Annotated in this window: 107 protein-coding genes and 5 pseudogenes (1 of these 112 running past the window's edge); 51 read left to right on the top strand and 61 right to left on the bottom strand. The window is 70.6% G+C overall.

The features are described from left to right. Positions 1-203 precede the first annotated feature (203 nt). Positions 204-2,042, bottom strand: a complete 1,839-nt coding sequence (locus O1Q96_RS17515; protein ID WP_269249072.1) for a glycoside hydrolase family 15 protein — start codon at positions 2,040-2,042, stop codon at positions 204-206. Between the two features lie 463 nt (positions 2,043-2,505). Here O1Q96_RS17515 and O1Q96_RS17510 point away from each other — a divergent pair, with 463 nt between their 5' ends. Together O1Q96_RS17510 and O1Q96_RS17505 are read left to right on the top strand one after the other, a co-directional pair. Beyond that, positions 2,506-2,721, top strand: coding sequence for a DUF2180 family protein (locus tag O1Q96_RS17510; protein WP_269249071.1), 216 nt, complete (start codon positions 2,506-2,508; stop codon positions 2,719-2,721). 269 nt (positions 2,722-2,990) lie between these two features. Next, a pseudogene (locus tag O1Q96_RS17505) lies at positions 2,991-3,221 on the top strand (IS5/IS1182 family transposase); the annotation flags it as partial. 7 nt (positions 3,222-3,228) lie between these two features. On the opposite strand, the gene O1Q96_RS17500 reads toward O1Q96_RS17505, so the two are convergent. Then, positions 3,229-3,444: an e9imm peptide gene (locus O1Q96_RS17500; protein ID WP_269253623.1), complete on the bottom strand. Its 216-nt coding sequence runs from the start codon at positions 3,442-3,444 to the stop codon at positions 3,229-3,231. Positions 3,445-3,534: 90 nt separating this feature from the next. On the opposite strand from O1Q96_RS17500, the gene O1Q96_RS17495 reads away from it, so the two are divergent. The 3 genes from O1Q96_RS17495 to O1Q96_RS17485 all read left to right on the top strand — a co-directional run bounded on the left by O1Q96_RS17495 (position 3,535) and on the right by O1Q96_RS17485 (position 7,274). After that, complete coding sequence (locus tag O1Q96_RS17495) at positions 3,535-4,044, top strand: hypothetical protein (RefSeq protein ID WP_269249070.1); 510 nt, start codon at positions 3,535-3,537, stop codon at positions 4,042-4,044. A gap of 194 nt (positions 4,045-4,238) precedes the next feature. Continuing rightward, a complete protein-coding gene (locus tag O1Q96_RS17490) occupies positions 4,239-4,694 on the top strand; it encodes a hypothetical protein (protein ID WP_269249069.1) in 456 nt (151 codons plus the stop codon). Between the two features lie 1,050 nt (positions 4,695-5,744). Continuing rightward, positions 5,745-7,274 (top strand): alanine/glycine:cation symporter family protein, encoded by a 1,530-nt coding sequence (locus O1Q96_RS17485; protein ID WP_269249068.1) that lies wholly within the window; start codon positions 5,745-5,747, stop codon positions 7,272-7,274. A gap of 193 nt (positions 7,275-7,467) precedes the next feature. Here O1Q96_RS17485 and O1Q96_RS17480 read toward each other — a convergent pair whose 3' ends face one another. From O1Q96_RS17480 to O1Q96_RS17470, 3 genes are all read right to left on the bottom strand, one after another. Next, positions 7,468-7,698 (bottom strand): hypothetical protein, encoded by a 231-nt coding sequence (locus tag O1Q96_RS17480; RefSeq protein WP_269253968.1) that lies wholly within the window; start codon positions 7,696-7,698, stop codon positions 7,468-7,470. 596 nt (positions 7,699-8,294) lie between these two features. After that, positions 8,295-9,317, bottom strand: coding sequence for a hemolysin family protein (locus O1Q96_RS17475; protein ID WP_269249067.1), 1,023 nt, complete (start codon positions 9,315-9,317; stop codon positions 8,295-8,297). Beyond that, complete coding sequence (locus tag O1Q96_RS17470) at positions 9,314-10,648, bottom strand: hemolysin family protein (protein ID WP_269249066.1); 1,335 nt, start codon at positions 10,646-10,648, stop codon at positions 9,314-9,316. The genes O1Q96_RS17475 and O1Q96_RS17470 overlap by 4 nt, the downstream gene beginning before the upstream one ends. Positions 10,649-11,040: 392 nt before the next feature. On the opposite strand from O1Q96_RS17470, the gene O1Q96_RS17465 reads away from it, so the two are divergent. Then, on the top strand, positions 11,041-12,033 hold the full coding sequence (locus O1Q96_RS17465; RefSeq protein ID WP_269249065.1) for a sporulation protein: 993 nt from the start codon (positions 11,041-11,043) through the stop codon (positions 12,031-12,033). 34 nt (positions 12,034-12,067) lie between these two features. Here the strand turns inward: O1Q96_RS17465 and O1Q96_RS17460 are convergent, their stop codons facing one another. The 3 genes and pseudogenes from O1Q96_RS17460 to O1Q96_RS44770 form a co-directional block, all read right to left on the bottom strand. Next, a complete protein-coding gene (locus O1Q96_RS17460) occupies positions 12,068-13,288 on the bottom strand; it encodes an RNA-guided endonuclease InsQ/TnpB family protein (protein WP_269249064.1) in 1,221 nt (406 codons plus the stop codon). 311 nt (positions 13,289-13,599) lie between these two features. After that, complete coding sequence (locus O1Q96_RS17455) at positions 13,600-14,538, bottom strand: LCP family protein (RefSeq protein WP_483409977.1); 939 nt, start codon at positions 14,536-14,538, stop codon at positions 13,600-13,602. Between the two features lie 70 nt (positions 14,539-14,608). Further along, positions 14,609-14,662: pseudogene (locus tag O1Q96_RS44770) on the bottom strand (hypothetical protein); the annotation flags it as partial. A 725-nt stretch (positions 14,663-15,387) separates the two neighbouring features. Here O1Q96_RS44770 and O1Q96_RS17450 point away from each other — a divergent pair. Continuing rightward, positions 15,388-15,597, top strand: coding sequence for a DUF1707 SHOCT-like domain-containing protein (locus O1Q96_RS17450; protein ID WP_269249063.1), 210 nt, complete (start codon positions 15,388-15,390; stop codon positions 15,595-15,597). 339 nt (positions 15,598-15,936) lie between these two features. Further along, positions 15,937-16,149: a hypothetical protein gene (locus O1Q96_RS17445; protein WP_269249062.1), complete on the top strand. Its 213-nt coding sequence runs from the start codon at positions 15,937-15,939 to the stop codon at positions 16,147-16,149. Here the strand turns inward: O1Q96_RS17445 and O1Q96_RS17440 are convergent. From O1Q96_RS17440 to O1Q96_RS17430, 3 genes are all read right to left on the bottom strand, one after another. After that, positions 16,139-16,291 (bottom strand): hypothetical protein, encoded by a 153-nt coding sequence (locus tag O1Q96_RS17440; protein ID WP_269249061.1) that lies wholly within the window; start codon positions 16,289-16,291, stop codon positions 16,139-16,141. The genes O1Q96_RS17445 and O1Q96_RS17440 overlap by 11 nt on opposite strands. Positions 16,292-16,456: 165 nt before the next feature. Then, a complete protein-coding gene (locus O1Q96_RS17435; protein ID WP_269249060.1) occupies positions 16,457-17,389 on the bottom strand; it encodes a M56 family metallopeptidase in 933 nt (310 codons plus the stop codon). 6 nt (positions 17,390-17,395) lie between these two features. Beyond that, on the bottom strand, positions 17,396-17,785 hold the full coding sequence (locus tag O1Q96_RS17430; protein ID WP_269249059.1) for a BlaI/MecI/CopY family transcriptional regulator: 390 nt from the start codon (positions 17,783-17,785) through the stop codon (positions 17,396-17,398). 202 nt (positions 17,786-17,987) lie between these two features. On the opposite strand from O1Q96_RS17430, the pseudogene O1Q96_RS17425 reads away from it, so the two are divergent. The 4 genes and pseudogenes from O1Q96_RS17425 to O1Q96_RS17410 form a co-directional block, all read left to right on the top strand. Continuing rightward, positions 17,988-18,241, top strand: a pseudogene (locus O1Q96_RS17425) (GlsB/YeaQ/YmgE family stress response membrane protein); the annotation flags it as partial. A gap of 155 nt (positions 18,242-18,396) precedes the next feature. Continuing rightward, complete coding sequence (locus O1Q96_RS17420) at positions 18,397-18,972, top strand: TerD family protein (protein ID WP_269249058.1); 576 nt, start codon at positions 18,397-18,399, stop codon at positions 18,970-18,972. A gap of 858 nt (positions 18,973-19,830) precedes the next feature. Next, the gene (locus O1Q96_RS17415) at positions 19,831-20,415 is read left to right on the top strand and encodes a TerD family protein (protein WP_269249057.1); all 585 of its coding nucleotides are present in this window, start codon (positions 19,831-19,833) and stop codon (positions 20,413-20,415) included. A 72-nt stretch (positions 20,416-20,487) separates the two neighbouring features. After that, complete coding sequence (locus O1Q96_RS17410) at positions 20,488-20,763, top strand: twin-arginine translocase TatA/TatE family subunit (protein WP_269249056.1); 276 nt, start codon at positions 20,488-20,490, stop codon at positions 20,761-20,763. A gap of 12 nt (positions 20,764-20,775) precedes the next feature. Here O1Q96_RS17410 and O1Q96_RS17405 read toward each other — a convergent pair whose 3' ends face one another. From O1Q96_RS17405 to O1Q96_RS17380, 6 genes and pseudogenes are all read right to left on the bottom strand, one after another. Continuing rightward, positions 20,776-21,540: an alpha/beta hydrolase-fold protein gene (locus O1Q96_RS17405; protein WP_269249055.1), complete on the bottom strand. Its 765-nt coding sequence runs from the start codon at positions 21,538-21,540 to the stop codon at positions 20,776-20,778. Positions 21,541-21,785: 245 nt separating this feature from the next. Beyond that, positions 21,786-22,790 (bottom strand): annotated as a pseudogene (locus tag O1Q96_RS17400) (TerC family protein); the annotation flags it as partial. Between the two features lie 275 nt (positions 22,791-23,065). Continuing rightward, the gene (locus O1Q96_RS17395; RefSeq protein ID WP_269249054.1) at positions 23,066-23,992 is read right to left on the bottom strand and encodes a CBASS cGAMP-activated phospholipase; all 927 of its coding nucleotides are present in this window, start codon (positions 23,990-23,992) and stop codon (positions 23,066-23,068) included. 240 nt (positions 23,993-24,232) lie between these two features. Beyond that, positions 24,233-25,393, bottom strand: a complete 1,161-nt coding sequence (locus O1Q96_RS17390) for an SAVED domain-containing protein (RefSeq protein WP_269249053.1) — start codon at positions 25,391-25,393, stop codon at positions 24,233-24,235. 102 nt (positions 25,394-25,495) lie between these two features. Continuing rightward, a complete protein-coding gene (locus O1Q96_RS17385) occupies positions 25,496-27,232 on the bottom strand; it encodes a ThiF family adenylyltransferase (protein WP_269249052.1) in 1,737 nt (578 codons plus the stop codon). After that, entirely contained in the window at positions 27,229-28,239 is a 1,011-nt protein-coding gene (locus O1Q96_RS17380; RefSeq protein WP_269249051.1) for an SMODS domain-containing nucleotidyltransferase, read from the bottom strand. The genes O1Q96_RS17385 and O1Q96_RS17380 overlap by 4 nt, the downstream gene beginning before the upstream one ends. Positions 28,240-28,333: 94 nt before the next feature. Between O1Q96_RS17380 and O1Q96_RS17375 the strand changes: the two genes are divergently transcribed. The 8 genes and pseudogenes from O1Q96_RS17375 (at position 28,334) to O1Q96_RS17340 (ending at position 35,710) form a co-directional block, all read left to right on the top strand. Then, complete coding sequence (locus O1Q96_RS17375; protein ID WP_269249050.1) at positions 28,334-29,182, top strand: hypothetical protein; 849 nt, start codon at positions 28,334-28,336, stop codon at positions 29,180-29,182. A 24-nt stretch (positions 29,183-29,206) separates the two neighbouring features. Continuing rightward, on the top strand, positions 29,207-29,755 hold the full coding sequence (locus O1Q96_RS17370) for a winged helix-turn-helix transcriptional regulator (protein WP_269249049.1): 549 nt from the start codon (positions 29,207-29,209) through the stop codon (positions 29,753-29,755). A 337-nt stretch (positions 29,756-30,092) separates the two neighbouring features. Further along, on the top strand, positions 30,093-30,356 hold the full coding sequence (locus O1Q96_RS17365) for a hypothetical protein (protein ID WP_269249048.1): 264 nt from the start codon (positions 30,093-30,095) through the stop codon (positions 30,354-30,356). 430 nt (positions 30,357-30,786) lie between these two features. Next, on the top strand, positions 30,787-31,329 hold the full coding sequence (locus O1Q96_RS17360) for a HEAT repeat domain-containing protein (RefSeq protein WP_269249047.1): 543 nt from the start codon (positions 30,787-30,789) through the stop codon (positions 31,327-31,329). 372 nt (positions 31,330-31,701) lie between these two features. Beyond that, entirely contained in the window at positions 31,702-32,673 is a 972-nt protein-coding gene (locus O1Q96_RS17355) for a HEAT repeat domain-containing protein (RefSeq protein WP_269249046.1), read from the top strand. Positions 32,674-33,001: 328 nt separating this feature from the next. Further along, complete coding sequence (locus tag O1Q96_RS17350; RefSeq protein ID WP_269249045.1) at positions 33,002-34,441, top strand: hypothetical protein; 1,440 nt, start codon at positions 33,002-33,004, stop codon at positions 34,439-34,441. A 739-nt stretch (positions 34,442-35,180) separates the two neighbouring features. After that, a pseudogene (locus O1Q96_RS17345) lies at positions 35,181-35,408 on the top strand (AlbA family DNA-binding domain-containing protein); the annotation flags it as partial. A gap of 20 nt (positions 35,409-35,428) precedes the next feature. After that, positions 35,429-35,710: a hypothetical protein gene (locus tag O1Q96_RS17340; RefSeq protein WP_269249044.1), complete on the top strand. Its 282-nt coding sequence runs from the start codon at positions 35,429-35,431 to the stop codon at positions 35,708-35,710. A 608-nt stretch (positions 35,711-36,318) separates the two neighbouring features. Here the strand turns inward: O1Q96_RS17340 and O1Q96_RS17335 are convergent. After that, on the bottom strand, positions 36,319-36,513 hold the full coding sequence (locus O1Q96_RS17335) for a hypothetical protein (protein WP_269249043.1): 195 nt from the start codon (positions 36,511-36,513) through the stop codon (positions 36,319-36,321). 186 nt (positions 36,514-36,699) lie between these two features. Next, on the bottom strand, positions 36,700-37,659 hold the full coding sequence (locus tag O1Q96_RS17330; RefSeq protein WP_269249042.1) for an ROK family protein: 960 nt from the start codon (positions 37,657-37,659) through the stop codon (positions 36,700-36,702). A 192-nt stretch (positions 37,660-37,851) separates the two neighbouring features. On the opposite strand from O1Q96_RS17330, the gene O1Q96_RS17325 reads away from it, so the two are divergent. Beyond that, positions 37,852-38,916, top strand: a complete 1,065-nt coding sequence (locus O1Q96_RS17325; RefSeq protein WP_269249041.1) for a LacI family DNA-binding transcriptional regulator — start codon at positions 37,852-37,854, stop codon at positions 38,914-38,916. A 305-nt stretch (positions 38,917-39,221) separates the two neighbouring features. On the opposite strand, the gene O1Q96_RS17320 is transcribed toward O1Q96_RS17325, so the two are convergent. Together O1Q96_RS17320 and O1Q96_RS17315 are read right to left on the bottom strand one after the other, a co-directional pair. Further along, on the bottom strand, positions 39,222-41,126 hold the full coding sequence (locus O1Q96_RS17320; protein ID WP_419586905.1) for a serine/threonine-protein kinase: 1,905 nt from the start codon (positions 41,124-41,126) through the stop codon (positions 39,222-39,224). A 97-nt stretch (positions 41,127-41,223) separates the two neighbouring features. Next, positions 41,224-42,528: a DUF6986 family protein gene (locus tag O1Q96_RS17315; RefSeq protein WP_269249040.1), complete on the bottom strand. Its 1,305-nt coding sequence runs from the start codon at positions 42,526-42,528 to the stop codon at positions 41,224-41,226. Between the two features lie 358 nt (positions 42,529-42,886). On the opposite strand from O1Q96_RS17315, the gene O1Q96_RS17310 reads away from it, so the two are divergent. Next, positions 42,887-43,789, top strand: coding sequence for an endonuclease/exonuclease/phosphatase family protein (locus tag O1Q96_RS17310; RefSeq protein WP_269249039.1), 903 nt, complete (start codon positions 42,887-42,889; stop codon positions 43,787-43,789). 86 nt (positions 43,790-43,875) lie between these two features. On the opposite strand, the gene O1Q96_RS17305 is transcribed toward O1Q96_RS17310, so the two are convergent. From O1Q96_RS17305 to O1Q96_RS17290, 4 genes are all read right to left on the bottom strand, one after another. Beyond that, positions 43,876-44,838: an electron transfer flavoprotein subunit alpha/FixB family protein gene (locus O1Q96_RS17305; protein ID WP_269249038.1), complete on the bottom strand. Its 963-nt coding sequence runs from the start codon at positions 44,836-44,838 to the stop codon at positions 43,876-43,878. 104 nt (positions 44,839-44,942) lie between these two features. Beyond that, positions 44,943-45,728, bottom strand: a complete 786-nt coding sequence (locus tag O1Q96_RS17300) for an electron transfer flavoprotein subunit beta/FixA family protein (protein WP_269249037.1) — start codon at positions 45,726-45,728, stop codon at positions 44,943-44,945. 252 nt (positions 45,729-45,980) lie between these two features. Further along, a complete protein-coding gene (locus tag O1Q96_RS17295) occupies positions 45,981-46,490 on the bottom strand; it encodes a flavin reductase family protein (RefSeq protein WP_269249036.1) in 510 nt (169 codons plus the stop codon). Between the two features lie 222 nt (positions 46,491-46,712). Continuing rightward, positions 46,713-47,135 carry a TlpA family protein disulfide reductase gene (locus tag O1Q96_RS17290; RefSeq protein ID WP_269249035.1) on the bottom strand — a complete coding sequence of 141 codons (423 nt, stop codon included), beginning with the start codon at positions 47,133-47,135 and terminating at the stop codon, positions 46,713-46,715. A 75-nt stretch (positions 47,136-47,210) separates the two neighbouring features. On the opposite strand from O1Q96_RS17290, the gene O1Q96_RS17285 reads away from it, so the two are divergent. Both O1Q96_RS17285 and O1Q96_RS17280 read left to right on the top strand, forming a co-directional pair. Continuing rightward, the gene (locus tag O1Q96_RS17285; RefSeq protein ID WP_269249034.1) at positions 47,211-47,627 is read left to right on the top strand and encodes a DUF4395 domain-containing protein; all 417 of its coding nucleotides are present in this window, start codon (positions 47,211-47,213) and stop codon (positions 47,625-47,627) included. Positions 47,628-47,814: 187 nt separating this feature from the next. Beyond that, positions 47,815-48,543 (top strand): lysophospholipid acyltransferase family protein, encoded by a 729-nt coding sequence (locus O1Q96_RS17280; protein WP_269249033.1) that lies wholly within the window; start codon positions 47,815-47,817, stop codon positions 48,541-48,543. Positions 48,544-48,579: 36 nt separating this feature from the next. On the opposite strand, the gene O1Q96_RS17275 is transcribed toward O1Q96_RS17280, so the two are convergent. The 5 genes from O1Q96_RS17275 to O1Q96_RS17255 form a co-directional block, all read right to left on the bottom strand. Next, positions 48,580-49,284, bottom strand: coding sequence for a B3/B4 domain-containing protein (locus O1Q96_RS17275; RefSeq protein ID WP_269249032.1), 705 nt, complete (start codon positions 49,282-49,284; stop codon positions 48,580-48,582). A 21-nt stretch (positions 49,285-49,305) separates the two neighbouring features. Then, a complete protein-coding gene (locus O1Q96_RS17270; protein ID WP_269249031.1) occupies positions 49,306-49,878 on the bottom strand; it encodes a transglutaminase domain-containing protein in 573 nt (190 codons plus the stop codon). Positions 49,879-49,960: 82 nt separating this feature from the next. Continuing rightward, positions 49,961-51,031 (bottom strand): threonine aldolase family protein, encoded by a 1,071-nt coding sequence (locus tag O1Q96_RS17265; protein ID WP_217457622.1) that lies wholly within the window; start codon positions 51,029-51,031, stop codon positions 49,961-49,963. Continuing rightward, on the bottom strand, positions 51,028-51,789 hold the full coding sequence (locus tag O1Q96_RS17260) for an SDR family NAD(P)-dependent oxidoreductase (RefSeq protein ID WP_269249030.1): 762 nt from the start codon (positions 51,787-51,789) through the stop codon (positions 51,028-51,030). Before O1Q96_RS17260 ends, O1Q96_RS17265 begins: the two co-directional genes overlap by 4 nt. A 38-nt stretch (positions 51,790-51,827) precedes the next feature. Continuing rightward, positions 51,828-53,225 carry a DUF6421 family protein gene (locus O1Q96_RS17255; RefSeq protein WP_269249029.1) on the bottom strand — a complete coding sequence of 466 codons (1,398 nt, stop codon included), beginning with the start codon at positions 53,223-53,225 and terminating at the stop codon, positions 51,828-51,830. A 380-nt stretch (positions 53,226-53,605) separates the two neighbouring features. Between O1Q96_RS17255 and O1Q96_RS17250 the strand changes: the two genes are divergently transcribed. Further along, positions 53,606-54,289 carry a glycerophosphodiester phosphodiesterase gene (locus O1Q96_RS17250; protein ID WP_269249028.1) on the top strand — a complete coding sequence of 228 codons (684 nt, stop codon included), beginning with the start codon at positions 53,606-53,608 and terminating at the stop codon, positions 54,287-54,289. Between the two features lie 3 nt (positions 54,290-54,292). Here O1Q96_RS17250 and O1Q96_RS17245 read toward each other — a convergent pair whose 3' ends face one another. Then, complete coding sequence (locus O1Q96_RS17245; protein WP_269253621.1) at positions 54,293-54,832, bottom strand: GNAT family N-acetyltransferase; 540 nt, start codon at positions 54,830-54,832, stop codon at positions 54,293-54,295. Between the two features lie 71 nt (positions 54,833-54,903). Between O1Q96_RS17245 and O1Q96_RS17240 the strand changes: the two genes are divergently transcribed. After that, positions 54,904-55,290, top strand: coding sequence for a VOC family protein (locus O1Q96_RS17240; RefSeq protein WP_269249027.1), 387 nt, complete (start codon positions 54,904-54,906; stop codon positions 55,288-55,290). 18 nt (positions 55,291-55,308) lie between these two features. On the opposite strand, the gene O1Q96_RS17235 is transcribed toward O1Q96_RS17240, so the two are convergent. Further along, complete coding sequence (locus tag O1Q96_RS17235) at positions 55,309-56,208, bottom strand: helix-turn-helix domain-containing protein (RefSeq protein ID WP_269249026.1); 900 nt, start codon at positions 56,206-56,208, stop codon at positions 55,309-55,311. A 66-nt stretch (positions 56,209-56,274) separates the two neighbouring features. Here O1Q96_RS17235 and O1Q96_RS17230 point away from each other — a divergent pair, with 66 nt between their 5' ends. Further along, the gene (locus O1Q96_RS17230; protein WP_269249025.1) at positions 56,275-57,768 is read left to right on the top strand and encodes an alpha/beta hydrolase; all 1,494 of its coding nucleotides are present in this window, start codon (positions 56,275-56,277) and stop codon (positions 57,766-57,768) included. Positions 57,769-57,913: 145 nt separating this feature from the next. Here the strand turns inward: O1Q96_RS17230 and O1Q96_RS17225 are convergent, their stop codons facing one another. From O1Q96_RS17225 to O1Q96_RS17215, 3 genes are all read right to left on the bottom strand, one after another. Further along, positions 57,914-58,285 carry a VOC family protein gene (locus O1Q96_RS17225; RefSeq protein ID WP_269249024.1) on the bottom strand — a complete coding sequence of 124 codons (372 nt, stop codon included), beginning with the start codon at positions 58,283-58,285 and terminating at the stop codon, positions 57,914-57,916. 22 nt (positions 58,286-58,307) lie between these two features. Beyond that, positions 58,308-59,273 carry an LLM class F420-dependent oxidoreductase gene (locus tag O1Q96_RS17220; RefSeq protein WP_269249023.1) on the bottom strand — a complete coding sequence of 322 codons (966 nt, stop codon included), beginning with the start codon at positions 59,271-59,273 and terminating at the stop codon, positions 58,308-58,310. A 130-nt stretch (positions 59,274-59,403) separates the two neighbouring features. Then, positions 59,404-59,934: a flavin reductase family protein gene (locus O1Q96_RS17215; RefSeq protein ID WP_269249022.1), complete on the bottom strand. Its 531-nt coding sequence runs from the start codon at positions 59,932-59,934 to the stop codon at positions 59,404-59,406. A gap of 37 nt (positions 59,935-59,971) precedes the next feature. Here O1Q96_RS17215 and O1Q96_RS17210 point away from each other — a divergent pair, with 37 nt between their 5' ends. Further along, positions 59,972-60,517, top strand: coding sequence for a cysteine hydrolase family protein (locus tag O1Q96_RS17210; protein WP_269249021.1), 546 nt, complete (start codon positions 59,972-59,974; stop codon positions 60,515-60,517). 37 nt (positions 60,518-60,554) lie between these two features. Here O1Q96_RS17210 and O1Q96_RS17205 read toward each other — a convergent pair whose 3' ends face one another. Further along, positions 60,555-60,938: a DUF6479 family protein gene (locus O1Q96_RS17205; RefSeq protein ID WP_269249020.1), complete on the bottom strand. Its 384-nt coding sequence runs from the start codon at positions 60,936-60,938 to the stop codon at positions 60,555-60,557. 118 nt (positions 60,939-61,056) lie between these two features. Here O1Q96_RS17205 and O1Q96_RS17200 point away from each other — a divergent pair, with 118 nt between their 5' ends. Further along, complete coding sequence (locus tag O1Q96_RS17200) at positions 61,057-62,106, top strand: Ppx/GppA family phosphatase (protein ID WP_269249019.1); 1,050 nt, start codon at positions 61,057-61,059, stop codon at positions 62,104-62,106. A gap of 67 nt (positions 62,107-62,173) precedes the next feature. Here O1Q96_RS17200 and O1Q96_RS17195 read toward each other — a convergent pair whose 3' ends face one another. Continuing rightward, entirely contained in the window at positions 62,174-63,595 is a 1,422-nt protein-coding gene (locus O1Q96_RS17195) for an endo-1,4-beta-xylanase (protein ID WP_269249018.1), read from the bottom strand. Between the two features lie 123 nt (positions 63,596-63,718). Here O1Q96_RS17195 and O1Q96_RS17190 point away from each other — a divergent pair, with 123 nt between their 5' ends. Then, entirely contained in the window at positions 63,719-64,771 is a 1,053-nt protein-coding gene (locus O1Q96_RS17190) for a LacI family DNA-binding transcriptional regulator (protein ID WP_269249017.1), read from the top strand. A gap of 104 nt (positions 64,772-64,875) precedes the next feature. Here the strand turns inward: O1Q96_RS17190 and O1Q96_RS17185 are convergent, their stop codons facing one another. Both O1Q96_RS17185 and O1Q96_RS17180 read right to left on the bottom strand, forming a co-directional pair. Next, positions 64,876-65,463 carry a MarR family winged helix-turn-helix transcriptional regulator gene (locus O1Q96_RS17185; RefSeq protein ID WP_269249016.1) on the bottom strand — a complete coding sequence of 196 codons (588 nt, stop codon included), beginning with the start codon at positions 65,461-65,463 and terminating at the stop codon, positions 64,876-64,878. Next, positions 65,460-67,115, bottom strand: a complete 1,656-nt coding sequence (locus tag O1Q96_RS17180) for an FUSC family protein (protein WP_269249015.1) — start codon at positions 67,113-67,115, stop codon at positions 65,460-65,462. The genes O1Q96_RS17185 and O1Q96_RS17180 overlap by 4 nt, the downstream gene beginning before the upstream one ends. A gap of 175 nt (positions 67,116-67,290) precedes the next feature. Between O1Q96_RS17180 and O1Q96_RS17175 the strand changes: the two genes are divergently transcribed. The 5 genes from O1Q96_RS17175 (at position 67,291) to O1Q96_RS17155 (ending at position 71,453) form a co-directional block, all read left to right on the top strand. Continuing rightward, complete coding sequence (locus O1Q96_RS17175; RefSeq protein WP_269249014.1) at positions 67,291-67,824, top strand: DUF5134 domain-containing protein; 534 nt, start codon at positions 67,291-67,293, stop codon at positions 67,822-67,824. Between the two features lie 127 nt (positions 67,825-67,951). Then, positions 67,952-68,884: a M56 family metallopeptidase gene (locus tag O1Q96_RS17170; RefSeq protein WP_269249013.1), complete on the top strand. Its 933-nt coding sequence runs from the start codon at positions 67,952-67,954 to the stop codon at positions 68,882-68,884. A gap of 67 nt (positions 68,885-68,951) precedes the next feature. Continuing rightward, a complete protein-coding gene (locus tag O1Q96_RS17165; protein ID WP_269249012.1) occupies positions 68,952-69,635 on the top strand; it encodes a phosphatase PAP2 family protein in 684 nt (227 codons plus the stop codon). Between the two features lie 74 nt (positions 69,636-69,709). Continuing rightward, positions 69,710-70,408, top strand: coding sequence for an HAD family hydrolase (locus O1Q96_RS17160; protein WP_269249011.1), 699 nt, complete (start codon positions 69,710-69,712; stop codon positions 70,406-70,408). A gap of 325 nt (positions 70,409-70,733) precedes the next feature. Beyond that, a complete protein-coding gene (locus O1Q96_RS17155) occupies positions 70,734-71,453 on the top strand; it encodes a TetR/AcrR family transcriptional regulator (protein WP_269249010.1) in 720 nt (239 codons plus the stop codon). Here the strand turns inward: O1Q96_RS17155 and O1Q96_RS17150 are convergent. After that, positions 71,441-72,943, bottom strand: coding sequence for an LVIVD repeat-containing protein (locus O1Q96_RS17150; protein ID WP_269249009.1), 1,503 nt, complete (start codon positions 72,941-72,943; stop codon positions 71,441-71,443). The genes O1Q96_RS17155 and O1Q96_RS17150 overlap by 13 nt on opposite strands. Positions 72,944-73,136: 193 nt before the next feature. Between O1Q96_RS17150 and O1Q96_RS17145 the strand changes: the two genes are divergently transcribed. Beyond that, positions 73,137-73,784 (top strand): DUF305 domain-containing protein, encoded by a 648-nt coding sequence (locus O1Q96_RS17145; protein ID WP_269249008.1) that lies wholly within the window; start codon positions 73,137-73,139, stop codon positions 73,782-73,784. 12 nt (positions 73,785-73,796) lie between these two features. On the opposite strand, the gene O1Q96_RS17140 is transcribed toward O1Q96_RS17145, so the two are convergent. Beyond that, complete coding sequence (locus tag O1Q96_RS17140) at positions 73,797-74,273, bottom strand: DUF6214 family protein (protein WP_269249007.1); 477 nt, start codon at positions 74,271-74,273, stop codon at positions 73,797-73,799. A gap of 225 nt (positions 74,274-74,498) precedes the next feature. Here O1Q96_RS17140 and O1Q96_RS17135 point away from each other — a divergent pair, with 225 nt between their 5' ends. Then, positions 74,499-75,848, top strand: a complete 1,350-nt coding sequence (locus tag O1Q96_RS17135) for an FAD-dependent oxidoreductase (RefSeq protein ID WP_269249006.1) — start codon at positions 74,499-74,501, stop codon at positions 75,846-75,848. 49 nt (positions 75,849-75,897) lie between these two features. Here O1Q96_RS17135 and O1Q96_RS17130 read toward each other — a convergent pair whose 3' ends face one another. Beyond that, complete coding sequence (locus tag O1Q96_RS17130) at positions 75,898-76,257, bottom strand: ArsR/SmtB family transcription factor (protein WP_269249005.1); 360 nt, start codon at positions 76,255-76,257, stop codon at positions 75,898-75,900. 137 nt (positions 76,258-76,394) lie between these two features. Between O1Q96_RS17130 and O1Q96_RS17125 the strand changes: the two genes are divergently transcribed. After that, complete coding sequence (locus O1Q96_RS17125) at positions 76,395-77,474, top strand: NADH:flavin oxidoreductase/NADH oxidase (protein ID WP_269249004.1); 1,080 nt, start codon at positions 76,395-76,397, stop codon at positions 77,472-77,474. An 18-nt stretch (positions 77,475-77,492) separates the two neighbouring features. Here the strand turns inward: O1Q96_RS17125 and O1Q96_RS17120 are convergent, their stop codons facing one another. From O1Q96_RS17120 to O1Q96_RS17110, 3 genes are all read right to left on the bottom strand, one after another. Beyond that, a complete protein-coding gene (locus tag O1Q96_RS17120; protein ID WP_269249003.1) occupies positions 77,493-78,236 on the bottom strand; it encodes an SDR family oxidoreductase in 744 nt (247 codons plus the stop codon). Positions 78,237-78,344: 108 nt separating this feature from the next. Continuing rightward, on the bottom strand, positions 78,345-79,259 hold the full coding sequence (locus O1Q96_RS17115; protein WP_269249002.1) for an RNA polymerase sigma-70 factor: 915 nt from the start codon (positions 79,257-79,259) through the stop codon (positions 78,345-78,347). 159 nt (positions 79,260-79,418) lie between these two features. After that, entirely contained in the window at positions 79,419-79,985 is a 567-nt protein-coding gene (locus O1Q96_RS17110; RefSeq protein ID WP_269249001.1) for an Rv1733c family protein, read from the bottom strand. Positions 79,986-80,186: 201 nt separating this feature from the next. Between O1Q96_RS17110 and O1Q96_RS17105 the strand changes: the two genes are divergently transcribed. From O1Q96_RS17105 to O1Q96_RS17090, 4 genes are all read left to right on the top strand, one after another. Beyond that, on the top strand, positions 80,187-81,272 hold the full coding sequence (locus O1Q96_RS17105) for a WD40/YVTN/BNR-like repeat-containing protein (protein WP_269249000.1): 1,086 nt from the start codon (positions 80,187-80,189) through the stop codon (positions 81,270-81,272). Positions 81,273-81,440: 168 nt separating this feature from the next. After that, positions 81,441-82,118: a uracil-DNA glycosylase gene (locus tag O1Q96_RS17100; RefSeq protein WP_269248999.1), complete on the top strand. Its 678-nt coding sequence runs from the start codon at positions 81,441-81,443 to the stop codon at positions 82,116-82,118. Next, positions 82,115-83,173: an N-acetylglucosamine kinase gene (locus O1Q96_RS17095; protein WP_269248998.1), complete on the top strand. Its 1,059-nt coding sequence runs from the start codon at positions 82,115-82,117 to the stop codon at positions 83,171-83,173. The genes O1Q96_RS17100 and O1Q96_RS17095 overlap by 4 nt, the downstream gene beginning before the upstream one ends. A 119-nt stretch (positions 83,174-83,292) precedes the next feature. Beyond that, positions 83,293-84,216, top strand: coding sequence for a sirohydrochlorin chelatase (locus O1Q96_RS17090; protein WP_269248997.1), 924 nt, complete (start codon positions 83,293-83,295; stop codon positions 84,214-84,216). Between the two features lie 118 nt (positions 84,217-84,334). Here the strand turns inward: O1Q96_RS17090 and O1Q96_RS17085 are convergent, their stop codons facing one another. Both O1Q96_RS17085 and O1Q96_RS17080 read right to left on the bottom strand, forming a co-directional pair. After that, positions 84,335-85,384, bottom strand: coding sequence for a lactonase family protein (locus tag O1Q96_RS17085; RefSeq protein ID WP_269248996.1), 1,050 nt, complete (start codon positions 85,382-85,384; stop codon positions 84,335-84,337). 366 nt (positions 85,385-85,750) lie between these two features. After that, positions 85,751-87,238: an FUSC family protein gene (locus O1Q96_RS17080; protein ID WP_269248995.1), complete on the bottom strand. Its 1,488-nt coding sequence runs from the start codon at positions 87,236-87,238 to the stop codon at positions 85,751-85,753. Between the two features lie 257 nt (positions 87,239-87,495). On the opposite strand from O1Q96_RS17080, the gene O1Q96_RS17075 reads away from it, so the two are divergent. Further along, positions 87,496-87,972 carry an Lrp/AsnC family transcriptional regulator gene (locus O1Q96_RS17075; RefSeq protein WP_269248994.1) on the top strand — a complete coding sequence of 159 codons (477 nt, stop codon included), beginning with the start codon at positions 87,496-87,498 and terminating at the stop codon, positions 87,970-87,972. A 44-nt stretch (positions 87,973-88,016) separates the two neighbouring features. After that, positions 88,017-88,721 (top strand): HAD family hydrolase, encoded by a 705-nt coding sequence (locus O1Q96_RS17070; protein ID WP_269248993.1) that lies wholly within the window; start codon positions 88,017-88,019, stop codon positions 88,719-88,721. Positions 88,722-88,874: 153 nt separating this feature from the next. Here the strand turns inward: O1Q96_RS17070 and O1Q96_RS17065 are convergent, their stop codons facing one another. From O1Q96_RS17065 to O1Q96_RS17035, 7 genes are all read right to left on the bottom strand, one after another. Further along, positions 88,875-90,239 (bottom strand): FAD-dependent oxidoreductase, encoded by a 1,365-nt coding sequence (locus tag O1Q96_RS17065; RefSeq protein ID WP_269248992.1) that lies wholly within the window; start codon positions 90,237-90,239, stop codon positions 88,875-88,877. Positions 90,240-90,416: 177 nt separating this feature from the next. After that, positions 90,417-91,592 (bottom strand): 1,2-phenylacetyl-CoA epoxidase subunit PaaE, encoded by a 1,176-nt coding sequence (gene paaE / locus O1Q96_RS17060; RefSeq protein ID WP_269248991.1) that lies wholly within the window; start codon positions 91,590-91,592, stop codon positions 90,417-90,419. Beyond that, positions 91,592-92,107 (bottom strand): 1,2-phenylacetyl-CoA epoxidase subunit PaaD, encoded by a 516-nt coding sequence (gene paaD / locus O1Q96_RS17055; RefSeq protein WP_269248990.1) that lies wholly within the window; start codon positions 92,105-92,107, stop codon positions 91,592-91,594. The genes paaE and paaD overlap by 1 nt, the downstream gene beginning before the upstream one ends. Further along, entirely contained in the window at positions 92,101-92,928 is an 828-nt protein-coding gene (gene paaC, locus O1Q96_RS17050) for a 1,2-phenylacetyl-CoA epoxidase subunit PaaC (protein ID WP_269248989.1), read from the bottom strand. The genes paaD and paaC overlap by 7 nt, the downstream gene beginning before the upstream one ends. A 10-nt stretch (positions 92,929-92,938) precedes the next feature. Beyond that, positions 92,939-93,283, bottom strand: coding sequence for a 1,2-phenylacetyl-CoA epoxidase subunit PaaB (paaB, locus tag O1Q96_RS17045; RefSeq protein ID WP_269248988.1), 345 nt, complete (start codon positions 93,281-93,283; stop codon positions 92,939-92,941). Next, positions 93,280-94,266 carry a 1,2-phenylacetyl-CoA epoxidase subunit PaaA gene (gene paaA, locus O1Q96_RS17040; protein ID WP_269248987.1) on the bottom strand — a complete coding sequence of 329 codons (987 nt, stop codon included), beginning with the start codon at positions 94,264-94,266 and terminating at the stop codon, positions 93,280-93,282. The genes paaB and paaA overlap by 4 nt, the downstream gene beginning before the upstream one ends. Before the next feature lie 123 nt (positions 94,267-94,389). Beyond that, positions 94,390-95,376, bottom strand: coding sequence for a hypothetical protein (locus O1Q96_RS17035; protein ID WP_269248986.1), 987 nt, complete (start codon positions 95,374-95,376; stop codon positions 94,390-94,392). 255 nt (positions 95,377-95,631) lie between these two features. On the opposite strand from O1Q96_RS17035, the gene O1Q96_RS17030 reads away from it, so the two are divergent. Further along, a complete protein-coding gene (locus O1Q96_RS17030; RefSeq protein WP_269248985.1) occupies positions 95,632-97,905 on the top strand; it encodes a heavy metal translocating P-type ATPase in 2,274 nt (757 codons plus the stop codon). A 195-nt stretch (positions 97,906-98,100) separates the two neighbouring features. Here O1Q96_RS17030 and O1Q96_RS17025 read toward each other — a convergent pair whose 3' ends face one another. The 4 genes from O1Q96_RS17025 to O1Q96_RS17010 are packed head-to-tail and all read right to left on the bottom strand — an operon-like array spanning position 98,101 to position 102,980. After that, on the bottom strand, positions 98,101-99,270 hold the full coding sequence (locus O1Q96_RS17025) for an XdhC family protein (RefSeq protein WP_269248984.1): 1,170 nt from the start codon (positions 99,268-99,270) through the stop codon (positions 98,101-98,103). Then, positions 99,263-101,395, bottom strand: a complete 2,133-nt coding sequence (locus tag O1Q96_RS17020) for a xanthine dehydrogenase family protein molybdopterin-binding subunit (RefSeq protein WP_269248983.1) — start codon at positions 101,393-101,395, stop codon at positions 99,263-99,265. The genes O1Q96_RS17025 and O1Q96_RS17020 overlap by 8 nt, the downstream gene beginning before the upstream one ends. Beyond that, positions 101,392-102,384 (bottom strand): FAD binding domain-containing protein, encoded by a 993-nt coding sequence (locus tag O1Q96_RS17015; protein WP_269248982.1) that lies wholly within the window; start codon positions 102,382-102,384, stop codon positions 101,392-101,394. Before O1Q96_RS17015 ends, O1Q96_RS17020 begins: the two co-directional genes overlap by 4 nt. Beyond that, positions 102,381-102,980 (bottom strand): 2Fe-2S iron-sulfur cluster-binding protein, encoded by a 600-nt coding sequence (locus O1Q96_RS17010; RefSeq protein WP_269248981.1) that lies wholly within the window; start codon positions 102,978-102,980, stop codon positions 102,381-102,383. The genes O1Q96_RS17015 and O1Q96_RS17010 overlap by 4 nt, the downstream gene beginning before the upstream one ends. Before the next feature lie 345 nt (positions 102,981-103,325). On the opposite strand from O1Q96_RS17010, the gene O1Q96_RS17005 reads away from it, so the two are divergent. Then, positions 103,326-103,904 carry a TetR/AcrR family transcriptional regulator gene (locus O1Q96_RS17005; protein WP_269248980.1) on the top strand — a complete coding sequence of 193 codons (579 nt, stop codon included), beginning with the start codon at positions 103,326-103,328 and terminating at the stop codon, positions 103,902-103,904. A gap of 129 nt (positions 103,905-104,033) precedes the next feature. Here the strand turns inward: O1Q96_RS17005 and O1Q96_RS17000 are convergent, their stop codons facing one another. Beyond that, on the bottom strand, positions 104,034-104,456 hold the full coding sequence (locus O1Q96_RS17000; RefSeq protein WP_217456541.1) for a secondary thiamine-phosphate synthase enzyme YjbQ: 423 nt from the start codon (positions 104,454-104,456) through the stop codon (positions 104,034-104,036). Positions 104,457-104,795: 339 nt separating this feature from the next. On the opposite strand from O1Q96_RS17000, the gene O1Q96_RS44460 reads away from it, so the two are divergent. The 5 genes from O1Q96_RS44460 to O1Q96_RS16980 all read left to right on the top strand — a co-directional run bounded on the left by O1Q96_RS44460 (position 104,796) and on the right by O1Q96_RS16980 (position 109,086). Continuing rightward, entirely contained in the window at positions 104,796-104,879 is an 84-nt protein-coding gene (locus tag O1Q96_RS44460) for a putative leader peptide (protein ID WP_383210601.1), read from the top strand. 139 nt (positions 104,880-105,018) lie between these two features. Further along, positions 105,019-105,906, top strand: a complete 888-nt coding sequence (locus tag O1Q96_RS16995) for an ABC transporter permease (protein WP_269248979.1) — start codon at positions 105,019-105,021, stop codon at positions 105,904-105,906. Next, positions 105,879-106,682, top strand: a complete 804-nt coding sequence (locus O1Q96_RS16990; protein ID WP_269248978.1) for an ABC transporter ATP-binding protein — start codon at positions 105,879-105,881, stop codon at positions 106,680-106,682. Before O1Q96_RS16995 ends, O1Q96_RS16990 begins: the two co-directional genes overlap by 28 nt. 185 nt (positions 106,683-106,867) lie before the next feature. Further along, positions 106,868-107,899 (top strand): ABC transporter substrate-binding protein, encoded by a 1,032-nt coding sequence (locus O1Q96_RS16985; RefSeq protein WP_269248977.1) that lies wholly within the window; start codon positions 106,868-106,870, stop codon positions 107,897-107,899. A gap of 65 nt (positions 107,900-107,964) precedes the next feature. Beyond that, the gene (locus tag O1Q96_RS16980; RefSeq protein WP_269248976.1) at positions 107,965-109,086 is read left to right on the top strand and encodes an NAD(P)-binding domain-containing protein; all 1,122 of its coding nucleotides are present in this window, start codon (positions 107,965-107,967) and stop codon (positions 109,084-109,086) included. 120 nt (positions 109,087-109,206) lie between these two features. Here O1Q96_RS16980 and mltG read toward each other — a convergent pair whose 3' ends face one another. Together mltG and O1Q96_RS16970 are read right to left on the bottom strand one after the other, a co-directional pair. Next, positions 109,207-110,052, bottom strand: a complete 846-nt coding sequence (mltG, locus tag O1Q96_RS16975; RefSeq protein WP_269248975.1) for an endolytic transglycosylase MltG — start codon at positions 110,050-110,052, stop codon at positions 109,207-109,209. A 43-nt stretch (positions 110,053-110,095) separates the two neighbouring features. Next, positions 110,096-111,086, bottom strand: the 3' portion of a protein-coding gene (locus tag O1Q96_RS16970) for an ABC transporter ATP-binding protein (RefSeq protein ID WP_269248974.1). It continues 809 nt past the right edge of the window; only the last 991 of its 1,800 coding nucleotides appear in the window; its start codon lies beyond the right edge, outside the window; it ends in the stop codon at positions 110,096-110,098.

The following is a 111,086-nucleotide window of genomic DNA, read 5'->3' as shown; positions in this document are numbered from 1 at the left end:
CAGCTGCGTAATACCCACGGGACAGTTGGCGTACGAAACGAAGGAGCACAGCAGGTCCGCGCCCGGGACGCCCCTCGGGTGGCGGTGATTGTGTCGCCATTCGGAAGAGCACCGCCCCTGCGCGAGCGCAGAGTCCTCACACCAGCGGTCGTCGGGCGAACCATGTCAATGCGTACCGGCCGGTTCCGTAACACAGCCGGGATTCAGGGTTGGCGGCGGTGTGGTCCGGAGTGCAGGGCCGGGGTCTGCCTTTTGTTGTGTCCTGCGGTCTCCGTAGGTACGCCGCTCAGGAAACGGGCGGTGTTGACCAGTCCGACCAGGCTGAATGCCTGGGGCGTGTTCCCCAACTGGCGACGGGCCCTGGGGTCGTATTCCTCGCTGAGGAGGCCGACGTCGTTACGCAGGGATAGTAGTTGCTCAAAGAGGGCGCGCGCCTCGTCTGGACGGCCGGTGCCGTGGAGTGCGTCGGCGAGCCAAAATGTACAGGCCAGGAAAGCGCCTTCGGTTCCCGGCAGGGCATCGACGCCACCGTCGGCGCCGGGCTGATATCGCAGAAGAAGGCCGTCTTCGCACAGCTCCCGTCGCACGGCCTCCACTGTTCCCCGTATCCGAGGGTCCCGCCAGGGCAGGAAGCCGACCCTGGGCAGAAGCAGCAGGGCGGCGTCCAGCCCGCGGGAGCCGTAGAACTGAGTGAAGGTGTTGCGCTCGGCGTTGTAGCCCTCGGCGCACACCTCGGCGTGGATTCGGTCGCGTAGATCTCGCCAGCGGGCCACTGGTCCGGACAGACCGTGACGGCGCACGGTGTCCACGGCGCGGTCGGCAGCGACCCAGGCCATGACTTTGGAGTGGACGAAATGGCGCTGCTGCCCGCGTACCTCCCACAGTCCACTGTCCGGCTCCGTCCATCGGCCTTCGAGGTGGTCCAACAGAGCACGCTGCAGGTCCCAGGCTGTGTCGTGCGGGGTGAGACCGGTTTCGCGGGCCAGGTGCAGTGTGTCGAGCACTGATCCCCAGACGTCCAGTTGGAGTTGGCCGGCGGCGGCGTTGCCGATGCGTACCGGGGCGGATCCCTCGTAGCCGGACAGCCAGCCGAGCGTGTGCTCGGGTAGTCGGCGTGCGCCGTCCACCGCGTACATGATCTGCAGCTTCCCCGGGTCACCGGCGACCGCGCGCAGCAGCCACTCGCGCCAGGCTGCGGCCTCGTCAACATAGCCGGTGCCGAGCAGCGCTTGCAGGGTGAACGCGGCATCACGCAGCCAGCAGTATCGGTAGTCCCAGTTGCGTACACCGCCGATCTGCTCGGGTAGGGAGGTGGTGGCCGCGGCCAGGACTCCGCCCGTGGGCTCGTAGGTAAGAGCCTTGAGCAGAAGCAGGGAGCGACGTACCTCCTGCTGCCAAGGGCCGTCGTACCGGCACCGTGACATCCATGACGTCCAGAAATTCTCGGTGTCCACGAGGGCCTTCTCGACGTCCACGGGCTCCGGGCGGGGCAGGTGGGAGGGCTTGTGGGTCAACACGAACGGCACACGTTGCCCGGCATGCACGGTGAATTCAGCGACGGTGGTCATCTCCTCCCCGCGCAGTTCGACAGGGGTGTGCAACCAGAATGCGTCGGGTCCGGCGACCGCGCTCAGGTCAGGCCCTACGCGGCGCACCCAGGGCACTGTCTGGCCGTAGTCGAGTCGCAGTGCCAGCTCCATGCGCATGTCCACCCGGCCGGACAGTCCCTCGACAAGACGCACCACGTCCGCAGCGTCACCGCGCAGGGGCATGCAGTCCACCACCCTCACGTCGCCGTCGGCGGTGTGCCACTCGCTTTCCAGAATCAGGGTGTCGTCGCGATATCGGCGGCGGGTGACCGGGCCGCCGGAGGCGGGAGCCAACAGCCACCGTCCGGCGTCCTTGTTGTGCAGCAGTGCGGCGAAACACGCCGGTGAGTCGAACCTCGGCAGACAGAGCCAATCAATGGAGCCATCGCGGCCCACCAGGGCCGCGGTCTGCAGATCGCCCAGCAGGGCGTAGTCCTCGATGGCTGCGGCCATGGGCACACTCCCAGTCGCTTCAGAACCCCTCGGCGCCGAAATCCACCGCAACGACAGCACCGGAAACAGATGAGCGCCACCCGAGTGCCCACAGCCACTTCCCTCATACACGGGGTCTTGGGCGGACGGGTACCGCACGGGGTCGCAGCGCCACCGTTCCGGGCACGGTGACGCAAGCCGAACGACACGGGGTTCCACGCGTAGAAGCCGGAGACCCGCCGCGGATTCCGGCTACCGGTTGCGGACCGGGTCCGAGTGCTGGTGCCGCAGCACGCAGCCTCCGGTACAGCTCGCCGTCCCCTCGGTCCGACTGGCCTGCCGTTCCAGGTCTCCACGTCCGTCCGGCCTGTCCACACCTGCACGGACGGCGCTCGGCTGCCGAGAACATGAGCCAGTTTCCCGGCCCCTGTTCGTGGAACTCGCCAGGCAGGATAGGTCAAGCGGAGAGCGAGAAGGGGCGAAAATGCACTGCTACGACTGCCTTGAGCTGGGCCGCACGACCGTGGCGAGCGGCGGCTGCGTGGTGTGCGGCGCTGCCCTCTGTCGCGAGCACACCACGGAAGAGACCAAGCAGATACAGCAGATCCAGGGCATGGGCCAGCAAGTGCATCCCACACGTGCCCGTCGCCTGCTCTGCGGCAGATGTTCCAAGGCCGAACACGACCGTTCTCTGACCTAGCATGCGGAGGCAGACCAAGAGACAGGCAACAGCAGCCAGGACAGCGGGCCGACGGGTTGATCCACTCATACGCGATCCATCCGGGCATCGCAGCTGTTCACTTGAGTTTCCCGGCGTAGTCTTTGGATGAATCTGTCGAGCTGCCCTTTCCCGCTCGCGGTACGACCGCCGTCATCGCCGCAGCCGGAGATGAAATTGGACAGGCACCGTCGCGGTCGTCAGCATCCCGCTGCCCCGTAGATCATAGTTAGCGCTGTTCCAGCTGAGCGCACACGATCCCGGAGACGACCGACAGCCAGGCCGCCCGACTGCGCAAAGGTTCGCGAGGTGGGCGGCCAACCGGCTGCGACGAAGAGCGGTACAAGAAGCGCAACACCGTGGAACGAGCGATCAACAGGCTGAAGCAGTCCCGGGCCGTCGCCACCCGTTATGACAAGCGCGGCTACGTCTTCCTCGGCACCGCAACCACCGCAGCCCTGCTCATCTGGCTTCGCACCTGAGTCCCAGTCACAGAACGATCGGCCGATACGCCAGGGCCTGCTCGACTACCTCATCAGCCGAAAGGTCCCGCTCCGGCGGCCAGAAGATCAAGTCACTGACGTGGCCCGACGGGCATGCCAGGGCCCTGTCGAGCCTGTCCAGCCAGCCGGCCACCTTGTCGTCGGAGGCGCAGCCCGCATCCATGACGCGCTGCACGAGCGCGGCTGCCTCCGCGCGGCTCATCTCCACTGCACTCACCAGGCCCTTCCACCACAGCCACCGTAATGGGACCTGTGATCGCCCGGACAGGTCCTAGATGCACAGAGAACTGCCATGACACAGCTGGACCTCTTCGGCGAAATGCAAGCCGCCCTCAACCGCAACTCCGCCCGCGAAGCAGAACGCACCACCCGAGCCACCCGCGACGCCGCCTACCGCGAATCCCTAAAGATCGACTGCTGCACCGGCGAACCCATCCAGTCCGACAAGCACGGCTGCCCTCAGTACCGCTGCGGACTCTGCGGCGCCCTCGGCTTCGCCGGCACCTTCGCCTTCACCCACGACCGCGGCTGGGGCGGCTGCTACGCCGACACCGAACCCACCCTCGGCACCGGCAAGACGATCCACCAGGTCGGCCTCTCCGCCTACCGCCACGACAACCAGCACTACCCACCCTGCGCCCGCACGGGCTGCGGCCATGCGCGCGGCGTCCACCAAAGCGTGCCGCCCGCGGCGCCCGAAGACTCCCGCTGTTATGAGTACTGCGACTGCCTCGGCTACGCCGTCCCACCTACCTCCGACACCCAGGCCCTCGGCCTGCCGAATTCGCTTACGAGACCGTGACGCGTGCGAGAGCGAACTGGATTCCGTGACGATTGAGGTGGCACCATCAGCGTCGCCGGAAATCCGCGAGTCCGAGTCCGTGTCCTCAGGCCCGTCCGTCCTCAAGCCGGTGCAGGAGGCTGAAGCAAAGGCCACGGCGGGACGAAGAGGCGGAACCAACGACCCAAAGCAGCAACTCCTCGAAGGACGTGTCGATGCGGCTGGCCCTGAAGACATCGGACCCTGTGCGAGCCCAGTCCCTGCGCAGGATGCTCATCGCACTCCTGGTTGCCACTGTCGCCACCGCTCTGACGATCGGCGGCATTGCAGTGTCCAATGCAGTGAACCAGCCGGAGCTCCGGATACGCGGCATCCCCAGCAACGGCGTGCTGAACGCCGCCGCGCTCTCCGAGGCCACGCTAACGGTGGACACTGTAGAAACGGTCGGTAGCAGCGACGACCAGGAGCTGCACAGCGAGGCGCTGCGCAACGTCGAGGCCAGGCTGAACGGCGAGATCGTTCCCACCCTGTGGGTCGGAAACCACCGGGTTGTCGATTTGGGGGCGTTGCGGGACGGGGAGTACGAAGTGACGGTGACCACCGACCTGGGCCTGCTCTGGAACGAGATCAGTCTCAGTCGCCGCTTCATCGTGGACACCACCGAGTCTTGACCTCAAGGTCCCAGATGCGGAGTCCGACAGCCCTTCAAGGCCGTTCACGATCACGGGGACGGCGACGGACGCTCAAAAGATTGGCCGGATCCATGCGCTAGCGAAATCTTCACGAAACGGGATGCACCAGACAGACGCTAACTCGCCCCAGCGAAGGCAGTCGGCGGCCGCCTCCCAGGCCCACCTCCAGGCACCGTTCTCGCCGTGGCCACCAAGTCAGGTGCGCCCGCCGGGGATGGCGGACGACCCCGCGCAGCCGAGGAAGCGAATCCGCCCGCGAAGGTGGAGCGGTGCTCATCAAAATGCCGGACGCAAGGTGTAGAAGTGGCAGGCATCCGGGAGTGGGCACCTGTGGTCGGATGATGAGCTGACTGACTGGGCCGTCCGGCGGTCGCCTTTGTAGGCGCCCCTGCGTGGACGATTCGTGGCGGGGCCGCTGGTCAGGATGCCGCGGTAGAGGTCGCAGGCGCAGTCGAGGGCTTCTCATGGGGAGCCGAAGGGGAGTCCGGTGGGCAGGAAGTGGTCCTGGTAGCTGTCGCGGCTGGCGAGGTAGAGGGCGAAGCCCCGGGTGAAGTTTCCCCGGATCTTGACCCAAGTCCAGCATTCAACGACAGCGGGTGCACGCCCCGGGCGGATACCCGCGCGTTCGCACCCCCTACCGCCTACACCACTCGGCGAGACACCATCCGAGCGGATCCTGATGGTCATGGCCTATCCGCAGCTCGACGACTGCAAGAGACGTTGATTGAGGCCCGATGTCATGACCGTCCAGGCAATTGTGTCCTGACTTGTTCGCTGGATTTCCGAGCGCGTTCGCTCATGGGACTCTCAAATCCGGATAACGATCCAGTCACCACCGCAGGCGATTGCACCCCAGAAGCGGGACTGCGTGACCTGAGTCACTAAAGGATCGGTAAAGAATGTGGTAAGACTTCCCAACTCCGTCACGGCGGCACCCCTGCCGTGGTTGAGGCGCCGGTCACTGCCGGTGCGCACGACGCCCGCTCCGCTGTAGTTCGCCAGCACGTCCCCGCGCCCTGAGGTAGTCAGATGTCACTCGACTCCATCACGCAAACCATCGACGACGCCGTCAGCGATTTCTTCGAACCAGTAGCTAAGAGAGTCAGCGAGGTCGTCTTCTACGCCGTCCCTGTCGGTGACACCGAACTCCCGCTCATCGTCGCCTGGCTCGTCGTCGCGGGCCTGATCTTCACCACCTGGTTCGGACTCGTCCAGATACGCAAGTTCGCGCTCGCCACCAAGGTGGTGCGCGGCAAATACGACGAAGAGGATTCGCCCGGCGAGGTCAACCACTTCCAGGCGCTGACCGCCGCCGTCTCCGGCACCGTCGGCCTCGGCAACATCGCCGGCGTCGCCGTCGCCGTCTCCATCGGCGGCCCCGGGGCCACCTTCTGGATGATCCTGTGCGGCCTGCTCGGCATGGCAACCAAGTTCGTCGAGGTCACCCTCGGCGTGAAGTACCGCGAACACCACGCGGACGGCACCGTGTCCGGCGGTCCGATGCACTACCTGCCCAAGGGTCTCGCCGAGCGCTTCGGCAACGGCGGCGCCAAGCTCGGCAAGGTGCTCGCCGTCCTCGCCTCCATCATGATCCTCTTCTTCGGCTTGTTCGGCGGCAACCTGCTCCAGGCCAACCAGAGTTACGCGCAGATCGCCTCGACCGTCGGCGGCGAGGACGGCTTCATGGCCTCCTCCGCCGGTGCCGTCCTCTTCGGTCTGGTAGTCGCCGCACTGGTCGGCCTCGTGCTGCTCGGCGGCATCCGCTCCATCGCTTCGGTCACCAGCCGGCTGGTCCCGGCGATGGCCGGTATGTACATCGTGGCCTGTCTGGTCGTCATCCTGACGAACGTCACCGCGGTGCCCGACGCGATCCAGGCCATCTTCAAGGGCGCGTTCGAGGCCGACGGCGTCACGGGGGGTGTGATCGGTGCCCTGATCGTCGGCTTCCAGCGTGCCGCCTTCTCCAACGAGGCCGGTCTGGGCTCAGCCCCGATCGCCCACTCCGCGGTCAAGACCAAGCACCCGGCGAGCGAGGGTCTGGTCGCCCTGCTGGAGCCGTTTATCGACACAGTCGTCATCTGCACCATGACCGCGCTGACCATCATCATCGCCAACCCGGCCAGCTGGGCCGAGGCCCGTGCGGGCGAAAGCATCGGCGGAGTGACCATCACCTCCGACGCGTTCGGGACGGTGCTGCCCTGGTTCCCGGACGTGCTGACTGTCGCCGTGCTGCTCTTCGCCTTCTCCACGATCCTGACCTGGGGTTACTACGGCCTCAAGGCCTGGACGTACCTCTTCGGCAAGAGCAGGACCAGCGAGATCATCTTCAAGACCATCTGGAGCGTGTTCGTCATCCTGGGCTCCCTGCTCTCCCTCGACTCGCTGATCAGCCTGGCCGACTCGGCCCTCTTCCTGCTGTCGGTGTTCAACATCATCGGCCTCTACCTGCTGGCCCCCGTCGTCAAGCGGGAGCTCGCCTCCTTCACGGACTTCGTCCGGAGCCGGAGCGTCCGGAACTCCGCCGACCCCGGGGACAAGAGGGGCGTCACGACCGCCTGACTCCTCTGCCCTGCACGCTCAACATGATCGCCTGTGCGGATCGGTGCAGGTCCGGGAAACCTCAGCGGCCTCGCTCGATTCCCGGACCAGCACGCAGGCAGCCCGTACCGCTCTTCGGTACGGGCTGCGCGTCCATCTCCCACCGCCACCCTGCCCGAGGCGCTACACGCTCCCCTTTTAATTACTGCTTGGTTCAGACCGCATCATCCGCCAGGACAAAACCCTGCAAAACCGCGCCCGGATTGCGGCACGATCGCCAGAACGACCGAGATCCCGGGGATTGCGCCATCGGGGATGCCGAGGGCGCGGGCGCGTCGTCGAGGAGCAGGTCGCTGACCGGGAAGGACGCGTCGAAGCGGCCGCCGGCGACCGGGGCCGGGTAGCGAACAACCTGTCCGTCGAGTGCCAGGCGGAAACGCAGCACGGCGACGCGCGGACGACATCATGAGAATCCGATACCTGCTGCTGCACGCCTACGGCGCCGGCGGCACCATCCGTACCGTCTTCAACCAGGCCAACTCGAAGCGGGCGGCCTGTCAGGGATGGCAGACCTGATAGTCGAGTCGACCTGGCGTCCGGCACCGTCCAGCACACGTACTGGTGTACACGGTGATGTACAGCGCGGTCGCCGCCCGGCGGCGCCCAGGCATGGCCCATCGCCACCAGCACGATGGCCAGGTATTTGGCGTTGTCGAAGAACGCGTCGCGCTGCTTGACCGGCTTCACCGCCACCGCGGCGGCGGTGTCGCTCGCAGGGGGTCTCGTGCGTGGGGGCGGCAGTTGTGCCTGCTGTTCCCGGGCCGGGGCTCGGTCGGCCGAGCGCGTGACGCCATTCACGGGCCCTCCCGGGGCAACCCGAGCCCGTGATCTCGCGCCTTACGACAAATGCGGGTCCTGCGTCAGCGCAAAGCGTCCCCAGCACCCTAGCCACACGGCTTAACCCCCGTACAACCCTGCTGGATACGGGACTGCGTAGACCGGGCCGTCCTGTGCGGGGGCGCGCACGGGACGGCCCGGCGGTCACACGGCGGCCGGTGTCGGGCCGACCAGTTCGGTCAGGACGTCCTCCATGGTGACGAAGCCGAGCACGGTGCCCGTCTCGCCGGTGACCGCGGCCAGGTGGCTGCCGTCGGCCCGCAGTGCGGTGAGGGTGTCGTCCAGCGGTGTGTCGATGCGGACCTTGGTGACGGGGTGCAGGGCCGTGCGCGGGAAGGGCTCGTCACGGTCGGTGACACCGAGGGTGTCCTTGATGTGGAGGTAGCCGAGCAGCGCCTTGTCCGGGCCGGTGACGGGGAAGCGGGAGTACCCGGCCCGGGCGGCCGCCCGCTCCAGTTCGGCCGGAGTGACCGTGTGCTCGACGGTGTGCATCTGCTGGGCCGGGACGAGGATCTCGCCGACCGGGCGGGTGCCCAGTTCCAGCGCGTCGCGCAGCCGCTCGCCGTCGGCCGGTGAGAGCAGTCCGGCCTGGCTGGAGTCGAGCACCATGCGGGCGAGCTGGTCGTCGGTGAAGACCGATTCGACCTCGTCCTTCGGTTGGACCTTCAAGAGCTTCAGCAGGGTGTTGGCGAAGGCGTTGATGCCGAAGATGACCGGCTTGAGGGCGCGGGTGAGGGCGACCAGCGGCGGTCCCAGAACCAGCGCGGTCTGCGCGGGCGCGGCGAGCGCGATGTTCTTCGGGACCATCTCGCCGACCAGCATGTGCAGGTACGTCGCCACGGTGAGCGCGATCACGAAGGCGATCGGGTGCACCAGGGCGTGCGGGATGTGCGCCGCCTCGAAGGCGGGCTCCAGCAGGTGTGCGATGGCCGGTTCCGCGACCGCGCCGAGGACCAGCGAGGAGACGGTGATACCGAGCTGGGCGGTCGCCATCATCGCGGAGATGTGCTCCAGGCCCCACACGGTCATCTGGGCCCGCTTGTTGCCCTCCTGGGCGTGCGGTTCGATCTGGCCGCGCCGTACGGAGATCAGGGCGAACTCCGCGCCGACGAAGAACGCGTTGGTCAGCAGCGTCAGTGCGCCAATGGCCAGTTGCAGAGTGGTCATCGGGACTCCTCCAGGACCTGCTGTGGAACCTTCACCGGTTCTGTGATGCGGACGCGGTCCGCGCGGTGGTGCTCCACGTCGAGGACGTCGAGACGCCAGCCGTCCAGGTCGAGCACGTCGCCCTTGGCCGGGATCCGGGCGAGGCGGGTGGCGACCATGCCGGCGACCGTCTCGTACGGTCCGTCCGGCGCCCGGAGACCTATCTTGGCGAGCTCGTCGATCCGCACACTGCCGTCCGCCTCCCACGCGGCCCGGCCGTCCTCGCCCACGGGGGCGGGCAGCAGATCGGGCGCCTCGATCGGGTCGTGCTCGTCCCGCACCTGCCCCACCACCTCCTCGACGATGTCCTCCACCGTCGCCACGCCCGCCGTGCCGCCGTACTCGTCGATGACGACGGCCATCGTGCGACTCGCCCGCATCCGCTCCAGCAGGCGGTCGGCGGGCAGGCTGTCGGGCACCAGCAGGGGAGCCGTCGCCAGCTCGGTGACCGGCGTGACGGCCCGCTTGCCGGGCTCCAGGGCCAGTACGTCGCGGATGTGGACCGTGCCGACGACCTCGTCCAGGCTGTCGCGGTAGACCGGGAAACGGGACAGCCCCGTCGCGTGCGTGAGGTTGGCCGCGTCGGCGGCCGTGGCATGCGTCTCCAGCGCCTTCACGTCCACCCGCGGCGTCATCACGTTCTCCGCGGTCAGGTCTCCCAGGTGCAGCGTGCGGACGAACAGCTCGGCGGAGTCCGCCTCCAGCGCACCCTGGGCGGCCGAGTGCCGGGCCAGCGCGACCAGCTCCTCCGGGCCGCGTGCGGACGCCAGCTCCTCGGCGGGCTCCAGACCGAAGCGGCGCACGAAACGGTTCGCGGTGTTGTTGAGGTGCCGGATGAACGGGCCGAACGCCGCCGTGAAACCGCGCTGCGGGCCGGCCACCACCTTGGCGACGGCCAGCGGACGGGAGATCGCCCAGTTCTTCGGCACCAGCTCACCGACCACCATCAGGGCGACGGTGGAGACCACCACGCCCAGCACGGTCGCCACGGTCGAGGCTGCGCCGCCAAGACCGGCCGCCTGAAGCGGGCCGCGCAGCAGCACGGCCAGGGACGGCTCGGCGAGCATTCCGATCACCAGCGAGGTGACGGTGATACCGAGCTGAGCGCCGGACAGCTGGACCGTCAGCCGCCGCACTGCCTTCAGGGCGCCGTCGGCGCCCCGCTCGCCCGCCTCGGCGGCCCGCTCCAGATCACCGCGCTCGACGGTGGTCAGGGAGAACTCGGCCGCGACGAACACCGCGCAGGCCAGCGTGAGGAGCAGGGCGAGCAGGAGCAGCAGGATCTCGGTCACCGTGCCACCCCCGCTTCCTCACGCGCATACGGCGGGCGGGTCATGGCACGGCTGGTACTGGGAGGCTCACCCATTGCGGAACGTCGCTCCTTTTCGGCTCGGAGGGTCGGGCAGACCCTCAAGGGTCGGGAGGGGGAAATGCCATCCCGTTCATCGTAAAAGACGGGCAAAGCCGCCTGGTCAAGTCTCCTGCCGACCCGGCGGGCGACTCTTTTCGGACTTCCCCGCCACGGGCCGCGGGAAACGGCCTGGACGAGCTCCGGCAACCCTATGCTTCTACGTGCTTGTAGAGGGAGAACGTGAGGACTTTCCGGCTTGTTCCCGGGCGCCTGCCTGCTCACCCTCGCCTTTCGTCACGAGTTACACACGCACATGAAGGAGTGGACGCCGCGATGGTGTTCAAACGACTGCTCGGCTCGCTCGGCGTGGGCGGGCCCACGGTGGACACGGTCCTCGAGCCCGGCGCGGCCCTGCCCGGCGCTCCCCTGTCCGGGCAGGTCTATCTCCAGGGCGGTGACGCCGACTTCGACATCGAGCACATCACCCTGGAGCTGGTGGCGCGGGTCGAGGCCGAGCACGAGGGCGGGGAGAGCGAAGGCGTTCTCGTCTTCGACCGGTTCACCGTCGGAGGCGGCTTCCGGCTCGCCGCGGGCGAGCGGCACAGCGTGCCGTTCAGCGTGGCACTGCCCTGGGAGACCCCGGTCACCGAGTTGTACGGGCAGTCGCTGGGCGTCGTGCTCGGCGTACGCACCGAACTGGCGGTGGCCGGCGCGAAGGACAAGTGCGACCTCGACCAGCTCACGGTGCGCCCGCTGCCCGTACAGGAGGCGGTCCTCGAAGCCCTCGGCCAGCTCGGCTTCGGCTTCAAGTCCGCCGATCTGGAGTACGGGCGCATCGGCGGCACGGGGCAGCGACTGCCGTTCTACCAGGAGATCGAGCTCGCCCCGGCGCCGCCGTACGCGCACCAGGTGCACGAGATCGAGCTGACCTTCCTCGCCGCGCCGGGCGGCATGGAGGTCGTTTTGGAGGCCGCCAAGCGCGGCGGCTTCTTCTCCGAGGGGCACGACGCGGTCACCCGCTTCACGGTCGGCCACCACGATGTCGAGCACCGGGACTGGAACACCGAAGTCGACGGCTGGATCAGGCAGTTGCTCGAACACCGGACGTCGCACGGATCGCACGCCGCGTACGGCCACGGAGGCCACCACGGGCACGACGAGCACCACCACGCCAGCCACCGCTCCGGTCCCGGCATGGGCACCGCCGTTGCCGCCGGCGCGGCCGGACTCGCGGTCGGTGTCGTCGGGGGCATGGTCGCGGCCGAAGTCGTCGACGAGGTCGGCGACTTCTTCGAGGGCGAGGGCGACGAGGAAGAGGAAGATTGAATCCTCCCCTCCCTGAAGGGAGGGGATTCCTGGCTCAGGCTGCCTCCTGGAGCAGCGCTCCAGGAGGTCTTGTGCCATCAGTACCAGCCGGGTTGAGACCAGCCCGGACGAGCATGACGCGTGCGGAGTTCTTGTCCCGTGGGGACACAATTCCGCATGCGGTGCAGGTGTAGGTGCGCTCACCCAGCGGCAGGCGATGCTTGGCTCTCGCATCGCAGTTGGCGCAGTCCATCGTGGTGTGCGCGGGGTGGACGAGGCGGATGTCCCGCCCGTGCTTGTGGCCCATCGCGTTCAGGGCCTGCTTGGTGGCGCCGATGGCGGCGTCAGCGGCCTTACGGGCCATGGTGGTCCTGGCCAGGAACTTCGGGCGGAAGTCCTCGACCGCGATGGCGTCGTGGTCGCGGACTACCTTCTTGGCCCACTTGCGGCCGGTGTCCTCACGCTGCCTGGCGACCTTCTTGTGGGCCTTGGCCCGCAGGTGCTTCGCTTCGCGGTAGCCCTTCGACCCTCGCCGGCCCTTCTTCGGCTTGCGGCGGGCCATCATCCGGTCGTACCGGGTCAGCTTCGCTTCGGCTTTCCTGCCGTGCTGGGCGTGCGGCAGGTCGTGCACGTCGGATGTGGTGGTCGCGGTCTCCCTCACGCCCCAGTCGACACCGAGTGCGCGGCCGGTCTTCGGCAGCGGCTCAAACTGGGCGGGGACGACGAAGGAGGCGTACCAGTGTCCGAGGCTGTCCTGGTAGACGCGCACCGAGGACGGCTGCGCCGGCAGTTCCCGTGACCACACCACCCCCAGGACGATGCCGCCGGCCAGGTGCAGTCGGCCGTCCTTCAGCCGGAAGCCGCGCTGGGTGTAGTTGAGGGTGGGCAGTGCCTCGCGTCTGGTCTTCCACTTCGGCATCCCGGCCCGGCGTGCCAGGGGCAGGCGTTCGCCGATGTCCTTGTGCGCTTTGGCGCGGGAGCGGCCGAAGTCGCGGATGACCTGCTGCTGGACAACCGATGAGCCCTCACGCAGCCACGGCGTACGGGCGCGGGCTTCGGTCAGCATCTTGTCGAGCTGAGCCGGCCCGCACGTAATCTTTTGGCCGGTGGTCTTGTTGTGCAGGTGTACGGCCTTGGACTTGGCGACGCATTCGTTCCACAACCAGCGGCACCGGTCCCACTCCGCCGCCAGGGCAGTACGGGCAGTGGACGACACGCGCAGCCGGTAGGTGTAGCGAGCATGGCCGCCCTCCGCAGCCGCGCTCACCTGCGCCATCTCGCCCCCTCACGGTCCCCGGCCGGGACACTGTGCCGTCCCGGACCCTGCGAAGGGCCATACGTACGACAGCCGCACACACTCACCCCGATCCCGCAGCCACCATCCTGACCAGCGATCACAGGCATACGCGTTCGTATCAACTCGGCGATGCCGGCAGCGGTATGGGCGCTCCGCGCCCTGAACCGGATGCGGCGCTCCGCGTCGCGACCCCCGGATGCGATGCCTCCCCGGCGTGAACGCCGGGGCCTCCTCGCAAGAAACAGGTGAACTGCGAAGGGACTACGTAGAACTGCTCCGTCCCAGCCGCATCACCGGATGTCGTCGGGGTCGAGGTCGGTTCCGATGACAAGGGTCACCACGCCCGCGACGGCGTCCGCCTGCTGCGTGGCCCGGGCGTTGGGCAGCCGCGAAGCGAGTACCTGCGCCTGCTCGTCCATCTCCTGCGGGTAGGTGGCGGTGGTGGTGCGGGTGGTCTCCGGGGCGTTGCCCGTGCCGAGGACGCTGAAGCCGGCCTCGCGTAGTTTCTCGGCGACGGCGGTGGCGCGCCCCGTGACGCCGGTGCCGTTGAGGACCTGGACGCGCACGCTGGATGCGTAGATCAGGTCCTTGGCGTCGGCTTGCAGTTCTTTCTTGTCGACCTCCTCATCCTTGGCGAGGGAGGTGAACAGGTCGGCGGCCTGCGGGTACTGCCACACGACGTTGGCCTTGTCGGTGGCCACATCCGCCTCGCATGGATAGTTGGGCACGGTGAGGAAGGTCAGCTTCTCGCTCGGGATGCCCTTCACCTCGGAGGCGAGGCTGTAGAGCGGCTTGATGCCGGCCAGGTCCTCGTCCGTGGTCAGGGACTTCGTGGCCGACTGCAGGAAGTCGTACAGCGCGTTCGGGCTGGTCAGTTTGGACTGCGCCTTCTCGGCGAGGGTTTCCATGAACTCCTGCTGGCGGCCGATGCATCCGAGGTCGGAGCCGTCGCCGACGCTGTAGCGGGCGCGTACATAGCCGAGCGCCTTTTCGTCCTTGATGGTCTGGCAGCCGGCTTCCAGGTCCAGGCGGGCCTTCTCGTCGCGGATGGCCTGCTCGGGGCAGACCTCGATGCCGTCCAGGGCATTGACCATGCCTTTGAAGCCCTGGAAGTCGACGGACATGAAGTGGTCGATGCGCAGGCCCGTGTTGGCCTCGACCGTCTTGATGGTGCAGGCGGCGGCTCCGGCGACCCTTGCCGCTGGTGCCGCCGATCGCGAACGCCTCATTGATCTTGGATTGGTGCGGGGCGGAGGTGGTGCTGTTGCCCTTGTCGCACGCGGGTATCGGCACCCATGAGTCGCGTGGGAAGGAGAGCACGGTCGCCCATTTCCGGTTCGCTGGGACGTGCATGACCATCAGGGTGTCCGACTGCATGGTGGTCAGGTTCTGGCCGCACTTCGCGTTGGCCCCGTCGCGGCTGTCCGAGCCGACGACCAGGATGTTCTTCGAGCCCGGGCTGAGGTTGGCGGGACGGTCCCCGCCGAGTTTGTTGTCGAGGTCGGCAGTTTGGATGGTGTCGTCCAGGTCCTGGTATATCCAGGCGCCGACCCCGGCCACGCCGAGGATGAGGGCGGCGAGCGCCCCTGCTGTCCTTGCGAAGATCCGGCCCCGCCGTGTCAGCCGCGCCGGCCTGCTCCCGGCCCGAGTGCGCCGCCGCTCTCCCCTGCCGCCCACAGGCGCCCCCTGCATACCGAACGTCGGATTCTACATTCTTGTAGAGATACGGACGGGGGGCGGGTGCGTCTCACCGCTCCCGGAACCGGGAACCGGGAACCCCGCAGCATCTGCCTCCGAATGTGTCGGCAGGCACGGAATGCGGGAGGGCACACGTGAGCAGCACCGGCGGCGTGCGGCCGGCGGTCGGGCATGGTCCGGCTGGCAGGGCTGCGCGCTCCAGGCTGCTCGACCGGGCTCAGCCAGGATCTATGTCGCGATATAGCGCCGGTTTCCCGGTCGCTCAGGACGGAGGCATGCCGGGAGAGATCTCGCCCACCGGACAGCGCTCCGGCTCCGGCTAGGCGCCCGGGCGGAAGGCCTCTCGTGTAGACCGTGACCGGGCTTGGCGGACGTGCTGCGTGTCGCGGCGAGGGGACGGTCGACTGACCGCAGCCGAGCTGGACGAGCGCCTGGAGGCTGCCCTGTCGGCGCGGACCGTCGGCGAGCCGATGCCGCTCGCCGCTGACCTGCCACCCGTGTCGGCCTCGGCCGGCGGGGCCACAGCGGAGGTCGAGGATGTGCTCCGGATCGGGCAGAGGTTCAGTGCGGTCGAGCGTGTGGGGCGCTGACGGCTATGGGACGTCGCCACTGCCACCGAACGTCTCTGCCGTACTGCCCAGAGACTCACGTTGTTGAGACCATGCGCCATGCAGTCCAATGGGCCGCGAGCTCCGCTGGGGCATACCGGAGATGAAAGGCTGTAATGCACACTAGAGGTCGCTCAACTCGAGCAGCCCATCCCCCCACCGGCTGTCGGGGAAGGTACGCCCCGCCATCCCATCAGCCGTACGGCTGATGGCCCCTCAGGGCGTACGGGACTTCCGGCGCGAGAGGACGGCATGCCGCAACAGGACGCCGGACCCCGAGGGGCCGAGCCCCGCAACCGAGCGGGAGACACTTCCCTCACCATGGGCATTGTCGCCCTCGTGGGTTCCTTCATCCCCGTCATCGGCGACTTCGTCGCCGCGCCCCTCGGGCTCGTCGCTCTCCTCCTGGGAGGGCTGGGAGTCTGGAACAACGAGCGGGGCCTCGCCACGAACTTCGGCCCGTCCCTCATCGGCGCCACCCTCGGCGCCCTGGCCCTCTTCATCGTCCTGCTCATGTTCGCCGTCACCCGTTGAACGGCGCCCCGAGTACGCGCGCACAGCCCCGGAAGGAGCCGGTCCGGGACTGGTACAGGATCGCGTTGGCGATCTCCCGCACCGCGCACTTGCCCTGATGGCCGCTGACCGAAGGACGCGCGGCCTGCCAAGTCGTGATCACGGGCTCCGCCAACGTCTACCGTTTGCCGGACAGTCGCTGCGGTACGACGGGCGTTCACTCACCCCGCCACCCAAGTCCGCCGAACAGCCCCATCACCCCAGACACACACGTTCGGGCAGCAACAGAACGGTCAACCCCTCACGAAAGCGTCCGCTCAGAGGCACCTCACAGAGGTGTCGCAGCGTGCAGGATGAGGACCATCGTCACTGCGGAGTTCGCGGACGACAGCGCGGACACCGCGGTCCCCGCCGCCGCGCCCCAGGCAGCAAGTCCCACCGAGGTGAACACCGGCGGCCAGCTGCGCATCACGGGCGCCGGGCCGAGCAGCGCGGCGACCCGGCGCGGCACCGGGCCCGGCGCGGCGAGGCCCGCAAGCGTGGACACCGGGGTGCCGCGGGAGACCAGGGCCGCTTTGCCGATCGCACGCGCCACGGCTTTGCGGCTGCCGACCACCCGCGCCGCCTCCTCGTCCGCCCACCGCTCCGCCGTGTAGGACACGGCCGTGCGCAGCGGCCGAAGGAACGGGTTGGCGCGCGCGGCCAGCTGGACGGCGAGCAGGAATCGGTGGTGGTGGGCGGCGAGGTGGGCGCGCTCGTGGGCGAACAGGGCGCGCCGCTCGGCCGGGTCGAGGCAGGACAGCAGGGCGGTGGTCACCACCACCCGGTCTCGTCGCCCTCCGGGGAGAGCATATGCGTACGGCACCTCGTCGGGCAGGACGGCCACCTCCACACCGGGCAGGCCGGCGAGTGCCCGGTGGGCGCGGCGACGGACCCGCCCGTGCCGCCACAGGGTGCGGCCACCAACCAGCAGCACCGCGAGCAGCGCCGGAATGGCCAGCCTCCCGGCAATCTCGTCGTACGGCACCGCCTCGCGCACCTCGGGGTCCGACCAGGCATCGGGCAGCGGGTTGCCGGGCAACTGCGCCGTGCCGACCACCATCAGCAGCCCCAGGCACACGGTGCTGCACACCGCCATCACCACGGCCAGCCCGGTCAGCAGCCGGGTGGCCGTGCGCGGATGCAGCCGCTGCTCGGCCAGGCGCGCGATCGGCCACGCCGTCAACGGCAGGACCAGCGGCAGAAAGACGAACAACCCCATGAGGCTTCAGTCTTCCCCTTCACCCGTGACTCGACCCAGCAGTTCGCGCAGCAGCCGCTCGTCGTCCAGTCCGAGGCCGGTGACGAAGCTGGCCAGCACCGCCTCGCGGTCGCTTTCGGCGTCGAGCACCTTGCGCATCTTGTGCGCGGCCAGGCCCGCCTGGTCCGAGGCCGGGGTCCACGCGAAGGACCGGCCGGCGCGCTCGCGGGTCACCGCACCCTTGGCCAGCAGCCGGGTCAGGATCGTGATCACCGTCGTATAGGCGAGGTCTCCGCCGAGGCGCTCCTGCACCCAGCCCGCGCTCGCCGGGCCGTCCGCCTCGCGCAGGGCCGACAGGACGAGCGCCTCCAGTTCACCCTGCCCCCGTCGCTGGGGGCGCTGCCGTTGATCCGTCACGCCCTGTCTCCCTTCCGCTGACCCCGAAGTTTGCGGGCGGTCCATCGTATCGACGCTCATAGCCGACCACTGTGCCGCGACCAGTGCTCCGCTGCCCCTCACGGCCGCATCTACATAATTGTAGAAGCTGGACTGCCCAGAAAGGCCCTTCCGTGCCGCACCGACGGCGTCGACACAAGAAGAGGCGGCAGACAAGGGCGGCATCTCATGGCTGACCCTGGGGCTTCTCGCTGGGGCCATCACCAAAACCGCCCTGCCCGGGCGCGATCCGGGCGGACTGATCGGCACGACGGCCATCGGCATCGCGAGGCCTTCCCGGGCGGCTGCCTCTCAGCGAAGCTCCTCGACCGGCCGGTGCAGGGGGAGTTCTTCGGCGCCACCACCTGAGGCTCGGCCATCGCAGGCGCACTGGTCCAGCCGATCGGCTACCACATCCTCTTCGGCAACTCCCGTGACCGACCAGCCACTTCACGACACCCAGCGCTTCCCGGCCATACGCGACACGGGCAGCCACGAGGAACACTCAAACCCCTCCTCGTTTTCTACAGTGTTGTAGTTTTAAATCCCGGGCCTGCCGGGCCCTGACCTGACGCATCGAGAAGGAGTTCACAGTGGGAGTTTCCCTGGCCAAGGGTGGCAATGTCTCGCTCAGCAAGGAGGCACCGGGCCTGACCGCCGTCCTGGTCGGCCTGGGCTGGGACGTACGCACCACCACCGGCACCGACTACGACCTTGACGCCTCTGCCCTGCTCCTTGACGCCTCCGGCAAGGTGCTCTCCGACCAGCACTTCATCTTCTACAACAACCTGAAGAGCCCGGACGGTTCGGTGGAACACACCGGCGACAACCTCACTGGTGAGGGCGAGGGCGACGACGAGGTGGTCAAGGTGAACCTGGCGGGTGTGCCCGCCGAGATCGACCGGATCGTCTTCCCCGTCTCCATCCACGACGCCGAGAACCGCGGCCAGAGTTTCGGCCAGGTCCGGGGTGCCTTCATCCGCGTCGTCAACCAGGCCGGCGGCGCCGAGATCGCCCGCTACGACCTCTCCGAGGACGCCGCCACCGAGACCGCCATGGTCTTCGGCGAGCTCTACCGCAACGGCGCCGAGTGGAAGTTCCGCGCCGTGGGCCAGGGCTATGCCTCGGGACTGTCCGGGATCGCCTCCGACTTCGGCGTCGGCGTCTGACACGGGCAGCCCGCCCCCGGGCCTGATCCCCGGGGGCGGGCCCGCCACACCGGCCCGCACGCCCTCGTCCAGCACCCAGGCACCTCCAGCCGTCAGGAGACCACGTGGCCGACCCCTCTGGTCTCCGTCCCGAGGACCGGGCGGACTTCGAAGCTGTACTGCACCTGGCGCTGGCCACCCCGGACATCCTGGGAACCCTGCGCGCCGACCCGACCGGCCGGGCCGCCACGCGCCTGCGCCCGCGGGCCCTCGCCGACGCCGAGGAGATCACGGCCGCGGCCCGCGGCGAGTACCACACCTACCTCACATGTTCCGCCTCGAACGCGTCCGCCGAGGAGACCGCACCGCACCGACCCGTCGGCACCGGCCTGGTGGCCGGCCTCGCGGTCCTCACGCCGCCCGTGGCCGCCTCGTCCGCCGCGGTCCTGCTCGTCCTCGGCTGCCTGCTCCAGCTGACCGGCATTCGGGGCACAGTGCCCGGCTCACTCATAGCCGTCGGCTGGATCCTCTCCATCGTCGCGGCCGTGAGCGCTCTCATCGCCTTTGCGACGCTGCTGGGCACGGCGATACGCGGGCGCGGCGGCTCCGTGACCCCCGCCCGGCTGGAGCGAGCACGGCTGGACTGGCAGCAGGCCCTACTCAAGCGCGGCATGCTGCCCCACCTGCGCCGGCCCATCAGCGAGGATCCGTCCCTTCACCCCGCTCCGCCCGCGACACCGTCCCCTGCCGCCCCCGCCAACGACGCCACGAGCGGCCCCCAGCTCACCGGCCAGCAGCCGTGCCGGCCCGGACGGGCGAGCGAGCAGCCGGTCCCGGGCAGTTCCATCAACAGCACCAAAGCCGAAGGAGAAGCACCCCATGTCCGTCAACATGACCAAGGGTCAGCAGATCAGCCTGAGCAAGGCCGACGGCAGCGCCCTGAGCTCCGTCCGGATGGGCCTGGGCTGGCAGGCCGCGCCCCGCAAAGGCTTCCTCGCCAAGCTCACCGGAGGCGGAGAAATCGACCTCGACGCCTCAGCCGTACTCTTCGCCGCCGGACAGCAGGTCGACGTTGTCTACTTCCAGCACCTGGTCAGCAATGACGGCTCCGTCCGGCACACCGGCGACAACCTCACCGGCGGGGCTGGCGCCGGAGGCGACGACGAAGCCGTCCTCGTCGACCTGTCCCGCGTCCCCACACAGGTCGACCAGATCGTCTTCACGGTCAATTCATTCACCGGCCAGACCTTCACAGAAGTACAGAACGCGTTCTGCCGTCTGGTCGACGAGACCACCGGAGCCGAACTGGCCCGCTACACCCTCACCGGCGGCGGCAAGCACACCGCCCAGATCATGGCCAAGGTCCAGCGCACCGGCGGCGGCTGGCAGATGAAGGCCATCGGTGAACCCGCCACCGGCCGCACCTTCCAGGACCTGCTGCCGTCCATCACACCTCACTTGTAAACCAGGAAGCCCGGCCTGCCTCCCCCGATGCGCTCGGCCGTACCCAACCGGGCCCCAGCAGACAGGACCCGCATGTTCGGACTCAGCGAGCTCGCGATCATCCTCATCGTCGTCATAGCCGTCCTCGCCGCCAAGAAACTCCCCGAACTCGCCCGCTCGGCGGGCAAGTCGGCACGCATCCTCAAAGCGGAGGCCAGAGAGATGAAGGAGGAGCAGGGTACGGCCGGGGAGCAGACGGCCCCTCGCGTGATCCCGGGCGAGACCAGCACACCCGGCACCCCGCCCACCGATGCGCCCCAGTCCACCACGCGACCGGGCGGCGAAGCGCCTCCGCGCGCCCAGAGCTGACGCGCGCGGTGTTCACACACCCATAGCGCGCAGCAGCGTCGGCAAGGAATGGTGCAACTCCCGCTCCCCGTAGCCTGGATGGCGCGTGCCGGAGTGGAAGTGGCCTGTCACCGGGGCGCCGAGCCGCCGCAGCCGGGCATCCAGGGAGCGGGTCAGGTCCTGGATGACGGCTTCCGCCGGGTCGTACCCACTGCCCGGCGGATCGAGCGCTCCCGGATTGCCGTCACCGGCCGAGAGGTAGACGTGAGTGCGGCGCAGGCGCTCGGCCAAGCGGTGCGGGTCGGGCGCCTGCCAGATGGCCCTCTGCTCGACCCGGTCTCCCCACAGGGCGTCCAGGTCGCCGCCGTACGCCTCCTCCATCTGCGGCCATACCTCGCGCATCCGAGGGTGGAGGAGGTGGACAGGTCCGCTGTAGCTCGCGGCGGCGCGGAACAGGTCCGGGCGGCGGGCGGCGTAGGAGACCGCGCCGAAAGCGCCCATCGACAACCCGGGCGCGCGCGGTGCCGCCCGGGGCTCGGCGCGAGCTGCGGCCCGGGCCGTCGCCGATGCCGCAACCCGGGGACGGCCAGGGACAGCCCGCGGCCTGTCGCCGGGTGGACCTTGTCGAGGTGCGTCATGGAGGGGCAGCTCCAGCTCCCCGGCGGCTTGACGTGCGGGCCAGCTCGGGTTGCCCGACCCACCGGCAGTGCATCGTCGTGCTGTCGGTTTCGTCACCGGTCCGCGGAGTGCTTGTGGCTGGGGTCCAACCGGAAGTCGGGACACTCGCGGTTTTGACATGCGCCCGGGCCCCACACGGGAACGAACACGCCGAGGGTCTTGTGGCGGTGGGCTGCAGGCGGCACGGACCGCCTGCAGGTCGGACACGCGTACGCTTCAGGCTTGCGCTTCATTTTGACCATATTTTTACGATATGCCCGTATTGGCCCGTCGGGAAGTGCACTGCTTCCTCGCCGCCCCGAGCGCGAGCGGGATTCAGCGTCCCGGCGTGCTGAACCGGTTGAGGACTCAGGGCCATCCATCACAGGTGGTGAGCCGGGCTGCTCATTGGTCTCGGAGGCGTCTGCCTGTTCGTCGGCCTGTTCCTGGGCGTCTGCCGGAGCGGGCCTTCTGAGGCTGAGCACCACGGAGCCCGCCAGGACGCAGACAATGACTGCGAGGCTGATCGGCGAGGGGATTTCCGGGATGCCGGGGCTGATCAACTTGTGGGATGCCTGGAAGATGAGCTTGACGCCGATGAACGCCAGGATGATCGCGAGCCCCCTGTTCAGGTAGTGGAAGCGGTCCAGGAGGCCGGCGAGCATGAAGTAGAGGGCCCGCAGGCCGAGGATGGCGAACGCGTTGCTGGTGTAGACGATGAAGGCGTCGTCGCTGACCGCGAGGACGGCCGGGACACTGTCGACGGCGAAGATCAGGTCGGCGGCCTCGATCGCAGCGACCACCGCGAGCAGCGGGGTCGCCATCCGTTTGCCGGCCTCTTTGACGAAGAACTTCGCCCCGGCATACTCGTCCCGCACCGGGATGATCTTACGGAGCATCCGTACGGCGAAGCTCTTGCCCGGGTCGAAGCTCTCCTGCTCGTCCTTGAGGAGCTTGTAGGTGCTGTAGAAGAGGACCGCCGCGAAGGCGAACAGCACCGCGGTGAATCGGCTGACCACGGCCACGCCGAGGGAGAGGAAGATCCCGCGGAAGACAAGCGCGCCGATGACGCCGAAGAACAGCACGCGGTGCTGGTAGGCCCGGGGCACCTTGAAGTACGCGAAGATCACCGCGAAGACGAAGAGGTTGTCCACCGACAGGCTCTTCTCCAGCAGCCAGGCTGTCGTGTACTCGGTGCCGGCCGTCGTGCCGAGAACGAGGAAGACGACCGCGCCGAAGATCAGGGCGAGGCTCACCCACAGCCCGCTCCAGGCGGCTGCCTCCTTGAAGCCGATGACGTGCGCGGTGCGGTGGGACAGCAGGTCCACCGCCAGCGACACGACGACCGTCGCGGCGAACGCCCCCCACAGCCAGAGCGGCACCTCAAGCACGCCGAACACCTCACCATGGCCCGCGCGAAATACGCCGGCCCCTATACAGGAGTGTCCGGCATTGCGCCGCCGCGAGCATGCGGAGCGGGTGAGGCCGGACGGTACGGAGACGCAGAGGTTCCCACGTGCCTTCTGAAGCGGGGATGCGACAGGCAATGAGCTCGCCGGGATGGCGCCCGGGGCTTGCACCGCATCCTGCGTCGGTCGGCGGGTGAGGACTGCCCGGCCCGAGGGAGTCTGTGTAAGCCTCCCGTATCGGGTGGAGCGTGTTCACGTCATTCCTCGCGGGTGGGGTGGCAGGGGGTGTAGGCGGGGGCGCGGTGGTCGCAGAAGGTTCGGTGGATGGCCGGGGAGACGTCGCGGCTGACGTGGCCTGCCAGTCCGGAGAGGGTCTGGGTGTCGACGTTGTCGAGCGCGACGGCTCCGGTAGGGACGGTCGGGTTGAGGCGCAGGACGTTGTCCTTGCCTATGAAGTGGCGCACCTGTTTGGCGGCACTTTCACTCTGGGCTCGCATGAGGACCTCGACGGCGTCGTTGGCCCAGGGCAGCAGGCCGCCGCGGTCGAGGCGGCGGTGACGGCTTCGGACGTCGGTGGTGGTGCCGAGGCTGAAGACCTTGATGGCTTCGAGGGGGACGGACAGAGGTCCGACGGCCTCGGTGAGCGCGACCATGGTGGGGTTGTTGGCCCAGACGCCGCCGTCGACGAGGCGGGCTCCGTCCAGGGGCATGCCGGGCAGGTAGGTGGGTGCGGCGGAGGTAGCGAGCGCGACGTTGACAGCCTTTTCCCGCCAGTCCCGTTTGAGGGTGGGCAGGTGCGGGGTCCGAAAGAGGTAGACGTCGTCGGCGGCGATGTTGTAGGAGGTGATCACCAGGCGTTTAGTGCTCTCACCGAAGGTCCGCTCGCCGAAGACGTCGGTGAGCGCCGCCCGCAGAGGCTCGGTGCTGTACTTCGCGCGCAGGAGGTGGCGCAGGCCGCGCATCCTGGAGCGGTCGCGAAAGATCCTCGGGCCGTGCTCGGTGTAGAAGGTGAGGATCTCGCGGGGTGTGAGGCCCAGGCCGAGGCCGAGCGCGATGATGCCGCCGGTCGAGGTGCCGGCGATCAGGTCGAAGTGGTCGGTGATGCGGATGTCGAGGTCTTCCTCGAGGCGGGCGAGGACCGCCGCGGAGAACATGCCACGGAAGCCGCCGCCGTCCAGGGCCAAAATCTGGAAACGCTCGGTCAGTTGAACCGCCCCCGTTGTGCTGCTCGTTGTAGGACTGGCCCGGCTGGGCCAGATCTTCGCCGTCGAGACTACGTCCCCTGGTGATCAGAAGGTCAGCTCATCGATGGCCTCGCGTGGTGGATAGATGAAGGCCGCGTAGAGCCCTTTGATGACGCTGGCGGAAAACGGTCTGTGCCGGGGTATCGACGCTCCCTTCGAGAGCACCCCTTGCCGGCGCCATCAGGAGATCTCCAAGGCCGTCGTGTACTGGTTGTCGGTACGGTCGTAGATGACCAAGGTGGGGTGGACGTTGGCATCGTGTACGCGGCCGAGTGTCACCGCGGCCGAAACGGGCACTGCGGCCAGCACATGCAGTCGTTGCATGCCCTTGTGGCTGACCTCCAGCTCAGACAGCAGTTGTCGAAGGACGGACGTGAACTCTTCGAGCGTGGAAGCCGAATTGATCACATCGACGGATGGTGTGATGCCCTGGGGACGGATCGTCCAGCGCGGAAGGCGGCCAAGTTGTTCGGGTAGCTCTGCTGCATGAATCGATCCGGAGATGTTCAAGAGCAGCGCGCCCTCCCGCGCATCGGGGTGAGAAGTGCGGGGCACCTCGGTGACAAATCGCCTCGGCGCGTCGCCGGGGTCGGGCCAGCACCATGATTCGGTGCTGCGGTGCCGCTGGTAGATGGAGACGGTGAAGGTGTCGTCCAGACGGGAGCCGAAGTAGACAAGCAGAGGCAGGCGGGCGAAGGCGAAGACGCTCACGTGGTGCACTGAATCTTCGCGCAGTGCTTCTCCCAGCTTGTGTTCGAGGACCCGGTCGATCTGCTGCTTGCACTGTTCCCAGTAGGCGGGGCCGGCCGTCTTTTCATTGAGGAAACGGCGCAGGTCCACCTCGAAGCCGTCGCCGTGGAGGCTGAGGGGGAACTCGGGGAATCGCTCTTCGGAGCGAATGACCGCATCCGCGGCAGTCGGTTTGGTGAGTTCGACTTCCTGGCCGCGGACTTGTCCGATGAGCCGGATCACCACGGTGCCGGCCTCGGGCCTGAGGGCGGTCAGTCGTCGGATCCATTCCTCTCGGTCGCGTTTGATGCGTCGCAGCCGTTCGACTGTCATTACATCGAGCGATCCCTTGCGGTCGATTTCGTTGTGCTCACCGCGGCACAGCAGCATGAGATTGTCGGCGAGGTCGCGTTCGTCCTTCGGCAGGGGGTCCATGCCCCGCGGTGACTTGGGAGTGGCCTCCTGTCCGACGATGTGGGCGAGTTCTCCCAGGGTGAAGTCCTGATAGGTCAGTCTTCCCTCGAGAAGGTAGGTCCCGCACAGTTCGCACCGTCCGCCGGCGCGGACCCACACCTTGAGTCGCTCGACTTCGGGGATGGACTTGCGTGCCACGGGGGCGGCTCCTTTCGGCTGCCTGGTGCAGGCGTGGGTTGACCGTCTGCTGTCGTTGGGGCTTGTGGCTCGGTCGGGTGCGTGGCGCCGCGCTCCAGCGGTCTAGGGGGTAGGGGGGACGTAGTGATGATGGGGTCCGCTGTGGGCGTGTGGAAGGGCGATCAGGTGGGTTCCTGACGTCGATACCGCCATCTGCATGCCAAGGAACGTGGTGAGCGTGGCGGCGACAGCGGCGAGGTCGGCTGAGGACCCGTGGAAGGTGGGGACGGAGCAGCCACGGGTTGGTACGAGTTCGTCGCCGTGTTCTGATTCTTGCCACAGAGGGTGGTACAGCTCCAGTAGGTGGTCGCCGAGGACGGAGAGGCCGACCTGGGAGTCCAGCGTGTGGGGTCCTTGGAGGGTGTCCGGGGCGCAGGCGGTGAGGATGCCCAGGGTCCCGGTGCGGGTGTCTGTGGCGATCTGGGCGAGGGTGGCCTTGCGGTCGGGTGTGCGCGCGAGGACGTCCAGGGCTTGCCCGATGGCCAGGCTGATGGTGGCGTCGATGACGAGGTCGGCCTGGTGCATGACCTGTTCGGCGTCGTCGGGGAGGATGCCCTTGGCGATGTCGACGGTCAGGTTGTCGTCGATGTTGCGCAGGCGGTCGGCGAGTGCGGCGGCCTTGGTCTCGCCGATGTCGATCTCGAGGAAGTTCTGGCGGACGAGCAGTCCGCCGGTGACGACGCCGGGGTCGCACAGCGTGATATGTGCGGCTCCGGCCCGTGCGATGAACTCCGCAGTCCAAGATCCGATGCCCCCGCAGCCCCAGATGTGGACGTGTTTGTCCTGGTAGTTATTGACGGGGCGGCTTGCGTCGCGGCGGGTGGTGACGGCTTGGCGTTCGTCGGACACGCGGCACCATTCGATCGGGACGGTCGGGTTGACCGCGCTGGGCGTGATCTTGTTCAGAGAACCGGGATGGCGCCGTGCGAGGTCGCGTAGTTCGTCGGCGGCGGTTGCGGGGATCCGGCCCGCGATCAGGTGAGGGGGTCCTCCGGCGGGGTGGGGCACGGCCAGGAGGAAGTACTGCGGTGTGCCGTCGGCGTTTCTGACCACGCTGGTCACCAGGGAGGTCAGCACGGCCGGTGCGAACGGAGCGGCGGCGCTGCCGGGCGATGCGTCGATCTGCTGCAGGAGTTGGACCAGTGTGGTGCCGGCTCCCATCGGCAGAGGTGCCGGGGCGGTGATGACCGGTAGGCGTGCCGCGGGAGGCTCTCGAGGGATGAAGGTGAGGTCCAGGCGCTGAACGGTCCTGGGGATCAGGTATCCGGCCTGCACGTTCTTTGGGGGCACGGGTTCGCGCACGACGATGGTGGGAGCTGCCGCGGACTGGTGCAGGACGCCGCCGACCGCGTGATAGAGGGCGGTCGAGGCGTCGAACCGGTTGCCCGCGGCATCGCTGAGCCAGCCCCACAGGCGGTCGAGGCTGGAGCGGATACCGTCGGCCGGGTTCCACTCCCGGGCGGGGTCCAGGTACAGGCACAGCCGGTGGCCCTGCAGGACGTGGGGGTGTCCGAGGAACCGCGTATGGGTGACGTCCACCTGCGGGGGCAGCAGCGCGTGGGGCGGGATGCGCATGACGAACTGCTCGCGCGGCTGGAGCAGAAGCCCGCCCTCCAGCCAGACGGTTCCCTTCGTGTCGATCTCGATCGTGACCGCCACAGCGCCGTCGTCCGTACGCTCCGGCGCTCCCACCACGCGCAGGATGTCCGGCTGCTCAGCGGCGATCGTGCGGAGATCTGCGAGTGCCTTCTTCTGCCACGAAGTGGGGGCGCCAGGCCGCCCGGAGTTGCGCCTGCTCATCCAGCGCGCCCCGACCGTCCCGTCGTCGTCACGGCGGCCACGGACGTGGTCGCGGCGGGGAACTTCGCGCTGCTCTGCTGCGACTCGGGCTCCTTGAAGCCGCTGCCGAACAGGTCCTGCCACAGCTCGATGCTGGTCTCCTTGTCCGGCTCGTGGTACGCGTCCTCGATCTCTGCGGCGTGCACGCGGATCCGCTCGCGGAAGTAGGTGTAGGTGGCCTGGGTCCACCGGTGGTCGAAGGTGACCCCCGACCCGGAGGGGTCGGCGATCGATGGCTTGGTGGTGTTGGCCTGCAGGTAGGTGTTCAGGTCCTGGACGAGGTGGAGCAGGGTCGTGGGCACGTTGGCGTAGTAGCCGGGGTCCAGCAGCTTCTTCGTCGCGCTGACCTGGTTTCCGAGCAGGGTCGTCAGGATGATCGACCGTGTCCCGGTGAAGGAGTTCTTGTGGTCGCGCAGGTACTTCATCAGCCGGATGACCTTGCGCAGGTTCCCACCGGTGATGCCATCCTGCTGGCGCATCCAGGTCGTGAAGCCCTCGGGGTCCGTCGCCTCCCAGCAGTTGTCGTCCCGGTTGACAATGACGCTGCGGCCGTCGCTGAGCTGCACGTAGGGAACGATGTCCACATGCATCGAGTTCTTGTAGACCAGACGCACGCAACGGCACTTGCGCGAGTGCGGCATCTCGCCGTAGCGACTGTGCCGGTGCAGCGCGGCGTAGACCTTGTCGATGTAGGTCTTGGGGCTGTCGTGCCAGTCCGGGTTCTCCTCCATCAGAAGGAGGAAGTCGGCGTCGAACTCGTTGTCACCGACCGGGTCGATGATGGTCCTCTGCGCCCACGACCCCTGAGGGATCTTGTCGAGGACGAGATGCCCGATCTCCTCGTCCTCCTTCAAGGCCCGGTAGACGTTACCCACTCGCTCGTCGAGCAGCTCGAGCTTGAACCGGCTCAGGTTGACCGTGTCCGTGAGGAGCGTGTTGAAACAGGCGGTGAGCTGCACTGGCACCATCCGTACATCGTCTTCATTGAAGGTCGTGAAACCGTAGCACGGGGGCACCACAGACGGCCGCGGCACGGCCGACCGGAGGGCATACTGGTGTGTCGTGTTACTTGAGCTGCCCGGCCGCCACCCCTTGCTGCGCGGCACCCTGCGCCTGCAGGAAACCGCCCGACCCGGATTGACCATCGATGCCCGCCACCTGGAGTTCGCCAGTCCGCTGGATCTCGCCGCCGTGGCCGCGCTCACCCACACTCACGCGGCCAGCGACACGGAGATCGCCCTGCTCCTGCCCGAACGCCGTGGCGTGGCCTCATATCTGCAGCGCATGGACCTGTTGAAGCACTTGCCAGAGGGATCTCGCATCGTGGGCTCCCTCTCCGAGGGCGAGCGCAACGATCACTCGGCCAGCTTGCTGGAGGTCACCCGCCTTACGGGTGCGGGGGTCCGTGACGTGAACCAACGGATCGGGTTCGTCGCAACCAACCACCTGGGAAAGCGCTTCGGAAGACAGGCGTTCACCGGGCTGGGTGAGCTCATCGACAACGCGGTGAGTCACGGAACCAGCGAGTTGGGCGCCTTCATTACCGCGCAGGCCTACAGCGGCAGGACCACCGGCCGCAGGCGACTGGAGGTCTCGGTCTGCGACACCGGAGTGGGAGTACTCAGTCACCTGCGCCGCAACCAGCAGCACTCCGACGTAACCGACAGTATCCACGCGCTGGAACGTGCGCTGAGTCCCCGCGCCAGCGGAACAGACGAGGACCGCGGCTACGGTCTTCCTGATGTCCTGGACGGGGTCAGAGAGACTGCGATCACGAGCCTGATCCTGCGCAGCGGCGACGGCGCCGTGACGGCCAGCCACTACCGGGAGCACGCCTTTACCTCCTATCGGCGCACCCCAGAGCGAGTGGCGGGCACCTGGGCCTGGCTGAGAGTCTCGTTCCCCGGTTAACCGCGCTGTGCTTCAATGCGTTCAATGAAGGCGAAAAAGCAAATGCTCACCTTCCCCGTCAGTAAACCGGGTACGTTCCTGTCCACCCGCGGCACGGGGGCGCACAAGCGTAGTGAGCTGGAGACCGTACTCAATGTGTCCGGTCCGGCCCCCGTGCTGGAAATCGACTTCACCGGCACCGAAGCCATGACCCACAGTTTCGTGGACGAGTTCCTCGGCAAGCTCTACGTGTCCCTGGCGGCTGGCGACGTGCAGGCTGCCGCGGTCCGGCTGATCGGGCTGAACGAGGAGACCCGTGAGTCCGTCACCGTCTGCCTCGAGCGTCGCAAGCAGTTCGCCGTGCAGGGCGAGGACCACACGTTGCTGGGCGACACCACTGTCATGCCGGACACCTACACCCACGCCCGCCGCCTCGGCACCTTCCGTGCCCAGGAGCTGGCCGAAGCACTCGGTATTTCCGTCACCAACGCCAACAACCGGCTTAAACGCCTTGTCCAAGCGGGAGCCTTGAGCCGCAACCGCGCACCCGGACCGGAGCGGGGCGGCAAGGAGTTCATGTACACCCTGCCGTAGTGCTCGTAACACGATCTTGTTGAGATGTGCTGGCCGGACGTGACCGATGTGACGATTCGGCCGTTCGGGAGGGGAGGCGAAAACACTCGTTTACCCCGCCCCCCCCCCAAGGACTTCACCGTCGTGCCAAGGTCCGCGAGCTTGCAGGGTGGGGCATTCTTCAACTGCACTGGATCGCGCCATCATTTGGCTGCAACAACCCTGGCGTATCCCGGACGCCAACCGATGTACCGTGCGGGCAGCCGCCGCAGAAGGCCGCAAGACGGAGACCGTCGAGGTCAATCCGTCCGTTCCGCCCGCGCACTGACCCGGAGACGCCGGAGAAGAAGGACACCGTATGAGCAGGTTGCTGGAAGCGGTGTGTGCGCTGACCGTGGGCGTCCTCGCTGCGCTCCTTGTATGGGGTGCTAACCCTGGCGCCGTGCAGGTGGCGTGGCGGGAGGGCGAGCTGAGCGGTGTGACGGTCGTGTTCGTGGCGGCGTGTGCGCTGTGGCTGGTGCTGTGGCGCAGGCGTACCGAGCGCGGCCGGCTGGCATGGCCGCTTGTAGTGCTGCTGTGCGGTACTGCTGTTGCGCTGGTCGTGGCGGCCATGGCCGGTTGACCGACGCAGGCAGGCAAGTGGGGCTTCCCGTTCTTCGGCGGGGAGCCCCGCAACGACAACGGCCGCCGCATCGACGACCAGTCCTGGGGCCGCCACCACGCCGGCGGCAACCACCGCCGCTGACCCCACCAATACCGGGCCGAGACCATAGAGGCTCACGGCACGCTCTGACTCGCAGCGGCGTCCCAGGCGGCTCCACCCAGCGCCCCGGGACGCCGCTCGCCTGCGCCGGTGCGTTGCGCAATGATGCGGACTCAGCCCGCTGAACGCGGTTATGCAGGACGGCTCCGACGCCGTAATCACACCAGCCACGCAGAGACGGTCTCACTGCAAGATCACACACTGCGCAGTTCCGAGGCCCAGGCCGCCTTAGGTCGTGAGAGCGGAAATCCCTTTGCCGGGATCGGCCACCTGACTCCAGACTGAGGACATGCTCGGGTTCATCAAGACCGACGACGAAGCCCTCGTTTCGTGCTTGGGCGATCCTCAGCGCACCGTGGCGGCATACCGCGAGCTGCTGCGACGCGGAGAGAACGCACTGAGCGCCATCCGCACCGGCCTGCAGGACACGAATCCGGCCGTCCGTGAGGGCTGCTGCCGCCTTCTCGATCACCTGGTCGACACCGAGTCGATGGGCGAACTCATCAGCATGGCCGACGACCCCGACGCCCGGGTCAGGACCGCCGCATTCCATGCTCTGGCCTGTGACCGGTGCAAGGGCGACGCCTGCGCACCGGGCCCGGACCGGGTCCTCGGCCCCGCGCTGCACCACCTGATCTCAGACCCCGACCCGCACGTCCGGGCGATGGCAGCCGAACTCGTCGGCAAGTTCACCCACTCCGATGCACGCGCCCTCGCAGCCTTGAAGGCGTCTCACGCCAACGACCCGAGCCCCGCAGTGCGGAAGAAAGCGGGTTGGTTCACACCCGGCGGGACCATCTACGAACGGGCCCTCCGGGCAGCGGCGAGATGAGCAGCCCACCGGTCGGCTTGCGCCCGCCGTGCCGGCTGGGCCGCCGCTTCTTCACCGGCCGGGCGCGGCCACCGGAGGCCTGAGGTCACCCTCAGGGAACTGGCCGTAGAGAACGAGCCGCAGTCCGCGTGTACGACGGCAGGAGCGCCGTCTTCCCAGCGCTTTCCCAAGTGGCTTCGTTCACGTGACGTAGCAGCGTTTGATCAGCAGTTTGGGCAGCAGTTGGCGATCTTGAGTGCAGCAGATGCTCACGAGAAATGACGTCGCCATGGTGCGGTGCCACCGGAGTGCGGCAGAAGCGGTCCGTCTCTTGATCACCGGTCGCTAAACTCCCGGCATTCGGATGCTGTCGATGGACTGGAAGGCCAAGCCATGGACGATGACCGTTGGGACGACTGGCCGGAACGGTGGGTCGGCACGGACTGCGACGTGCGGGCGGCCGTCAGCGCGATCCCGCGGGAGGTCAAGGACGGGTTCAGGTACGACGAGGTCCCCTGGCAGCGGTTCCGGCACTACTACGGCCCCGGTGAGGAGATCCCCCGCCTGCTCGCCACGCTCGCGTCCGGGGACACCGAAGCTGCCGACAGGGCCCTGCGGCAGCTCTGGACGAGTCTTCACCACCAGGGCGGCACGATCGCGGTGGGAGCACTGGCGGTGCCGTTCCTGCTCAGGATCGCGGCGACCGCGCGCCCCGAACTCCGTGCCCAAACCCTTCGCCTGATCGCCGAGATCGGCCGGTGCCAGCACATGGGGGACGGATCACGGGAAGGCCTGCTCCAGATCGCCGAGGATCCCCTGATGATCGAGGGCAGCACGATGTGCCCGGTGGACTGGACAATCCAGGCCGCCCGTCAGGCAGTCACAAACGACCTGCACCTACTGCTCCCGCTTCTCTCCGACCCCGACCCCGAGGTCCGCTCCATGACCGCCTACGTCCTGGCGGCGACCAGCGAGCTTTCACACGTCTCCTCTGCTCTGCAGTCCAGGCTGGCGAAGGAAGACGATGCGGTAGTCCGGGTGAGCCTGATCCTGGCGATCGCCCAACTCGCCCGCGAACACCAGGATGAACACGCTCCCAGTTGGGCCCGGGGCCTATGGTCGGATCCCGGACGACCGCCCGAGGTCCGCATCGGCGCCGGCCTGGCCTGGCTGTGCCTGGTCACCCACCCCGCCCCCGACGAGCTCCGCGCCCTCCTCACCGACCCCGGCACCCGTCCATACGACGGCCTGCTCCAGCCGGTGCCATGGCTCACCTGGATCGACCCCACCGGCGTCGGGCTGCGCAGCTGCATCGACGAAATGCTCACGGCGAACATCCCCGAAACAATGCTTGACGATCCTTGAGGTGGAGGACCATCACATCCACCAACCCTCCCCCAGCCCCGGCGTGCTCTGCCCCTCTTGGATACCGCCCCGCCTTCACAAATCCTGAAGCATCCCAAGAAGTCTCAACCGACCGAGTGAACCCCCAACACCCCAAGCCAGAACCCACATCGGCCTGTGCTACCACCCCACGAACCCAAGCCCCTTGCCACAGTTGCCGGTGTCGCCAGGACGTGACTCGCGGGGGTGAAATCTTCCCATTCCGGCTACAGGCCCAGTGGAGGTTGCGTCTTACTGCCTTCAGTCGAGGCCCAGCGCACACGGCGGGCGGGGAGTGGGGGAAGGGACTGTGAAGTATTCGCTGAGTGGCAAACAGTTGGAGCTGCTGAAGCAGGTGGCGGCAGCGTCGAAGGCGTTCGATGTACAGGGCGTACACAGCGGTGTGCTGTGGGCGCTAGAGCAGCGGACGCTGGTGAAGACCGGCTACGGAGCCGCAGGCCGCCGGACCGCGGTCGTCACGGCTGATGGCCGTTTCTATCTCAAGCACGGGAAGCATCCCAAGGAGGCGGAAGCGCAGAAGCAGCGGCTGAAGGACGACCCGGCCCAGGCTGCTCTCGCACCGGCGGACGGACCTGCGCTCCTGGTCCGGATCCGAGAAGCCGGCGGAACACTTACCGTGCCGGATTGCGGGCCCAAGACCCGCGCCCGCTGGCGCGCGGCCTACTATCACGCACTGCATCACGGACATGTCCCCAACGGCTGCAAGCTGCAGATCAAGGGCCGGGACAAAGGCGACATGGTCTTGAAGGTCGTGGACGAAGCCGCTCGCAAGGCTGCTGAACCGCCTGCCGTTCCCACGGTGGAGGTACCTGACGAACTCCCGCGTAAACCGCATCCGCTGGTCGCCCGCACGCTCAAGAAACTGGGGCGTTCGAAGACCACCGCGGACACGCGGGATGTGCCCGACGTCGTACCGATGAACATCTCCCGCCACCTCACCGACCGGGCCCTGCGCATCGCCCATGCACTGATCACCGAGGCCGAACGGCGCGGCTGGGAGGTCACCACCGACAGCAGCCTGCACCGCGGGGAAGCGACCCACCAGCTGGTCATCCGCATCGGCGCCCACGACTACCCCTGGCAGATCACCGAACTCACGAGCAAAGCACCCCATGAGCCCACACCCCAGGAACTGCGCAACCTCGAGAAGAATCCCTGGGCGCGGAAACCTCCGAAGTACGACCACCACCCCGACGGCCGCCTCAGGATCGCGTCCCCCCACCTGAACAGCTACTACACCCCGGCCTACAGCTGCGCGGACGGCGCACGGTGGAAACTGGAAGACCGGCTCGGCCACCTCCTGCGCGACCTGGACCAGCTTGCCGTACACGCCGAACAGCAACGCATCGCGAAGGAACAGGAAGAGGCCGCACGCAAGCGGAACTGGTACAAGGCGCTGCGCCAGGCCCGTGCAGCCCAGATCACACAGCACCGCGGGGCGATTCTCACCGGTCAGGTGGAACGCTGGCGCCTGGCGGAGGACATCCGGGCGTTCTGCTCCGCAGCCCGCCAGGCGGACGCCGCGGCGGACTGGACGCAGTGGGCTGAGCAGTACGCGGCGTCCATCGACCCGCTCGCCGACGCCCTCGCCGTTCCTGCCGATCCTCCGGCCACACCACACGACCTGCGCGACTGCTTCAGAGGCAACACCTACGCCTATCCGTGGCCGTTCGGCAAAGACGGTCAGTGGAATCCGGCCGACGATGTCCTGGGAACCACCAGCGACTGACACCCCGGATGTGTAGGTGCCAGCCCGCCACGGGACAGCCGCAGGTGAGTGACTGCCCCATCAGCTCCGGCATGCCGCTTTTAAAGCACAGCGGCATACTTGACTCGAACACGTCACTACCATGCCGAAGCCCCCGCCAGGGGGGGGGCCTGGACCGCCTCGCCCGCAGCCCCCGCATCGACTGGGTAGCAGTGCTCGCGACCTCCGCGGGCCGCCGGTCCCCGCTCGCGGCCCTGCCCATCCGGCCGGCGGCCGGACGGTGACCGCGGCCGAGCCGGGCACCGACTGGCACGGCGACCTCGCTGCCCCATGGGCAGCACAGCAGCGCGCCGAGGTTGAGAAGTGGCGCATCCCCGACGGCTCGGCGTTCGTCACTCACTGCGCACGGTGGGTCGACGGCGCCGGACGGCACTCGCCCATACCTGGGGCAGCCACCCCACTTCACACGCCCAAGCCATCTGGTTCACCCTCCGCCACAACCCCGCCCCCACTCGGCCCTCATGACTGTCCGACCCACCCTGCGCGGCCGGCTGATGCGGATATTCGCTGTGGGGCCTCAGGCTGTCGGCGGAATATGAGGGGATGAACAACTCCTTGTTCGCCGTGTCCGCGGCGGACCTGACGATCGAGCGCATCCGTGCCCTCGCCGCGCAACCGGATCAGATGGAAAGCCTGACGCTGGAGTTCAAGCGCGAGTACTCCTCCAGTCTGGTGACGACCATCGCGGGCCAACACCTACGGCGGCATGATCCTGGTGGGCGTCAACGACAAGGACGAGCCGGGCACCGAGCGCGTCATCGGCGTCAACGCCCAGCAGACGATCGACCAGATCGTCAGCGGCTGCAGCACGACACTCGACCCGCCCTGGGAACCGGCCTTCTTGAACGTCCCCTTCGACGACGGCTCCGGGCGCAGCGTAGTGATCATCCGCGTGGACGCCAACGTCGCGCCCGGCCTGTCCTGGTGAAGCTGAAAGCTCCGATCCGTTTGAGCGGACGGAACGCCACCGCCGACCGCGCCCGGCTCCTCCAACTGGCCCGCGAGGAACCGTCCGCGGGAGTGCTGCCCATGGGGCAGAACGTCATGTCCCCGAACCTGGCGTGGGACAACGAGGGCAACCCCATCGCCGACTTCATCTTCCGCACCGGTATCAACCTGCCCATGGGAGACCACATCGTCAGCGGCTGCAGCACGACACTCGACCCGCCCGACGGCCGCCTCAGGATCGCTCCGCCCCACTCCTGCGCGACCTGGACCAGCTTGCCGTAAACGCCGAACAGCAACGCATCGCTCTGCCTGCGCTTCGCAACGACACAGTATGTGTCGAGCGAGAGGCCGGCCCGGATGGCGGCGGTCTCCCGGGTGCAGCCCGGCGGGCTCGAGCGGCGCGGATCTGATCGGCGATCTGCAGACGCCGGGCCCGAGTGCCCTCCGCAGCGACAGCTCACAGCGAGCCCACCGACTTGAACACACCAGACGACCAGGGCGGGGCGCGATGCGCATCCCCAGACGGACGCCCCGACCTGGTCTCACGCGAACAGCCCCCGGCGAGTGGGCCGTTCCCGGTCTCCCCATGGGAGACGGATGGGAGAAAGATCTTCTTCATCAAGGCTAGCCAGGGCATGTGGAGGCTAAGTGAGGCTAGGTATTGGGACTGGATAGACGCAGGTAGGGACGCTGACCGGGCTTTACGTCGGCGCAGCCCTTGATCCAGACAATCACGGTTCCCCCTCTGCTGTTGGCCCCCTGAGGCTTGCCCGCTCCACCCTGCCACGGAAACCAGCTCCTGATGAGGTCGCGTCCGGCGGGCCGAACAGACGCCAAAGCCCGGCCCTCGACGGGCCGGGCTGATGGTCGCGACGGGTCGGCCGGGCGGGTCAGCCGTCCTGCCCCAGGGGGTTGTCCTCCGTGGCCAGACTGCCGTCGCTGACCGTCTGGTCGACACTGCTGAGAGTGTTCTGCAGGTCGAGACTGCTGAGGGCGTCACCGTCGAGCGAGTGGGACGGGGTGACGGCCGCCACCACGAAACCGGCGGCGAGGGACGCGATGGCGAGCATGCTGCGCTTCTTCATGCCCGGTTCAACTGCCGAGCCGCCCATGGGTCACGGTCGCGCCGCCCGGAAGCCGTGAAGTTCCACCGTCGTGGCGCCCCGGGGGCGCCGCGAGCCCCCTCGACGACGTTCCCGCCCCGGCGCCGCAGCGGGAGCAGACCGGGCCGTGCCCCCGGAGCCACGGGCGCCCGCCCGCAGCTCCGCGCGTCAGCCGGCCACACCCGCCGTGGACGTGCTCGGCCTGCGGCTGAGCGCGGCGGCCGCGGCACCCACCAGACCCGCGTCCGTACCCATCTGGGCGGGCGTCACGGTGAGCCTCTGCACGAACGACAGGGTGGCGTAGTCGCGCAGGGCGGCGCGCAGGGGCGCGAAGAGGACCTCGCCGGCCTTGCCCACTCCTCCGCCGATCACCGCGATGTCGATCTCCACCAAAGTCGCCGTCGCCGCGATGCCCGCCGCCAGGGCCTGCGCGGCACGCTCGAACGAGGCTGTCGCCACCGGGTCACCGGCACGCGCGGCGGCGGCCACGGCGGCCGCCGAGGTGTCCCCGTCGGAACCCGGCCGCCAGCCGCCCTCGACGGCACGGCGCGCGATGTTCGGGCCGCTCGCGATGCGCTCGACGCACCCGCGTGACCCGCACGGACACAGGTCACCGTCGAGCTCCACGCTGATGTGGCCGATGTGACCGGCGTTGCCCGTGGGCCCCGGGTGCAGCTGTCCGCCGAGGACCAGGCCGCCGCCGACCCCCGTCGAGACGACCATGCAGAGCGCGTTGTCGTGGCCGCGGGCCGCTCCCTGCCAGTGCTCGGCCGCCGTGATCGCCACTCCGTCGCCGATCAGCTCGACGGGCAGCCCCGCCGTCACGGCACGGACCCGCTCGACGAGGGGGTAGTCGCGCCAGCCGGGCACGTTCACGGGACTCACCGTGCCCGCCGAGGCATCCACGGGACCGGCACTGCCGATGCCGACCGCCGTGGCCCGGTTCCACAGCGGAGAGCCGGTCAGTTCGCCGAGCACGGCCTCGACGGCCCGCATGACGATGTCGCCGTGCTCCTGCGCGGGCGTCGGCCGCTGGGCGCGCAGCAGGATCCGGCCATGGCCGTCCACCAGCGCTCCGGCGATCTTGGTGCCGCCGATGTCGAGCGCGGCCACGAGGTCGGTGTGCATCAGTGTCAGTTCTCCTGTGTGGATCCCGATTGGACCATGAGGAAAGGGCAGGCCGGGCGCGCGGTCGGGGAGGCCGGGCCGGAGAATGCGATGGACAGTCTCTCCCGCATCTGACAACGTTGTCCAGGCTCTATGCTCGACGCCACACCCCGATACGGCGACCTACGAGCCCGTCAGGACCGACGCAGCCCCATGGACTACAGGACAGGACAGCGCATCGTGGCCGAGATCGCCCGCCGAACCGAGAGCCGCTACGGCAACCGTCCGACGATGAAGGACGTCGCGGCGCGTGCCGGGGTCGGCCTGAAGACGGTATCGCGTGTAGTCAACGGCGAGCCCGGGGTCACCCCGGACACCGAGCGCCGGGTGCAGGAGGCGATCGACGCGCTGGGCTTCCGGCGCAACGACAGCGCGCGGGTGCTCCGCAAGGGCCGTACCGCGAGCATCGGGCTCGTCCTGGAGGACCTGGCGGACCCCTTCTACGGTCCGCTGAGCCGGGCGGTGGAAGAGGTGGCCCGCGCCCACGGCGCCCTGTTGATCAACGGATCGAGCGCCGAGGACCCGGACCGCGAGCAGGAGCTGGTCCTCGCGCTGTGCGCGCGCCGCGTGGACGGGCTCGTCATCATCCCGGCCGGTGACGACCACCGCTATCTGGAGCCCGAGATAAAGGCGGGCGTCGCCACGGTGTTCGTGGACCGCCCCGCCGGGCAGATCGACGCGGACGTCGTGCTGTCGGACAGCTTCGGCGGCGCACGTGACGGTGTCGCCCATCTCATCGCCCACGGCCACCGCAGGATCGGGTTCATCGGCGACATGCCCCGTATCCACACCGCCGCCGAGCGTCTGCGCGGTTACCGCGCCGCCATGGAGGACGCCGGCATTGCGGTGGAGGACGCCTGGATGTCGCTGGGCGTCACCGATCCCGAGCGGGTCCGCCGGGCGGCCGAGGGCATGCTCTCGGGCTCCTCCCCCGTGACCGCCGTCTTCGCGGGCAACAACCGCGTGACGGTCACGGTCGTACGTGTCATCGCCGAGCGCTCCCGTCCCGTGGCCCTCGTCGGATTCGACGACATCGAGCTCGCCGACCTCCTGCAGCCCGGGGTCACCGTCGTCGCCCAGGACGCCGCTCAGCTCGGCCGCACCGCCGCCGAGCGTCTCTTCCGTCAGCTCGACGGCTCACTCGTCCTGCCCGAACGCATCGAGCTGCGGACCCGTCTGATCACCCGAGGCTCGGGCGAACTGCCGCCCGCCCACTGATACATGGAGCCCCGGGACGACTTTTCCGGTCGCGTTCCCGAAGCCCTCGGTTCGGCCGCCCGAACCGCGCCGGCCCCTCCGGTCCGTCCCGGGAGCCGGCGGCCTCTCGCGGAACTCCTCACGGAGTGCCGAACCGAGCCCCCGCGGTTGCGGAAGTTGTTCGGCTCCGCGCCCGGGGAGTCCTTGACCGGGCGCGCGGCGATCTGCGGTTCCATGCCGAAGGGACTCTTCGCCCAGGAGGGCCGGACGACGGCTTCCGGCCGCGAGGAGTGCGTCCAGGGCGGAAGGAGGACGTATGTACGCGGTCAGCAGACGGGCAGTCCCGGCAGCGGTGAGTCGTTGTCCCCGCCCTTGATGTAGACGTCGCTGACGAAGACACCGGTGTTGCCGCTGTCGTCGTCGGTCCTCGCCCACCAGGTGTTCGTCCACTCCCCGTAGGTCTCGCGGCGGCCCAGGTTCTGCTGACAGTAGAAGTAGTTGGTGCCGGCGTTGAGTGTGCCCGCCTCGGCTCCCGCGGCGGTGTAGGACGTGGCTGTCCTCCAGACCACGCAGTTGTACTTGCCGCCGCCGATGGCGTGGCAGACCGGTTCGGGGCCGGGGTCCTCGCCGCCGCCCGTACCGCCGCCGGAACCTCCTCCCGTCGTGCCGCCGTCGGTGGTCGTGGGCGAGGGGGCGGGAGCCTTGCCCGTGGGCTCGGCGTCCTCGGTGCGGTCCGGCTTCTCGCTCGGGGGCGCCGGCTTCTTCTTGTCGGCCTGCTTCGTCGGCCTGCTGTCGTCCGTCAGGTCGACCGAGCCGCGGGTGGCGCCGGGGGAGGCGGTTTCGCCGGCGCCACGGGAGTTGGTGGACCGACCCGCCGAACCGGACTCGTCGGTGCCCTTCAGAAGGGCGAGGGTGACGCCCGTCGCGGCCAGCACGACGGTGACGGCCGCGGCCGCGAGCAGGACGCGCCCCCTGCGACGGCGGGGAGCCGCAGTCGCGGCCTGCGGGGCCGTGGCGGACGTGGCCGTTCCTGGTGGCGGCTGCGGCGGACCGAAGCCTCCGGGGCCGGAAGGCCCGGTCGGCGTCGGACCCGCCGGAGTGCCGACTGCCGGAGTGCCGACCGCGCCCGGGTGCGCTGCGCCGTGTCCCTGGCGGTCCGGGTCGGGGCCTCCGGGCCGGGATCCGCTCCCGTCCGAAGCGCTGCCGGCCGGCCCGAATCCCGCGGCGCCGGACTGCGGGGGCCCGAAGCCGGGCGGTACCACCGGCACGCTCCGTTCGGTCTCGTTCCGAACGGGGGGCGCGGGAGCCCGCAGCCCACGCGTGGCCGAGTCCTGGTCGGGAGTCCGTGCTGCCGTCTCCAGCAGCTCACGGGCCCGGCCGGCGTCCGGGCGGGCGTCGGGCTGCTTGTGCATCAGCTCCCGCAGCACGGGGCCGAGAGGCCCGGCGCGCTGCGGTTCCGGCAGCGGTTCGACGACGATCGCCGTGAGAGTGGACCAGGTGGAGGTGCGGCGGAACGGCGAGGCACCCTCGACGGCCGCGTACAGCGTGGCGCCCAGGGCCCAGATGTCGGAGGCGGGGCCCGGCTCGTGTCCCTGGGCGCGCTCGGGCGCCAAGTAGTCCAGGGAGCCGACCAGTTCGCCACTGCGCGTGAGGTGCGTGGCGGAGCCGTCGCCGGGGTCGTCCATCGTGGCGATACCGAAGTCCGTGAGGACGACGCGGCCGGAGCGGTCGAGCAGGATGTTTCCGGGCTTCACGTCACGGTGGAGGACTCCGGCACGGTGGGCCGCGGCGAGCGCGTCCATGACCTTGGCACCGATCCCGGCGGCCTCGCGGGCGTCGAGGGTGCCGCGCTCGCGCAGGACGTCGTCCAGGGACGGCCCGTCCACCAGCTCCATCACGATCAGCGGGCGGCCGTCGACCTCGGCCACGTCGTGCACGGCGACGACACCGGGGTGGCGGACCCTGGCCGCCGCGCGCGCCTCGCGCTGCATGCGCAGCCCCAGGTCGGCCAGTTCGGGCGCGGCGGCGTCCGAGAAGGTGCGCAGTTCCTTGACGGCGACCTCACGGCCGAGCACCTCGTCGAGAGCCCGCCACACGACGCCCATACCGCCGCGCCCCAATTGCGCCACGACGCGGTAGCGCCCGGCAAGGAGCCGCCCGATCCCGTCCGGCTGTTCCGACGCCCCGGGCCGGGCGTGCTCCCCCGGCTGCTGGTTCTCCCCCGCCGACACCGCTGCCCCGTTCCTGTGAACACGTCAATCAAGTGCCGACCAGACTACGGGGCGGATGTGACGGCGCGGGCCGATGGTGCGGGCTGTGACAGGTCCGCTACGTGGCCGAGACCGTCAGGTCCGCCCGCCGCGGCGTCGCGAAGCCCTCCAGGTCCGCGCGCGTGAGGCCCGTCGCCCGGGCCACCTCCGCGATGTCGAGGGCCCCGCAGTCCAGGCCGCGCAGCAGGTAGCCGCTCAGCGCCTTGGCGGTGGCGGGCTCGTCCATCACGTCGCCGCCGGCCCGGTTGGCGTACGCGACGAGGCGTGCCGCGGCCTGCTCGAATCCCTCGCGGTAGAAGGCGAACACGGCCGCGTAGCGGGTGGGAATGTGTGCGGGGTGCATGTCCCAGCCCTGGTAGTAGGCGCGGGCGAGCGCGCGGCGCGTGAGGCCGTAGTGGAGGCGCCAGGCGTCGTGGACCTTCGATGTGGGGCCGACCGGCAGGACGTTCGTGGAGCCGTCCGAGACGCGGACGCCGGTACCCGCGGCCGCGACCTGCATGATCGCCTTGGCGTGGTCGGCGGCCGGGTGGTCGCTCGCCTGGTGGGCAGCGGAGACGCCGAGACAGGCGCTGTAGTCGAACGTGCCGTAGTGCAGGCCCGTGGCACGGCCCTCGGCGGCCTGGATCATGCGGGCCACGGCCGCCGTGCCGTCGGCGGCGAGGATGGACTGGCTGGTCTCGATCTGGATCTCGAACCCGATCCGGCCCTGTGCGAGTCCGCGTGCCTTCTCGAACTCCTCCAGGAGCCGCACCATCGCGGTGACCTGCTCCGCGTACGTCACCTTCGGCAAGGTCAGCACCAGCCCGTCGGGCAGCCCGCCTGCCTCCATCAGCCCGGTGAGGAAGATGTCGAGCGTGCGGATGCCCCGGTCGCGGACGGGCGCCTCCATGCACTTCATCCGGATGCCCATGTAGGGGGCCGCCGTCCCGTCGTCGTACGCCTGCGCGATCAGCCGAGCCGCGCGGGCGGCCGCCTCGTCCTCCTCGGCGCCCGGGCGCGAGCCGTAGCCATCCTCGAAGTCGACGCGCAGGTCCTCTACCGGCTCGCGCTCCAGCTTGGCGCGCACACGGTCGTACACCGGCTCCGCGAGGCCGTCGGGGAGGCCGAGGACAGCGGCGAAGGAGGCGGCGTCCGGGGCGTGTTCGTCGAGAGCGGCGAGGGCCCGGTCGCCCCAGGAGCGGATGGTGTCGGCGGCGAAGACATCACCGGGGACGTACACGGTGTGGACGGGCTGGCGGTTACCGGGGTCTCCGGGGTAGCGGCGCTCCAACTCGGCGTCGACCGGGGCGAGGGAGGCACTGATCTCCTCGCTGACGGCGCCGGCGAGGCTCGTCGCCACCTTTTCCTGCTGACCCTGACCCATTCCCGCACCTTCCAGTTTTCCGCCAGACGGAATCAACAATCCGTAGAGCGAAGTTATCTGCGACCTTCCAGCCAGGTCAACACCCTCATCCTCGCCGGACCGCTCCTGAAATGCCGCTTCCTCCGCCCCCGAGGCCTCACTCCTTGCGCCCCGGGTCCCGCTCCCCTGAGTCGATCCGCTCGCGAGATGTCCTGGATGCCCTCCATGTCCGCGGATGCCCTCTCCCCGGCCCGCGCGGACTTCCCCCGGGATCCACCCCGGGATCTCGACATGTTCACGGCCGGCTCGGAGACTGCGAGGCGGACGACCCGCCCGGCATCAGCCGCAGAACCGGCATCCGCCACAGAAGGAGCATCCCGTGCCCCATCGCAGCCGAGTCACGCGCCGCCTGGGACTCAAGACGGCGCTCATCGCCGCCGCCGCTCTGCCGCTGTCCAGCACGGCGCTCTCCAGGTCGCCCGCCTCGGCGGCGGACCGCCACGGCCGTCTCGAGGTCATGTCGTTCAATCTGCGGTACGCGAGCACCGCCGCACCCAACAGCTGGGCCGTCCGCCGCCCCGTCACCCGCGAACTGCTGCGCCGCGAACGCCCTCACGTCATAGGCACCCAGGAGGGCCTCTACCAGCAGGTGCGCGACATCGCGGCGGATCTCGGCGGCCGCTACGACTGGATCGGCACGGGCCGTGCGGGCGGCAGCCGGAACGAGTTCATGGCGGTCTTCTACGACACCCGAAGACTCGCCCCGGTCGAGTACGACCACTTCTGGCTCTCCGACACACCCGACGTGATCGGCTCGAACACCTGGGGCGGCGGGTCCATACGCATGGTGACCTGGGTCCGCTTCCGCGATCTGCGCCACGGCCAGCGGGAGTTCTACGTCCTCAACACCCACCTGGACAACGCCCGCCAGAAGGCACGCGCGCGTGCCGTGGCCCTGATCGCCGCGCGGATCGCGGGGCTCGACCCCTCACTGCCGCTGATGGTGACCGGTGACTTCAACGTCGCCGCCCACAAGAACCCGGTCTACGACGCGATGCTCGGCGCCGGGCTCGTCGACACCTGGGAGACGGCGGCCGAGCGGGGCAAGCAGTACGGCACGTTCCACGGGTACCGGCCCCTGACCCCGGACGGCGACCGTATCGACTGGATCCTCGTCTCGCCCGGCGTCACCACGCACCGGGCGTCGATCAACACCTTCTCCGTGGACGGACAGCTCCCCAGCGACCATCTGCCCGTCCAGGCGTCCCTGACCCTGCCATGAGATGGGGCCCCGGTGACCGAGACGGTCACCGGGGCCCCATGGACGCGAAGCACCTGCCGGGCACGTGCCCGGCACTCGGGGGACGCTCAGCCCTTGCGGGTCTTGATCTCCTCGGTGAGCTGCGGGACGACCTCGAAGAGGTCGCCGACCACGCCGTAGTCCACCAGGTCGAAGATCGGGGCCTCGGCGTCCTTGTTGACCGCCACGATCGTCTTCGAGGTCTGCATGCCGGCACGGTGCTGGATCGCGCCGGAGATGCCCGAGGCGATGTACAGCTGCGGGGAGACGGACTTGCCGGTCTGGCCGACCTGGTTGGTGTGCGGGTACCAGCCCGCGTCCACCGCGGCACGCGAGGCGCCGACGGCCGCGCCGAGGGAGTCGGCGAGCGCCTCGATGACCGAGAAGTTCTCGGCGCCGTTGACACCACGGCCACCGGAGACCACGATCGCGGCCTCGGTCAGCTCCGGGCGGCCGGTCGACTCGCGCGGGGTACGGGCGGTGACCTTGGTGCCGGTCGCCTTGTCCGAGAACGTGACGGACAGCGCCTCGACCGCGCCGGCGGCCGGGGCGGCCTCCACGGCGGCCGAGTTCGGCTTGACCGTGATGACCGGGGTGCCCTTGGACACGCGGGTCTTGGTGGTGAAGGAGGCGGCGAACGCGGACTGCGTGGCCACCGGGCCCTCGTCACCGGCCTCCAGGTCGACGGCGTCGGTGATGATGCCCGAGCCGATACGGACCGCGAGACGGGCGGCGATCTCCTTGCCCTCGGCGGAGGACGGGACGAGCACGGCGGCCGGGGAGACGGCCTCGTACGCGGCCTGGAGGGCCTCCACCTTCGGTACGACGAGGTAGTCGGCGTACTCGGCGGCTTCGTGGGTGAGGACCTTGACCGCACCGTGCTCGGCGAGCGCGGCGGCGGTGTCGGCGGCGCCGTTGCCCAGCGCGACGGCGACGGGCTCGCCGATGCGGCGGGCCAGCGTCAGCAGCTCCAGGGTGGGCTTGCGGACGGCGCCGTCCACGTGGTCGACGTAGACGAGAACTTCAGCCATGGGACTTCTTCTCTCCTGCTTGCGAAAGATGAGGGGCGGTCAGCGAGTGCCGGACCTGCGTGCCGTGCCGTGTGGGGCCGGGGCGGGCCCCGGGCCCGCGGCCGCTAGATGAACTTCTGGCCCGCGAGGAACTCGGCGAGCTGCTTGCCGCCCTCGCCCTCGTCCTTGACGATCGTGCCGGCGGTGCGCGCCGGGCGCTCGGTCGCGGCGTCGACCCTGGTCCAGGAACCCTCGAGACCGACCTCGTCCGCGTCGATCTCCAGGTCCTCCAGGTCCCAGGACTGAACCGGCTTCTTCTTGGCGGCCATGATGCCCTTGAAGGACGGGTAACGGGCCTCACCGGACTGGTCGGTGACGGACACGACCGCCGGCAGGGAGGCCTCCAGCTGCTCGGAGGCGGAGTCGCCGTCACGGCGGCCCTTGACGACACCGTCCTCGACGGAGACCTCGGAGAGCAGGGTGACCTGCGGAACACCCAGGCGCTCGGCCAGCAGGGCCGGGACGACGCCCATGGTGCCGTCGGTGGAGGCCATGCCGGAGATCACCAGGTCGTAGCCGGCCTTCTCGATCGCCTTGGCCAGCACCAGGGAGGTACCGATGGCGTCGGTGCCGTGCAGGTCGTCGTCCTCGACGTGGATGGCCTTGTCGGCACCCATGGACAGCGCCTTGCGCAGGGCGTCCTTGGCGTCCTCGGGGCCGACGGTCAGCACGGTGATCTCCGCGTCGTCCGCCTCGTCGGCGATCTGCAGGGCCTGCTCGACCGCGTACTCGTCGAGCTCCGACAGCAGGCCGTCCACATCGTCACGGTCGACGGTCAGGTCCTCGGCGAAGTGCCGGTCGCCGGTGGCGTCGGGCACGTACTTAACAGTGACAACGATCCTCAAGCTCACGCCGGCTCTCCTACTGCATCGTCTTTTCTGGGCTGCCTGCCTACGGGCAGCATAGGCGCCTGAAGCGGCCGTTCCCGGTGGGGGCGACCCGCGCTCCGGGCGAAATATTACTCACCAGTACGCACATCTACGCTCCCGCAGGTGGTTCCCTCTAAGCAAGCGCTTTGAACTGTGACCTTCGCAACGCAGCGTAATCGGAACTCGACGCTCTCGCAGGCGGGGCGGGCCGGACGGCTCGGCGGACCATTGCCTTCATTCCCGCAGTCCGCCGAAACTCCCCTGGTGGTACAGGAGGGGGCGTCCGGCACCGGCGGGGTCCCCGAGAACCACCTCGGCCAGCACGATGCGGTGGTCCCCCGCGGGCACCCGGGTGACGATCCGGCACACGAGCCAGGCGAGGACGCCGTCGAGCACCGGAACGCCTTCGGGGCCCTCGCGCCAGGTGGTTGGCTCGCCGAAACGGTCGGCCCCGCTGCGGGCGAAGGTGGTGGCCAGCTCCCGCTGGTGCTCACCGAGTATGTGGACGCCCACGTGGTCCGTCCGGGAGATCGTCGGCCAGCTGGAGGCGCCGGTACCGATGCCGAAGGAGATCATCGGCGGCTCGGCGGACACGGAGGCGAGCGAGGTGGCGGTGAAGCCCACCGGGCCCTCGTCGCCCTGTGCGGTGATCACGGCGACACCGGCCGCATGCCGCCTGAAGACGGAACGCAGGAGGTCGGGAGAGGCGAGTCGGGGGGTGCTGAGATCGGGCGTGGCCGTCATGGAGTTGTCCTTCTGCGTGGGACGAATCGCTGGTCCTTGGCTGCTCAGCAGCCCGGACAGCGCCCGCTCACACCGCGAACGAGGGTCGCGGTCCGATGGCGTTCGCGCTCGACGAGAAGGAGTTCCGGCACCATACGGTCAGGCTGACGATAGGTGGCGGGTGCAGTCAAGTGCGTCCCGTCATGTGGGAGATGCGTCACCGAGGGCCTCCAGCCTCGCGGATCAGGGGGTTTCGACCGCCTCGCCGAGCGCGGCGATGACGTCCGCCCGGCGCGGCTGTCCGGTCGCGCGCCGTACGACATTGCCGTCGGCGTCGAGGACGAGCACGGTCGGCGTCTTGAGGATGTCGAGTTCGCGTACGAGGTCGAGACGGTCCTCGGCGTCGATCTCGACGTGGCTCACGCCCGGGACCATGGCGGCCACCTCGCCGAGCACCCTGCGGGTCGCCCGGCAGGGCGCGCAGAAGGCGCTGGAGAACTGGACGAGCGTGGCGCGCTCGCCGAGGTCCTCACCCAGTTCGGTCGCGCTCAGCCGCTTTCCGCCGTCCCGCCCGCGCACTCTGACTCTCCCGCTCCGTCGTCGGTTCAGCACTCCGTAGGCGCTCGCCGCCGCGAGCACCACCACGCACACCACAAGTCCGGTCATCCCCGGCTTCAGCGTTCACGCGACTGCAAAGATTCCCGCGGTCCCGGAAGGTTCCTCATGCGGAATGCTTGATTCATGGACATTGACGTGAGGGGGCCGCGCTTCGGAGCGGCCGTGACGACCGTGGTGCTGGCGGTCGTGCTGATCACCGGCAGCGCCTGGCTGCTGGCCTGGCAGACGCTGGCGTTCGCACTCGGTGCGGCAGGGGGCGTCGGCCGCTCCCCGTACGGCCTGCTGTTCCGGCGGCTCGTACGTCCGCGGATCGGACCGCCGACGGGCTTCGAGTCGCCCGAACCGCCGCGGTTCGCACAGGGGGTCGGACTCGCCTTCGCGGTGGTGGGACTCCTCGGGTACACGGTGGGCCCCGAGTGGCTGGGGCTCGCGGCGACCGGGGCGGCGCTGGCGGCCGCGTTTCTCAACGCGGTGTTCGGGTACTGCCTCGGATGCGAGATGTACCTGCTCGTACGCCGCGTGACGGTTCGAGCGGAGTAAAGGCCACGTAAAACGCCGAGGTGGATCAAGGGGGTGACGTGACGAGGATCTCGCCGATCTACGGCACCAGGACTGGTCACTCGTCCGTTCTTCGGGCACGATCTGCGCAATGCCGTAAACCTACGGCAGCGTAAGTTTCCCGCCGGAGCCTCTCCCCGGGCATAACAGAGAAGGGTCCCCGCCGTTCATGGCTGAGCTTGCCTACCGTCCCGCCATCGGTCTCGCCCAGACATTGTTCAAGGCCTGGGACCTGAAGATCGACCTCAAGGGATCGGAGAACATCCCGCGCACGGGCGGCGCCGTGCTGGTGAGCAATCACATCGGCTATCTCGACTTCATCTTCGACGGGCTCGCCGCCCTGCCGCAGAAGCGCCTGGTCCGCTTCATGGCGAAGGAGTCGGTGTTCCGGCACAAGATCTCCGGCCCTCTGATGCGCAACATGAAGCACATCCCCGTGGACCGCAAGCAGGGCGAGACGGCTTATGCGCACGCGCTGGAGTCGCTGCGCTCCGGTGAGATCGTCGGCGTCTTCCCCGAGGCCACGATCTCCCAGTCGTTCACGCTGAAGAGCTTCAAGTCGGGTGCCGCGCGCATGGCCCAGGAGGCCGGCGTCCCGCTGATCCCGATGGCCGTGTGGGGCACTCAGCGCCTGTGGACCAAGGGACACCCGCGCAACTTCAAGCGCAACCACATCCCGATCACCATCCGCGTCGGCGAGGCCATGGAAGCGTCTCGCGACAAGTACGCGGGTGCGATCACCCGGCAGCTGCGCGAGCGCGTGCAGGAGCTTCTGGAAGCCGCCCAGCGCGCCTACCCCGTGCGCCCCAAGGGGCCGGACGACACCTGGTGGATGCCGGCGCACCTCGGCGGCACCGCTCCGACGCCCGAAGAGGTGAAGGCCGCCGAGGCCCGCTGACCGGCGGCAGCCGCAGCACGGGCAGGGCCCCGGTCGTCAGCGGGACGTCGGCTCCGGAGCCCGGACGGTGATCCGCGCCCCCGGGCTGAACTTCTCCAGCAGCTCGGCGAGTTCAGCCCCTGCCGCCTCCACGGCGGCCACCGGCATCGGGGGCAGGCTCTCCAGGAGGAAGACCGCCGAGGTCGACTCCTCGGTGAGCCGGGTACGCGGTCCCTGCCGCCAGTTCCAGCGGCGGCAGGTCACACCCGTTTCGTCGCACCACACCACCTCGCCGGCGTCGGGGTGCTCGACGGTCTCCTCGCCGCCCGCGACGGTCACGAATTCCTCGTCGCCCGTGGCGCGCACGAGGCGCATTCCGCCCCGCACCCGGCCTAGGTCCTCGCCGCCGACCGGGATCAGGTGGGCGACGCTGATCGCGTTGTAGAGGTCGACGAGGACGTTGATGCGGGGCAGCCCGGCGTCCGAGAGGGCCCGCCTGGCCAGCGCTTCCGCCGAGTTGCGCGTCCGCGACGGCTTGGAGCCGAACGCCGTGTAGACGCTCCGCCAGGCGGCCATGTGCGGATCCTCGTGCGGCGCGCCCCCCTCCAGCCGTACGACGAGACGGCGGGCCGCGTCGTCCAGGAGGTGCGCGCTGCCCTCCGTGCTGGGGCCGTTGACGAGTCCGTGGGCCTCCACGGCGACGTGCGTGAAGCCGGGCGCGAGGGCGCGCACCTCGTCGGACACGGTGAGCGAGAGAGTCATTGTCCGCCTTGCCTGCCTGGGTCAGAGTGCGGTGGGAAGAAGCTCCCACAGGTGCGGCCGGTCGCGGGCAGCCCTGAGGGCACTCAGAACGGCCGGGTGTGGTTCAGCATACAGCACCGGATAGTCCATCTCATTGGACTTCGGATCGAGGGCGAAAGCCAGCCGCTCACCGTCGAGGGAGAAGCGGGCGTCCACGCCCGGCTTGTTGCCGCGCGGGTCCTGCCGGTGCCAGGCACCGCCGAACCGGACGGCGACGAGGCCGTGCACCACCTCGAACCTCTGATAGCAGAACGCCGTCGGGATGTCCTCGGCCCTCAGCAGGGCGGCCAGGGCGTGGGCCTTGGCGTGGCAGATGCCGGTGCGCCGCGTGAGCACGTCGGAGGCGCGCCAGGTGACGCGGGGGTCGCCGGAGTCCTGGGAGTGCGGAATGGTGTCACGCACGAATTCGAAGGCGGCCTGCGCATAGGCATACGAGTCGGCGACCTGCCTCGCGAGGCGGCCGGCCACCTCGCGAACCGCCGGATGGTGGTGGTCGACGACCTCGTCGGCGGCCAGATACGCGGAAAGGTCAGGCGTGTCCTGAGTCAGCTGCATGCCGGCAGAGCATAGGAATACGATCACTCGAGCGTCAATTCTTTTTCGGGTGATCGCATATCTATGCACGAAGACCGGTGCGCTAGCGGGCCATCTCCTCCTTGAGCGCCGCCAGGAAGCCGTCGACGTCGTCCTCGGTCGTGTCGAAGGCGCACATCCAGCGCACGTCTCCGGCGGCCTCGTCCCAGAAGTAGAAGCGGTAGCGCTTCTGCAGGCGCTCGCTCACGTCGTGGGGCAGCCGGGCGAAGACCGCGTTGGCCTGCACCGGGTACAGGATCTCGACCCCGTGGACCGCGCGTACGCCCTCGGCGAGCCGCTGGGCCATGTCGTTGGCGTGGCGGGCGTTGCGCAGCCACAGGTCCTTGGCGAGCAGGGCCTCCAGCTGCACCGACACGAAGCGCATCTTGGAGGCGAGCTGCATCGACAGCTTGCGCAGATGCTTCATGTGGCTGACGGCGTCCCGGTTGAGGACGACCACGGCCTCGCCGAACAGGGCGCCGTTCTTGGTGCCGCCGAAGGACAGGACGTCCACGCCGACCGCGTTGGTGAAGGCCCGCATCGGCACGTCCAGTGAGGCCGCCGCGTTGGCTATCCGGGCGCCGTCGAGGTGCACCTTCATGCCGTGCTGGTGGGCGTGGTCACAGATCGCGCGGACCTCGTCGGGCGTGTAGACGGTGCCCAGCTCGGTGTTCTGCGTGATCGACACGACCTGCGGCATCGCCCGGTGCTCGTCGTCCCAGCCGTACGCCTGCCGGTCGATCAGCTCGGGCGTCAGCTTCCCGTCGGGTGTGGGCACCGTGAGCAGCTTGAGCCCGCCCATGCGTTCGGGGGCACCGCCCTCGTCGACGTTGATGTGCGCGCTCTCCGCACAGATCACCGCGCCCCAGCGGTCGGTCAGCGCCTGGAGTGCCACGACGTTGGCGCCCGTGCCGTTGAACACGGGGAACGCCTCCGCGCCAGCGCCGAAGTGCCCCCGTATCACCTGCTGGAGGTGGTCGGTGTAGTCGTCCTCGCCGTACGCGACCTGGTGCCCGCCGTTGGCCAGGGCCAGAGCGGCGAGCACCTCGGGGTGGGCCCCCGCGTAGTTGTCGCTGGCGAAGCCGCGCACCTGGGGGTCGTGGCGCCGCCGGGCATCCGTCTTCGGTGGGTTCACGGCTTCTCGGTCAGCCACAGACGCTTTCCGTTCACTTCGGCGGCGGGCTGCTCCCAGACACCGGCGATGGCCTCGGCCAGATCCCTGACGTCCGTGAACCCCGCGAACTTCGCGTTCGGGCGCTCGGCGCGCATCGCGTCGTGCACCAGGGCCTTCACGATCAGGATGGCGGCCGCGGACGTCGGACCGTCGGCGCCTCCTGAGATCCCCGCCTTGCGGAAGAAGTCGGCCATGGCCAGCGTCCAGGCCTCGGCGGCTGCCTTGGCGGCGGCGTACGCGGCGTTGCCCGCGGTGGGCTTGCCGGCGCCCGCGGCGCTGATCAGCACGTACCGGCCGCGGTCGCTGCGCTGCAACGCCTCGTGGAAGGCGAGAGAGGTGTGCTGCACGGTGCGGATGAGCAGCATCTCCAGCAGGTCCCAGTCATCGAGACTTGTCTTGGTGAAGGTCTCGCTGCCGCGCCAGCCGCCGACGAGGTGGACCAGGCCGTCGACCCGCCCGAAGTCCTTCTCGATACGGGCGGCCCAGTCCCTGGACGACTCGCGGTCGAGCAGGTCGACCGTGTCACCGACGACGGTGGCGCCGCCGTGGGCGTAGCGGGCCGCGTCCACGGCCTCGGCCAGTCGCTCCGGGTCGTTGTCGGAGCCGACGACCACGGCCCCCGCTTCGGCCAGCCGCAGCAGGGTCGCGCGGCCCACCGGCCCGCCCGCGCCGGCCACCGCGATCACCGCTCCGCTCAGTGCCCCGTTCCCGTTCCCCATGGTCTTCGCCTCCTGAGCAGTGTTCCGGACGCGGTCGCTCACGCGGCCACCCGCTCGGCACTCGCCGCGGTGATGCCCCTGGTGGAAGCGATCACGTTCTTCAGCTTCTTGGAGAGCGCCTCATAGAACATGCTCAGGGGAAACTCGTCCGGAAGCACGTCGTCCACGAGTTTCCTCGGCGGCAGCGTCAGGTCGAGGGCGTCGGGACCCTTGGCCCAGCGGGACCCCGGGTGCGGGGCGAGGTACTGGGAGACCAGGTCGTACGCGGCGAACCAGTGGACCAGTTTCGGACGGTCGATGCCGGCCCGGTAGAGGTCCTCGATCTCGGCGCAGAGCTGGTTGGTGACCTGGGGGGCGCGGTCCCAGTCGATGTGCAGCTTGTTGTCCGTCCAGCGCACGACGCCGTGCTTGTGCAGGTAGGCGAAGAGCAGCTGCCCGCCGAGACCGTCGTAGTTGCGGACGCGGTCACCGGTCACGGGGAAGCGGAACATCCGGTCGAACAGGACCGCGTACTGCACGTCACGACCCTGCGGGAAACCGTCGGCCTCCAGCTTCACGGCCTCCTTGAAGGCGGTGAGGTCGCAGCGCAGCTCCTCCAGGCCGTACATCCAGAATGGCTGGCGCTGCTTGATCATGAAGGGGTCGAAGGGCAGGTCGCCATGGCTGTGGGTGCGGTCGTGAACCATGTCCCACAGGACGAAGGCCTGCTCACAGCGCGCCTGGTCGCCGACCATCTCGCGGATGCCGTCGGGCAGTTCGAGGCCGAGCGTGTCGACGGCGGCCTCGGTGACCTTGCGGAAGCGGGCGGCCTCGCGGTCGCAGAAGATGCCGCCCCAGCTGAAGCGCTCCGGTGCCTCGCGCACGGCGATGGTCTCCGGGAAGAGGACCGCCGAGTTGGTGTCGTAGCCGGCCGTGAAGTCCTCGAACTTGATGCCGCAGAACAGCGGGTTGTCGTAGCGGGTGCGCTCCAGCTCGGCCAGCCAGTCGGGCCAGACCATGCGCAGGACGACCGCTTCGAAGTTGCGGTCCGGGTTGCCGTTCTGCGTGTACATCGGGAAGACGACCAGGTGCTCGAGGCCGTCCTCGCGTCGCGCCGCGGGCTGGAAGGCCAGCAGCGAGTCGAGGAAGTCGGGCACCCGGAAGCCGCTGTCCGCCCAGCGGTGCAGGTCCTTCACGAGCGCCGCGTGGTACTCGGAGTCGTGCGGCACCAGCGGCGACAGGTCCTGGACGGCGTCCACGACACGGCGCACGGCCAGATCGGCGTCGGCCGGATCCGGCGCGGTCTCGGCGTCGAAGTCGATCGACCCGTCCTTGGACTGCCATGGCCGGATCCGCTCCACGGCATCCTTGAGCACGGGCCAGGCCGGGTGGCTCACCACCCTGCTCCGGGGAGGAACCTGCTCCTCCGCACCCACCTGCACAAGAATTTCCGTCATGACCCATCCTCCACGGGAGAACCTCGCGTATGGACACCGTATGCGGGAGGACCACTCCGCCACAAGTGAAGATCTCGGGAGATTGTTCTGCCTACTCGCATCTTCACCGCTGTTTTTCCTGCATTCCACCGTGGCGGCGAATACTTCCGCCGTCGACTGGGTAGCCGTCGAAGTTCGGTCAACCCGTGGGGGACTCGCCCACGCAGGGGTGAGCCGGACGGTCCCGCCGCGGCCCGTTCACGCGGCTGGGAGGGCTCATATCCGGCCACCGGGGCGGGTCCGACGCCGGGCGGGGCCACTAGGCTGCGGCCTTGCCGCGTGGCCACGGGACCACAGCACGCGGCAACCGAGCCGCCGTCGACGGAAGCGGAGTCACCCCCTTGAACTTCCTCACCATCGGTCATCGCGGAATCATGGGTGTCGAACCCGAGAACACCCTCCGTTCCTTCATCGCCGCCCAGCAGGCGGGCCTCGACCTGATCGAGCTGGATCTGCACCTGAGCAAGGACGGCGCGCTCGTCGTCATGCACGACGCCGACGTGGACCGGACGACCGACGGTTCGGGACCGATCGCCGAGAAGACCCTCGCCGAGCTCCGCGCGCTGGACGCGGGCCGCGGTGAGCGCATCCCCGTGTTCGAGGAGGTCCTGGACGCCGTCACGGCCCCGCTCCAGGCCGAGATCAAGGACGTCGCCGCGGCCCGGGCGCTGGCCGAGGTCATGAACCGGCGCGACCTCGTCGGCAGGGTCGAGGTCCTGTCGTTCCACGACGAGGCCGTCGCCGAGATCGCGCGGCTCGTCCCCGGCGTCCGTACGGCGCTGGTCGCCAGCCGCTATGGCATCGATGTCGTCGAGCGGGCGACCGCGGTCGGCGCCACGAGTCTCGTACTGAACATCCGTCGGCTGACCCTGGAGATCGTCGAGCGCGCGCGCAAGGCGGACCTGCGGATCATCGGCTGGGTCGTGAACACCCAGGACCAGCTGCGTCTGGTGCGTGCGCTGGAGCTGGACGGCGCCACCACCGACTACCCGGAGATCAAGCGCACCGGCCGCTTCACGGCGTAACGATTATGCGAGCGGCTTCACCAGGAGCTCGAACCGCAGGTCGTCGCGCTGCGGCACGCCGAACCGCTCGTCGCCGTACGGGAAGGGAGTCATCTCTCCCGTACGGCGGTAGCCGCGCCTCTCGTACCAGGCGATGAGGTCCTCGCGTACGGAGATCACGGTCATGTGCATCTCCTCTGCTCCCCAGACCTCGCCGGCGAAGCGCTCGGCCTCGGCGATGATCGTTTTACCGAAGCCCGCTCCCTGCAGCGCGGGGCTGACCGCGAACATCCCGAAGTAGGCGTGCGTGCCACGGTGTTCGAGCTGGCAGCACGCGACCACCCTGCCGTCGCGCTCGACGGCCAGCAGGCGGCTGTCCGGCGACTTGATGACCGCGAGGACGCCCTCCGCGTCCGTCCGCTGCCCCTCCAGGATGTCCGCCTCGGTGGTCCAGCCGGTGCGGCTGGAGTCCCCCCGGTACGCCGACTCGATCAGCGAGACGAGGGCGTCCACGTCGGCGTCGACAGCGTCACGGAAGGTCAGTCCGTCGTGGGCGGTGTCCATGGAGCGGTTCTCCGATCTCGGGCGCGGCTCGGGCATGGACGAGGGTAACGCTCCCACTAGGGTCGGGACACATGGTGCATGTACTGAGCAGCCGGACCTTGCTCCGCCCGGCCGACCCCGAACGTTCCCGCGTCTTCTACGGCGAGAAGCTGGGGCTGCCCGTCTACCGCGAGTTCGGTACGGGGCCCGAGCGCGGCACCGTCTACTTCCTCGGCGGCGGCTTCCTGGAGATCTCCGGGCGCGGCGGGGAACCGCCCTCCCCCGCTGTGAAGCTGTGGCTCCAGGTCGCCGACGTGGCGGCGGCGTTCGAGGAGCTCGTGGCCGCCGGTGTCGAGGTGCTCCGGCCGCCGGTGAAGGAGCCGTGGGGGCTCGTCGAGATGTGGTTCGCGGACCCGGACGGGACGCAGATCGTCATGTGCGAGGTACCGGAGGACCACCCCCTGCGGTACCGCCCATGACGCTCCGGGCCGCGGGGTTCAGCCCGCGGCCGTGCTCGCGGTCAGCGCCTCGCGGAGCCAGGAGTCCGCGCCTCCGAGGGTGAGGCCGGGCGTCAGCTCCCCTGCCAGCTGCCAGTAGCGGGACATGACCGGGTGGTCCTCCGCGGCGAGACGGACGGTGAGGGTACGGCGGAAGTCGGGACTGTCGCGGGTGCCGCAGGCGCGGGCGTGGGCGGCCACGTAGCAGTCCAGTGCCTCGCCCGGGCCGGGGTCGCGGTCGGCCCGCAGAGCGGCTTCCACCAGCCGGTGAGCCTCGTACAGGCCGCCGTAGAGCAGGTCCGGCTGGGCGACCGCGGCCGGCCGGTGGGACACGAGGCAGTGGTCGGTGGCGGCCTTCGCCAGCGCATGGATGCGGGCGAAGGCGAGGACCTGGCCCGGAGTCGGGTCGGCGGAGGGCTGCGGGACGGCCGCATCGGTGACGGCCGCACGGAGGCGGGCGGAGAGACGCACCGGCAGCAGGCGGCGCCAGTAGTGCGCGAGGGCGGCGGTGCTGGGCGGGACGCTGACCGCCCCGATCAGTTCCAGGCGCTCCGCGAGCTGCTCCGGGGCGCCGTCCTGGAGTGCCCGCAGCGCGGCCTCCCGCCAGCGCAGGGCGGCGAGTTCGGTGCCGAGGTCCTCCAGCCTGCGCGCGACGACGTCCTCCAGGGTGTCCCCGCGGTCGAGGACCCGCCCGATCTCGGGGACGGGCACACCGAGCGAGCGCAGTGCGCGGATCGTGCGCAGCCGGGCCGGCGCCCCGGGGCCGTATCGGCGGTGCCCGCCGCCGCTGCGCGAGGCTTCCGGCAGGAGGCCCTGGTCGGAATAGAAGCGGACGGTCTTGACCGTCGTCCCCGCCCGCGCGGCGAGTTCGCCGATGCTCAGGGTGCTGTCCGGTGGCAAGGGTTGAACCTCCCTCAGGGGGAGTTCCTAGGTTACCCACGACCGACCCTTCCCCTGGAGGTACTCATGTCCACGTTCGTCCTGGTCTCCGGCCCGTTCACCGACGGGCGGCTCTGGAGCGAGGTGACCGTACGGCTGCGGGAATCGGGCGCCGAAGCGCACCCGGTGACGCTCAGCCGGCACCCCGAGGCCGATCTGGAGACGCACGTCGAGGACGTGGTCCGGCTGATCGACTCCCTGGAGCCGCGCGGCGGCCTGGTCCTGGTGGGCCACGACTACGCGATCCATCCCGTGCTGGGCGCGGCGGACCGCCGCCCGGAGCGGGTCGCGCGGATCGTGCACCTGGACGCCGGGATGCCGCAGGACGGCGACACGGCGCTGGCCCTCGTACCGGACCAGACCGTGCACGAACTCCTGCGTACGGAGGACGGTTCGGCGCTGGTGCCGCCGCCGGGGCCCGACCAGTGGCAGCGGTGGGGCAGCACGGAGGGGCTGTCGGCTCAGCAGCTGGAACTGCTGAGCGGGCTGGCCGCCCCGCAGCCGCCCCGCACGCTGACTCGGCCCCTGCGGCTGACCGGCGCCGGCGCGGCCGTCCCGACCAGCGGAGTCCTGTGCACGGCAGGAGGGATGACCGTGGACCTGGTCGAGGCGCTGGTGCGCACCGGTCCGCCGCAGTTCCGGAAGCTGGCCGATCCGCGGGTGGGCTTCTTCGAACTGGCCACCGGGCACTGGCCGATGCTGTCGTGCCCGGACGAACTGGCCGAGGTGCTGCTGCGCGCGGCCGCGGGCGAGGGGCGGCGGCTGACCGTACCCGAGGACGAGTCGCCGTTCCTCGGGACCTTCCTGCTCGACGCCCCGGAGCGGCGGCGGGTGCGCAACGGGCGGGTGGACCTGCACCTGCCGGAATCGGGAGAGGCTCAAGGGCCCTGGCCCGCGGTGCTGTTCGTACACGGGGGCCCGGTGCCGCCCGACCTCCTCCCGACGCCCCGCGACTCGCCGTTCTACCTCGGCTACGCCCGCTGCACCGCGGGCCTCGGCGCGGTGGGCGCCGTCGTGGACCACCGCCTGCACGGCCTCACCGACTACGCGCAGGCCGCGGACGACGTCGCCGAAGCGCTCGAACTGCTGCGGGCCGACCCTCGCGTGGACGCGCAGCGCATCGCCCTGTGGATCTTCTCCGGCGCCGGACCGCTCGCCGCGGACTGGATCGCCGCCCCGCCCCCGTGGCTGCGCTGCCTGGCCCTCACCTACCCGATCCTCTCCCCGCTCCCGGGCTGGGGCGCCATCGGCCCCCGCTTCCGCCCGGTCCCCGCGCTGCGGGCGGACGGCGGAACACCGCCGCCGATCGTGCTCACCCGGGCGGGCCTGGAGACGCCGCAGATCGCCGCCACGGTGGAGGAGTTCACGACCGCGGCGCAGGAGACGAAGACCCCTGTCGAGATCATCGACGTCCCGCGCGGCCGGCACGGCTTCGAGATCCACGATCCGACGGACGAGTCCCGCGACGCCGTGTCCCGGGCCATGCGCACGGTCCTCGCGCACCTGGGGCGACCGGCGTGACGCACTCGCACCCGCCCGGCCGGTGCTGCGGCACCTGTCTCCCGTCTCCCGGGAGCGGAGCGGCGCGAGAGACCTGACGCACGCCCAGCGCGCTCCGCCGTCGGCCGCCCGGTTGTTCAACCGCCTGCGCCGGGCCTCCGGCGGGTCAGTCCTTGCACAGGCAGAACGGGTGACCGGCCGGGTCGGCGTACACGCGGAAGCCGCGGCTTCCACCGTCGTCGTCGAGGTCGAGCGGGGTGGCGCCCAGGGCCAGCACCTGGGCCTCGGCCGTGTCGATGTCCGGCACGGTGAAGTCCAGGTGGAGTTGCTGGGAGTTGCCGTCGGCGCGCGGCCAGTCGGGCGGGCGGTGGCCGGACGCCCGCTGGAAGGAGATGCGGTGGCCGCCGGGTGCGTAGAGGTCGTACCAGTCGTCGTTGTACTGCTTGACCTCGCCTCCGAGCACGCCGGCGTAGAACTCCGCGAGGGCGGGCGGGTCCGGGCAGTCCAGGGCTACGAGGCAGTACGTGGCGATGGGCATGATCGTCCTTTCGGCAGGCCGCTCAGAGGTCCTTCAGCGCGGGCAGCAGCTTCTTCTCGGCCCAGTCCAGGAAGGGGAACTGGTGGTCTCCGCCGACCTGGACGAGCGCGACCTCGGTGAAGCCCGCGGTGACGTAGGGGCGAACGGCCTCGACGAAGGCGTCGACGTCGTCGCCGCACGGGACGGTCTGCGCGACGTCCTCGGGGCGGACGTGCTGGGTGGCCGTGTCGAAGCTCGCCGGTCCGGGCAGCTCGGAGTTCACCGGCCAGCCGCCGAGCGCCCAGCGGAACTGCTCGTGCGCCCGCGCCACCGCCGCGTCCTTGTCGGGGTCGTAACAGACGGGCAGTTGGCCCACCTTGGGCTTGCCGCTGCCGCCGTGCCGGTCGAACGAGCCGATCAGTTCGGCCTTCGGTTCGGTGGCGATGACCAGATCGGCCAGCCGGCCCGCGAGGGCGCAGGAGCGCTCTCCGGAGACGGCGACACCGATGGGGGGCGGCTCGTCCGGCAGGTCGAAGAGCCGGGCGTTCTCCACGTCGAAGTGAGGGCCGTGATGGTTGACGTTCTTGCCCTCGAACAGCGCGCGGATGATCTCGATGGCCTCTTCCAGCATTTCGAGGCGTACGTGGGCGGCGGGCCAGCCGCCGCCCACCACGTGCTCGTTGAGGTTCTCCCCGGAACCGAGTCCGAGCCGGAAACGCCCTTCGGCGAGCAGCTGGGTGGTGGCGGCCTTCTGCGCGACGACAGCCGGGTGGTAGCGGGTCGTCGGGCAGGTCACGTACGTCATCAGGGGGATCGTGGAGGTGGCCTGCGCGGCGGCGCCGAGGACGCTCCACGCGTACGGCGCGTGTCCCTGCTCCTCGAGCCAGGGGAAGTAGTGGTCGGACGTGACAGAGAAGTCGAATCCGGCCTGTTCGGCGGCCACCACGTGCTGTACGAGGTCACGGGGGCCGGCCTGTTCGGTCATCATCGTGTATCCGATTTGCACCATGTGTTCCTAGTAGCCGGTCGGTGGTACCCGAAACGTTTCCCCCGCGAGCGGCACCCGAGTGCCCAGCCCTCGGCGGTCCAGTCACCGGAACGGGCGCGGTTCGGCGGCCGGATCGACGTGGCCGGCGGATTCAGGCGGGGTGGCCGGCGTCGATGTGGAGCACGTCGCTCAGGCGCAGCGGTTCCCCCACGTGCGCACCGCCCCCGGACGCGACCGGGCTCAGCAGGAAGCCCACATGGTCACCGGCGTCCGTGAGCCCTTCCACCCGTCCCACGAACCAGGCCGGCACCCCGTCCAGCACGGGGACACCGCCCGGACCGGGAGCCCAGGGCGCGCGGGTGAACTTGTCGAAGCGGCGCCCGCTCTCGTCGACACTGTCGCCCGTCTCGCCTCCGAACAGCTCCGCCAGCGCGTACTGGTCGCGGCCGAGGAGATGCACGGCGAGCTGCTGGGCAGCCGCCGCCACGCTGAAGGTGCGGTTGGCCTTGGACAGCCACACCATGAATCGGGTGGGTCCGATCGAGCACTGCGAGGCGAAGCCCACCAGACAGCCCGCCCGCTCCCCGCCAGCCTCCACGGTCACCACGTACACCGGGTGGTCGAGCCGGTCCAGGAACGGTTCCATGGATCCCGCCGCTCCCGTCACCTCTTCGGGTCCCATTGATTTCCTCCCGCTCCCTGGTGGAACTACGAACCACATGCACGAGACCGAGAAGACGGCACTGATCGTCATCGACATGATCAACACATACGACCACAAGGACGCCGAACGCCTGCTCCCCTCGGTCCGTGAGGCCCTGCCCCGGGTCGTACACCTTCTGGAGCGGGCCCGGGAGCGGGACGTTCCGGTGATCTACGTCAACGACAACTTCGGCGAGTGGCGTTCCCATCACGGCGAGATCGTGGAGACCGCGCTCGCGGGCCCGCACGCCGACCTGGTGGAACCGATCCGTCCCGACGACAGGTCGCTCTTCGTCGTGAAGGCACGCCATTCCATCTTCTTCGAGACGCCGCTCGGCTACCTGCTGAGCCAGCTCGGGGTCGGCCATGTCGTGATGTGCGGCCAGGTGACGGAACAGTGCGTGCTGTACTCGGCGCTCGACGCGCACATCCGGCACCTCAGGGTCACCGTCCCCGCCGACGCGGTCGCCCATATCCACGCGGAACTCGCGGAGGCCGCGCTGCGGATGATGGAACGGAACATGGCGGCGGAGATCCGTACGGCCGCGACCGCGCGACTCTGACCCGTCCCGCGCGACCGCGGCCGCCGACCCGCCGGCCTCAGTGACGGCCAAGACCGCCGCTGCCGAAGCCCCCGCTGCTGTTCCGGCTCCACAGGCGCCGATTCTGGTTCCGGGCGCGCCGCGTGGACACGTTGCCCGAGGAGTGCAGTTCGTGCGGGGTGAGGGCCTTGCCCCCGTGCGGCATCTCGTCGGGTTCGCGCATCTCACTGATCTCGTGGACCGCGCCCGTCTCGGGCAGCCGGGGCTGGTCCTCGGGTCGCGGCGGACCGGGTTCCCCGCGGCGCATTCTCACGCCCCACCACACCGCGACGACCAGCATCGCCGTGATCAGAAGTCCCACCACGAGGGGCCCCACCACGAAGGGCTCCGAATCGGCCAGGACTTCGCGCGGGATCACTGCGTCGCTGCCAGAGATCTGCATAAAAAGCGAGTACCCCAACAGAACGACCCAAACAGGGCATCTTCGGCGTTCGGGCCGATTCACCCCGGAGACCCAGGGCCCCCGGCATGCCGGGGGCCCCCGAGGGTACGGAGAGGGGATGCGAATGGGAGTACTCGACGTCGGGTCCAACACGGTACGGCTGGTCATCGCGGAGACGGACGGAGCCGTTCCGCTCCCGGTGCACACTGCCAAGCGCCGGCTGAGGCTCTCGGCCCACGTCGAGCCGGGGGGCCGGCTGCCGGACGAACAGGTGGACCGGCTGGTGGAGGCGGTGAAGGACGCCCGCGAAGAGGGGCGACGCTGGGGGGTGACCCGGCCCTTCGCCTTCGCCACCGCCATCGTGCGGGACGCCCCGAACCGCCCCGAGGTCCTCGAACGGGTCACCGCGGAGGCAGGAGTACCGCTGCACGTGCTGCCCGGTGAGGTGGAGGCGGAGCTGACGTTCCTGGCTGCCCGGCGCTGGATGGGCTGGCGCGCGGGGCCACTGGCCCTGCTGGACATCGGGGGCGGCACGCTGGAGGTGGCCTTCGGCCGGAGCAAGCTGCCCGACTTCGCGATCTCGCTGCCGCTGGGGGCCAACCGGCTGACCCGTGAGTTCTTCCGCGGCCAGGACCCGCCGTCGCCGCACCGGACCAGGCTGCTGCGTCGGCATGTGCGCCACCAGCTGCGGGATGTCGCGGCCCGCATCCGGTGGGAGGCTCCCCGGACGACGGTCGTGTCCTCGCGGATGTTCCAGCAGCTGGGCCGGCTGTGCGGGGCGGCGCCCGGGCGGTCCGGCCCCTTCACCCCCCGGGGCATGGCCCGCTCCGACCTCGGCAGGGCCGTGGAGCAGCTGGCGGCGTTGCCTGCCACCGAACGAGCCCTGCTGCCGGGTGTCTCCCTCGCGCGTTCCGGTCAGTCCCTGGCCGGAGCGATCGTCGCGCACACCACGATGAAGCTGATGGGCATCGACGAGGTGACCATCTGTCCCTGGGCCCTGCGCGAAGGGGTGCTGCTGCGCTGCATCGAGGACGGCAGCTCCGACTGGTGGGACGAGTACGGCGTGCGGGCGCAGGAGACCATGGCGCTGCCGGTGCTCCGTCCCCTGCGCGCGGCCGAGGCGGCGACGGCTGCCGCCACCGCGTCCTCGGCCCACCGCCCGGGCTGACGTTCGTGGTGCCCCTCACCGGACACGGATGCCGACGGGGGCACCCCGTCGGCATCCGGAGCCCTGCCTACGGTGAGGTGCAGGCCGTCCCGTTGAGGGTGAAGGCCGCGGGTGCGGTGTTGCCGCCGGACCAGGAGCCGTTGAAGCCGAACGTGGCGCTCGCGCCCGGTGCGATCGCCGCGTTGTAGCCGGCGTCGGCGGCGGTGACAGCCGCGCCGGACTGGGTGACCGTCGCGTTCCAGGCCTGGGTGACGCGCTGCCCCGCGGGCCAGTTCCATGCCAGTTTCCAGCCGTTGACGGCGGCGGTGCTGGTGTTCTTGACCGTCACCTGCGCGGTGAAGCCGGTGTTCCACTGGTTCTGCACGGCGTACGTGACCGCGCAGGCGCCGGTCGGCGGGTTCGTACCGCCGTCGGTCCAGCCGAGGGCTTCCGCGATGCCGTAGTAGGCGGGCTTCGGGCGGAAGTTCTCGTCGTACGGGGTCGCCGCTCCGTAGCCGGTGAACACGTCCGGGATCCATGAGTCGGAGTCGGTGAAGCCCCAGACGGTGATGCCCTCGCAGCGCGCCACGGCGAGGCAGGCGCTGGTGACGGCCTTGTACTCGGCCTTCTGCTGGGCGAGTTGGGCGCTGGTGGGCGGAGTCGTCATCCGGATGTCGAGCTCGGTGATGGCCACGTCCACGCCGAGGTCGGCGAAGCGCTGGATGTTGGCCTGCAGCGTGGAGGGCACCTGTCCGAGGATCAGGTGGGCCTGCAGACCCACGCCGTCGATCGGGACGCCCTGCTCCTTGAGGGACTTGACGAGGTTGTAGAGGGCGGTGCTCTTCGCGTTGACGCCCTCGACGTTGTAGTCGTTCACGTACAGCTTCGCCGCCGGGTCGGCGGCGCGGGCCGCCCGCAGGGACTCGGCGATGTACGAGTCGCCGATCGCCGTCTGGAACACGGACTGGCGGCGCGTCCCGTCCTCGTTGAACGGCTCGTTGACGACGTCCCAGTGGTCGATGCGTCCCTTGTAGCGGCCGGCCTCGGCGGCGATGTGGTCGGTCATCACGGTCCGCAGACTGCCGGCGGTCCAGCTGCCGTTGCTGACCCAGTCGGGCAACTGGCTGTGCCAGACGAGGGTGTGGCCGCGGACCTTCTGGCCGTGGGCCTCGGCGTAGTCGACGACGGCGTCGGCGCCGGACCAGTTGTAGGTGCCGCGGGTCGGTTCGACCGAGCCCCACTTCATCTCGTTGCCGGGGGTGATGGAGTCGAACTGCTCGCCGACGACGGCTCCGTAGGCGCCGACCAGCTTGGAGGCCGTGACGGCCGTTCCGTAGTAGATGCCCTTGGCGGCGGCGAGGTCCCGCAGCACGGGGTCGGCGGCGGCCTGTCGGCCCGGGCCTGCCTGTCCCGGGCCGGCGGCGGCGTGACCGGAGGTGGCTCCCCCGATCAGGAGCGAGGCCGCGGCCAGGATCACGGACGCGGCTCTGCGTAAGCTCTGGGGCTTCATGGACGTCCCTCTCATGATGGCTTCACGTCGCTCCCGGAATTTCCGGAAGACCTCTGCAAAGTTTCGAGAGTGCGTCCGGAACGGTAGAGGCGCACGTGGTAACCGTCAACGGAGGTGGGGCAGTTGACCGTGGGGGAAGCCGGAGACAGCGGGACGCGGACGGGCCGGGGGAAGGTCACGATCACGGAGATCGCGCGGGAGGCCGGGGTCTCCGTACCCACCGTGTCGCGGGTGGTGAACGGCAGGTCGGACGTGGCCCCGCGGACGCGCGCCCGAGTGGAGGACCTGCTGCACCGGCACGGCTACCGCAGGCGGCCGGCCGGATCGCGGGACCGCGCCGCACTGATCGACCTTGTCTTCAACGACCTCGACAGCCCCTGGGCGGTGGAGATCATCCGGGGTGTGGAGGAGGTGGCGCACGCGGCGGGTGTCGGGACGGTCGTGTCCGCGATCCACGGGCGCTCGGGGGACGCCCGCCAGTGGATGACGAATCTGCGGGCGCGCGCCTCGGACGGCGTCGTCCTGGTCACGTCCGTACTGGAACCCGTCCTTCACGACGAGTTGCGCCGTCTGGGTGTACCGCTCGTGGTGGTCGATCCGGCGGGCTCCCCCGCCCTGGACGCGCCCACGGTGGGCGCCACGAACTGGGCGGGCGGCATGGCCGCCACCGAACATCTGCTGCGGCTCGGCCACCGCAGGATCGGGTTCGTCGCGGGCCCGCCCCGGCTGCTCTGCTCGCGGGCCCGCCTGGACGGCTACCGGGCGGCACTGGACCGGGCCGGGATCGCCGTCGACGAGTCGCTGATCGTGCCCGGGGACTTCTACCAGGAGTCCGGGTTCACCGGCTGCACCACCCTCCTCGGTCTCGCCGAACCGCCGACCGCTCTCTTCGCCGCGAGCGACCAGATGGCGATGGGCGCCGTCGAGGCGCTGCGACGGCGCGGGGCGCGCGTCCCGGAGGACATGAGCGTGGTGGGTTTCGACGACCTTCCGGAAGTCCGCTGGTCCGCTCCGCCGCTCACGACGGTCCGCCAGCCCCTCGCCGAGATGGGCAAGCTCGCAGCCCGTACGGTCCTGCGGCTCACCCGGGGCGAGAAGCTCGACTCGCCCCGGGTGGAGCTGGCCACCGAACTGGTCGTACGGTCCAGCACGGCGCCGGCGCGCACCGGACCGTAGGACGGGCCGGGACCCGGCCGTCCGGCGGGCGCGGGGCGGGCGATTCCTGGGCAGGGGCCCAGGGGCCGGCGTGCCGGTGTGCGGCGGATGGGGCCCCTCGCAGGTCAGACGCGCGGCCCGCGCAGCCGGCCCTCGAGCTGGACGAGCAGGTCGCCGAGCAGAGCGGCCAGTTCGCTCTGTCTGGTGCGGTCGACTCCGGACAGGACCGCTGTCTCGTACGAGAGCTGCGCGGGGAGGATGCCGTCGACGAGGGCGCGTCCGGTGTCCGTGAGGCGGACATGGGCGACGCGCCGGTCACGGGTGTCGCCGCGGCGCTCGACGAGCCCACGTTCGGTCAGCTGCTTGAGCCGTTTGGTGACGGCGGCCCCGGAGGAGAAGGTCTCACGGGCCAGCTCACCGGGTGTCAGTTCGAGACCCGTGCGGCGCAGGGCGCCGAGGAGGTCGAACTCGGGGCGCGTGAGTCCGGCGTGTCGCAGGGGCGCGTCCTCGGCCTGCTGGAGGAGCGCGGCGCAGCGGTTGATGCGGCCGATGATCTCCATGGGGCCGGTGTCGAGGTCGGGGTGGACCGCCTGCCACTGCCGGACCACCGCCGCGAGCGTGTCGCCCGCGGCCGGGTCCCCGGCGGCCTCCCCCTGTGTCCCGCCACCGGCGGCGCCGACACCGGCCGCCCTTCCCCCGTTCGCTGCCGTCATGCCCGTGTGCCCTCCAGAAGGTGCGGTCCCTGCCGTCGTACCGTCGCCGCGAGCGTACGGTGTCCGGCCTGCTCGGCCAGCATCACCCGTTCCTCCGGCAGGGCGCGCTGCCACCATTCGCCTGCCGCCGCGTCGGCGGTGGCACGCAGTTCGACGAGCGCGGCGGCCAAACGACGGCGGGCGGACTCCAGTGCGGCGGGGCCGGGGCGCTCGGCGGCGATCAGCCGCTCCGCGTGCGCGCGAGCGTGGTCCGCGGTGTCGAGAGCGTCCTCGATACGGTCCCCTGCCCGCCGGTTGGTGACGGCGACCGCAGCGGCGAATCCGACGAACGCGCCGACCAGCGTGTCCACGAGCCGGTCCGTCATCAGCCCGCCGGGCTCCTGGAAGCCCGTGAACTCGGTGATCAGCAGCGCCATCGGGGTCACGCAGATACTGCCGAGCCAGTAGTTGCGGCTGATCAGTGCCTCCGCGCCGAAGTTGAAGGCGAGGCAGCACAGGACCAGCGCCGCGGGGCCGAGGTGGGCGAGCGGGGCGACGGCCGCGAAGAGGAGGACGCCCACCAGGTTGCCGACGACGCGCTGCACTCCCCGGCTCCAGGTCAGGGTGATGTTCGTCTGATAGAGGGAGGCGGCGGTGACCAGGGCCCAGTACGGACGGCCGACGCCGAGCGCCAGCGACACGTGACCGGCGAGGGCACAGCCGAGCGCGGTGCGCAGGGCTAGCGGCAGGAGGGGGCGCAGCCTGCTGGTCGGCCGGGCCTGTCCGGCGGCCAGTTCGATCTCCACGCCGAGCAGTTCGTCGGCGGCAGGTCCCGGTGCGAGGCGGGGTACGGGCTTCGTGCCACGCAGGTCGCGCGCCCAGGAACGCAGGCGGGCGGGGTCCGTGTCGCCCGGGGCGGCGAGTGCGATCTCGGCCCGCACGACGAGCCGTTCGAGGGAGCGGCGGGGTTCCGGACGCGAACCGGCGGCGAGGAGCGGCTGCCAGGCGGCGTGCACGGCGGCCGCCGCGGCGGCCCGGGCCCTCTCGTGGCCGTCGGCCGGGCCGGTGGGGGAGGCCTCTACGTACGCGGCGGCCGCGTACAGAGCGCGGGCCGTGGCCCGGCGTTCCGGCCCGTGCGGGCGCACGAGGCCCGGCGCCATGCCGACGAGCCAGGCCCAGGCGCCCGCCGCGGCACCGAGAGCGAGGTGGCCGGGGACCTGGCCGAGCGTCTGCGGAGCGAAGAGGGAGGCCGAACTGATGAAGGTGAAGATCACCGGTCCGGGCGGACCGATGCGCGTCGCGTCGCACAGCGCCTTCTGCGCGGCGGCCAGCAGTGCGCCGACACAGACCAGGATCACGGCGGAGGACGTGAGCGACGCCGTGACCAGCGCGGTCGCGACCGAGGCGAGCATGCCGAGCACCACCCAGGCCAGAGCACGGCCGCGCGCCGCGTACGGGAGGTGGTGGGCGTAGAGCGCGCAGAGGGATCCGGCCATGGTGTAGAGGGCGAGGTCCAGTCGGCCGAGCGCCAGCAGCGTCAGGTTCGGCACCCCGACCGCGACGACCACGCTCAGCGCGGGCTTGAACCAGATGTCGGAGGGCCGGCCGATACGCAGGACCCCGGTGAGGGGCAGTCGGCGCACGCGGACGGGGCTCGGTTCGGCACTGCTCATGGCCAAAAGGTTAGCAGGTATTTTACTAGTAAAACACTGCCGCCTCGCGTCCCGGATCGTGGTGCACCCCCCCCCGCACGCTCCCCGCGTACCCCATTGCGCTCGCTTGCGCTCCGCCCGGCCCGGGCATCTCTTCGACCGGACTGTCCGACACCGTCGAGCGGGGAGGTACGCGGTGCACGGTCCGGCGTCGTCCGGCTGGCTGCTCGTCGCGCTGTGCGCGGCGACCGGGGCCTACTGTCTGCTGCGCATGCGCAGCACCGTCGAGGAGCAGCGCCGCACCGCGGGCGGTGAGGCACTGATGGGGTTCGGCATGGCCGCGATGGCCGTGCCCGCCGTGGCGCTGGCGCCGCCGCGCTGGGCCTGGGCCGCCTACGCTGCCGTGTTCGGGGCGGCCGCCCTGCGCGCCCTGTGGGCGGCGCGGAGCGGCACCCACCATCTGCACCACCTGGTGGGCGCGTTCGCCATGGTCTACATGGCCGCGGTGATGGCGAGCGGGGCGCACTCCGGAGTTCCCGCCCTCACCGGGGCACTGCTCATGTACTTCACGGCGTACGTGCTCTGGACCGGTACGCGGCTCGTCCCGCTCGCCGTCGCCGGGCACCCGGGAGGTGTCCGCGCGGCCGGCTGGGGGGACCGGCTGGAGCTGGCGCGGGCCTGCCGGCTCTCCATGGGCATCGGGATGCTCGCGATGCTTCTCACACTCTGAGCAAGCCCTTCTCACGCTCTGGACCGGCGTTTTCCGCGCCCCGGACCGGCCGGACGCGATCGTGGTCTGCGTCACTTGCCGCGAGCGGTCGTATCCGGGGGCGCCGCCGCGCTCATAGGCTGCACCCATGATGGTCCCCGCGGCACTGCTGCTGCTCGGCGCCCTGGCCGCCGTCCTCGCTCCGAGGCTGCTCGCCCGGACGGACTGGCAGGACCGCGAACCGGTGGTCGCCCTGTGGGTGTGGCAGTGCGTGGTGGTGGCCGTACTGCTGTGCTGTGCGCTGTCGATGACGCTCAGCGCGGCCGCCGCCTGGCAGGGGGTCCGCGGCCATGTCTTCGCCCCCGCCCCGCACGCCGTGGTGGAGGCCTACGCGCTCACCGGAGGCCCCTGGGCGGCGGCGACGGCGGTGACGCTCGCACTCGGCGCCGCGTGGAGCGCGACCATGCTGGCCCGCGAGATCACCCGGGCCAGAACCGGACGCCGTCAGCAGAGCGGCGAACTCCTCCTGCGTGCACCGCTGTTGCCCGGCGAGCAGGCGGGCAGCGAGCGCCTCGTGGTCCTGGAGGGCGAGCGTCCCGACGCCTGGTGGCTGCCGGGAGCCGCACCCCGGCTCGTCATCACCACGGCCGCACTGCGACGGCTCAAGGGGCAGCAGCTGGACGCCGTACTGGCCCATGAACAGGGGCACGCGCGCGCCCGGCACGACTGGCTGCTGCACTCCTCGGCCGCGCTGGCCACCGGCTTTCCGCGGGTTCCGGTGTTCGCGGCGTTCCGTGACGAGATGCACCGGCTGGTGGAACTCGCGGCCGACGACATGGCGTCGCGCCGTTTCGGCCGGCTGACGATCGCCCTCGCGCTGGTGGAACTCAACGAGGACCGCGGGGTGTTCGGCCCCTGCCCCACCCCGCAGGCCCACGTCCCGCTGCGCGTCCACCGGCTGCTCACTCCCCCGGACCGCCTCCCGGCCGTCCGTCGGCTGAGGCTCACCGCGGCCGCGGCGCTGGTGCCGGTGGTCCCCGTCCTGGTGACCTTCGTACCGGGCCTGCGGGCGCTCGGGTAGCCGGATTCGCCACGCTCCGGGCACCCCGGGTTCGCCTCCGGCCCCACCGGTCGGCGAGGATCGATGCATGCACTCTCCCGTCGACTCGCCGCCCCACGCGTCAGGCACCGGGATCGCCATGCGCATTGCCGCGGCTCTCGCCCTGCCCACCGTGCTGCTGCTCGTTCTCGTCACGCTCTCCTGGGATCCGCTCATGACCCTCGACGGCGACATCGCCCGCACCACCCACCGCTGGGCGGTCGACGACCCTGATGTGACCCAGGCGTTCCGCATCCTCACGGACTGGGTGTGGGACCCGTGGACGATGCGCGCCATCGTCACCGTCGCCGTGCTCTGGCTGGTGCTGCACCACGGTGCGTGGTGGCTCGGCCTGTGGGTGGCCGCCACCTGCCTTCTCGGCACCCTGCTCCAGCAGGGGCTCAAGGCGGCGGTCGACCGGAAGCGGCCCGTCTGGTCCGACCCCGTGGACTCCGCCCACTTCGCGGCCTTTCCCTCCGGGCACGCCATGACGGCCACGGTGGTGTGCGGCCTGCTGCTGTGGCTCCTCCACCTGTACGGCGCCGGGCGCGTCCTGTGGCGTGTCGCGCTGACCGTGTCGGTGGTGTCCGTCGTCGGCGTGGGGCTCACTCGTGTCTGGCTGGGTGTGCACTGGCCCTCGGACGTGCTCGGAGGCTGGCTCCTGGGCGCGCTGGCGGTGGCACTCGCCGTGGCCACGTACGCGCGGTTCCGGGGCACCGCCGAACCGCGCTGACGGCACGCGCCGGCTCTGCCCGATGGCCCGGCAGCACACACTCGCCGGACGGACCCGCCGGTAAAATCCACCGCATGACTGCCGTGCTGTTCGACTTCTCCGGGACGCTCTTCCGGATCGAATCCACCGAGTCCTGGCTGCGCGCCGTACTGGCCGATGCCGAAGTGTCCCTGTCCGAGCAGGAGTTGCTCCGGACGGCGAAGGAGCTGGAGGCGGCGGGTGCGCTGCCCGGCGGGGCCTGTTCGTCGGATTCGGTTCCGGCTCCGGACGAGTTGACCGCCCTGTGGGCCGTCCGGGACCAGAGCGCCGAACTGCACCGGGCCGCGTACACCGGGGCCTCCCGTCAGGTGGCGCTTCCCCTTCCGGGGCTCCACGACGCGCTGTACGACCGCCACATGACGCCGGCGGCCTGGCGCCCGTACTCCGACGCGGCCGAGGTGCTGCACACACTCCGTGAGCGCGGCGTGGCCGTCGGCGTGGTCAGCAACATCGGCTGGGACCCTCGGCCCGTGTTCCGCGAGTACGGCCTCGACCCGTACGTCGGCGCCTACGTCCTGTCGTACGAGTACGGCATCCAGAAGCCCGACGCCCGGCTCTTCGCGACCGCGTGCGACGCGCTCGGGGCCGATCCGCGCGAGACGCTCATGGTGGGCGACGACCGGCACGCCGACGGCGGGGCGGCGGCCCTGGGGTGCGGGGTGCACTTCGTCGACCATCTGCCGGTGACGGAGCGTCCGGACGCCCTGCGGGCCGTGCTGGAGCTGATCCGCTGAGGACGCGTCCGTCCCTCAGGTCCAGCAGGTCGAGGTAGCCGGCCCTCGACAGGTCGGCGCCGGCCCCCGAGAGCGGCTGCGTGCGGCGAGCGGCGCCGGGGCGGTACAGAAGCGCCGGTTCCGGCATCCGGCGCACGTGGCGTCTGCCGTCCGCCCCGCTCGACCGGCACCCGGTCACAGGACGGGACACGTCCTTCCCGCCCGCCCGGGACGATCCCCCGCGTCGCCCCGAGCGGACGGCAGCCCGGACAAGACCCCTGAAGGAGTCGGTCCGGACGCGTTGAGTATAGTTGGCTGGCAGCCAGTCAACGCAGGAGTACATAGGATGTCCCCTCGCAGCGCCTCGGTCAATGAAGAGTTGCGGCGGCGTTCCCGGGAGAGGCTCCTGCAGGCGGCGCTCGAGCTCGTAGGCGAGCGGGGGTACGACGCGACGACGCTGGGCGACATCGCGGACCGCGCGGGTTCCGCCCGGGGCCTCGTCTCGTACTACTTCCCCGGCAAGCGTCTGCTCGTCCAGTCCGCCGTGCACCGGTTGATGCACCGCACGCTGGAGGAGGCGCTGGAGCGCGAGCCGCGCACCGAGGACGGCAGGGAGCGCATGGCCCGGGCGATCGACGCGATCCTGGGGCTCACCCGCGACCACCCCGTGCTGATGCGCCAGCACATGGCGGGCATCCTGCAGGGCGAGGGGTTCAAGCAGTGTCCGGAGCAGCGGCGCCTGGCGGAACTGCTCAGCGACACGACGGCCCGCTACGGCTCAGCGGACGCCGCCGTCGACTACCCCATGCTGCGGGCACTGCTGATGGGTTCGGTCTACACCGCTCTGGTGCCCGGGGCCGCGATGCCGTTGCCGGTGCTGCGGGCCGAGCTGTTCCGGCGGTACGGGCTCGACTGGGAGCGGGGTGCCCCGCCGGGCGCCGAAGCACCCGACGGGACGTACCGCGAGGACGTCTCACGTTTCTTCGCTCCCGAGAGCCGCGAGTCGGGCCACGGTGACGGTCAGGAGCGCAGTCGTGAGGCGGACGGGGCCGGTCAGTCGAAGTAGTCCGGCTGCGTCTGGACGTTCAGCTCGCGCTGACGGTTCCACTTCGCCGGGTCCGTACGACGGTCGTTGATCTTCAGGACGTCGAAGCCCTTGACCATGTCGTTCGAGTAGATGTACCCGTTGTAGTAGTACGCGGACCAGGAGCCACCGCCGACCATGGTCGTGGTGCTCAGCGGGCCGCGCTCGAAGAAGGCGATCTCCTTCGGCTTCGAGGAGTTCGTGAAGTCCCAGACGGAGATGCCGCCCTGGTACCAGGCCTGGACCATGATGTCCTTGCCCTTGACCGGGATCAGCGAGCCGTTGTGGGCCACACAGTTCTCGGTGTCCGCCTGGTGACGGGGGATCTTGAAGTAGCTCTTGAAGACGAGCTTGCGCTTGTCGCCCTTGCCGACGATGTCGTAGATGCCGTCCGCGCCGCGGTTCGGACCGACGGTCGCGTTGCAGGTGGCCGCCCCGCCGCCGCCCAGCTCGTCGGTGAAGACGACCTTGTTGGCCTTCTGGTTGAAGCTCGCCGAGTGCCAGAACGCGAAGTTCACGTTGTCCTGGACCTGGTCGATGATCTTCGGGTTCTCCGGGTCCTTGATGGAGAAGAGGATGCCGTCGCCCATGCAGGCGCCGGCGGCGAGGTCCCGGGAGGGCAGCACGGTGATGTCGTGGCAGCCGGTGGTCTTGGAGACGCCCGGGTTGGTGGGCCCGCCCGGGTTGCCGCCGCCGTCCGCTCCGTCACCGGGGAAGAGGACGGGGAAGTTGACCACCGCCGCCTTCTGCGGAGCCTTGCGCGGGACCTTGATGACCGAGATGCCGTCGTGCGGCGGCTGGCAGTCGGGGAACGCGGTGCTCGGCGAGTACGAGGAGACGTACACGTAGACGTTCTTGCGCTCCGGCACCAGCGTGTGGGTGTGGGAGCCACAGGCCGTCTCGACGGCAGCGACGTACTTCGGGTTCTTCTTGTCGCTGATGTCGAAGACCTTCATGCCCTCCCACGACGACTTCTCGCTCGCGGGCTGCGTGGTGCTGCTGCAGGAGTTGTCGCTGCGCGAGGAGTCGGTGGAGAGGAAGAGCAGGTCACCGGAGACGGAGATGTCGTTCTGCGAGCCCGGGCAGAGCACCTGCGAGACCGTCTTCGGGGACTTCGGGTTGCTGATGTCGAAGATGCGGAAGCCGTCGTAGTTGCCGGCGAACGCGTACCTGCCCTGGAAGGCGAGGTCCGAATTGGTGCCGGGCAGCGCGTCCTTGGGGATGTTCGCGAGGTGCTCGATGTTGGCCGAGTGGACGATCTCGTCCTGCCCGGGTATCTCGCCGTTCGCGATCGCCGCCCTGGCCTCGGCGGCCTCACTCTTGGAGACCTTCTCCGACGTCACCGGTGCGTCCCCGGGATCAGGGGTCGCGACCGCCGGACCGGCTGTCAGCAGGGCGGCCAGAAGTCCAGCCGCGGTGGCGGCAACTCCGAGACGTCTGCGCCGCGTTCGGTGGTTGTTCAACAGGGTCACTGCGTCCTCCCTTGTAGCCGTTCGCAGTCGAACGGTTCAGGTACCTCCGCAGTATCGTCTTCAGCATGCACAGATCAACAGACGGCAACGCATTCGTAATGAATGTTTTTGATCAGCAGTGTTCGGAAGCATGTTAGGACGGTCATCAACACTCACGAGGTGTCAGCCGATTCATGTGCCACAGGAGGTCACTGTGCTCGCTCGCCGTACGTCCCGCCGTCTGATCACGGCGTCCGTGACGGCCGTCGTCCTCACGCTCGGCGGTTGCACGGGTTCGGACGACGACCCCAAGTCCGCGTCGGGAACGGGCCCTTCCGTGATCGCCCCCGGCAAGCCGGGTGAGGCCGCCGAGACGCTCTCCGCCGCGGACGCCGCGGAGCAGCGCTCCGACGACGACACCCCCAACTCCGCGGACACGGACTACGCCCGGATGATGATCGTGCATCACGCCCAGGCCCTGGAGATGACCGAACTCGTCCCGAAACGCGCCGCGTCGACCCGGGTGAAGCGGCTCGCGGAGCGGATCTCGGCCGCACAGGGCCCGGAGATCGAGACGATGGAGGCCTGGCTCAAGAACCACGGCGGCGCCAAGAAGGGCAAGGGCCACACCCACGACCTGATGCCGGGCATGGCGACCGGGCCGCAGCTCAAGAACCTGCGCGCGGCGAAGGGCACGGCGTTCGACGAGCTCTTCCTGAAGCTGATGATCACCCACCACAACGGGGCGGTCACCATGGCCACGGACGTGCTCTCACAGGGCAACAACATCCAGATCGGCGAGATGGCCGACGACGTGATCGCCCAGCAGACGTCCGAGATCAGCCGGATGCGCGAGATGTGACGCGCCGCTCCGTCAACGGCGGGCGTGGCGGGGCGCGAGAAGACCCGCGTCCCGTGCCCCGGCGATCTGTCTGAGCGCACGCCGACGGCTGTGCCCGGTCGCGGCCATCACCGCGAGCACCGGATCCCGCCCCGCCTGCTGGGCCTCGGAATACTCTGCGGCGACGAGGCGCAGGGCCTCCATGCCGCGCGGCCGGGCAGGGCGCGCGTGCCGCTTGTCGGGGCTTCCCTCGTCGGACGTGTCGTCGCTCCGCGCTCCGACCGCGCCCCCGCACGCCTCCAGGAGCGGGCCCTCGATCCAGTCGGGGAGCACCGCGAGGTCGTCGAGCGAGAGCGCAGGCCGGGCGCGTACGTCCTCGATGGCGACGCATCCCTCGCGCACCGCCGCGAGCAGGTCGACTCCGGCACCGTCGTCGAAGGCCAGCCGGACGTTGCACCACGTCGTCGCGGTGCCGTTCTCCCGCACTTTCCAGGCGGGTCGTACGGACACCGCTCCGTCCGGCTCATCACGATCGGAAAGATTAAGAAAGGATGGTTCCAGCACATACGCAACGTAACCGCATGATCAGATCTTTGCGGACAGGCGCGCTCGGGGGGCCGTCGCGGCACACCGTCGGAGCAAGCGCCCGGTCCGGGCCCTCCCCCGGCGGGCCGTGCGGTGCGATGCTGGAAGCACCAGCGATCTCCTCGTTCTCCTCGGGGAAGGGGTTGTGCCGTGCTGCAGGTCGCCGTCGTCGGCTCGGGGCCGAGTGGGGTGTACGCCGCGCAGGGTCTTGTCCAGCAGGAGCAGGTGCCCGGGGTGAGAGTCGATGTCCTGGACCGGCTGCCGTGCCCGTACGGTCTGGTGCGCTACGGCGTGGCGCCCGACCACGAGAAGATCAAGTCGCTGCAGAGCACGCTGCGCACGGTCCTGGAGCACGAGCGGGTGCGGTTCCTCGGCGGTGTCCGGGTCGGCCCGGACGGGCTGCCGGCCGCCCGGCTGAGGGAGCTCTACCACGCGGTCGTGTACTGCGTGGGCGCCGCCACCGACCGGCATCTCGGCGTGCCCGGGGAGGATCTGCCGGGCAGTTGGTCGGCGACCGACTTCGTGTCCTGGTACAGCGCGCATCCGGACGTCGTGTCCGACGGTTTCGTGCTCGGCGCGCGGGCGGCGGTCGTCATCGGCGTGGGGAACGTGGCGGTGGACGTGACCCGGATGCTGGCTCGCGGCGCCGCGGAGCTGGGCCCGACGGACATGCCCCAGGCGGCGTTCGACGCCCTGTCCGGCAGCCTGGTGCGGGAGATCCGGATGGTGGGGCGGCGCGGCCCCTCGCAGGCCCGCTTCACCACCAAGGAGCTGCGGGAGCTCGGCGGCCTGCCGGACACCGACGTCGTCGTGGATCCCGCCGAACTGGCGCTCGATCCGGCGTACCTCGATCCGTCCGCCCTGCCCGCCGCGCAGCGGCGCAACGTCGAGGTGCTGCGCGGGTGGGCCGAGCGGCCGCCGGCCGGCGGATCCCGGCGGATCCGGCTCCGCTTCTTCCTGCGGCCGGTCGCGCTGCTCCCGGGCGAGACAGGGCGGGTGCGCGCCGTCCGCTTCGAGCGGACGCTCCCGGACGGCCGCGGCGGCGTGGCGGGCACGGGTGAACACGAGGACATCGAGGCCCAATTGGTTCTGCGCTCGGTCGGATACCGCGGCGTACCGCTGGAGGGCCTGCCCTTCGACGCGGCCCGCGGCACGGTGCCTCATCTCGCGGGCCGCGTCCTGCGCGACGGGTCGGTGTCCCCCGGCGAGTACGTGGCCGGCTGGATCAAGCGCGGCCCGACGGGAGTCATCGGCACCAACCGCCCCTGCGCGAAGGAGACGGTGACCTCGCTCCTGGCGGACGCACCCGTACTCGTACGCCGCCAGGTGCCGACGGATCCGCTCGCCGCGCTGAGGGCGGAGGGCCTGCGCCCCGTCGAGTGGGCGGGATGGCAGGCGATCGAACGGGCGGAGGCGGAACTCGGCGCCTCGCTCGGCCGAGGCGTGGTCAAGCTCCCCGACTGGCAGGCACTACGGGAAGCGGCCGAACGCGACCAGTGAAGCGCCATGCGCCTGACACTCCGCCAAGCGCCCTCCCCCGAAGGGTGATTCAGCTGCCCCCGAGGCGGACGGCCTGACGGGTGACGGCGTCGAGGACGCTGTCGAGAAGCCCCGGGAAGAGATTGTCCAGGTCGTCCCGCCGCAGTCCGTTCATCTTGGCGGTACCCCGGTAGACCTGACGGATCACGCCCGCCTCGCGCAGCACCCGGAAGTGGTGCGTGGTCGTGGACTTGGTGACGGGCAGGTCGAAGTGCGAGCAGGACAGTTCACCGGCATCGGCGGCGAGCTCTCGCACGACCAGGAGCCGCATCGGGTCGGAGAACGCGTGGAGTACGGCTTCGAGCCGGATCTCCCCGCGCCCGGGGTGCGGTAGATCGCGGCTGCTGCTGGTCGGGGCGGCGGTCGTCACGGCGGCTCCAGTAGGTCGGGTCCGGTGGTTCCTCCGGAGATTTCATTGTACGAGAACTCTCGTAGTTTGACATTCGCCGTACTACGATGCCTATCGTACGAGTAGTCAACGGAGCCCCGCCAAGATTGGAGTCCGCCGTGAGCGCGCTCTTCGAGCCTTACACCCTGCGCGAGCTGACCGTCCCGAACCGGGTCTGGATGCCGCCGATGTGCCAGTACTCGGCCGCGCCTGAGGGCCCGTCGACGGGCGTCCCCAACGACTGGCACTTCGCTCACTACGCGGCCCGTGCCGTGGGCGGCACCGGCCTGATCATCGTCGAGGCCACGGCGGTCAGCCCCGAGGGCCGGATCTCGCCCTACGACCTGGGCATCTGGAACGACACCCAGACCGAGGCGTTCCGACGGATCACGCGCTTCCTGGTGTCCCAGGGCACCGTTCCCGCGATCCAGCTCGCCCACGCCGGCCGCAAGGCCTCGACCGACCGTCCCTGGAAGGGCGGCGCGCCGGTCGGTGCCGACAGCCACGGCTGGCAGCCGGTCGGTCCGAGCCCGCTCGCCTTCGACGAGAACCACCCCGTGCCGACCGAGCTGACGGTGGACGGCATCCGCGAGGTCGTCGGCCAGTTCACCGACGCCGCGCGGCGCGCGCTGGAGGCCGGTTTCGAGGTCGCCGAGATCCATGGCGCCCACGGCTACCTGATCGGGGAGTTCCTCTCGCCGCACTCCAACCGGCGCACGGACGCGTACGGCGGCTCGTACGAGAACCGGATACGCCTCGCCCTGGAGGTCGTGGACGCCGTACGTGAGGTGTGGCCCGACGACAAGCCGCTGTTCTTCCGCATCTCGGCCACCGACTGGCTGGAGGAGAACGGCTGGACGGCCGACGACACGGTCCGCTTCGCCGCCGAACTGACCGCCCACGGGGTCGATCTGATCGACGTGTCCTCGGGCGGCAACGCGTCCGGCGTACGCATCCCCCTCGAGCCCGGCTACCAGGTCCCCTTCGCCGCACGCGTCAAGGACGAGACGTCCATGGCGGTCGCCGCCGTCGGCCTCATCACCGATGTCGAGCAGGCCGAGAAGATCCTCGCCAACGGCGAGGCGGACGCCGTGCTGCTCGGCCGGGAACTGCTGCGCAACCCCTCCTGGGCCCGGCACGCGGCCCGCGAGCTCGGGGGCGACGTGCACGTGCCGGACCAGTACCACCGCTCTGTCTGAGAGGCGCCGCGGAGGCCGTTACCGCCGTTCGAGCCAGTCGGCGAAGCCGGTCCCGGCGAGGTGGGCGCCCGGGCCGGGGAGAAGCTCGCGCCCCTCGGGGTGCGCGCCGAAGTAGCCGACGGACTCGTCGGTGACGACCTCCCGCGGGTCCTCCTCGGCCGCCAGGCCCCTGCGGACGAACTCGTCGAGGCGGATCTCCTCGGGGCCTCCCACCTCGGTGGTGCCGTTCAGCGGATCCCCCACGGCGGCCAGGGCGACCGCCGCGACCACGTCGTCGGAGGCGAGCGGCTGGACCAGCGAGGAGGGCAGCCGGACCGTGCCGCCCTCGGTGGCCCCGGCGGCGATGCCCTTCGCGAACTCGAAGAACTGTGTGGCGCGGACGACGGAGTACGGGATGCCGGAAGCCTTGATCAGTTCCTCCTGGGCGACCTTGGCACGCAGGTAGCCCGAGGCGGGCAGCTGTTCGCTCCCCACGACGGACAGGGCGACGTGGTGTCCCACGCCGGCCGCCGCCTCGGCCGCGACAAGGTTGGCGGTGGACGTACGGAAGAACTCCAGGACCGCGTTGTCCTCGAAGGAGGGCGAGTTGGACACGTCGACGACGACCGCGGCGCCCTTCAGGGCGTCGTCCAGGCCCTCTCCGGTGATGCTGTTGACGCCCGTGTTCGGGGAGGCGGGGAGCACCTCGTGGCCGTCCGCCCCGAGCCTGGCGACGAGCTTCGACCCGATGAGCCCGGTACCGCCGATCACTACGATCTTCATGGTGCGACCTTTCCGGTTCGGTCCGACGGAATCGGACCTGCTGACCAGGTAGACCGGACAGGGTCCGGGTTTGTGACAGCCCGGCCCGTCTCCTCGGGTCGCCGCCTCCTACGAGGCCCCGCGTGCTCCGGGGAGCGACCGGACGTACCCGTCGAGCTTGACGGGGTTCATCACCCACATGATCCGGTCGACGCCCTGCGCGGACACGTCGAGGGACAGCAGAGCGGTGGCGCGCCCCTCGTGCGAGACGAGCACGGCGGGCCGGCCGTTCGCCTCCGTCCACTCGATCCCGGCACCGGGCCAGAACCTCGGTGTGAAGGCCGCCAGGTACCTGGCCACCCGGGCACCGCCGGACACCGGGACCCTCGACGCGCCACGCACTCCCCCGCCGTCCGAGTAGCTGACGACGTCGTCGGCGAGGAGCTCTTCGAGCGCCGCGAGATCACCGGTCCTGGCGGCCGACAGGAAGGCCTCGAACAGACGCCGGTGCTCGCCCGCGTCCACCGGCTCGCGCCGCTCGGCGGCGAGCCGCCTGCGCGCCCGGCTGACCAGCTGCCGGGCGTTGGCCAGGCCCGTTTCGACGATGGCCGCGATCTGCTCGTACGGGTAGTCGAAGGCCTCGCGCAGGACGTACGCCGCCCGCTCCGTCGGCGTCAGCTTCTCCAGCAGATGGAGCACAGCGAGCTCCAGCGCCTCGCCGCGTTCGGCCCCCAGCTGCGGGTCGGCGCTCGTGTCCACGGGTTCGGGGAGCCAGGGGCCGATGTACGTCTCACGGCGCACCCGCGCGGACCGGGCGACGTTGATCGCCAGGCGCGTCACCACGGTGGCCAGGTAGGCGGGCGGGTCCGCCACGACCGTCCGGTCCGTCGACTGCCAGCGCAGCCAGGCCTCCTGGATCACGTCCTCGGCCTCCACCGCACTTCCGAGCATCCGGTAGGCGATGCCGAAGAGCTGCCGCCGTACGCCGACGAAGACCGACGCGGCCTCGTCCAGCGCACCCTTCTCCTGGTGGTCCGAGTGCATCGCCGCTCGTTCCTCCGCCGCTGGGTGCCCCTCCGGTGAACCCGCAGATTCTTTCACGGGCCCGGACCGGGCCACGGACACGGCGCACCCCGTGCCCGGGAGGGAACACCGGCGCCGAATCGTTTCCCCATCGGCCTCGGCCGGTCAGGTCAGGTCAGGTCAGCCGGTCTTCCACCCCCACTGCGGACCGACCCGCGCCCACTCCGCGTCCCACTGGTCCAGCCGCCGCCGCTCCAGGCGGCCCCGGACCAGCCGCCCGCCCGCGAAGGGCACGGCCGCCGCGATCACACCCAGCAGTGTTCCGATCAGTCCGGCCCGCAGGCTCGCCTGGGCCTCCGTGACGGGTCTGGTGACGAGGCGGCCCTCAGGGTCGGTCCACACCCTGACCGGGGTGCCCGCCGTGCTGCCCGGCTCGACCCGGGTCTGCCCTTCGTGCGTGGTGCCGTCGGCGGCGGACCAGCGCACCTCGGCCCACACCCGCTCGGGACCGGAGGCGGTGCCGGGCGCACGCTCGGTGAGCTGCGCGAGCACGGGGCGCCACTCGACGCGCTCCCGGGCGAGGCTGTGCTCGACCGACCGCGCCGCGGCCAGTCCCGCGAGCGTCCCGGCGAGCAGGGCGAGGAGCCACACGGCGAGCACGGTCCAGGCCTCGAGCTTGTCGCTCCTACGCCGCAGAGGGTTGGGCCACCACCGCCACAGCAGCACCCTCGGACCACGTAACGCCATCGCAGGCCCCTCTCCTCACGCACACGGGATGCCCTCCCATACGGGAGCGGCGACCACGATGCTCACGAGATGTGCCCCACATCGCCGACACCCCGCGAGAAACGCCCTGACCTGCACCGATATGACGTCCGGGGGTGACTGTCAGTGCCTGGGTGCAGACTGGGCCCGTATCTGAGACAACGACGTCCGGAGGTGGTCGGCATGGCCGAGGTACTGCTCGCGGTAGGCACACGCAAGGGACTGTTCATCGGGCGGCGGCGCGGCGGCGCCTGGGAGTTCGACGACAGCCCGTATTTCAACGCGCAGGCGGTGTACTCGATCGCCGTCGACACCCGGACCGACGTCCCACGGCTTCTCGTCGGCGGCGACAGCGCGCACTGGGGTCCGTCCGTGTTCCACTCCGACGACCTGGGCCGTACCTGGACCGAACCGGCGAAGGCCGCCGTCAAGTTCCCGCAGGACACCGGGGCTTCGCTGGAGCGGGTCTGGCAGCTCCACCCCTCTGCGGCCGAACCGGACGTCGTGTTCGCGGGCACGGAGCCGGCCGCGCTGTGGCGCTCGACGGACCGTGGCGAGTCCTTCGAGCTCGTCCGCCCTCTCTGGGAGCACCCCACCCGCTCGCGCTGGGTACCGGGCGGCGGCGGGGAGGGTATGCACACGGTCCTGACCGACGCCCGCGATCCGCGGGCGATGACGGTCGCCGTCTCCACTGCCGGTGTCTTCCGCACGAAGGACGGCGGGGAGAGCTGGGAGCCGTCCAACTCCGGTGTCTCGGCGGTGTTCCTGCCCGATCCGGACCCGGAGTTCGGCCAGTGTGTCCACAAGGTCGCACGGGACGCGGCGACACCGGACCGTCTCTACCTGCAGAACCACTGGGGCGTGTACCGCAGCGACGACGCGGGGACGCACTGGACGGACATCGGCGAGGGCCTGCCGTCCACGTTCGGCTTCGCCGCGGCCACCCATCCGCACCGCGGGGACACCGCGTACGTCTTCCCCATCAACGCCGACTCGGACCGCATCCCGGCGGACCGCCGGTGCCGCGTCTTCCGCACCGCGGACGCGGGCAAGAGCTGGGAACCGCTCTCGGCGGGCCTGCCCCAGGAGGACCACTACGGCACGGTGCTCCGCGACGCCATGTGCACGGACGACGCCGACCCTGCGGGCGTGTACTTCGGAAACCGCAACGGCGAGTTGTTCGCGTCGGCCGACGACGGCGACAGCTGGCAGCAGCTGGCGTCCCATCTGCCGGACGTGCTCTGTGTCCGGGCCGCGGTGATCGGTTGAGCTCCCGCCCGCGACCGGCCGCCGGCACCCGGCCGGTCCCCGGTGCCCGTACGAACCGCGACACCTGCCTGAGCGTCAACAGCCGTGACAGGCACCGCACATACCACCTCGGGCCGTGCGGCGCCCTCCGGTTGATCCACCGCCCGTGTACGGCAGTAGGGTGACGCCGTGGCACCACGACCGTTGAATGAAATCGTCGAACCGGGCTGGGCCAAAGCCCTCGAACCAGTGGCCGGACGGATCGCAGAGATGGGGGACTTCCTGCGCGCGGAGATCGCCGCGGGACGCACCTATCTCCCGGCGGGCCCGAACGTTCTCCGCGCCTTCCAACAGCCCTTCGACGACGTCCGGGTCCTCATCGTCGGCCAGGACCCCTATCCGACACCGGGACACGCGGTGGGACTGTCGTTCTCGGTCGCGCCCGAGGTGCGGCCGCTGCCCGGCAGTCTCATCAACATCTACCGGGAGCTGAGCACCGACCTGGGAGTTCCCCCGCCGTCGAACGGCGATCTGACCCCCTGGACCCAGCAGGGCGTGCTGTTGCTCAACAGGGCGCTCACCACCGCGCCGCGGCGTCCGGCCGCGCACCGCGGGAAGGGCTGGGAAGAGGTCACCGAGCAGGCGATACGGGCACTGGCCACGCGGGGACGCCCTCTGGTGTCGATCCTGTGGGGCCGCGACGCCCGCAACGCCCGGCCGCTGCTGGGCGACCTTCCCTCGGTGGAGTCGGCGCATCCGTCACCCATGTCGGCGGACCGCGGCTTCTTCGGCTCGCGGCCCTTCAGCCGAACCAACGACCTGCTGGCCCAACAGGGCGGCGACCCCGTGGACTGGCGGCTGCCGTGACCGGTCCCGTCGGCGGGTCGGGCGTGCTCGGTGTGGACTCCGGCGGGTCCGGGCTGCGGGTCGTCCTGTCCGTCGACGGAGGCGGTGTCTTGGCGCCGCTCACGTCCAGGGTGCCGGTGCGCACCGGGCCGCGCGGCATCGACGCCGGGCATCTGCTGGAGCAACTGGTGCCGATGGCCCGCCGGTTGATGGACGACGCCGGGGTGGGGACACTGCGCGCCGTCGCCGTCGGCGCCGCCGGTCTCACCACTCTGGGCGACTCCCTGCGCGCCGACCTGCCCACAGGACTGGCCCGCGAACTCGGCGTGCGGCGGCTGGCCCTGGTCGCCGACGCCGTCGCCGCGTACACGGGTGCGCTCGGGCAGCGTGTGGGCGCGGTCGTCGCGGCCGGCACCGGGATGATCGCCATCGGCACGGACCTGCGTGACTGGCGAAGGGCAGACGGCTGGGGTCATCTCCTCGGGGACAGCGGCAGCGGAGCCTGGATCGGCCAGGCGGGCCTGGACGCCGCGTTGCGCGCCTACGACGGGCGCCCCGGAGGATCGGCCCCGCTCCTGGCGCGCGCCGAGGCGGTGTTCGGCTCGGCGACGGCGGTGCCGGGACAGCTCTACCCGCGCCCGGACCGCCCGGCCGTGCTCGCGTCCTTCGCGCCCGAGGTGGCCGCCTGCGCCGACGGCGACGACCCGACTGCGGCCGGCATCCTGGCCGCCGCGGCCCGGCACATCGCCGACTCGGCCGCCGCCGTGTGCCCCACCGAGACGGATGTTCCCCCAGCGGGGTCCGAAGGGGCCGGCCAGGCCCCGGGAGAGGTCCGCCTCGCCCTCACGGGCGGGCTGTTCAAACTGGGTGACCCGCTCCTCGTACCGCTGTGGGCCGCGCTGGCGGACCAACTGCCGCACGCACGGCTGGTGCCACCCGCGGGTGACCCGCTCGACGGCGCCGTCGGCATCGCCGCCGAACTGGCCGAGGACCGGCTGACGCTGCCGCGCGACGACAGCATGCTGTACGTCGTGAGGGACGGCACGGACCATCGTTCGCAGGACAGTTCACCGTGATCCACGGATAACCAGCGAGATCAATCCGTACGGAACTCATCAGACAAAACCGGACGGATACCGCTCACCTGCACCCTCCCCGAACAGGGGAGCCCAGGAAACCAGTAACATTCGGCGCCATGAGCTCCCCCACTGGGCCCGCGTCCGGCCTGCCAGTACGAATGCCGCGACCCCGCCAGCCCGGTCGGCACCGCCGACCGGAGCCCTTGGCGGCTCCCGAGGGCGCGCCCGCGCTCGTCCTCGCGGTGCCGGGCCTGCCCAGCGCCGCGATCCGCAGCCTCGTCGAGGAAGTCGTGAGCATCGCGCGCTCCGAGCTGCCCGGCCTCGACGCCCGGATCGGGTACCTCGACGGGGACGACGGGGAGTTCCCCACCCTCCAGTCGATCCTCGCGTACGCCGCCGAGGAGCGTACCGCTCGCTTCGAGCAGGCCCGCGCGGCCGGTGTGGACGCGGTGGAGCCGGACGGCCCCGTCGCCGTGGTCGTGCCACTGCTGGCCGGTCCGGACAGCGCGCTGCTGCGCCGCGTCCGCCAGGCCGTCATGGACAGCCGCGTCGCGGCCGAACTGACCGATGTGCTCGGCCCGCACCCGCTGCTCGCCGAGGCGCTGCACGTGCGCCTGTCCGAGGCGGGTCTGGCGCGCGCCGACCGCGCCCGGCTCTTCACCGTGGCGACGGCCGCGGACGGCATCATCCTGGCGTCCGTGGGCGGCAGCGAGGCCGTGCAGGCGGCCGGGATCACGGGCATGCTGCTCGCCGCCAGGCTCGCCGTGCCCGTGATGGCGGCGGCGCTGGACGAGGAGGGCTCGATCGCGGCCATCGCGGAGCAGCTGCGTTCCTCGGGCTCCCAGCACCTGGCGCTCGCTCCGTACCTGATCGGCCCCGAGCTCGACCCGGGACTGCTCGAGGACGCCGCCAAGGAGGCGGGCTGCTCCGCCGCCGAGGCGCTGGGTCCGTACCCGGCGATCGGCAAGCTGGCGCTCGCCAAGTACACGACGGCGCTCGGCATCGCGCCGCCGCAGCCGCAGGGCGCGCCGGTCCGCTGACCGGCAGGTCCCGCAACCGCGCATCAACCCCGAAGGGCCCGCTCCGTCTCCGGAGCCGGGCCCTTCGGGGTTGCGGCGGGCCCGAGAGGAACCGAGCGGACCGGGGGCACTGCTCGGGTCACCCCTGGTCGAGCACCACGCAGGACGCCGCGGGCGCCTTGACCGACCCGCCTCGCCGCGGCACGCCCGTATCGGGGTCCACCGCGAACCACGCGACGCTTCCCGAGCGCTCGTTCGCCACGTACAGGAAGCGGCCCGCCGGGTCGAGTGCGAGCGCCCGCGGCCAGGTGCCGCCGCACGACACGGTGGCGGCCAGCCGCAGCCCTTCGTCGGCCGCGCCGGGCACGAGCACGGAGATCACGTCCTGGCCGCGCGTGGCGGTCCACACGAAGCGGCCGTCGGGCGACACGACGATGCCGGAGGGGTAGGCGTCGCCGTCCGGGAGGTCGGGCAGCACGGGCGTCTCGCCGACCGGTCTCAGCGCGCCCTTGACGGCGTCCCAGCGGCAGGACGTGACGGTCGGTGTGAGTTCGTTGAGGACGTAGGCGCGTTCGCCGTCCGGGTGGAACGCCAGGTGGCGGGGCCCCGAGCCGGGCCGCAGCGCGATCTCCCGGTGCAGCGCGAGCGCGCCGTCGCGCAACGCGCACACCCGCACCGAGTCGGTACCGAGGTCGACGCTCACGGCCCACCGGCGGCTCGGGTCGGGCTGGACGTGGTGGGCGTGCGGGCCCTGCTGGCGCTGCGTGTGGGGGCCCGCGCCCTCGTGGCTCAGCACGTCGGAGACGGCGGCGAGGCTCCCGTCGTGGCGTACGGGCACGGCACTGACGCTGCCGGAGCCGTAGTTGGCGGTCAGCACGTGCCCGTCGAAGAGGCTCAGGTGTGTGGGTCCGCTGCCGCCGACCGGGACCAACGGGCCGGCGAGGGACGGCTCGTCACCCTTCACCCGGTAGGCGGCGACGGCGCCCTGAGCCGTCTCGCTCACCGCGTAGAGCATGTCCCCGGCGGGCGACAGGGCCAGGTACGAGGGGTCGGCGACGGTGTTCACCGCGCTCAGCAGCGCCAGCGCGCCGGTTTCCTCGTCCACGGCGGCGGTGAGGACGCCGAGGCCCCCTGCCGCCGTGAAGGAGCCGATGTACGCCCGTCGCTGCCGTCCGCCGCCGTCCGCCACTGCCGTCCCCTCTCGGTGCAATTCCTTGGGTGGCGACGGTAGCAGCCAAAGGCCTAGACCAAACGGGACACCCTCCGCCCCGCCGCACGACCGCGCGCACGCCTCCGATGATGCACGCGGGCGGGACGCCACGCACCGCTCCCGCGCGGCCCGCCCGGGCGGGCCGCGTCCGCAGGGGTCCGCAGGGGTCCGCAGGGGTCCGCAGGGACCAACACATCCGGCAGCCGCAGGGACCATCGGCCCGTGGCTCGTGGCCCGTGTACGCCCTCCGCACGGCCGGTGGTCCCTGTAGCTGCCGGAGGGCGGGGCAGCCGGCTCGCATTCCGCGGCGGGTGTGCAGGCGACGGGTGCGCAGGCGACGAGTGTTCAGGCTCCCACGGCCGAGGAGCGGCGGAGTGGCGTGGCCAGTGAGGCGAGCGCGCGTTCCAGGCCGTGGAGGTGAGCGAGGGCCTGCTCGGCGCCGGGGTGGTGGCCGGGCACGCCCGTCGTCGCCGTCACGGCGCCTTCCGGCACCGCGCCGACCAGGACCTCCACCGCCGCCTCGACACGCCCGCAGGCGGCGGTGAGGCGTGCGTCGTGCGAGGCGTCCGGATCGGCCGCGACGGCCACGAGGCCGCGCGCCTCCCGGGCGCAGTCGTCGAGGAGGGTCAGCACCCGCAGGGCCCGGGCCCTGCGTGCCCGTATCGGGTTCAGGGGATGCACGAGCGGGGCCAGGGCGAACCTGACCCGGCCGAGCAGCACCTCCAGTTCCGCCGCCGACGGCGCGGGGTCGGCGGCAGGATCGCCGGCGAGGCGCCGGGCCGCCGCCGCGGTGCAGCCGTGCACGGCACGCACGGCCTGGCCCACCCAGCGGTCGGTGACCGCGTGCGTGGTGACCGGCAGGATCAGCGCGACGGCGAGTGCGGCGCCGAGCGCGCCCGCGCCGGTCTCCGCGAGGCGCAGCCCCAGCAGACCCGGGTGCAGGACACCGAGCAGCCCGTAGAGCAGGCCCGCCATCACGGTGACGAAGAACATCATCCAGCTGTACGAGAGCGGCGCCGTGTAGAAGATGCCCCAGACGCAGACGGCCACGATCGCCGCCGTGGGCGCCACAGCGCCGTCCAGGGGAACCGCGACCAGCAGCCCGGCCGCGATGCCGGTGACCGTGCCGACGACGCGCCGGAAGCCGCGTACGAGGGTCTCGCCGCGCGAGGACGTGTTGACGAAGATCCACCAGGCGGTGCCGACGGCCCAGTACCAGCGCTCGTGCGAGAGGACCTGGCCCGCCGCCATCGCGAACGCGCAGGCGACCGTCGCCTGGAAGGCCTGGCGGGTGGTCGGCCGGGAGAGGCCGCGGCCGGCCGGCACGGCGGGCGTGACCGGCGCCGGAGTGCGCCGCTCGATGCACCACGCGCCGAAACGCACCACCGAGGACGCGGCCAGCGCCAGCGCCATCGCGGCGTACAGCTGCGGAAGCTGGCCGGGGACCGCGTGCAGGAACTGGGTGATGAAGAAGGTCATGAACGCGAAGATGCCGAGCGCGTGGCCGCGGGGACCCCAGCGGCGGGCGTACACCCCGCAGAAGACCACCGCGAGCCAGATGGCGTCGCGCGCCGTCGGCACGGCGTGCAGCACGGCCGCGAGGGCGAGGACGGGGAAGCCGACGGCGGGCAGCAGGGCGGTGGTGAGCGCCTGACCGCGCACGGTCGGGTCGCCGACCGTGAACAGCGCGAGGAGTGCGGTGAGGCCACCGGTGATGGTGGCGGGCAGCGAGAGTCCGGCGAGCTCCGACGCGGTCACCGCGAGGCCGATGCCGAGCACCGCCCGCAGCGAGATCCGCAGCCGTACCAGGCCCGGATCCGGAGCCATGAACATCTTCTTCACCGTCGGCAGCCCGCCCCTGTCTCGTGTCGGTCGCACCCGTCGGCGCACGACGCGACGGTCGTGGCGCTCAGGGCATGGGAATGGCGCCGCGGGTCCGGTCCGGCTTCCTTGCCGTCCGGCGCTTCGCGGCGCCATCAATACCGACACGTTAGGCAAGGGACGGGTGGTGGCTCAACAGGCAGCCGATCGACTGAGCCATTGGTACAGTCGGAAACGATCAGCCAAGACCGCAGGGAGGCCAACGGACCATGGCCGTGGACCAGCTCGACACCCGCATCCTCCGACTGCTCCTCGAACAACCGCGCACCAGCGTGCGGGAGTACGCCCGCGTCCTCGGCGTCGCCCGCGGCACGCTGCAGGCACGGCTCGACCGGCTGGAGCGGGACGGAGTGATCACCGGTACGGGGCCCACGCTCTCCCCCGCCGCGCTGGGCCATCCGGTGCTCGCGTTCGTGCACATCGAGGTCACCCAGGGACATCTCGACGACGTGGGGGACGCCCTGGCCGCCGTGCCGGAGATCATCGAGGCGTTCTCGATCACCGGTGGCGGAGATCTGCTGACCCGGGTCGTCGCCCGGGACAACGGGCATCTGGAGGACGTGATCCAGGCGCTGATCAGCATGCCGGGTGTCGTCCGCACGCGCACCGAGGTGGCACTGCGCGAGCGGGTACCGCAGCGGGTGCTGCCGTTGGTCGAGGCGATCGGACGCAAGGCCCGCAGCTGACCTCGGGCGCCACGCCCGCAGTCGCCCTGGGCATCCTGGACCTCATGAGCACTCTCGGCGGCACTTCGATCATCTTCGATCTCGACGGAACACTCGTGGACAGCGAGCCGAACTACTTCGAGGCGGGACGCCGGACACTCGCCGCGCAGGGCGTCACGGACTTCAGCTGGGCCGACCACGAGCGGTACGTCGGCATCAGCACCCAGGAGACGGTCACGCTGTGGAAGGAGCGGTACTCCCTCGACGCCCCGCTCGACGTGCTCCTCGCGGACAAGAACCGCCGCTATCTGGAGCTGGCCGGCGCGTCCACCGCGGTCTACCCCGAGATGCGGAAGTTCGTGGAGCTGCTGGCCGGCGACGGAGTCCCGATGGCCGTGGCCTCGGGGTCCTCGCGCCGGGCCATCGAGGCGATCCTGGCGGGCACGGGCCTGGACGCGTACCTGCGGACCGTCGTCTCGGCGGAGGAGGTCGCCCACGGCAAACCCGCTCCCGACGTGTTCGTGGAGGCGGCGCGCCGGCTCGGAGCGGTGCCCGGGGAGTGCGTGGTCCTCGAGGATGCCGCGCCGGGCGTCACGGCGGCGCACGCGGCCGGCATGCGGTGCGTCGCGATCCCGTACCTCGCGGCGCAGGCCGACGACCCGGCGTTCGCGACGGCGGAACTGCTTCTGCGGGGCGGCCAGGTTGAGTTCACGGCCCGGGCCGCCTACGAGTGGCTCCGCCGGGGTGGGCCCAAGGCTCCGCCGGCCTGAACATGTGGACGCCCTGCGGGCCGGGGGCACGGCGGCCGTGCGTCGGCCGGCCGAGCACATGCCCGGGAGCGGAAACCGGGAACACAATCGCAGGAGGGGCCTCGCTGTCACAGCGGGGCCCCTCCTGATGAACCGAACCTGCGACTCCCGCGCCTACGCGCCGCTCGCCCTGAGCATGTCCTCGCGCTCGACGAGCTTCACCCGCTCGCGGCCCTGGGGCTCCCCCAGCGCCTTCTCCGCGGCGTCGAGGCGGTACCAGCCGTCCCACGTGGTGTAGCGGACGTCGTGCTCGGCGAGGAACGCGTCCACCGCCTCGGGTTCCGGGGCGACGGGGGTCTGCAGACGGCCGTTCGCGTGGTCGTCGAGGAGGCTCGCGACCGTCTCGTTGGCGTCACCCTTGGTGTGGCCGATCAGGCCGACCGGGCCGCGCCTGATCCAGCCGGTGACGTACGTCGACCGCAGGTGCTGCCCGGTCTCCTCGATCACCCGGCCGGCCTTGTCCGGGACCGTGCCCGAGTCGACGTCCCAGGGCAGCTTGGGCAGCTTGTCGGACAGGTATCCGACGGCGCGGTAGACGGCGCCGAGGTCCCAGTCCTTGAACTCGCCGGTGCCCTTGACGTTGCCGGTGCCGTCGAGGGCGGTGCGCTCGGTGCGCAGGCCGACGACCTTGCCGTCCTCGCCGAGGATCTCGGTGGGCGACTCGAAGAAGTGCAGGAACAGCTTGTGCGGGCGGTCGCCGGTGTCGCGGATCGCCCAGTTCTCCAGGGTCTTCGCGACCATGTCGGCCTGCTTGTTGCCGCGCCGGGTCGCGATCGAGCCGTCGTCGTAGTCGATGTCCTCGGGGTCGACGATGACCTCGATGTTCGGGGAGTGGTCGAGCTCCCGCAGCTCCAGCGGGCTGAACTTCGCCTGCGCCGGGCCGCGACGGCCGAAGACGTGGACCTCCAGGGCCTTGTTGGCCTTGAGCCCCTCGTGGACGTTCGGCGGGATCTCGGTCGGCAGCAGTTCGTCCGCGGTCTTGGCGAGGATGCGCGCCACGTCGAGCGCGACGTTGCCGACGCCGAGGACGGCCACCTTCTCGGCCTCCAGCGGCCAGGTGCGCGGCACGTCCGGGTGCCCGTCGTACCAGGAGACGAAGTCCGCGGCGCCGTACGAGCCTTCGAGGCCGATCCCGGGTATGTCGAGCGCCCGGTCGGCCGTCGCCCCGGTGGAGAAGATCACCGCGTCGTAGAAGGCGCGCAGGTCGTCCAGGTTGATGTCGCCCGGGTAGTCGACGTTGCCGAAGAGGCGGATCTGCGGCTTGTCGAGGACCTGGTGCAGGGCGGTGATGATGCCCTTGATGCGGGGGTGGTCGGGTGCGACGCCGTAGCGGATCAGGCCGAAGGGGGCCGGCATCCGCTCGAAGAGGTCGATGGAGACACCGGGCTCGGCGGCCACTGCGGACTTCAACAGCGCGTCGGCGGCGTAGATCCCGGCGGGGCCGGCTCCGACTATGGCTACCCGCAGGGGGCGAGGCATGATCAGGTTCCCTTCGAGCGGTGATCAGGAGTACTCACCGGGGAGCCTAAACTAAGGCAAGCCTAAGTCTGTAGCCGGGCTGGACCTATGACCTCATAAGCCTGACTTATGAGTAGGGGTTCGCGGAGACGAACCGGCACTCCCTCCGTGCCGGTCCGATGTCCGCCCGCGGCCTGTTCAGCTGTCGAAGTCCACGGTCAGCGTCTCGGAGACGGGATACGACTGGCACGTGAGGACGTACCCCGCGTCGACCTCGGCGTTCTCAAGGGCGAAGTTGCGGCGCATGTCGGCCTTGCCGTCGGTGATGAGCGCACGGCAGGTGCCACAGACGCCGCCCTTGCAGGCGAAGGGCAGATCGGGGCGGGTCCGCTGAGCGCCTTCGAGGATGCTCCGCTCCCTGACCAGGGCGGAGGTGGTGGAGCGGCCGTCGAGCGTGACGGTGACCTGGCTGACGGGCCCCTGCACGGCGGTCTCCTCGTGACGCACCTCTCGTACGGGTTCGTCGTCGGCGTAGAACAGTTCCCGGTGGACGCGGCCGCCGGGGACGCCGAGGCCGCTCAGGACCCGCTGGGCGTCGAGGACCATGCCGTGCGGCCCGCACAGCCACCAGTGGTCCGCCGCCTTCACGTCGACCAGTGAGCCGAGGAGCTCCGAGAGCCGGTCCGCGTCGAGGCGGCCGGACAGCACCTCGGCCTCCCGGGGCTCGCGGGAGAGCACGTGGGCGAGCTGGAACCGGGCCGGATACAGGTCCTTCAGATCCGCCAGCTCGTCGGCGAACATCACGGTGGCCGTGCGCCGGTTGCCGTAGAAGAGGGTGACCGTCGAGCGCGGGTCCGCGGCCAGGACGGACTCGGCGATGGAGAGCATCGGCGTGACACCGGAGCCGGCCGCGATCAGCACGTGGTGGCCGGGTGCGCTGAGGTCGGGCGTGAACGTGCCGGTGGGGGCCATCACCTCCACGGTGTCGCCCGGGCGCACCTCGCGCACGAGCCACGCCGAGAACAGACCGCCCGGCACCACGCGCACACCGATGCGGGGAACCGAACCGGCGGGCGAGCAGATCGAGTACGAGCGCCGCTCGTCCCGGCCGTCCACCTCGCGCCGCAGCGTCAGGGACTGACCGGGTGCGAAGTCGAACTCCGCCGCCAGCCCTTCGGGGATCTCGAAGCTCACCGCGGCCGCGTCCTCGCACAGCGGCTGTACGGCGGCGACCCGCAGGGCGTGGAAGGCCGGACGGCGGCGGACCCGCGGACGCATCGCAGGCCCGGCAGCGGACACGGCCGGCGCGGGGCCCGAAGTCGGGGCGGCCTGGTCCTTCGGACCGCCCGTCGGCTCTTCCTTCAGGCCTTCCATCAGATCTCCTTGACGTACTCGAACGGCTCGCGGCAGGCGCGGCAGCGCCACAGCGCCTTGCACGACGTGGCGGCGAAACGGGAGGTCTCCTCGGTGTCCGCCGAACTGCAGCGCGGACACGCCACCGTGCGGCGGACGGGAGACAGCACGAGGGGCACCGGACCGGCGGCTCGCCCGGGTGCGGCGCCCGGTGGCGCGATCCCGTGCTCGGTGAGTTTGCGACGGCCCTCCGCAGTGATCCAGTCGCTCGTCCACGGCGGGTCCAGGACCGTACGGATCTCGACGCGCGCGTACCCCGCGCCGCGCAGCCGTGCCGCCACGTCCGCGCGCATCTCGGCCATGGCGGGGCAGCCCGAGTAGGTCGGCGTGAGGCTCGCGACCACGGTCCCGTCGCCGGTCACCTCGACCGCGCGCAGCACTCCGAGGTCGGCGAGGGTCAGCATCGGCAGTTCGGGGTCCGGCACCTGCTCGGCGATGTGCCGGGCATGCCGCAGGCCTGTCAGTACGGTCACCATGTCGCCCCCGGGTGTGCGCGGGCCACGCTCTGCAACTCGGCCAGCAGCGGCGCGAGATGCTCGGTGTGCTCTCCGCTCCGCCCGGTGCCGGGCAGCGGCCGGTACACGGGCATGGGCAGCCCGGCGGCCTCGGTGACCTGCCGCAGGACGCCGACGACCTCGTCCCGTACGTCGTACGCCGTGAACAACTCGCCGAAGTACGGGGCGACCTGCTCCATCGCCCTGCGCGTACGGCGGTGCGACTCCTCGGTGCCGTCACCCAGGCGCACGACCCACTCGGCCGCGTACTGCCGGTGGTACGTCAGCTCCTTGACGCCCTTCGCCGCGACGGCCGCGAGGACGGGGTCGGGATGCGACGACAACTCCTCGAAGTGCGCGAGCCGCCAGCTGGACAGCACCAGCAGCCGCACGATCGAGAACGCGAAGTCCCCGCCCGGAAGCTCCGCCAGGCGTACGTTCCCGAAGTCCTCGGCGTCCCGGAAGTAGGCGTACGCGTCCTCGCCGCGCCCGGTGCCGTCTGCCTGGCCCGCCCGTGCGTACAGCAGGCGGGCCTGGCCGAGGAGGTCGAGGCCGATGTTGGCGAGCGCGACCTCCTCCTCCAGCTCGGGGGCGCGGGTGGTCCACTCGGCCAGCCGCTGGGCACTCACCAGGGCGTCGTCGGCGAGGGCCACGCAGTCCGCGGCCAGCAGGCCGGCGTCGATGCCCGCGGGCACGGTGGTGTCCACCCCGTGGAGCGGGTCCTCGAAGCCGGTGCCGTATGCCCAGCGGGTGTCGTCCTCGTGCCCCTCGGCGAGGGACAGGTAGACATGGTCGTCGCTCATGCCCTGCTCCTCAGATGTGCGGGACGTCGTCGGGGATGTCGTAGAAGGTCGGATGGCGGTAGACCTTGTCGGCGCTCGGCGCGAAGAACGGGTCCTTCTCGTCACGGGTGGATGCGGCGATGTGCTCCGAGCGCACCACCCAGATCGAGACGCCCTCGTTGCGACGGGTGTAGAGGTCGCGTGCGTGGGTGAGGGCCATGGTGTCGTCGGCGGCGTGCAGCGAGCCCACATGGACGTGGTTCAGTCCGCGCTTGCCGCGCACGAAGACCTCGTACAGCGGCCAGTCGCCCTTCGCGGTGGCCTGGGCCGGGTCCGCAGTGGTGGCCGGGCCGACGCCCGGGACGGAGTCGCTCATGCCACAGCTCCCTCGTGTCCGTGCGCGCGCCGCGCCTGCTTGGCCGCGTGGGCCGTGGCCGCCTCCCGTACCCAGGTGCCCTCCTCGTGGGCGGACCTGCGACGCTCCACCCGCTCGGCGTTGCACGGGCCGTCGCCGCCGATGACCCGCTTGAGCTCGGCCCAGTCGGGGGTGCCGAAGTCGTGGCGTCCGCGCTCCTCGTTCCAGCGGAGCTCCGGGTCCGGGAGCGTCACGCCGAGCTTCTCGGCCTGCGGGACCGTCATGTCGACGAACCTCTGACGCAGCTCGTCGTTGCTGTGCCGCTTGATCTTCCAGGCCATCGAGGCCGCCGAGTTGGGCGAGTCGCCGTCGGGCGGGCCGAACATCATGAGCGAGGGCCACCACCAGCGGTCCACGGACTCCTGGACCATGGTCCGCTGCGCCTCGGTGCCGCGCATCATGGTCAGCAACAGCTCGTAGCCCTGCCGCTGGTGGAACGACTCCTCCTTGCAGATACGCACCATCGCGCGCGCGTAGGGGCCGTACGAACTCCTGCACAGCGGCACCTGGTTGCAGATCGCCGCGCCGTCCACGAACCAGCCGATCACGCCGACGTCGGCGAACGTCGGCGTCGGGTAGTTGAAGATCGACGAGTACTTCTGGCGGCCCTGGATCAGGCGCTCGGTCAGGTCCGCGCGGTCGGCGCCCAGCGTCTCGGCGGCCGAGTACAGGTACAGCCCGTGCCCCGCCTCGTCCTGGACCTTCGCGAACAGGATGGCCTTGCGGCGCAGTGACGGGGCGCGAGTGATCCACTCACCCTCGGGCTGCATGCCGATGATCTCCGAGTGCGCGTGCTGCGCGATCTGCCGGACGAGCGTCCTGCGATAGCCGTCGGGCATCCAGTCGCGGGGCTCGATCCGCTGGTCCCGCGCGATCGTCGCGTCGAAGTGCTCCTGCAACAACTGCTCCGGGAGGGGCGTCTCGGCGGAGTGTGTCGTGGTCATCGATACCAGCTTCCCTACCGACCATTCGTTCGGTACCAGTGTGACGCCTTTCCGGCAGCCGGGCAAGACCCCACGGGGAAGCGAACAGGGCGCATCCGGCCCGACGGCGCCGGTGGCGCCACCTCAGTGCCGGTGACTGCCGGAGCCGCCCTCGACGACCTCGCCACGCCCGCCACCGCCGTCGGCCGCGTCACCGGCGTGGACGGTGAACGCGGCGGTGCGCACCACCCCCTTGTGCTGGAAATCGAGGAAGAGGCGGTAGGCGCCGGCGCTGGGCGCGGTGGCCGTGAACGAGATGCCCGGGCCCGGCTCGGTCCTGCCGTCGCCCGGTTCCCCGTTGGGGTGGACGTGGAGGTACGCGAGATCGCCGGAGCGCAGGGCGACGAGGTGGCCGTAGGCGCCGAGGTAGGGCTGCAGATCGGTGACGGGCTTGCCGTCGCGCGACACCTCGAGCTTCAGTTCACCGGCCGCGCCCGGGCGCAGTCCGCCCGTCAGCTCGACCTCGTACCCGCCGGTCTCGGCCGTGGCGCTCGGGGCGGGCAGGTCCTTCGGTTCGTACGGGCCCGAGGCCGCGAGGTCGGCGCCGAGGGTGAGGTTCTCGGCGCCCTTCTTCGCCGGGGTGAAGTCGGCGAAGACCCGGTAGCCGCCCGCCCGGGGCAGCTCGACGGGGATGCTCCAGGTGCCGTCGGCCGCGCGGGCGGGGTGAAGGTGGCGGTAGGTGACCAGGTCACGGGAGGCGACGATGAGGTGGAGTTCTTTGTCGTGTTCGCGCCGGTACGAGGTGACCGCGCGGCCGTTCCCGTCCCGGACGGTGAAGCGCAGGTCGGCGGGCCGACCGGCCTCGACGCGCGGAGTCTTCAGGTCGAGCGTGTAGCCGCCCTCCGAGATCTGCAGTCCGCCGGCCGGAGCCTGCCGCCCCTCCCCCGCGGGCTCGTGCTCCGCGTGATCCCCACCCCCCTCGGGAGCGGGTGAGGCCTCGGCATGGGTGCCGTGACCGGCGGGCTTCGCTTCCGTGACGACGGGATCGATGCCCCGGCCCACTCCGTAGGCAGTGCCGAAGGTCGCGGCGAGTGCGGCGGCGAACGCGGTGATCTTGACTCCGGTCTGCATGGTCATCTCCCGAGGACAGGGGGCCCGTGTCATGGTGCGGGCCCTTCCATGCATTTCAACATACCCCTAGGGGGTATTAAGTCAAGACTCTTGCGCAGCTTGCGCCTAATACCCTCCAGGGGTATACAGGTCGGGAGCAGAAATACCCCTACCCCGTATATGGGCCCCACCGTACAGGCGGGGACCCGAGTCCGTGCCCCCGGGTGATCCCGGCTCCGGGGCCCGGCCGTCCACCTCCCGCCACGAGGAGCAGCCATGACCACCACGACGACCGGCACTGGGACGCCGACCGGTACTGAGACGCAACTCGTCATCGGCGGCATGACCTGTGCCTCGTGCGCGGCGCGTGTCGAGAAGAAGCTCAACCGCATGGACGGGGTCACCGCCACCGTCAACTACGCCACCGAGAAGGCCAAGGTCACCCACACCGGTGAGGTCGCGGTGCAGGACCTGATAGCCACCGTAGAGAAGACCGGGTACACCGCGCACGAACCCGTCCCCGAACCCGCGCGACCCGGACACGACGAGGCCACGAGGGAGGCGGACGACGAACTGCGGCCGCTGCGCGAGCGGTTGACCACCGCCGTGGTGCTGGCCGTCCCGGTCGTCGCGATGGCGATGGTTCCGGCGCTGCAGTTCGAGTACTGGCAGTGGCTGTCCCTGACGCTTGCGGCACCCGTCGTGACGTACGCGGCCTGGCCGTTCCACAAGGCGGCGTTCACCAACGCCCGGCACGGGGCGGCCACCATGGACACCCTGATCTCGGTGGGGACCACGGCGGCCTTCGTGTGGTCGCTGTGGGCCCTGTTCCTCGGGACCGCGGGCACCCCCGGCATGACGCATCCCTTCGAGCTGACCATCGCCCGCGGAGACGGCGCCGGGAACATCTACCTGGAGGCCGCCGCCGGGGTCACCGCCTTCATCCTGGCCGGCCGGTACTTCGAGGCGCGCTCCAAGCGCAGGGCGGGTGCCGCGCTGAAGGCGCTGCTGGACCTGGGCGCCAAGGAGGTCACCGTCCTCCGGGGCGACCGGGAGGAGCTGATACGCACGGAGGACCTGGTGGCCGGCGACCGCTTCCTCGTGCGCCCCGGCGAGAAGATCGCCACCGACGGGACCGTCGTCGAGGGATCCTCGGCGGTGGACGCCTCGATGCTCACTGGTGAGTCCGTGCCGGTGGAGGTGTCCACCGGCGACCACGTCACCGGCGCCACGCTCAACGCGGGCGGCCGCCTGGTCGTCGAGGCCACCCGGGTCGGCGCCGACACCCAACTGGCCCGGATGGCGCGGCTGGTGGAGGACGCGCAGAACGGCAAGGCCGCGGCCCAGCGCCTCGCGGACAGGATCTCCGCCGTGTTCGTACCGGTCGTCATCGCCCTGGCGCTGGGCACGCTCGGCTTCTGGCTGGGCAACGGATCCGGCCTGACGGCCGCCTTCACCGCGGCCGTCGCCGTGCTGATCATCGCCTGCCCCTGCGCCCTGGGACTCGCCACCCCCACCGCCCTCATGGTCGGCACCGGCCGCGGCGCCCAGCTCGGCATCCTCATCAAGGGCCCCGAGGTCCTGGAGACCACCCGCCGCGTCGACACCGTCGTCCTGGACAAGACCGGCACCGTCACCACCGGCCGCATGACGCTGCTGGCCGTGCACACCGCTGCCCACACCGACGAGTCCGAAGTCCTGCGCCTGGCAGGCGCGTTGGAGCACGCCTCCGAGCATCCGATCGCCCGGGCCGTCGCGGAGGGCGCCCTTCGCGAACTGGGTTCGCTGCCCACGCCCGAGGACTTCACGAACGTTCCCGGACTCGGGGTGCAGGGTGTCGTCGACGGCCACGCCGTCCTCGTCGGCCGGGAGCGCCTGCTCGGTGAGTGGGCCATGGAACTCCCGCCGGGACTGGCAGCGGCCAGGGCCGATGCCGAGTCCGCCGGGCGCACCGCCGTCGCGGTCGCCTGGGACGGCGAGGCACGCGCGGTCATCGAGGTCGCCGACGCGGTCAAGGAGACCAGCGCGGAGGCGATCACACGGCTGCGGGCGCTCGGCCTGACCCCGATCCTGCTGACCGGCGACAACCGGGCCGTGGCCCTGTCGGTCGCCCGCGAGATCGGTATCGCACCCGAGGACGTCGTCGCCGACGTGCTGCCCCAGGACAAGGCGGACGTCGTCAAGCGGCTCCAGGGCGAAGGCCGTTCGGTCGCGATGGTCGGAGACGGCGTCAACGACGCGGCCGCCCTGGCGCAGGCAGACCTGGGCCTGGCCATGGGCACCGGGACGGACGCCGCGATCGAGGCCGGCGACCTGACCCTCGTGCGGGGCGACCTGCGTGCGGCGGCCGACGCGATCCGTCTCGCGCGCCGCACCCTGACCACCATCCGGTCGAACCTGTTCTGGGCCTTCGCCTACAACCTGGCCGCGCTGCCGCTCGCCGCGGCCGGTCTGCTCAACCCGATGATCGCCGGAGCGGCCATGGCCTTCTCCTCCGTCTTCGTCGTCGGCAACTCCCTGCGGCTGCGCTCCTTCCGGGCGGCCGCCTGACTCCCCCGGACGATCGCCGTGCCGCCCCGGCGCCGCTCGCCCGCCGCTGCGGGCCCACGGCGGCCGGGACGACGCGTCCGGCGGTCATGCCGGCATGCCCCGGGGGCGGGCGGGGGCGTCGCTGCGGCCTTCGTACGTCTCCCGGCGGCCCGTGTCACCGGACCGCCTCGCCGCACCCGCCGCCCTCCCCGGCCTTCAGGCGGCCTGCGCCGCCCGCGCCGGCACGTTCCGCTGGCCCGTGTCGCGGTGAATCGGCGTTGCCGAGCCCGTGAGCGGGGCGCCCGTTCCACCGCGTCGCGCCGCGACGATCTCCGCCGCGATGGACAGGGCGGTCTCCTCGGGCGTACGGGCGCCGAGGTCGAGGCCGATCGGCGACCTGAGCCGGGCCAACTCGTCCTCGCCGAGCCCGACTTCACGCAGGCGTCGTTCACGGTCCGCGTGGGTGCGGCGCGACCCCATCGCCCCGACGAACGCGACCGGCATCCGCAGGGCCTCCGTCAGCAGGGGCACGTCGAACCTGGCGTCGTGGGTGAGGACGCACAGGACCGTGCGTGCGTCGGTCGCGGTGTGCCGCAGGTAGCGGTGCGGCCAGTCGACGACGAGATCGTCGGCCTCGGGGAAGCGGGCCCGGGTGGCGAAGACGGGACGCGCGTCGCACACCGTCACGTGGTAGCCGAGGAACTTGCCGGCCCGCACCAGCGCCGCGGCGAAGTCGATCGCACCGAACACGATCATGCGGGGCGGCGGCACACTCGACTCGACGAGCAGGGTCAGGCCGCCGGGGCAGCGGGACCCGTCCTCCGCGAGGTCGAGGGTGCCGGTCCGTCCGGCATCCAGCATCGCCCGTGCCTCGGCCGCCGCCGTCCGGTCCAGCCCTGTCCGGTCCGGCCCCGGGCCGCTGCCGTACGACCCCTCGTACGAGCCGTCGGCGTGCACCAGCAGTGCCCTGCCCAGGAGTTCGGCCGGGCCTCGGACGACCCGGGCGAGGGCCGTCGGTTCGTTCCTGACGGCGGCCGACAGCGCCGACCGGATCACCCTGCGGGCGGGCGACCGCGCGTCCACCGGCGTGATCAGGATGTCGATGACCCCGCCGCAGGTCAGGCCCACCGCGAAGGCGTCCTCGTCGCTGTATCCGAACCGTTCGCGGACGGTCTCGCCGTCCTGGAGGGCCTGGACGCACAGGTCGTACACCGACGCTTCCACGCAGCCGCCGGAGACCGAGCCGATGACCGTGCCCTCGCTGTCGACGGCGAGGGCGGCGCCCGGGCCGCGCGGCGCGCTGCCGTCGACGGCCACGACGGTGGCGACGGCGAAGTCCCGGCCCTCCTCGGCCCAGCGGGTCAGCTCGCCCGCGATGTCAAGCATGCGGGCCCGCCTCCAGGACACGGTCGGGACGGATGGGCAGGCTGCGGTGGCGTACACCGGTCGCGTGCCAGACGGCGTTGGCGATCGCCGCGGCGGCCCCCACGATGCCGATCTCCCCGATGCCCTTGACCCCGACCGGGTCGTCCGGGTCCGGGTCGTCCACCCAGTCCGCCTCGACGAGCGGAACGTCGGCGTGCGTGGCGACGTGGTATCCCGCCAGGTCGGCGCCGTAGTGGGTGCCCGTGGCCCGGTCCCGCACCGCCTCCTCGTGCAGGGCCATGGAGATGCCCCAGATCATCCCGCCGGTCAACTGGCCGCGGGCCGTGAGCGGGTTGACGATCCGGCCGGCGGCGAAGATGCCGAGCATGCGCCGCACCCGCACCTCGCCGGTGGCCACGTCCACGGCGGCCTCGGCGAACTGCGCCCCGAAGGAGTGCCGCTCCTTCTGCGCGAGGGCTCCGACGGCCTCGGTGGTGTCCGACCGCACCGTGATGCCCTCGGGCGGAATGCCGTCGCTCAGGACGAGCCGCTCCCGCAGTTCCTCGGCCGCGGCCGTGACCGCCCAGGCCCACGAGCGGGTGCCCATGGAGCCGCCGGCGATCATCGCCGGGCCGAAGTCGCTGTCGCCGATCCGCACGCGCACGCGGTCGGTCGGCACCTGGAGGGCGTCGGCGGCGACCAGGGTGAGCGCCGTCCGCGCACCGGTTCCGATGTCCGCGGCGTTGATCCGTACGGTGAAGGTGCCGTCGGCCTCCGCGGTCGCGGCCGCCGTGGAGGGGGCGGCTCCCGCGAAGAAGGATGCCGCCGCCGTCCCGGTGCCGAGCAGCCAGCGCCCGTCCCGGCGCTGCCCGGGCCGCGGGTCGCGGTCCGCCCAGCCGAACCTGCGGGCGCCCTCCCGGAAGCAGGCGGGCAGGTTGCGGGTGCTGAACGGCAGGCCGGACACCGGGCCCCGCGCCGGTTCGTTGCGGATGCGCAGCTCGATCGGGTCGATGCCGCACTTCTCGGCGAGCTCGTCGAGCGCCGACTCCAGCGCGAACGACCCGGGTGCCTCTCCGGGAGCACGCATCCACGTCGGGGTGGGCACGTCGAGCCGTACGACCCGGTTGGCGGTGCGGTGGGCGGGGGCGTCGTACATCACCCGTGCCACACCGGCGCTCGACTCGATGAACTCGTGCACGGTCGAGGTGAGGCTCAGGGAGCTGTGCTCCAGCGCGCGCAGCCGTCCCCCGGCATCGGCGCCGAGCCTGATCCGCTGGGTCGTGGGACTCCGGTAGCCGGCGATCGAGAACATCTGACGGCGTGTCATGACGACCCGGACCGGGCGCGACAGGACGGTCGCCGCCATCACGGCGGACACCTGGTGGGCGCGGACGCCCTTGCTCCCGAAGCCGCCGCCGACATGTTCGGACCGCACCCGCACCGAGGCGGGATCGAGCGAGAAGAGCTTCGCGAGCTCGTCCGCGACCCACATCGTGCCCTGGTTGGAGTCCACGACCTCGAGCCGGCCGCCGTCCCACAGGGCCGTCACCGCGTGGGGCTCCATCGCGTTGTGGTGCTCCTGCGGCGTGGTGTACTCGGCGTCCAGGACGACGGCGGACGCCGCGAGTTCGCCCTCCAGGTCCCCCTTCTCCGTCACCCCCGGTCCGCTCGGGCCGGTCACCGGCTGGGCGTCCGGGTGGTCGCCGGTGAAGTCGACGTCGTGCGGTTCCTCCTCGTAGTGCACCACCAGTGCCTCGGCGGCTTCCCTGGCCTGTTCGGAGGTCTCGGCGACGACCAGCGCCACCGGCCAGCCGGCGTGCGGCACGCGGTCGTGCTGGAAGACGGCGACGGTCGGGTCCGGCGGGACACCGAGCAGGCCGATGTAGTCGCTCGCGACCCGCGGGGCGTTCCCGTGGTGCAGGACGGTCAGGACGCCCGGCATCCCGAGGACCGGAGCGCTCTCCACCGAGAGGACGCGGCCCCTGGTGACCGTCGACAGCACCAGCCAGCCGTGGGCGAGTTCGGCGAAGGGGATCTCTCCCGCGTAGCGGGCGGCGCCGGTGACCTTGTCGCGGCCCTCCACCCGGGTGTGGGCGGTGCCGACGGCGTTCTTCGTGGCCGGGGTCCCGGTCGTGGTGGTGGTCATCGGGCGGCCTCCTCGGCGAGTTCGCTCAGGACGGCGACGACGAGGTTGCGCATCAGTGTCACCTTGTATCCGTTGTGTGGCAGCGGCCTGGCGGCCGCCAGTTCGGCGTCCGCGGCGGCGGCGAAGGCCTCGGCGTCGGCCGGCCCGCCGGTCAGGGCCCGTTCGGCCGTGCGGGCCCGCCACGGGCGGGACGCGACCGCCCCGAAGGCCAGGCGCACCTCTTGTACGGCGCCGTCCCGGGCGTCGAGTGCGGCGGCGATCGAGCCGATCGCGAAGGCGTACGAGGCCCGCTCGCGCACCTTTCGGTAGCGGGAGGCGGCGGCCACCGGGGCGGGCGGCAGGGTGACGCCGGTGATCAGTGCTCCCGGCGGCAGGGCGGTCTCCAGGTGCGGGGTGTCACCCACCGGCAGGTAGAACTCGGAGAAGGGCAACCGACCCGGCCCGTCCGCCGTTTCGTAGGAGACGACGGCGTCGAAGGCCGCCAGCGCCACCCCCAGGTCGGAGGGGTGGGTGGCCACGCAGTGGCCGGAGGCGCCCAGGATCGCGTGGTTGTGGTGCTCGCCCTCCCTCGCGGGGCATCCGCTCCCGGGGACGCGCTTGTTGCACGGCTTGCTCACGTCGGTGAAGTAGCCGCAGCGGGTGCGCTGCAGCAGGTTGCCGCCGACGGTGGCCATGTTGCGCAGCTGCCCGGAGGCGCCGGCCAGCACCGCCTGGGTCAGGGCCGGGTAGCGCCGGCGCACGTCGGGGTGGGCCGCGAGGTCGCTGTTGGTGACGGTCGCTCCGATGCGCAGCCCGCCGTCCTCGGTCGACTCGATCCGGTCCAGCGGGAGTTCACGTACGTCGACAAGCCGGCCGGGCCGCTCGACGCCGGTCTTCATCAGGTCGACGAGATTGGTGCCGCCGCCGAGGAACCGGGCGTCCGGGTCGGCGTCGAGCAGCGCGAGAGCGCCTGAGACGTCGACGGCGCGCTCATATCCGAATTCCCTCATGCCGCCGCCTCCTCGTGCTTCACGGTCTGTGTGTCCTGCGCGGCCCCAGCGGTCCGCTCGTCGGCCGCGGCCGCGCGGGCGACCGCCTGCACGATCGACACGTACGCGCCGCAGCGGCACAGGTTGCCGCTCATCCGCTCCCGGATCTCCTCGGCGGTCAGCGGTGGCGGCCCCGCTTCGGGGCGTACGTCGTCGGTGGCGGCGCTCGGCCAGCCGGCCGCGTGTTCCTCGATCACCGCGACGGCCGAGCAGATCTGGCCGGGCGTGCAGTAGCCGCACTGGTAGCCGTCGAGGTCGAGGAACGCCTGCTGTACGGGGTGCAGTTGCTCGCCCTGGGCGACACCTTCGATGGTGGTGATCTCCCGGCCCTCGGCCGCCACCGCCAGTTGCAGGCAGGCGACGGCCCGGCGTTTGTCGATCAGGACCGTACAGGCGCCGCACTGCCCCTGGTCGCAGCCCTTCTTGGTACCGGTCAGGTCGAGGCGCTCACGCAGGGCGTCGAGCAGGGTGGTGCGGTGGTCGACGCTGAGCGTGTGCTTCTCCCCGTTGATGTTCAAGGTGATGTCGCTGTACGTCGACGAGGACTCTGGGGCCATGGTCAGCCTTCTTTCGCGGATCCGGACCACATCGCGAGGACGGTCCGGCTGGCGGAGGAAACAGGAGACACAAAGACGAAAGACGAAGGGGAAAGGACGAATGACAGGGGGAATCGAGAGACGGGCGGGAGGAGGAGACGACACCGCGTGTGGCGAGGGCGGGCCGACAGCGGGCAGGATGCGAGGAGGGAAGGCCGGTGCCGACCGTCCCCCGCTGTCCGTGCCGGCCACCCAATCGCTAAGGTGAACCTAACCGGACAGCTGTCCGCTCACCGGAAAACCGTAGTGGACACTTGTCCGCTCAGCAAGGACGGGATTCGGCCACGAACCCCGCAAGGAGGACGAGTGCGGCAGAAGAAGGACGCACCCCTGCGCTCGGACGCGCAGCGCAATCGCGAGCGCATCCTGGCGGTGGCCCTGGCCGAGCTGACGCTCGCCGCGGACGCCCCGCTCAGCATGATCGCCAAGAAGGCGTGCGTCGGGCAGGGCACGTTCTACCGCAACTTCCCCAACCGCGAGGCCCTCGTCCTGGAGATCTACCGTCACGAGATGCAGCAGGTCGCCGACGCCGCGACCGAGCTGCTGGCACGCCATGAGCCCGACCGGGCCCTGCGGCACTGGATGGACCACCTCGCCCGGTTCGCCATGACCAAGGCGGGTCTGGCGGACGCGATCCGGCTGGCCACCAGCGCACCGGGCAGCCCCGCAAGACCGGGGCACACCCCGGTGACGTCCGCGGCCGAACTCCTGCTGCGCGCCGGGGAAGCGGCCGGCACCATCCGGCCGGGAGTGACCGGGGACGACTTCGTCCTCGCCATCGCGGGGCTCTGGCAGCTCGATCCCCACGGGGACTGGCAGCCGCGCGCCGCCCGCCTCCTGGACCTCGTCATGGACGGGCTGCGCGCGGGCACGTCCGGGCGGTGACCCCGGACGCCGGCGGGGCCCGCACAGGCTCCGCGCCCGGCATGCCCGGTCGGCGGTCACGAGAGGGCGATCCCGGCCCGTCACGGTGACCGGCGGCCGGGGTCCCTCTCCGGCGCCCCGCCGGAGCGCCTAACCGAGGAAACTCAGCCGCACCTGCCGGTTCGGATTGTCCCGGTTGGTGTCGACCAGGCAGACCGACTGCCACGTCCCCAGTTCCAGGCGGCCTTCGACCACCGGCAGGGTGGCGTGCGGAGGCACGATCGCCGGCAGGACATGGTCGCGGCCGTGGCCCGGACTTCCATGACGATGCTGCCAGCGGTCGTCCGCCGGGAGGAGCGTGTGGAGAGCGGCGAGCAGGTCCTCGTCGCTGCCCGCACCCGTTTCGAGGATCGCCACGCCGGCCGTCGCGTGGGGCACGAAAACATTGAGCAGGCCGTCGCGGTCACGGGCCGCCTCGCGAAGGAACGCCTCGCACTCATGGGTGAGGTCGACGACCGCTTCCCCGGAACCGGAGGCGACGTTCAGGACACGGGTGGTGAAGGAATCGGACATGAACCCATCCTCACCCGTCCGCCGGATTCCACACCGCTCCGGCCGCGCGCCGAACCGCCGGTTTGCCCACCGCCCCGGTTCTCTCTCCGCCCCGGCCCGGCCGCCCCACAGCCTTCCTCGGCTTCCCCGATGCCGCCCCAACCCGCCCCAACCTGCCCCAACCCGCCGACGGGAGCCACCACGAACGACCTCACGCCGGTCCGTCTCTTTTTGGCCCCACCACCGGGTGCGCACCCGCAGCCGTACTCGCCTCGGCCCACACCGCCGCCGCGTGATACGCGGGTCCACTCCGCGAGACGGCATTGACCGTACGCGGTCCAGCTGGCTACTTTCAGCCGCATGTTGCGTTCAGCTCTGCTCACCACGCGCGGTCACATCGACCTGCTGCGGGTGGCCTCCGCCGCGTGTCACACCGGCCGCTGACGACTCCTCACCCGCTTTTCCCTTCCCGCGTCACAGCTCCCCGCTTCCGCACGTCCGCCTGACGTGAACCGGAAACCGGGCCGCTGAAGCACGCGCTCCTCACGCGCCTCGTCCCGCCGCTCTCAGCCGTGGAGCCCTCATGAGCATCAGCCATGCCCCACCCGATTCACTCGATGCTGATATTTCGCCCATGTCGGTGTCTGCTCCCACCGATCGCACCCCGCCCGAGCTCGAACCCATCGTCCCCGCCTCGACCCGCCGCACCCGAGTCCCCCGCTGGCTGCGCCGCACCTCCGGTCCCGCCCTCCTCCTTGTCCTGTGGCAAGTCCTCAGCACCACAGGCGCGTTGCCCACGGACGTCCTGGCCTCGCCCGGCACCATCGCACGGGTCGCCGGCGATCTGATCTCCGACGGGTCGCTGCCCCATGCCATGGGCGTCTCACTTCAGCGCGTCGCCGTGGGCCTGCTGTTCGGCACGGTCGCCGGCACCGGACTCGCCCTGATCTCGGGCCTGTTCCGGGTCGGCGAGGACCTGGTCGACGCGAGTGTCCAGATGCTGCGGACCGTGCCGTTCGTCGGCCTGATCCCGCTGTTCATCATCTGGTTCGGCATCGGCGAGGCCCCGAAGGTCGCGATCATCACGCTGGGCGTCTCCTTCCCGCTCTACCTCAACGTGTACGCCGGCATCCGCGGCGTCGACTCCCAGCTGATCGAGGCCGGTGAGTCCCTCGGGCTCTCCCGCTGGGGGCTCGTACGGCATGTCGTCCTGCCGGGCGCCCTCCCCAGCGCCATGACCGGTCTGCGCTACTCGCTGGGCATCGCCTGGCTCGCGCTGGTCTTCGCCGAGCAGATCAACGCCGACGCCGGAATCGGCTTCCTGATGGTCCAGGCGCGGGACTTCCTGCGTACCGACGTCATCGTGGTCTGCCTGGTCGTCTACGCCTTCCTCGGCCTGCTGACCGACTTCATCGTCCGCTCTCTCGAAAGGCTGTTGCTGCAATGGCGACCGACATTCACCGGACGGTGAGCCCCCGGACGGCCCCTGTCGGCTCCGACCGGGCCGCGACGAGCACCCAGAAGCACGGGGCGTCACCCGCCTCGGCGGTACGGGTCGAAGGCCTGACCCGGGCATTCGACGGCCGAACGGTCATCGGCGACCTCCAACTCGACGTCCGACCCGGCGAGTTCGTGGCACTCCTGGGCCGTAGCGGCTGCGGCAAGTCCACGCTCCTGCGCATTCTCGCCGGCCTCGACCGCGACATCGAAGGCACCGTGCTCGTCCCGCGCCGCAAGGCCGTCGCCTTTCAGTCACCCCGACTGATGCCGTGGAAGAAGGTGTGGCGCAACGTCCTGCTCGGCCTGCCCGGCAAGCCCGAACGCGCCGTCGCGGAGCGGGCCTTGACCGAGGTCGGCCTCATCCACCGCTCCGACGCCTGGCCCAAAACACTCTCCGGCGGTGAGGCCCAACGCGCCTCGCTGGCCCGTGCGTTGGTGCGCGAACCCGATCTCCTGCTGCTCGACGAGCCGTTCGGCGCACTGGACGCACTGACCCGCATCAAGGCACAGCGGCTCGTCGGCGAACTGTGGCAGCGCCGCGGCTGCGCCGTGCTCCTGGTCACGCACGACGTGGAGGAGGCGGTGCTGCTCGCCGACCGCGTCCTCGTGATGGACGAGGGCGTCATCGCGTACGAGACCACGGTCGCGCTGGACCGCCCGCGAGACATCACCGACCCGCGGTTCGCGGAGCTGCGCGCCGGACTACTGGAACGCCTGGGCGTCGACACGGCCGCCGAGGCCGCCTGAACCAGTCCGGCGACCGCTCCCGGACACCCCGAACTCCTCCTCGGTGGTTCCCGGTTGCCGCTCGGTCCCCGCCCGTGCCGCCCGTACCGCCCATCCGCACCGCTGCACCGCTGCACCGCTGCACCGCTGCACCGCTGCTTCCAGTAAATCCCCGGCCCCACTCGAACCGATCGAACGGAATCGCCATGCGACGACAACTCGTCCCCGCCTCGCTGCTTCTCCCGCTGGCCCTGCTGGCCGCCGCCTGCGGCGGCAACTCGTCCGCCGCCACCTCGACGGGCGGCAGGACCGACGGCAAGGGCTCCGTGACGCTCGACGTCGGTGACCAGAAGGGAGGTTCGGAGGCGGTGCTGCGGGCCGCCGGAGAACTCGAGAACCTCGACTACAAGATCAAATGGTCGACCTTCACGTCCGGCCCACCACTCCTGGAGGCCGTCAACGCCAAGGCCGTCGACATCGGCGGCGTCGGCAACACCCCTCCGGTCTTCGCGGCGGGCGCCGACTCCAGGATCAGCATCGTGGCGGGCTACCGAGGCAGGGCCAAGGGCGACACCATCCTCGTGCCCAGGGACTCGAATCTGAAGAAGACCGCGGACCTGAAAGGCAGGTCGGTGGCCGTGGCGCAGGGTTCGTCCGCGCACTACCAGCTGGTCGCCTCGCTCAAGAAGGCCGGGCTGAAGCTCAGCGACGTCGAGGTGAAGTACCTGCAGCCCGCCGACGCACTGGCCGCGTTCACCGCCGGCAAGGTCGACGCCTGGGCGGTCTGGGACCCCTACACGTCCCAGGTCCTTCAGGGCGGGCGGGGCCGTGTCCTGACGGACGGCGACGACGTGACCAACGGCCTCACCTTCCAGGTGGCTGCGCCCGGAGCGCTCCGGGACAAGAAGAAGGTCGCGGCCATCGGCGACTACCTGGAGCGGCTGCGGCGCGCGCAGGACTGGGTCCACGAGCACCCCAAGGAGTGGGCCGAGGTCTGGGCGAAGGACACCGGGCTGCCCTACGAGGTGGCGCTGGCCTCGGTGAAGCGGACCAACGCGACCCGGATTCCGGTCGCCCTCGACACACCGCTCATCGCCTCCGAGCAGGAGATCGCGGACACGTTCACCGGCCTGAAGCTCATCCCGCGCAAGGTCGACTTCGGTGACTTCGTGGACACCCGCTTCAACGGAGACCTGCCGCCGTCCACGACCGCTCCCCGCCCCTCCAGGCAGTCGTGACGCCGTGACCGTACGTCCGCGAGAGCCCCGGGAAGATCCTCGCCATCGGCGGGGTTGGTAGAAGCGTGAACGAGACCGGAGCGCAGGCGCGGGCAGTGCGGGACGTCGATGTCGTCGTGGTCGGCGCCGGGCAGGCCGGACTGTCCAGCGCCTACCACCTGCGGCGCACCGGCTTCGAACCGGAGCGGGACTTCGTGGTCCTTGACCACGCGCCGCGGGCGGGAGGCGCCTGGCAGTTCCGGTGGCCGTCCCTCACGTACGGCAAGGTGCACGGCATGCACGCGCTGCCGGGCAGGGAACTGACGGACGCGGATCCGGACCGGCCGTCCTCCGAGGTCATCGCCGAGTACTTCGACGCCTACGAGCGCGAGTTCGGCCTGCGGGTGCGACGGCCGGTCGACGTGACGGCGGTACGCGAGGGCGACGGCGGCCGACTACTCGTCGAGACGTCGGACGGTACGTGGTCGACGAGGGCGCTGATCAACGCGACGGGCACCTGGGACCGGCCGTTCTGGCCCCGCTATCCCGGTCAGGAGACCTTCCGGGGGCGGCAGCTGCACACCGCCCAGTACCCCGGTCCGCAGGAATTCGCCGGGCAGCGCGTGGTCGTGGTGGGCGGGGGCGCGTCCGGTACGCAGCATCTCCTGGAGATGGCGCCGTACGCGGCCGCCACCACCTGGGTGACCCGGCGGCCGCCGGTCTTCCGGGAGGGGCCCTTCACCGAGGACGTGGGCCGGGAGGCGGTCGCGCTCGTGGAGGAGAGGGTGCGCCAGGGGCTGCCGCCGAAGAGCGTCGTGTCGGTGACGGGGCTGCCGCTCAACGACGCGGTCCGGCAGGGCATCGCGGACAAAGTCCTGGACCGGCTGCCGATGTTCGACCGGATCACTCCTGACGGCGTGGAGTGGGACGACGGGCGCCGGGTGACGGCGGACGTCATCCTGTGGGCGACCGGTTTCCGTGCGGCGGTCGACCATCTGGCGCCGCTGCGGCTGCGCGAGCCCGGCGGGGGCATCCGCGTCGAAGGAACCCGGGCGGTCGCCGACCCGCGGATCCACCTGGTCGGGTACGGGCCGTCGGCCAGCACCATCGGCGCGAACCGCGCCGGTCGGGGAGCCGTACGGGACATACGGCGGCTGCTGGCGGACGCACCGAGGAGCGCGCCTGTCACCGTGGAGGCCGGCGGCTGAACCGCGGAGGCGGGGCCGGCCGCAGCGCCGTGACAGAACCGCGTACTGCCACTTCCCCGCGCCCCCGAAGGGGCGCGGTCCGCCCCGTGAGCACGTACCACGCCGTGGCCGCGGCCCGGCTCAGCCCTTCGAGGCCGGGGCGCTCTTGCTGACGCGGTTGAACTCGGCGACGTTCCTCTTGTGCTCCTCGTAGTCGGCGGTGAAGCGGGTGTCGCCCGGCTTGACGGTGACGAAGTACAGCCAGTTGCCCTGCGTCGGCGCGACCGCGGCCCGCATGGCTTCCTCCCCCGGGTTCGCGATCGGTGTGGGCGGCAGCCCCATCCGCGTGTACGTGTTGTAGGGGCTGTCGAGCTGTGTGTCGTTCTGGCTGGTGCGGAGCGTGCTGCGGTTCAGCGCGTAGTTGATGGTGGAGTCCATCTGCAGGGGCATGCCCCGGTCGAGCCGGTTGTAGATCACCCGGGCCACCTTGCCCATGTCCGCCTTGGTGGCCGCCTCCGCCTGGACGATGCTCGCGACGGTGACGGTCTGGTAGACGTTCATCGCGTTGCGCTCGGCTCCGGCCGTGACCGTCCCGCCACCGAACTTCTTGTTGGCCGTGTCGACCATGTACGACAACAGGGACGTGGGGGTCGACTTCTTGTCGATGGGATAGGTCGCCGGGAAGAGATACCCCTCGGGGTTGCCGCTCGCATCGTTCGGCAGCTTGAGGTTCGCCTTGTCCAGGGACTTCTTGGCGGTGCCCGCGGGCAGGGCGAGGACCTTGTCCATGGCCTCGTAGACCTGGCCGGAGCGCCATCCCTCCGGGATCACCAGGGCCTGGGGTTCCTTCTTGTCGTCCGTGCTCAGAAGCGGCACCGCGACCGCCGCAGCCGCCACGACGGCGCCGGAAGCGATGAGGGCGGTCCGGCCCCGGCGCGTCAGTCGGATCGTTCTCCGTGGCGGAGTGGGGGGAGTGTAGGTCTGCATGCGGGCACGGTAACCCGCATAACGTCATAAACTCGACATATCTTCATGTTGTTGGCTCCAGTTGGGCGTCCCTGCGGACCAGGGCGGCGTAGTGGCCCTGACGCTCCAACAGTTCCTCGTGCGTGCCCCGTTCGGCCATGCGGCCGCCGTCGAGGACCACGATCTGGTCGGCGCCCCTAATGGTGGACAGCCTGTGCGCGACGGTGAGCGTCGTCCGGTTGGCCGACAGGGCGTCGACGGCCTCCTGGACGGCACGCTCGGTGCGCGTGTCCAGGGCGCTGGTCGCCTCGTCGAGGATGAGGACCGGAGGGTCCCGCAGGATGGTGCGGGCGATGGCCAGGCGCTGCTTCTCGCCGCCGGAGAACCGGTGTCCGCGCTCACCGACCACGGTGTCGTACCCGTCGGGCAAGGACGCGATGTGGTCGTGGATCTGGGCGGCCTTCGCCGCCGCGTACAGCTCCTCGTCGGTGGCGTCCGGCTTGGCGAACCGCAGGTTGTCGGCCACCGTGGCGTGGAAGAGGTACGTCTCCTGGGAGACGACGCCGATCGCCCGGGCGAGGGTGTCGAAGTCCAGGTCGCGCACGTCCACCCCGTCGAGGGTGACCCGGCCGCCCGTGACGTCGTACAGGCGCGGCACCAGATGACTGAGCGTGGACTTGCCGGCGCCGGTCCGGCCGACGACGGCCAGGCTGCCGCCCGCGGGCACCGTGATGTCGATGCCGTCGAGTATCGGGCCGCTCTGGTCGTCGTAGCGGAACTCGACGCCCTCGAAGCGCACTTCGCCCTTGATCCGGTCGAGGTGGACCGGCCGCTCGGGCTCGGTGATGTCGATGGGCAGGTCCAGGTACTCGAAGATGCGCTGGAAGAGTGCCAGCGAGGCCTGGATCTGGACGCCGGTCGACAGCAGGCTGACGGCGGGGCGGAACAGTCCCTGCTGGAGCGACACGAAGGCGACCAGGGTGCCGATGGAGACCGAGGGCCCGCCGAGCTGGAGGGCCATGCCCGCCGCCCAGTAGATGACAGCCGGCATGGCG

Source organism: Streptomyces aurantiacus, from assembly GCF_027107535.1.
In the GTDB taxonomy this organism is placed as follows: Bacteria; Actinomycetota; Actinomycetes; order Streptomycetales; family Streptomycetaceae; genus Streptomyces.
This window is presented reverse-complemented; position numbering and strand designations above follow the sequence as displayed.

Coding starts and splice junctions, on each gene's coding strand:
- O1Q96_RS17385 (WP_269249052.1), bottom strand. CDS start 27,232: ATGAGCAGGCGCAACTCCGGGCGGCCTGGCGCCCCCACTTCGTGGCAG.
- O1Q96_RS17070 (WP_269248993.1), top strand. CDS start 88,017: ATGAGCACTCTCGGCGGCACTTCGATCATCTTCGATCTCGACGGAACA.
- O1Q96_RS17290 (WP_269249035.1), bottom strand. CDS start 47,135: ATGACCGGACTTGTGGTGTGCGTGGTGGTGCTCGCGGCGGCGAGCGCC.
- O1Q96_RS17270 (WP_269249031.1), bottom strand. CDS start 49,878: ATGCAGCTGACTCAGGACACGCCTGACCTTTCCGCGTATCTGGCCGCC.
- O1Q96_RS17280 (WP_269249033.1), top strand. CDS start 47,815: ATGGCTGAGCTTGCCTACCGTCCCGCCATCGGTCTCGCCCAGACATTG.
- O1Q96_RS17220 (WP_269249023.1), bottom strand. CDS start 59,273: ATGGTGCAAATCGGATACACGATGATGACCGAACAGGCCGGCCCCCGT.
- O1Q96_RS17415 (WP_269249057.1), top strand. CDS start 19,831: ATGTCCGTCAACATGACCAAGGGTCAGCAGATCAGCCTGAGCAAGGCC.
- O1Q96_RS17365 (WP_269249048.1), top strand. CDS start 30,093: ATGAGCAGGTTGCTGGAAGCGGTGTGTGCGCTGACCGTGGGCGTCCTC.
- O1Q96_RS17115 (WP_269249002.1), bottom strand. CDS start 79,259: ATGCACTCGGACCACCAGGAGAAGGGTGCGCTGGACGAGGCCGCGTCG.
- O1Q96_RS17460 (WP_269249064.1), bottom strand. CDS start 13,288: ATGGCGCAGGTGAGCGCGGCTGCGGAGGGCGGCCATGCTCGCTACACC.
- O1Q96_RS17030 (WP_269248985.1), top strand. CDS start 95,632: ATGACCACCACGACGACCGGCACTGGGACGCCGACCGGTACTGAGACG.
- O1Q96_RS16990 (WP_269248978.1), top strand. CDS start 105,879: ATGGCGACCGACATTCACCGGACGGTGAGCCCCCGGACGGCCCCTGTC.
- O1Q96_RS17295 (WP_269249036.1), bottom strand. CDS start 46,490: ATGACGGCCACGCCCGATCTCAGCACCCCCCGACTCGCCTCTCCCGAC.
- O1Q96_RS17185 (WP_269249016.1), bottom strand. CDS start 65,463: ATGACGGCAGCGAACGGGGGAAGGGCGGCCGGTGTCGGCGCCGCCGGT.
- O1Q96_RS17515 (WP_269249072.1), bottom strand. CDS start 2,042: ATGGCCGCAGCCATCGAGGACTACGCCCTGCTGGGCGATCTGCAGACC.
- O1Q96_RS17210 (WP_269249021.1), top strand. CDS start 59,972: ATGCACGAGACCGAGAAGACGGCACTGATCGTCATCGACATGATCAAC.
- O1Q96_RS17285 (WP_269249034.1), top strand. CDS start 47,211: ATGGACATTGACGTGAGGGGGCCGCGCTTCGGAGCGGCCGTGACGACC.
- O1Q96_RS17165 (WP_269249012.1), top strand. CDS start 68,952: ATGCACTCTCCCGTCGACTCGCCGCCCCACGCGTCAGGCACCGGGATC.
- O1Q96_RS17230 (WP_269249025.1), top strand. CDS start 56,275: ATGTCCACGTTCGTCCTGGTCTCCGGCCCGTTCACCGACGGGCGGCTC.
- O1Q96_RS17410 (WP_269249056.1), top strand. CDS start 20,488: ATGTTCGGACTCAGCGAGCTCGCGATCATCCTCATCGTCGTCATAGCC.
- O1Q96_RS17445 (WP_269249062.1), top strand. CDS start 15,937: ATGGGCATTGTCGCCCTCGTGGGTTCCTTCATCCCCGTCATCGGCGAC.
- O1Q96_RS17110 (WP_269249001.1), bottom strand. CDS start 79,985: ATGGCGTTACGTGGTCCGAGGGTGCTGCTGTGGCGGTGGTGGCCCAAC.
- O1Q96_RS17330 (WP_269249042.1), bottom strand. CDS start 37,659: ATGCACACCGACCTCGTGGCCGCGCTCGACATCGGCGGCACCAAGATC.
- O1Q96_RS17010 (WP_269248981.1), bottom strand. CDS start 102,980: ATGGCCCCAGAGTCCTCGTCGACGTACAGCGACATCACCTTGAACATC.
- O1Q96_RS17305 (WP_269249038.1), bottom strand. CDS start 44,838: ATGGCTGAAGTTCTCGTCTACGTCGACCACGTGGACGGCGCCGTCCGC.
- O1Q96_RS17275 (WP_269249032.1), bottom strand. CDS start 49,284: ATGACTCTCTCGCTCACCGTGTCCGACGAGGTGCGCGCCCTCGCGCCC.
- O1Q96_RS17180 (WP_269249015.1), bottom strand. CDS start 67,115: ATGAGCAGTGCCGAACCGAGCCCCGTCCGCGTGCGCCGACTGCCCCTC.
- O1Q96_RS17435 (WP_269249060.1), bottom strand. CDS start 17,389: ATGGGGTTGTTCGTCTTTCTGCCGCTGGTCCTGCCGTTGACGGCGTGG.
- O1Q96_RS17370 (WP_269249049.1), top strand. CDS start 29,207: ATGAAGGCGAAAAAGCAAATGCTCACCTTCCCCGTCAGTAAACCGGGT.
- O1Q96_RS44460 (WP_383210601.1), top strand. CDS start 104,796: ATGTTGCGTTCAGCTCTGCTCACCACGCGCGGTCACATCGACCTGCTG.
- paaA (WP_269248987.1), bottom strand. CDS start 94,266: ATGACCACGACACACTCCGCCGAGACGCCCCTCCCGGAGCAGTTGTTG.
- O1Q96_RS17020 (WP_269248983.1), bottom strand. CDS start 101,395: ATGACCACCACCACGACCGGGACCCCGGCCACGAAGAACGCCGTCGGC.
- O1Q96_RS16985 (WP_269248977.1), top strand. CDS start 106,868: ATGCGACGACAACTCGTCCCCGCCTCGCTGCTTCTCCCGCTGGCCCTG.
- O1Q96_RS17500 (WP_269253623.1), bottom strand. CDS start 3,444: ATGAGCCGCGCGGAGGCAGCCGCGCTCGTGCAGCGCGTCATGGATGCG.
- O1Q96_RS17325 (WP_269249041.1), top strand. CDS start 37,852: ATGGACTACAGGACAGGACAGCGCATCGTGGCCGAGATCGCCCGCCGA.
- O1Q96_RS17245 (WP_269253621.1), bottom strand. CDS start 54,832: ATGGACACCGCCCACGACGGACTGACCTTCCGTGACGCTGTCGACGCC.
- O1Q96_RS17255 (WP_269249029.1), bottom strand. CDS start 53,225: ATGACGGAAATTCTTGTGCAGGTGGGTGCGGAGGAGCAGGTTCCTCCC.
- O1Q96_RS17080 (WP_269248995.1), bottom strand. CDS start 87,238: ATGTTCATGGCTCCGGATCCGGGCCTGGTACGGCTGCGGATCTCGCTG.
- O1Q96_RS17000 (WP_217456541.1), bottom strand. CDS start 104,456: ATGTCCGATTCCTTCACCACCCGTGTCCTGAACGTCGCCTCCGGTTCC.
- mltG (WP_269248975.1), bottom strand. CDS start 110,052: ATGCAGACCTACACTCCCCCCACTCCGCCACGGAGAACGATCCGACTG.
- O1Q96_RS17105 (WP_269249000.1), top strand. CDS start 80,187: ATGGCCGAGGTACTGCTCGCGGTAGGCACACGCAAGGGACTGTTCATC.
- O1Q96_RS17490 (WP_269249069.1), top strand. CDS start 4,239: ATGCGGCTGGCCCTGAAGACATCGGACCCTGTGCGAGCCCAGTCCCTG.
- O1Q96_RS17200 (WP_269249019.1), top strand. CDS start 61,057: ATGCGAATGGGAGTACTCGACGTCGGGTCCAACACGGTACGGCTGGTC.
- O1Q96_RS17025 (WP_269248984.1), bottom strand. CDS start 99,270: ATGCTTGACATCGCGGGCGAGCTGACCCGCTGGGCCGAGGAGGGCCGG.
- O1Q96_RS17120 (WP_269249003.1), bottom strand. CDS start 78,236: ATGAAGATCGTAGTGATCGGCGGTACCGGGCTCATCGGGTCGAAGCTC.
- paaC (WP_269248989.1), bottom strand. CDS start 92,928: ATGAGCGACGACCATGTCTACCTGTCCCTCGCCGAGGGGCACGAGGAC.
- O1Q96_RS17485 (WP_269249068.1), top strand. CDS start 5,745: ATGTCACTCGACTCCATCACGCAAACCATCGACGACGCCGTCAGCGAT.
- O1Q96_RS17160 (WP_269249011.1), top strand. CDS start 69,710: ATGACTGCCGTGCTGTTCGACTTCTCCGGGACGCTCTTCCGGATCGAA.
- O1Q96_RS17035 (WP_269248986.1), bottom strand. CDS start 95,376: ATGCAGACCGGAGTCAAGATCACCGCGTTCGCCGCCGCACTCGCCGCG.
- O1Q96_RS17225 (WP_269249024.1), bottom strand. CDS start 58,285: ATGCCCATCGCCACGTACTGCCTCGTAGCCCTGGACTGCCCGGACCCG.
- O1Q96_RS17155 (WP_269249010.1), top strand. CDS start 70,734: ATGTCCCCTCGCAGCGCCTCGGTCAATGAAGAGTTGCGGCGGCGTTCC.
- O1Q96_RS16995 (WP_269248979.1), top strand. CDS start 105,019: ATGAGCATCAGCCATGCCCCACCCGATTCACTCGATGCTGATATTTCG.
- O1Q96_RS17335 (WP_269249043.1), bottom strand. CDS start 36,513: ATGAAGAAGCGCAGCATGCTCGCCATCGCGTCCCTCGCCGCCGGTTTC.
- O1Q96_RS17360 (WP_269249047.1), top strand. CDS start 30,787: ATGCTCGGGTTCATCAAGACCGACGACGAAGCCCTCGTTTCGTGCTTG.
- O1Q96_RS17015 (WP_269248982.1), bottom strand. CDS start 102,384: ATGAGGGAATTCGGATATGAGCGCGCCGTCGACGTCTCAGGCGCTCTC.
- O1Q96_RS17240 (WP_269249027.1), top strand. CDS start 54,904: ATGGTGCATGTACTGAGCAGCCGGACCTTGCTCCGCCCGGCCGACCCC.
- O1Q96_RS17355 (WP_269249046.1), top strand. CDS start 31,702: ATGGACGATGACCGTTGGGACGACTGGCCGGAACGGTGGGTCGGCACG.
- O1Q96_RS17075 (WP_269248994.1), top strand. CDS start 87,496: ATGGCCGTGGACCAGCTCGACACCCGCATCCTCCGACTGCTCCTCGAA.
- paaB (WP_269248988.1), bottom strand. CDS start 93,283: ATGAGCGACTCCGTCCCGGGCGTCGGCCCGGCCACCACTGCGGACCCG.
- O1Q96_RS17405 (WP_269249055.1), bottom strand. CDS start 21,540: ATGTCAAAACCGCGAGTGTCCCGACTTCCGGTTGGACCCCAGCCACAA.
- O1Q96_RS17090 (WP_269248997.1), top strand. CDS start 83,293: ATGAGCTCCCCCACTGGGCCCGCGTCCGGCCTGCCAGTACGAATGCCG.
- O1Q96_RS17475 (WP_269249067.1), bottom strand. CDS start 9,317: ATGACCACTCTGCAACTGGCCATTGGCGCACTGACGCTGCTGACCAAC.
- O1Q96_RS17495 (WP_269249070.1), top strand. CDS start 3,535: ATGACACAGCTGGACCTCTTCGGCGAAATGCAAGCCGCCCTCAACCGC.
- O1Q96_RS17065 (WP_269248992.1), bottom strand. CDS start 90,239: ATGCCTCGCCCCCTGCGGGTAGCCATAGTCGGAGCCGGCCCCGCCGGG.
- O1Q96_RS17205 (WP_269249020.1), bottom strand. CDS start 60,938: ATGCAGATCTCTGGCAGCGACGCAGTGATCCCGCGCGAAGTCCTGGCC.
- O1Q96_RS17455 (WP_483409977.1), bottom strand. CDS start 14,538: ATGAGGCGTTCGCGATCGGCGGCACCAGCGGCAAGGGTCGCCGGAGCC.
- O1Q96_RS17315 (WP_269249040.1), bottom strand. CDS start 42,528: ATGGGTCAGGGTCAGCAGGAAAAGGTGGCGACGAGCCTCGCCGGCGCC.
- O1Q96_RS17215 (WP_269249022.1), bottom strand. CDS start 59,934: ATGGGACCCGAAGAGGTGACGGGAGCGGCGGGATCCATGGAACCGTTC.
- O1Q96_RS17195 (WP_269249018.1), bottom strand. CDS start 63,595: ATGAAGCCCCAGAGCTTACGCAGAGCCGCGTCCGTGATCCTGGCCGCG.
- O1Q96_RS17465 (WP_269249065.1), top strand. CDS start 11,041: ATGGTGTTCAAACGACTGCTCGGCTCGCTCGGCGTGGGCGGGCCCACG.
- paaD (WP_269248990.1), bottom strand. CDS start 92,107: ATGGTGACCGTACTGACAGGCCTGCGGCATGCCCGGCACATCGCCGAG.
- paaE (WP_269248991.1), bottom strand. CDS start 91,592: ATGGAAGGCCTGAAGGAAGAGCCGACGGGCGGTCCGAAGGACCAGGCC.
- O1Q96_RS17170 (WP_269249013.1), top strand. CDS start 67,952: ATGATGGTCCCCGCGGCACTGCTGCTGCTCGGCGCCCTGGCCGCCGTC.
- O1Q96_RS17260 (WP_269249030.1), bottom strand. CDS start 51,789: ATGGGGAACGGGAACGGGGCACTGAGCGGAGCGGTGATCGCGGTGGCC.
- O1Q96_RS17510 (WP_269249071.1), top strand. CDS start 2,506: ATGCACTGCTACGACTGCCTTGAGCTGGGCCGCACGACCGTGGCGAGC.
- O1Q96_RS17380 (WP_269249051.1), bottom strand. CDS start 28,239: ATGGTGCCAGTGCAGCTCACCGCCTGTTTCAACACGCTCCTCACGGAC.